Source organism: Billgrantia sp. NRB1 (assembly GCF_056921725.1).
This window is the reverse complement of sequence record NZ_CM167783.1, coordinates 2,826,504-2,940,207: the sequence shown is the minus strand read 5'-3', so window position 1 is coordinate 2,940,207 and position 113,704 is coordinate 2,826,504. Positions and strand designations below refer to the sequence as shown.

88 protein-coding genes, 2 tRNA genes, 3 rRNA genes and 5 pseudogenes (2 of these 98 only partly in view) are annotated in these 113,704 nt (G+C 66.3%); 59 read left to right on the top strand and 39 right to left on the bottom strand.

Annotation, left to right across the window (positions count from 1 at the left end; all coding sequences use genetic code 11):
• Both ACZIYR_RS13350 and ACZIYR_RS13345 read right to left on the bottom strand, forming a co-directional pair.
• Nucleotides 1-281, bottom strand: partial view of a P-II family nitrogen regulator gene (locus ACZIYR_RS13350; RefSeq protein ID WP_473034216.1) — the 5' portion only. It extends 70 nt beyond the left edge of the window; only the first 281 of its 351 coding nucleotides appear in the window; its start codon is at nucleotides 279-281; its stop codon lies off the left edge, out of view.
• Between the two features lie 6 nt (nucleotides 282-287).
• Nucleotides 288-1,802, bottom strand: coding sequence for a DUF1538 domain-containing protein (locus ACZIYR_RS13345; RefSeq protein WP_483527015.1), 1,515 nt, complete (start codon nucleotides 1,800-1,802; stop codon nucleotides 288-290).
• A gap of 182 nt (nucleotides 1,803-1,984) precedes the next feature.
• Between ACZIYR_RS13345 and ACZIYR_RS13340 the strand changes: the two genes are divergently transcribed.
• From ACZIYR_RS13340 to ACZIYR_RS13330, 3 genes are all read left to right on the top strand, one after another.
• Nucleotides 1,985-2,581: a LemA family protein gene (locus ACZIYR_RS13340; RefSeq protein ID WP_473034214.1), complete on the top strand. Its 597-nt coding sequence runs from the start codon at nucleotides 1,985-1,987 to the stop codon at nucleotides 2,579-2,581.
• An 11-nt stretch (nucleotides 2,582-2,592) separates the two neighbouring features.
• Complete coding sequence (locus ACZIYR_RS13335) at nucleotides 2,593-4,599, top strand: M48 family metallopeptidase (protein WP_483527014.1); 2,007 nt, start codon at nucleotides 2,593-2,595, stop codon at nucleotides 4,597-4,599.
• Between the two features lie 90 nt (nucleotides 4,600-4,689).
• On the top strand, nucleotides 4,690-5,412 hold the full coding sequence (locus tag ACZIYR_RS13330) for a hypothetical protein (protein ID WP_483527013.1): 723 nt from the start codon (nucleotides 4,690-4,692) through the stop codon (nucleotides 5,410-5,412).
• A 130-nt stretch (nucleotides 5,413-5,542) separates the two neighbouring features.
• Here the strand turns inward: ACZIYR_RS13330 and ACZIYR_RS13325 are convergent, their stop codons facing one another.
• Complete coding sequence (locus ACZIYR_RS13325; protein ID WP_163559488.1) at nucleotides 5,543-5,749, bottom strand: cold-shock protein; 207 nt, start codon at nucleotides 5,747-5,749, stop codon at nucleotides 5,543-5,545.
• A gap of 297 nt (nucleotides 5,750-6,046) precedes the next feature.
• Nucleotides 6,047-7,735: a methyl-accepting chemotaxis protein gene (locus ACZIYR_RS13320; RefSeq protein WP_483527012.1), complete on the bottom strand. Its 1,689-nt coding sequence runs from the start codon at nucleotides 7,733-7,735 to the stop codon at nucleotides 6,047-6,049.
• Between the two features lie 254 nt (nucleotides 7,736-7,989).
• On the opposite strand from ACZIYR_RS13320, the gene ACZIYR_RS13315 reads away from it, so the two are divergent.
• Entirely contained in the window at nucleotides 7,990-8,634 is a 645-nt protein-coding gene (locus tag ACZIYR_RS13315) for a LysE family translocator (RefSeq protein ID WP_483527011.1), read from the top strand.
• A 74-nt stretch (nucleotides 8,635-8,708) separates the two neighbouring features.
• Entirely contained in the window at nucleotides 8,709-8,960 is a 252-nt protein-coding gene (locus ACZIYR_RS13310) for a hypothetical protein (RefSeq protein WP_473034208.1), read from the top strand.
• A gap of 362 nt (nucleotides 8,961-9,322) precedes the next feature.
• Here the strand turns inward: ACZIYR_RS13310 and ACZIYR_RS13305 are convergent, their stop codons facing one another.
• Nucleotides 9,323-11,287, bottom strand: coding sequence for a transglycosylase SLT domain-containing protein (locus ACZIYR_RS13305; RefSeq protein ID WP_483527010.1), 1,965 nt, complete (start codon nucleotides 11,285-11,287; stop codon nucleotides 9,323-9,325).
• A gap of 194 nt (nucleotides 11,288-11,481) precedes the next feature.
• On the opposite strand from ACZIYR_RS13305, the gene ACZIYR_RS13300 reads away from it, so the two are divergent.
• From ACZIYR_RS13300 to sixA, 7 genes are all read left to right on the top strand, one after another.
• Nucleotides 11,482-12,000, top strand: a complete 519-nt coding sequence (locus ACZIYR_RS13300) for a PaaI family thioesterase (RefSeq protein ID WP_483527009.1) — start codon at nucleotides 11,482-11,484, stop codon at nucleotides 11,998-12,000.
• Entirely contained in the window at nucleotides 11,993-12,460 is a 468-nt protein-coding gene (locus ACZIYR_RS13295; protein WP_483527008.1) for a PaaI family thioesterase, read from the top strand. The genes ACZIYR_RS13300 and ACZIYR_RS13295 overlap by 8 nt, the downstream gene beginning before the upstream one ends.
• Nucleotides 12,461-12,554: 94 nt before the next feature.
• Complete coding sequence (gene htpG / locus ACZIYR_RS13290; protein ID WP_483527007.1) at nucleotides 12,555-14,459, top strand: molecular chaperone HtpG; 1,905 nt, start codon at nucleotides 12,555-12,557, stop codon at nucleotides 14,457-14,459.
• A gap of 260 nt (nucleotides 14,460-14,719) precedes the next feature.
• Entirely contained in the window at nucleotides 14,720-16,288 is a 1,569-nt protein-coding gene (locus ACZIYR_RS13285; protein WP_473034205.1) for a Re/Si-specific NAD(P)(+) transhydrogenase subunit alpha, read from the top strand.
• Nucleotides 16,289-16,304: 16 nt separating this feature from the next.
• Nucleotides 16,305-17,747 carry an NAD(P)(+) transhydrogenase (Re/Si-specific) subunit beta gene (locus ACZIYR_RS13280; protein WP_483527006.1) on the top strand — a complete coding sequence of 481 codons (1,443 nt, stop codon included), beginning with the start codon at nucleotides 16,305-16,307 and terminating at the stop codon, nucleotides 17,745-17,747.
• A 287-nt stretch (nucleotides 17,748-18,034) separates the two neighbouring features.
• The gene (locus ACZIYR_RS13275) at nucleotides 18,035-19,120 is read left to right on the top strand and encodes an NAD(P)H-dependent glycerol-3-phosphate dehydrogenase (RefSeq protein ID WP_483527005.1); all 1,086 of its coding nucleotides are present in this window, start codon (nucleotides 18,035-18,037) and stop codon (nucleotides 19,118-19,120) included.
• The gene (sixA, locus tag ACZIYR_RS13270; protein ID WP_483527004.1) at nucleotides 19,113-19,586 is read left to right on the top strand and encodes a phosphohistidine phosphatase SixA; all 474 of its coding nucleotides are present in this window, start codon (nucleotides 19,113-19,115) and stop codon (nucleotides 19,584-19,586) included. Before ACZIYR_RS13275 ends, sixA begins: the two co-directional genes overlap by 8 nt.
• Here sixA and ACZIYR_RS13265 read toward each other — a convergent pair.
• Nucleotides 19,583-20,530, bottom strand: a complete 948-nt coding sequence (locus tag ACZIYR_RS13265) for an AEC family transporter (protein ID WP_483527003.1) — start codon at nucleotides 20,528-20,530, stop codon at nucleotides 19,583-19,585. The two genes, sixA and ACZIYR_RS13265, sit on opposite strands and share 4 nt — an antisense overlap.
• A gap of 214 nt (nucleotides 20,531-20,744) precedes the next feature.
• On the opposite strand from ACZIYR_RS13265, the gene ACZIYR_RS13260 reads away from it, so the two are divergent.
• From ACZIYR_RS13260 to ACZIYR_RS13250, 3 genes are read left to right on the top strand one after another with little or no spacing between them, the layout of a single operon-like run.
• Complete coding sequence (locus ACZIYR_RS13260) at nucleotides 20,745-21,557, top strand: alpha/beta fold hydrolase (protein ID WP_483529084.1); 813 nt, start codon at nucleotides 20,745-20,747, stop codon at nucleotides 21,555-21,557.
• Nucleotides 21,554-22,474 (top strand): alpha/beta fold hydrolase, encoded by a 921-nt coding sequence (locus ACZIYR_RS13255; protein WP_483527002.1) that lies wholly within the window; start codon nucleotides 21,554-21,556, stop codon nucleotides 22,472-22,474. Before ACZIYR_RS13260 ends, ACZIYR_RS13255 begins: the two co-directional genes overlap by 4 nt.
• Nucleotides 22,471-23,526 (top strand): patatin-like phospholipase family protein, encoded by a 1,056-nt coding sequence (locus ACZIYR_RS13250; protein WP_483527001.1) that lies wholly within the window; start codon nucleotides 22,471-22,473, stop codon nucleotides 23,524-23,526. Before ACZIYR_RS13255 ends, ACZIYR_RS13250 begins: the two co-directional genes overlap by 4 nt.
• On the opposite strand, the gene ACZIYR_RS13245 is transcribed toward ACZIYR_RS13250, so the two are convergent.
• Nucleotides 23,523-24,098 carry a Smr/MutS family protein gene (locus ACZIYR_RS13245; protein WP_473034201.1) on the bottom strand — a complete coding sequence of 192 codons (576 nt, stop codon included), beginning with the start codon at nucleotides 24,096-24,098 and terminating at the stop codon, nucleotides 23,523-23,525. The genes ACZIYR_RS13250 and ACZIYR_RS13245 overlap by 4 nt on opposite strands.
• Before the next feature lie 119 nt (nucleotides 24,099-24,217).
• On the opposite strand from ACZIYR_RS13245, the gene prmB reads away from it, so the two are divergent.
• The 5 genes from prmB to phaC all read left to right on the top strand — a co-directional run bounded on the left by prmB (nucleotide 24,218) and on the right by phaC (nucleotide 29,416).
• Nucleotides 24,218-25,171, top strand: coding sequence for a 50S ribosomal protein L3 N(5)-glutamine methyltransferase (gene prmB, locus ACZIYR_RS13240; protein ID WP_483527000.1), 954 nt, complete (start codon nucleotides 24,218-24,220; stop codon nucleotides 25,169-25,171).
• A 31-nt stretch (nucleotides 25,172-25,202) separates the two neighbouring features.
• The gene (gene aroC / locus ACZIYR_RS13235) at nucleotides 25,203-26,288 is read left to right on the top strand and encodes a chorismate synthase (protein WP_483526999.1); all 1,086 of its coding nucleotides are present in this window, start codon (nucleotides 25,203-25,205) and stop codon (nucleotides 26,286-26,288) included.
• A gap of 71 nt (nucleotides 26,289-26,359) precedes the next feature.
• Nucleotides 26,360-26,773, top strand: coding sequence for a DUF6489 family protein (locus ACZIYR_RS13230; RefSeq protein WP_483526998.1), 414 nt, complete (start codon nucleotides 26,360-26,362; stop codon nucleotides 26,771-26,773).
• 139 nt (nucleotides 26,774-26,912) lie between these two features.
• Nucleotides 26,913-27,359 (top strand): phasin family protein, encoded by a 447-nt coding sequence (locus ACZIYR_RS13225; RefSeq protein ID WP_483526997.1) that lies wholly within the window; start codon nucleotides 26,913-26,915, stop codon nucleotides 27,357-27,359.
• Between the two features lie 215 nt (nucleotides 27,360-27,574).
• On the top strand, nucleotides 27,575-29,416 hold the full coding sequence (gene phaC, locus ACZIYR_RS13220; protein ID WP_483526996.1) for a class I poly(R)-hydroxyalkanoic acid synthase: 1,842 nt from the start codon (nucleotides 27,575-27,577) through the stop codon (nucleotides 29,414-29,416).
• A gap of 77 nt (nucleotides 29,417-29,493) precedes the next feature.
• Here phaC and lnt read toward each other — a convergent pair whose 3' ends face one another.
• The 5 genes from lnt to miaB all read right to left on the bottom strand — a co-directional run bounded on the left by lnt (nucleotide 29,494) and on the right by miaB (nucleotide 35,039).
• Complete coding sequence (lnt, locus tag ACZIYR_RS13215; protein WP_483526995.1) at nucleotides 29,494-30,969, bottom strand: apolipoprotein N-acyltransferase; 1,476 nt, start codon at nucleotides 30,967-30,969, stop codon at nucleotides 29,494-29,496.
• A gap of 25 nt (nucleotides 30,970-30,994) precedes the next feature.
• Nucleotides 30,995-31,867 (bottom strand): HlyC/CorC family transporter, encoded by an 873-nt coding sequence (locus tag ACZIYR_RS13210; RefSeq protein ID WP_473034198.1) that lies wholly within the window; start codon nucleotides 31,865-31,867, stop codon nucleotides 30,995-30,997.
• A complete protein-coding gene (gene ybeY, locus ACZIYR_RS13205) occupies nucleotides 31,864-32,391 on the bottom strand; it encodes an rRNA maturation RNase YbeY (RefSeq protein WP_483526994.1) in 528 nt (175 codons plus the stop codon). The genes ACZIYR_RS13210 and ybeY overlap by 4 nt, the downstream gene beginning before the upstream one ends.
• Nucleotides 32,388-33,482, bottom strand: coding sequence for a PhoH family protein (locus ACZIYR_RS13200; RefSeq protein WP_483526993.1), 1,095 nt, complete (start codon nucleotides 33,480-33,482; stop codon nucleotides 32,388-32,390). Before ACZIYR_RS13200 ends, ybeY begins: the two co-directional genes overlap by 4 nt.
• A gap of 213 nt (nucleotides 33,483-33,695) precedes the next feature.
• Nucleotides 33,696-35,039 carry a tRNA (N6-isopentenyl adenosine(37)-C2)-methylthiotransferase MiaB gene (miaB, locus tag ACZIYR_RS13195; RefSeq protein WP_473034194.1) on the bottom strand — a complete coding sequence of 448 codons (1,344 nt, stop codon included), beginning with the start codon at nucleotides 35,037-35,039 and terminating at the stop codon, nucleotides 33,696-33,698.
• 420 nt (nucleotides 35,040-35,459) lie between these two features.
• On the opposite strand from miaB, the gene ACZIYR_RS13190 reads away from it, so the two are divergent.
• Both ACZIYR_RS13190 and ACZIYR_RS13185 read left to right on the top strand, forming a co-directional pair.
• Nucleotides 35,460-36,086 carry a TIGR04211 family SH3 domain-containing protein gene (locus ACZIYR_RS13190; protein WP_473035054.1) on the top strand — a complete coding sequence of 209 codons (627 nt, stop codon included), beginning with the start codon at nucleotides 35,460-35,462 and terminating at the stop codon, nucleotides 36,084-36,086.
• A gap of 10 nt (nucleotides 36,087-36,096) precedes the next feature.
• A complete protein-coding gene (locus ACZIYR_RS13185; protein WP_473034192.1) occupies nucleotides 36,097-36,735 on the top strand; it encodes a thiopurine S-methyltransferase in 639 nt (212 codons plus the stop codon).
• A 243-nt stretch (nucleotides 36,736-36,978) separates the two neighbouring features.
• On the opposite strand, the gene ACZIYR_RS13180 is transcribed toward ACZIYR_RS13185, so the two are convergent.
• On the bottom strand, nucleotides 36,979-37,581 hold the full coding sequence (locus ACZIYR_RS13180; RefSeq protein ID WP_483526992.1) for a YajG family lipoprotein: 603 nt from the start codon (nucleotides 37,579-37,581) through the stop codon (nucleotides 36,979-36,981).
• A 200-nt stretch (nucleotides 37,582-37,781) separates the two neighbouring features.
• Between ACZIYR_RS13180 and ACZIYR_RS13175 the strand changes: the two genes are divergently transcribed.
• Nucleotides 37,782-40,661, top strand: coding sequence for an MHYT domain-containing protein (locus ACZIYR_RS13175; RefSeq protein ID WP_483526991.1), 2,880 nt, complete (start codon nucleotides 37,782-37,784; stop codon nucleotides 40,659-40,661).
• A gap of 8 nt (nucleotides 40,662-40,669) precedes the next feature.
• The gene (locus tag ACZIYR_RS13170; RefSeq protein WP_473034185.1) at nucleotides 40,670-41,683 is read left to right on the top strand and encodes a response regulator; all 1,014 of its coding nucleotides are present in this window, start codon (nucleotides 40,670-40,672) and stop codon (nucleotides 41,681-41,683) included.
• A gap of 9 nt (nucleotides 41,684-41,692) precedes the next feature.
• On the opposite strand, the gene ACZIYR_RS13165 is transcribed toward ACZIYR_RS13170, so the two are convergent.
• From ACZIYR_RS13165 to cysP, 4 genes are read right to left on the bottom strand one after another with little or no spacing between them, the layout of a single operon-like run.
• A complete protein-coding gene (locus ACZIYR_RS13165; RefSeq protein WP_483526990.1) occupies nucleotides 41,693-42,793 on the bottom strand; it encodes a sulfate/molybdate ABC transporter ATP-binding protein in 1,101 nt (366 codons plus the stop codon).
• Complete coding sequence (gene cysW, locus ACZIYR_RS13160; RefSeq protein WP_473034183.1) at nucleotides 42,790-43,617, bottom strand: sulfate ABC transporter permease subunit CysW; 828 nt, start codon at nucleotides 43,615-43,617, stop codon at nucleotides 42,790-42,792. The genes ACZIYR_RS13165 and cysW overlap by 4 nt, the downstream gene beginning before the upstream one ends.
• Complete coding sequence (gene cysT, locus ACZIYR_RS13155; RefSeq protein ID WP_483526989.1) at nucleotides 43,617-44,480, bottom strand: sulfate ABC transporter permease subunit CysT; 864 nt, start codon at nucleotides 44,478-44,480, stop codon at nucleotides 43,617-43,619. Before cysT ends, cysW begins: the two co-directional genes overlap by 1 nt.
• A gap of 47 nt (nucleotides 44,481-44,527) precedes the next feature.
• A complete protein-coding gene (gene cysP / locus ACZIYR_RS13150; RefSeq protein WP_483526988.1) occupies nucleotides 44,528-45,538 on the bottom strand; it encodes a thiosulfate ABC transporter substrate-binding protein CysP in 1,011 nt (336 codons plus the stop codon).
• 207 nt (nucleotides 45,539-45,745) lie between these two features.
• On the opposite strand from cysP, the gene rpe reads away from it, so the two are divergent.
• The 4 genes and pseudogenes from rpe (at nucleotide 45,746) to trpE (ending at nucleotide 49,153) form a co-directional block, all read left to right on the top strand.
• A complete protein-coding gene (gene rpe, locus ACZIYR_RS13145; RefSeq protein WP_483526987.1) occupies nucleotides 45,746-46,444 on the top strand; it encodes a ribulose-phosphate 3-epimerase in 699 nt (232 codons plus the stop codon).
• A 5-nt stretch (nucleotides 46,445-46,449) separates the two neighbouring features.
• A pseudogene (locus ACZIYR_RS13140) lies at nucleotides 46,450-46,698 on the top strand (GIY-YIG nuclease family protein); the annotation flags it as partial.
• Between the two features lie 87 nt (nucleotides 46,699-46,785).
• Nucleotides 46,786-47,589 (top strand): annotated as a pseudogene (gene gph / locus ACZIYR_RS13135) (phosphoglycolate phosphatase); the annotation flags it as partial.
• 67 nt (nucleotides 47,590-47,656) lie between these two features.
• Nucleotides 47,657-49,153: an anthranilate synthase component I gene (gene trpE, locus ACZIYR_RS13130; RefSeq protein ID WP_483529083.1), complete on the top strand. Its 1,497-nt coding sequence runs from the start codon at nucleotides 47,657-47,659 to the stop codon at nucleotides 49,151-49,153.
• 188 nt (nucleotides 49,154-49,341) lie between these two features.
• Here the strand turns inward: trpE and ACZIYR_RS13125 are convergent, their stop codons facing one another.
• The 3 genes from ACZIYR_RS13125 to ACZIYR_RS13115 form a co-directional block, all read right to left on the bottom strand.
• Nucleotides 49,342-51,285: a TonB-dependent receptor domain-containing protein gene (locus ACZIYR_RS13125; protein ID WP_483526986.1), complete on the bottom strand. Its 1,944-nt coding sequence runs from the start codon at nucleotides 51,283-51,285 to the stop codon at nucleotides 49,342-49,344.
• Nucleotides 51,286-51,392: 107 nt separating this feature from the next.
• The gene (locus tag ACZIYR_RS13120) at nucleotides 51,393-52,748 is read right to left on the bottom strand and encodes a histidine kinase sensor domain-containing protein (RefSeq protein ID WP_483526985.1); all 1,356 of its coding nucleotides are present in this window, start codon (nucleotides 52,746-52,748) and stop codon (nucleotides 51,393-51,395) included.
• Nucleotides 52,745-53,449 (bottom strand): response regulator transcription factor, encoded by a 705-nt coding sequence (locus tag ACZIYR_RS13115; protein ID WP_483526984.1) that lies wholly within the window; start codon nucleotides 53,447-53,449, stop codon nucleotides 52,745-52,747. Before ACZIYR_RS13115 ends, ACZIYR_RS13120 begins: the two co-directional genes overlap by 4 nt.
• A 354-nt stretch (nucleotides 53,450-53,803) precedes the next feature.
• Here ACZIYR_RS13115 and ACZIYR_RS13110 point away from each other — a divergent pair, with 354 nt between their 5' ends.
• From ACZIYR_RS13110 to trpC, 3 genes are read left to right on the top strand one after another with little or no spacing between them, the layout of a single operon-like run.
• Nucleotides 53,804-54,388 (top strand): anthranilate synthase component II, encoded by a 585-nt coding sequence (locus ACZIYR_RS13110; RefSeq protein WP_483526983.1) that lies wholly within the window; start codon nucleotides 53,804-53,806, stop codon nucleotides 54,386-54,388.
• Nucleotides 54,389-54,425: 37 nt separating this feature from the next.
• Nucleotides 54,426-55,445, top strand: a complete 1,020-nt coding sequence (gene trpD / locus ACZIYR_RS13105; protein ID WP_483526982.1) for an anthranilate phosphoribosyltransferase — start codon at nucleotides 54,426-54,428, stop codon at nucleotides 55,443-55,445.
• 31 nt (nucleotides 55,446-55,476) lie between these two features.
• On the top strand, nucleotides 55,477-56,286 hold the full coding sequence (trpC, locus tag ACZIYR_RS13100) for an indole-3-glycerol phosphate synthase TrpC (protein ID WP_483526981.1): 810 nt from the start codon (nucleotides 55,477-55,479) through the stop codon (nucleotides 56,284-56,286).
• A 28-nt stretch (nucleotides 56,287-56,314) separates the two neighbouring features.
• Here the strand turns inward: trpC and ACZIYR_RS13095 are convergent, their stop codons facing one another.
• Both ACZIYR_RS13095 and ACZIYR_RS13090 read right to left on the bottom strand, forming a co-directional pair.
• Nucleotides 56,315-58,387 (bottom strand): TonB-dependent receptor family protein, encoded by a 2,073-nt coding sequence (locus ACZIYR_RS13095; RefSeq protein ID WP_483526980.1) that lies wholly within the window; start codon nucleotides 58,385-58,387, stop codon nucleotides 56,315-56,317.
• Nucleotides 58,388-58,499: 112 nt separating this feature from the next.
• A pseudogene (locus ACZIYR_RS13090) lies at nucleotides 58,500-59,641 on the bottom strand (IS3 family transposase).
• Between the two features lie 166 nt (nucleotides 59,642-59,807).
• Between ACZIYR_RS13090 and ACZIYR_RS13085 the strand changes: the two are divergent.
• The 11 genes and pseudogenes from ACZIYR_RS13085 (at nucleotide 59,808) to ACZIYR_RS13035 (ending at nucleotide 70,068) form a co-directional block, all read left to right on the top strand.
• Nucleotides 59,808-60,341 (top strand): tyrosine-type recombinase/integrase, encoded by a 534-nt coding sequence (locus tag ACZIYR_RS13085; protein ID WP_483526979.1) that lies wholly within the window; start codon nucleotides 59,808-59,810, stop codon nucleotides 60,339-60,341.
• A 36-nt stretch (nucleotides 60,342-60,377) separates the two neighbouring features.
• Nucleotides 60,378-61,901, top strand: a complete 1,524-nt coding sequence (gene istA, locus ACZIYR_RS13080; RefSeq protein WP_483526978.1) for an IS21 family transposase — start codon at nucleotides 60,378-60,380, stop codon at nucleotides 61,899-61,901.
• The gene (gene istB / locus ACZIYR_RS13075; RefSeq protein WP_483526977.1) at nucleotides 61,894-62,667 is read left to right on the top strand and encodes an IS21-like element helper ATPase IstB; all 774 of its coding nucleotides are present in this window, start codon (nucleotides 61,894-61,896) and stop codon (nucleotides 62,665-62,667) included. The genes istA and istB overlap by 8 nt, the downstream gene beginning before the upstream one ends.
• A 60-nt stretch (nucleotides 62,668-62,727) precedes the next feature.
• Nucleotides 62,728-63,123: pseudogene (locus ACZIYR_RS13070) on the top strand (tyrosine-type recombinase/integrase); the annotation flags it as partial.
• A complete protein-coding gene (locus ACZIYR_RS13065; protein WP_483526976.1) occupies nucleotides 63,116-64,267 on the top strand; it encodes an IS91 family transposase in 1,152 nt (383 codons plus the stop codon). The pseudogene ACZIYR_RS13070 and the gene ACZIYR_RS13065, both read left to right, overlap by 8 nt.
• Before the next feature lie 348 nt (nucleotides 64,268-64,615).
• A complete protein-coding gene (locus tag ACZIYR_RS13060) occupies nucleotides 64,616-65,083 on the top strand; it encodes a hypothetical protein (protein ID WP_483526975.1) in 468 nt (155 codons plus the stop codon).
• Nucleotides 65,084-65,375: 292 nt separating this feature from the next.
• A complete protein-coding gene (locus tag ACZIYR_RS13055; RefSeq protein ID WP_483526974.1) occupies nucleotides 65,376-65,696 on the top strand; it encodes a hypothetical protein in 321 nt (106 codons plus the stop codon).
• Nucleotides 65,697-65,777: 81 nt separating this feature from the next.
• Nucleotides 65,778-66,188: a VOC family protein gene (locus ACZIYR_RS13050; protein ID WP_483526973.1), complete on the top strand. Its 411-nt coding sequence runs from the start codon at nucleotides 65,778-65,780 to the stop codon at nucleotides 66,186-66,188.
• 48 nt (nucleotides 66,189-66,236) lie between these two features.
• The gene (locus ACZIYR_RS13045) at nucleotides 66,237-66,770 is read left to right on the top strand and encodes a GNAT family N-acetyltransferase (RefSeq protein WP_483526972.1); all 534 of its coding nucleotides are present in this window, start codon (nucleotides 66,237-66,239) and stop codon (nucleotides 66,768-66,770) included.
• A gap of 86 nt (nucleotides 66,771-66,856) precedes the next feature.
• Nucleotides 66,857-67,588: a GNAT family N-acetyltransferase gene (locus tag ACZIYR_RS13040; protein ID WP_483526971.1), complete on the top strand. Its 732-nt coding sequence runs from the start codon at nucleotides 66,857-66,859 to the stop codon at nucleotides 67,586-67,588.
• 122 nt (nucleotides 67,589-67,710) lie between these two features.
• Nucleotides 67,711-70,068, top strand: coding sequence for a histidine kinase (locus tag ACZIYR_RS13035; protein WP_483526970.1), 2,358 nt, complete (start codon nucleotides 67,711-67,713; stop codon nucleotides 70,066-70,068).
• Here the strand turns inward: ACZIYR_RS13035 and ACZIYR_RS13030 are convergent.
• The 6 genes from ACZIYR_RS13030 to ACZIYR_RS13005 form a co-directional block, all read right to left on the bottom strand.
• Nucleotides 70,045-70,245, bottom strand: coding sequence for a DUF2905 domain-containing protein (locus tag ACZIYR_RS13030; RefSeq protein WP_483526969.1), 201 nt, complete (start codon nucleotides 70,243-70,245; stop codon nucleotides 70,045-70,047). The two genes, ACZIYR_RS13035 and ACZIYR_RS13030, sit on opposite strands and share 24 nt — an antisense overlap.
• A gap of 20 nt (nucleotides 70,246-70,265) precedes the next feature.
• Complete coding sequence (gene ydiJ / locus ACZIYR_RS13025) at nucleotides 70,266-73,454, bottom strand: D-2-hydroxyglutarate dehydrogenase YdiJ (RefSeq protein ID WP_483526968.1); 3,189 nt, start codon at nucleotides 73,452-73,454, stop codon at nucleotides 70,266-70,268.
• A gap of 111 nt (nucleotides 73,455-73,565) precedes the next feature.
• Nucleotides 73,566-75,713, bottom strand: a complete 2,148-nt coding sequence (locus ACZIYR_RS13020; RefSeq protein WP_483526967.1) for a TRAP transporter permease — start codon at nucleotides 75,711-75,713, stop codon at nucleotides 73,566-73,568.
• A gap of 261 nt (nucleotides 75,714-75,974) precedes the next feature.
• Nucleotides 75,975-77,006 (bottom strand): TAXI family TRAP transporter solute-binding subunit, encoded by a 1,032-nt coding sequence (locus tag ACZIYR_RS13015; RefSeq protein ID WP_483526966.1) that lies wholly within the window; start codon nucleotides 77,004-77,006, stop codon nucleotides 75,975-75,977.
• A gap of 205 nt (nucleotides 77,007-77,211) precedes the next feature.
• Entirely contained in the window at nucleotides 77,212-78,567 is a 1,356-nt protein-coding gene (locus ACZIYR_RS13010; protein WP_483526965.1) for a sigma-54-dependent transcriptional regulator, read from the bottom strand.
• A complete protein-coding gene (locus tag ACZIYR_RS13005; protein ID WP_483526964.1) occupies nucleotides 78,554-80,329 on the bottom strand; it encodes a sensor histidine kinase in 1,776 nt (591 codons plus the stop codon). The genes ACZIYR_RS13010 and ACZIYR_RS13005 overlap by 14 nt, the downstream gene beginning before the upstream one ends.
• Nucleotides 80,330-80,534: 205 nt before the next feature.
• On the opposite strand from ACZIYR_RS13005, the pseudogene ACZIYR_RS13000 reads away from it, so the two are divergent.
• Nucleotides 80,535-81,851: pseudogene (locus tag ACZIYR_RS13000) on the top strand (IS1380 family transposase).
• Nucleotides 81,852-82,102: 251 nt separating this feature from the next.
• Here the strand turns inward: ACZIYR_RS13000 and ACZIYR_RS12995 are convergent.
• Genes ACZIYR_RS12995 through ACZIYR_RS12970 form a run of 6 tightly spaced genes read right to left on the bottom strand, consistent with a single transcriptional unit; the run spans nucleotide 82,103 to nucleotide 88,345 of the window.
• Nucleotides 82,103-83,092, bottom strand: a complete 990-nt coding sequence (locus tag ACZIYR_RS12995) for a type VI immunity family protein (protein ID WP_483526963.1) — start codon at nucleotides 83,090-83,092, stop codon at nucleotides 82,103-82,105.
• A 15-nt stretch (nucleotides 83,093-83,107) separates the two neighbouring features.
• Complete coding sequence (locus ACZIYR_RS12990) at nucleotides 83,108-83,515, bottom strand: hypothetical protein (RefSeq protein ID WP_483526962.1); 408 nt, start codon at nucleotides 83,513-83,515, stop codon at nucleotides 83,108-83,110.
• The gene (locus ACZIYR_RS12985; protein WP_483526961.1) at nucleotides 83,512-84,486 is read right to left on the bottom strand and encodes a type VI immunity family protein; all 975 of its coding nucleotides are present in this window, start codon (nucleotides 84,484-84,486) and stop codon (nucleotides 83,512-83,514) included. The genes ACZIYR_RS12990 and ACZIYR_RS12985 overlap by 4 nt, the downstream gene beginning before the upstream one ends.
• A 21-nt stretch (nucleotides 84,487-84,507) precedes the next feature.
• Complete coding sequence (locus ACZIYR_RS12980; protein WP_483526960.1) at nucleotides 84,508-85,305, bottom strand: VRR-NUC domain-containing protein; 798 nt, start codon at nucleotides 85,303-85,305, stop codon at nucleotides 84,508-84,510.
• Nucleotides 85,302-86,225, bottom strand: a complete 924-nt coding sequence (locus ACZIYR_RS12975) for a DUF4123 domain-containing protein (RefSeq protein ID WP_483526959.1) — start codon at nucleotides 86,223-86,225, stop codon at nucleotides 85,302-85,304. The genes ACZIYR_RS12980 and ACZIYR_RS12975 overlap by 4 nt, the downstream gene beginning before the upstream one ends.
• Nucleotides 86,222-88,345: a type VI secretion system Vgr family protein gene (locus ACZIYR_RS12970; RefSeq protein WP_483526958.1), complete on the bottom strand. Its 2,124-nt coding sequence runs from the start codon at nucleotides 88,343-88,345 to the stop codon at nucleotides 86,222-86,224. Before ACZIYR_RS12970 ends, ACZIYR_RS12975 begins: the two co-directional genes overlap by 4 nt.
• Before the next feature lie 322 nt (nucleotides 88,346-88,667).
• Here ACZIYR_RS12970 and serS point away from each other — a divergent pair, with 322 nt between their 5' ends.
• Nucleotides 88,668-89,945 carry a serine--tRNA ligase gene (serS, locus tag ACZIYR_RS12965; RefSeq protein ID WP_483526957.1) on the top strand — a complete coding sequence of 426 codons (1,278 nt, stop codon included), beginning with the start codon at nucleotides 88,668-88,670 and terminating at the stop codon, nucleotides 89,943-89,945.
• A 113-nt stretch (nucleotides 89,946-90,058) separates the two neighbouring features.
• On the opposite strand, the gene ACZIYR_RS12960 is transcribed toward serS, so the two are convergent.
• Nucleotides 90,059-90,841: an SIMPL domain-containing protein gene (locus ACZIYR_RS12960; RefSeq protein ID WP_483526956.1), complete on the bottom strand. Its 783-nt coding sequence runs from the start codon at nucleotides 90,839-90,841 to the stop codon at nucleotides 90,059-90,061.
• 207 nt (nucleotides 90,842-91,048) lie between these two features.
• On the opposite strand from ACZIYR_RS12960, the gene ACZIYR_RS12955 reads away from it, so the two are divergent.
• The gene (locus ACZIYR_RS12955; protein WP_473034162.1) at nucleotides 91,049-92,161 is read left to right on the top strand and encodes an AI-2E family transporter; all 1,113 of its coding nucleotides are present in this window, start codon (nucleotides 91,049-91,051) and stop codon (nucleotides 92,159-92,161) included.
• A gap of 109 nt (nucleotides 92,162-92,270) precedes the next feature.
• Here the strand turns inward: ACZIYR_RS12955 and trxA are convergent, their stop codons facing one another.
• Nucleotides 92,271-92,594, bottom strand: coding sequence for a thioredoxin (gene trxA / locus ACZIYR_RS12950; protein WP_238977909.1), 324 nt, complete (start codon nucleotides 92,592-92,594; stop codon nucleotides 92,271-92,273).
• Between the two features lie 285 nt (nucleotides 92,595-92,879).
• Between trxA and cysB the strand changes: the two genes are divergently transcribed.
• On the top strand, nucleotides 92,880-93,851 hold the full coding sequence (cysB, locus tag ACZIYR_RS12945) for an HTH-type transcriptional regulator CysB (RefSeq protein ID WP_483526955.1): 972 nt from the start codon (nucleotides 92,880-92,882) through the stop codon (nucleotides 93,849-93,851).
• A 66-nt stretch (nucleotides 93,852-93,917) separates the two neighbouring features.
• Here the strand turns inward: cysB and ACZIYR_RS12940 are convergent, their stop codons facing one another.
• Nucleotides 93,918-94,646 (bottom strand): phosphoadenylyl-sulfate reductase, encoded by a 729-nt coding sequence (locus tag ACZIYR_RS12940; RefSeq protein WP_483526954.1) that lies wholly within the window; start codon nucleotides 94,644-94,646, stop codon nucleotides 93,918-93,920.
• 111 nt (nucleotides 94,647-94,757) lie between these two features.
• Nucleotides 94,758-96,116 carry an aminodeoxychorismate synthase component I gene (gene pabB, locus ACZIYR_RS12935; RefSeq protein ID WP_483526953.1) on the bottom strand — a complete coding sequence of 453 codons (1,359 nt, stop codon included), beginning with the start codon at nucleotides 96,114-96,116 and terminating at the stop codon, nucleotides 94,758-94,760.
• A 232-nt stretch (nucleotides 96,117-96,348) separates the two neighbouring features.
• Between pabB and ACZIYR_RS12930 the strand changes: the two genes are divergently transcribed.
• The 11 genes from ACZIYR_RS12930 (at nucleotide 96,349) to rrf (ending at nucleotide 110,700) form a co-directional block, all read left to right on the top strand.
• Nucleotides 96,349-97,068 (top strand): GntR family transcriptional regulator, encoded by a 720-nt coding sequence (locus ACZIYR_RS12930; RefSeq protein ID WP_483526952.1) that lies wholly within the window; start codon nucleotides 96,349-96,351, stop codon nucleotides 97,066-97,068.
• A gap of 35 nt (nucleotides 97,069-97,103) precedes the next feature.
• Nucleotides 97,104-97,997: a methylisocitrate lyase gene (gene prpB / locus ACZIYR_RS12925; RefSeq protein ID WP_483526951.1), complete on the top strand. Its 894-nt coding sequence runs from the start codon at nucleotides 97,104-97,106 to the stop codon at nucleotides 97,995-97,997.
• A 59-nt stretch (nucleotides 97,998-98,056) separates the two neighbouring features.
• Complete coding sequence (gene prpC / locus ACZIYR_RS12920; RefSeq protein WP_483526950.1) at nucleotides 98,057-99,184, top strand: bifunctional 2-methylcitrate synthase/citrate synthase; 1,128 nt, start codon at nucleotides 98,057-98,059, stop codon at nucleotides 99,182-99,184.
• 97 nt (nucleotides 99,185-99,281) lie between these two features.
• Nucleotides 99,282-101,906, top strand: a complete 2,625-nt coding sequence (gene acnD, locus ACZIYR_RS12915; protein WP_483526949.1) for a Fe/S-dependent 2-methylisocitrate dehydratase AcnD — start codon at nucleotides 99,282-99,284, stop codon at nucleotides 101,904-101,906.
• A complete protein-coding gene (gene prpF / locus ACZIYR_RS12910; RefSeq protein ID WP_483526948.1) occupies nucleotides 101,903-103,093 on the top strand; it encodes a 2-methylaconitate cis-trans isomerase PrpF in 1,191 nt (396 codons plus the stop codon). The genes acnD and prpF overlap by 4 nt, the downstream gene beginning before the upstream one ends.
• 114 nt (nucleotides 103,094-103,207) lie before the next feature.
• Complete coding sequence (gene prpD / locus ACZIYR_RS12905) at nucleotides 103,208-104,689, top strand: 2-methylcitrate dehydratase (RefSeq protein WP_483526947.1); 1,482 nt, start codon at nucleotides 103,208-103,210, stop codon at nucleotides 104,687-104,689.
• Nucleotides 104,690-105,379: 690 nt separating this feature from the next.
• Nucleotides 105,380-106,917: ribosomal RNA gene (locus ACZIYR_RS12900) — 16S ribosomal RNA — on the top strand.
• Nucleotides 106,918-107,011: 94 nt separating this feature from the next.
• A tRNA-Ile gene (locus ACZIYR_RS12895) sits at nucleotides 107,012-107,088 on the top strand.
• Nucleotides 107,089-107,192: 104 nt separating this feature from the next.
• Nucleotides 107,193-107,268: transfer RNA gene (locus ACZIYR_RS12890), tRNA-Ala, on the top strand.
• Nucleotides 107,269-107,502: 234 nt separating this feature from the next.
• A 23S ribosomal RNA gene (locus ACZIYR_RS12885) occupies nucleotides 107,503-110,501 on the top strand.
• A gap of 83 nt (nucleotides 110,502-110,584) precedes the next feature.
• Nucleotides 110,585-110,700 (top strand): 5S ribosomal RNA (gene rrf, locus ACZIYR_RS12880).
• The 16S, 23S and 5S rRNA genes sit together here with 2 tRNA genes alongside, the layout of an rRNA operon.
• A 581-nt stretch (nucleotides 110,701-111,281) precedes the next feature.
• Here rrf and gdhA read toward each other — a convergent pair.
• Nucleotides 111,282-112,634: an NADP-specific glutamate dehydrogenase gene (gene gdhA / locus ACZIYR_RS12875; protein WP_483526946.1), complete on the bottom strand. Its 1,353-nt coding sequence runs from the start codon at nucleotides 112,632-112,634 to the stop codon at nucleotides 111,282-111,284.
• Nucleotides 112,635-112,883: 249 nt separating this feature from the next.
• On the opposite strand from gdhA, the gene ACZIYR_RS12870 reads away from it, so the two are divergent.
• Complete coding sequence (locus ACZIYR_RS12870) at nucleotides 112,884-113,327, top strand: DUF2721 domain-containing protein (protein WP_473034152.1); 444 nt, start codon at nucleotides 112,884-112,886, stop codon at nucleotides 113,325-113,327.
• Nucleotides 113,324-113,704 carry the 5' portion of a 23S rRNA (cytidine(2498)-2'-O)-methyltransferase RlmM gene (gene rlmM / locus ACZIYR_RS12865; protein ID WP_483526945.1) on the top strand. 714 nt of this gene lie beyond the right edge of the window, so only the first 381 of its 1,095 coding nucleotides appear in the window; its start codon is at nucleotides 113,324-113,326; the stop codon falls past the right edge of the window. The genes ACZIYR_RS12870 and rlmM overlap by 4 nt, the downstream gene beginning before the upstream one ends.

Below are 113,704 nucleotides of genomic sequence, written 5' to 3'. Positions count from 1 at the left end.
ACGGGAAGCGTCATCACCAGCCCCTTGGAGTCGTCCCCGGTGGGGTTGAGAATCTGGCGAATCGCCTTGAGCACCTTGAGCGAGAGCCCCTTCTCCAGGGTCATCAGCAGCACGCTCTGGCTGCCCTCATAGGTCAGGCCGAAGAAGGTTTTCTTGCGCTCGCCGCCGATGCCGCGTCCGCTCATCAGGGTCATGCCGACAGCGCCGGCCTCGGTCGCGGCATCGATGCACTCCTGCTCCATGTCTTCCGGCACGATGGCCACCAGCAGGGAGAACTTCATGGGCGGTTACCTCGCAGTTTGGCTCGTGTCACTGGCCCGACGCCGTCGATCCAACAGGTCGACCAGAATGGCATAGCTCATCACGGTCACGATAGGAAAGATCGAGGCGAAGGCGATTAGGCCGAAGCCGTCGATCAGTACGTTGCGGCCCTCTATGTGGCTGGCCAGGCCGATACCCAGCGCCGTGACCAGCGGCACCGTTACCTCTGAGGTGGTCACCCCGCCCAGGTCGAAGGCCAGTGCCACGATATAGCGGGGGGCCAGCGCGGTGAGCAGAATGACCAGCAGGTAGCCGCCGATGATGTAATGGTGGATGGAGTCGCCGCTGATGATGCGATGCACGCCGATGGTGATGCCGATGGCCACGCCCACCGCCACCAGGATACGTATCACGCTGCCCCGGATCTTGCCCGCTGCGGCCTCTTCGGCCTGCTGGCCCACGGCGATCAGCGCCGGCTCCGCCATGGTGGTGGCAAAGCCGATGCAGAAGGCGAAGAGGTAGACCCATAGCCAGGTGTCGAAGCCGATCAGCTGCTCGGCCATGCGCTCGCCGATGGGGAAGAGGCCCAGCTTGAGGCCCACCACGAAGGCATAGAGGCCGATGATCACCAGGGCGAAACCGGTGGTCACCTTGAGGGGGTTGGAAAGCTTGCGCTTGAGCACCGCGTATTGGAAGAACAGGATGACCAGGATGATCGGCAGCACGTCGCGCAGCATGGAGAACAGGTCGAGCAGCATCACCAGCGGCCCGGAGGGCGTGTCGATGTCGTCCTGGGCGGCGAGCAGCGCCGCATCGGCCGGCACGCTGCCGGGATCGGCGTAGACCAGGATCCCGTAGAGCTGCACGCTGATCATCGGCACCATCACCGCCAGCGCGACCAGCCCGAAGCCGTCGATCAAGGGGTTGCGGCCGCGGATCGAAGAGGCCAGGCCGATGCCCAGCGCCGCGATCAGTGGCACGGTAACGATGTTGGTGGTCACCCCGCCGGAGTCATAGGCGAGGCCGACGATCTCCTCCGGGGCGAAAAAGGTGACCAGCACCACCAGCACATAGCCGCCGATCATGTACCAATGGATGGGGTGGCCAAGGATCACGCGGAACACCCCGAGGGCCATCACCAGCCCTACCGAGGCGGCGACGATCAGACGCAGGGTGAGCGCATCGATGCGTCCATCGCTGATCTGGGCGGCCTGTTCGGCCACGGCGATCAGTGCCGGCTCGGCGACCACCGCCGAGAAGCCGATGGCGAAGCCGAAGATCATCAGCAGCGGCATGGAGCCGCGGCGAGCGAACTGGTTGGAGAGGCTCTTGCCCACCGGAAAGATGCTCAGCTCCAGGCCGCGCAGAAACAGCGCCACGCCTAGCGCCACGATCAGCAGGCCCACGGCGATGCCAAGCCCCCCTTCCGGCCACTCCCGCAGCAGCAGGGCCTGGAAGGCCACCACGACGGCGATGATCGGAAAGAGGTTGCGCAGCGCATGGACCAGCGCGTGGAGAAAATCCTTGAGTTGCTCTGTCAAGACCGACTCCCTGGAAGCGGTTCCCTTGGTGCGCTCACCTGCCTGTCGTCTAGCCTGGGGAGTGTGACCCGAGCATGACGTGGCAACTGGCTCACTATACCATCGGAGAGTGCCATGGCGCGCGTCTCCAAGGCGCATGGCGTTGATCGATATCAAGGGCGAAAGGATACAAGGAGAAACCGATGAGCGTGTCGTTGATCGTGCTGCTGGTGGTGCTAGGGGTGCTGGTGATCTACAGCGTCAGCATCTATAACCGCCTGGTGGCGCTGAGGAATCGCTATCAGAACGCCTTCGCCCAGATCGAGGTCCAGCTCAAGCGGCGCTACGACCTGATCCCCAACCTGGTGGAGACCGCCAAGGCCTACATGGCCCATGAGCGCGAGACCCTGCAGGCGGTCACCGAGGCGCGCAATGCCGCCCTCTCCGGGCTGGAAAGCGCCGCCGCCCGCCCCGGGGAGCCGGGGGCCATGGCCGAGCTGGCCGGGGCGGAAGGGGCGCTTGGGGCGGCGCTTGGGCGCCTCAACGTGGTCATGGAGGCCTACCCGGACCTCAAGGCCTCGGCGAACATGCGTCAGCTCTCCGAAACCCTGACCAGCACCGAGAACCGCGTGGCCTTCGCCCGCCAGGCCTTCAACGATGCGGTGATGCAGTACAACACTTACAAACAGAGCTTCCCCCCGGTGGTGCTGGCGGGGCCGATGGGACACCGCGAGGATGCGGCGCTCCTGGAGTTCGAGGATAGCGCCGCCATCCAGGCGGCGCCCAAGGTCAGCTTCTGACGGGGCACCATATGGATTTTTTCGGTGCCCAGGACCGGGCGCGACGCCAGACTGGCTGGCTGATTGGACTGCTGCTGCTAGCGGTGCTGGGCTTGATCGCCGCGGCAACCCTGGTGGTGGCGCTGGCGGTGGTGCTGATGGATGGCGGGCAGAGGGAAGCCGATGCCCTCTCCCGGGCCCTCGACCCGCGACTGCTGGGCACGGTGGCGCTGGGCGTGCTGGCGGTGGTGGGGCTCGGCAGCCTGATGCGACACCTGCAGCTGCGTCGCGGCGGCTCGGCGGTGGCCGAGGCCCTGGGCGGACGGCTGCTCAACGTTAACACCCGCAACGCCGATGAGCGCCGCCTGCTCAACGTGGTGGAGGAGATGGCCATCGCCTCGGGCGTGCCGGTGCCCTCGGTCTATGTGCTGGAGGAGCCGGCGATCAACGCCTTCGCCGCCGGTCACGCCCCCCAGGACGCGGCGATCGGGGTCACCCGCGGCGCCATCCAGGCCCTGGATCGCGATGAGCTGCAGGGCGTGGTCGCCCATGAGTTCAGCCATATCCTGCACGGCGATATGCGCCTCAACCTGCGCCTGGTGGCGCTGCTCCACGGCATTCTGCTGATCGGCCTGGCCGGTCGGATGCTGCTACGCGGCATGATGGGCGGTCGCCGACGGGTGCGCGGTGCGCGGCGCGGCGGGGGGCATGTGGCGATCCTCGGCGTGGGGGTGGCGCTGCTGGTGGTGGGCTATGCCGGCACGCTGAGCGGCAATCTGATCAAGGCGGCGGTCAGCCGGCAGCGGGAGTATCTCGCCGATGCCAGCGCGGTGCAGTACACCCGCAACCCGGCGGGCATCGCCGGCGCCCTCAAGCGGCTGGCCGCCCATGCTCGGGGCTCCGAGCTGCGCGCCCCCCAGGCCGCCGAGTTCAGCCATCTCTATTTTGGCCGCGGGGTGGCGGGGCTTGGCGGTCTCACCGCCACCCATCCTCCGCTCGAGGCGCGCATTCGGCGACTGGAGCCCGGCTGGGACGGCAGCCTGCCGGCGCCGAGGCGCCCCGAAGCGCCGGAGGTCGTCGCGGACGGTGCGGCAGCCGATGCTGCGGCAGCCGACGGCGCGGCGCCGGGCAGGGGGGCGCCCGAGGCCGCCGGCCTGGCGGCGGGGCGCTCGCCCGGTGGTGCAGCACCAAGCGGGTCGGGCATCGAGTCCCTTGGCAAGCGGGTCGGACAGCCGGGGCCGGAGGACCTCGTGCGCGCCCGCCAGGCCCTGGCCGGCCTCGACCCGCTCCTGCTCGAGGCCGCCCATGATCCCTACGCCGCCCGAGCGCTGGTCTACGGCATGCTGATGGGCGTGGCGCCGGAGAGCCGTGAGCGCCAGCGCCGGGCGCTGGTCGACCAGGCGCTGCCGGAGGTGCTCGAGGAGCTCGACCGCCTGGCCGAACCCCTGGCCGGCCTGAGTCCGGGGCAGCGGCTGCCGCTGATCGAGCTGGTGCTGCCGGTGCTGGGCCAGCTCTCCACCGCCCAGTACGCCCGCTTTCGCCACTGTCTCGACCGCTTGCTGGCCGAGGAGACGGCTCCCGGCGCCCTGCAGTGGGCGCTGCATCGGCTGGTGCGGGTCGGTATCGAAGGGGAGGCCGGTCCCGGTCGCCATCGCCGTCGGCTGGAGCAGCTCGCCGGTCCCGCGGGGCTGCTGATGTCGAGCCTGGCCCGGGCCGGTGAGGGGGATGAGACGCAGGCTCGCGCGGCCTTCACCGCAGCCGCCGACGCCCTGCCGCTCACCTACGTCGCTTCCCGCGCCAGCGCTGCGGAGCTCGACTGGGCGATGGGCCAGCTCCGGGCGCTGCTCGATGATGACCGGGTTCGCCTGCTCACCGTCATGGCCCGCTGCGTCTCCCATGATGGCCGGATCGCGGCGGCCGAGGCCGAGCTGCTGCGTGCGGTGGCCTGGTCGCTGGGCTGCCCGCTGCCGGTTACCGCCATCGATGACGCGGCGACGGATCATTTTTCCGCGGCAGTGTCCAAGGATCAGGAACCTTGAAAAACCCGGGGAGACTTGCAGGTGCATCAAGGCTTTGCTGCAATGTAACTCCTTTGATGGCCGACACGTGACAGTGCAGGAGATACCTGAATGGCGAAGAGAGCCTGGATACCGGCAGCGGTGGCGCTGACCCTCGCGCTGGGACTGGCGGGCTGTGGAGATGCCGAAGAGGACACAGCTGACGCCGAAGAGACCGAGGCGCCCGCCGTCGCGGCAGAGCAGGACGAGGCACTGGAGGCTGAAGCGCCGCCCGAAGAGGAGGCCCTGCCCGCGGCCGATGAGCCCCTTCCCGGCGAGGAAGAGGCCCTCGTCGATGATCCGGAAGCCCTGGGCGAAGATGACCTGACGCCCGAGGAGGAGGTCGCGGCGGATACCGAGACCCTGGGCGAGTCCCCGGCGGACACCCTGGATGAGGGCGCGGCCCTGCCCGGCGAGACCACCCCCGATGAAATCGACGCCATCATCGAAGAGCAGGAGCGCCGCTTCGAGGAGGCGCAGCGCCGTATCGAAGAGCAGTTCGAAGCGGTGGAGAGCGATGATCCGGTGTTCGAGCCCATGGGCGATACCATGGATTTCGACACCCGTCTCGAGCCGATCGAGGGCGACCCGGTCGAGTCGGAGCAGGAGATGACTGGCACCCTGGGTGACGAGGCTGCCCTGCCTGGTGAAACCACCGGCACGGACATCGACGCCCTGCTGGAAGAGACCGAGCGGCGCTTCGAGGAGGCTCAGCGGCGCCTCGACGAGCAGTTCGAGGAGGCCGAGCAGCGCGACCCGCTGGAATACGACGAGTTCGGCGACGTCGACGAGTAGCGGACCGACCCGACGCTGCCGTTAGGAGCGCCAGCCAAGAAAAAGGCCCACCGCAAGGTGGGCCTTTCGTCTGGGGCGGCTGGCCTTGTGTGACAAGGCGGCAGCGTCATCCGCTGGTCGAGCCTTGGGCTCAGTTGGTGACCCGGATGTTGGAGGCCTGAAGGCCCTTCTTGCCCTGGGTGACGTCGAAGGAGACCTTCTGTCCGTCCTGCAGGCTCTTGAAGCCTTCTGCCTGAATCTCGGAGAAGTGGGCGAACAGGTCGTCACCGCCGTCGTCCGGTGAGATGAAGCCATAGCCCTTGGTGTCGTTGAACCACTTGACAGTGCCAGTTGCCATTGTCGATTTCCTTGCATACTGATGGATCGTGCTGGGCACTCGGCGGTGCCGAAGGCCCGAAGTGCGTGGGCAAACAGGAAAAGTGCGCTTCGGGTGTTTCGAGAAATCGAAATACAACTGACGACTTTCACCTTGCTGTCCTACGCAGCGGATCATGCATCGGGAGCCGGAGTAGCGTCAACCAGACGGCTCGTCGCCGGCGCCGATACCCGCCAATTCCACTGTAGAGCGAAAATCCCAGAGCGTCCAGCGCCACGGGGGCGGCGCCGTGCCGCCCCCGGGGCGTGGGATTTCCATCTAGAATGCCTCCCATTCGGCCTCACGGCGCTGCTGGGCGGGTCGCGCCGGCAGCTGGCCGGCCGGGGAGTGGTTCGGCCGCGGGTCACGGGGTGCTTCGGGCCGCGACGGCCGCTCGCGTCCCGACAGCTGGAACTTGGCCACCGCCTCGGTGAGGCGCTGCGCCTCGGTCTGCAGCTGGTTGGCCGCGCGGCTGGCCTGCTGGACCAGCGCCGCGTTCTGCTGGGTGGTCTGGTCCATGTCGCCGACCGCGGTGTTCACCTCGCCGATGCCGGAGCGCTGCTCCCGTGACGCTACGGCGATCTCGTCCATCAGGTCATTGACCCGCTGCACCGAGGCCATGATTTCGCTCATGGTGGTGCTGGCCGTATCGGCCTGCTGGGTACCGGCGGCGATCTGTTCGACCGAGGTCTCGATCAGCTGGCGAATATCGGTCGCCGCCTCGGCGCTGCGGGTGGCGAGCTGGCGAACTTCGCTGGCCACCACCGCGAAACCGCGGCCGTGCTCGCCGGCCCGGGCGGCCTCCACCGAGGCGTTCAGCGCCAGGATATTGGTTTGGAAGGCGATGGAGTCGATCAGGCCGATGATCTCGGTGATCTGCTGCGAACCCTGGCGAATCTCATGCATGCGCGCCACCACGTTGGCCACCACCTGGTTGCCCTGCTCGGCGCGGCCGGCCGCTTCGCGTGCCACGTGACTCGCCTGGGCGGCGTTCTCGCTGTTGCGCTCCATGGTCGAGGTCATCTCTTCCATGCTCGAGGCGGTCTCGGTCAGCGAGGCGGACTGGCGCTCGGTGCGTTCGGCCAGGTCCTGGTTGCCGCCGGCGATCTCGCGGGCGCTGGAGAGGATCTCGCCGCTGCTGTCACGCACCGTGGTCACGGTGGTCGAGAGGCCACGCTGCATGTCGCGCAGGGCGGCGTAGAGCTTGCCGATCTCGTTGCGCCCGCGGGTCTCGATCTTGGCACTCAGGTCGCCCTTGGCCATGCGCTGGAAGTGCTCGATGATCCTGTCCAGGGGACGGATCAGGTTGGCGCCCACCCCCCAGAAGACCAGGCAGACCGTGAGCAGGGCGGCGATGAATACCGCGATGATGGCGATGCGGGCGGTGTTGACCACCCATTCGAAGCCGTCGGTGCGCTGGCTCCCTTCGGCCTCCACCCTGTGGAAGAAGCCGATGGCATCCTGATAGAAGTCCCGGTACTGGTCATAGGCGGCGGGACGCAGCGAGCGGTAGGCATCGCTCTCGCCCCTGGCCAGCGCCTCGGCTTGGGGCTCGAGAGTCTCGGCCATGAGCCGCTCGAAGCTCTCGGCGATGGGGGCGATCAGCGGTTCATGCTCGGGCTCGGCCGGCAGGGCGAGAAAGTCGGCCATGGCATCGGCGGCGGAGGCCAAGGCGTCGGCAGCCTCCCGGGCGCGGGCCTGGCGCTCGGCGTCGGAGAGTACGGTACCCGGCTCGATCGTGGCCTCGTAGAGGCGTGCCAGCTCCAAGCGGGCCGCCTGGAGCGTGGAGTTGGTGCGATTGAGGGTGGCCTGCTGATTGACGTTGATGGCGTTGAACGCCTCGAGGCTGCGCTGGCTGTGGTTGACCGCATAGAGTCCTACACCGCTCAGCACCATCAGCAGGGCGGTAAAGACCAGCAGGACCAGGGTCCAGCTCATTCTCACCGACAGGTTGTCCAGTAGGCGCATTGGGCATCTCTCCTGTTGTTGTAGTCGATAGCGACCGTTGCAGGGGGTCATCGACCCGGCATGGCCGATTGGCCGTCTGGGGGCGGCCGTTATCGAGGGGCTCTCTAGCATGCCTGGAGCATTTCTTAATGTATACAATTTGATCGATAAATGTCGACCAGTGAGGATGGCCATCAAGAGGCGCCGCTTTTGCGTACAATGCCGTCTTTGCCCCTTGAAATGCCGTACGGCCTTGTTTGGCAGGAGTTGTCGCGATGCTGGTGGATGCTCAGTTCTGGCCCTTCCTGGTGGCCATCACCCTGCTGACCATGAGTCCCGGGGTGGATACCCTGCTGGTGATTCGCAATACCGCCCGCGGTGGCGTTCGCGACGGTGCACTCACCAGCCTGGCGATCTGCTGCGGGCTCTTCGTTCATGCCTCGGTGTCGGCGCTGGGCATTTCGCTGATCGTGCTGCAGTCGGCATGGGCCTTCGGGGTGCTCAAGCTTGCGGGTGCCGGTTACCTGGTGTGGCTGGGCATCACCAGCCTGCTGGCGGCACGGCGCGGGCGGGGGCTGCCGGTGGCCGGCGTCAGCGGTGAGCGTCAGGCGGTGCCGGCCGCGCAGTCGCTGCGCGAGGGCTTTCTCTGCAATGTGCTCAACCCCAAGACGGTGGTCTTCTACATGGCCTTTCTGCCTCAGTTCATCGCCCCCGGGGACCCGGCGCTGGTCAAGTCGCTGTTCCTGGCCGGGGTGCACTTCGTCATTGCCAACCTGTGGCAGATCGCCATCGCGGTGATGGTTGGCGGGGCGGGCCGGCTGCTGGCCAGCCGTGCCTTCGCTCGGGGGCTCAACGGCGCCACCGGTGCGGTGCTGGTGGTGCTGGGCGTGCGACTTGCCTTCGAGCGCCAGCCGGTCTGATAGGCGGCTTGAGTAGCCGTCACCGATATGGGCTATACTTAAGACGAATATTTGAGCTGCGAGAGGAGAGGAATATGCGCAACAAGCTGGGAATTGCCCTGTACTTTCTCTTTTCGGCAGGGGCCATCGTCGTGATGTTCGCTCTGGTGGCCGGTCTGGTGTATCTGCTTGCCTTCGATGGGTACCCACTGAGTTTTAATCTGCTTTCGGGCAGCCTGTTCTTCATTATTCTGGCCGCCATTTTCTGGATTTGCGGCCAGGCCGCCAAGCATTTCCTGACCGATGCCGGGCCGTCATCGCCATCCAATGGCAACGCCTCCTCCTGACGGCAGGGCGCCGATGTCAGTGCGTGTCGCTCGCTGGGCAACACCGCCGGGAGGCTGTCGCCTCCAGTCGCGATCTGAAGATTCTCCTACATGGCGGTGGTTGCTGACTTTGTAGGAGCGCTGCTCCGCATCGCGACTGGCGCCGGTAGGCGCCCCGGCGGAGGTCGCCGGCGGAGGTCGCCGGCGCGGGCGCTGATCGCCAGCGTGGGCAACACCGCCGGGAGGCTGTCGCCTCCAGTCGCGATCTGAAGATTCTCCTACAGCGCGGCAATCGCTGACCTTGTAGGAGCGCTGCTCCGCATCGCGACTGGCGCCGGTAGGCGCCCCGGCGGTGTCGCCAGCGCTGGCAACACCGCCGGAAGTCAGTTTCGCGCCAGCAGCGAACGGTCGTAGCGCACGCTCTTCTCTCCCGGGCTGAGCATCGACACCCCTTCGCTGCTGCCGCCGTTGGCCAGGCTCTCGAAGATGACGCGATAGGTCAGCACCGCCTGGACATAGTCGCGGGTTTCACGGAAGGGGATGCTCTCGACGAAGAGGTCGAACTCATCCGGGGCATCGCGCAGCCAGCGATCCACCCGTCCTGGCCCGGCGTTGTAGGCCGCTGCGGCGGCCAGCCGGTTGCCCCGATAGCGATCGATCATGTCGCGGATGTAGGTGCTGCCCAGGCGAATGTTGAGCTCAGGGTCGAGCACGCCATAGGGGCCCGGGTCGCTGATCCCGAGTTGGCGGGCCAGCTGGGTGGCGGTGCCCGGCATGATCTGCATCAGGCCCCGGGCGCCGGCGGGGGAGAGGGCCTCAGGGTTGTAGGCGCTCTCGCGGCGGGTGATCCCCATCAGCAGGTAGGGGTCGACGCCGCTGAGGCGCCCCCAGTGCAGGAAGTGCTCGCGATAGGCCTCCGGGAAGCGCCACTCCAGGGCGTCCCACATCTGGCCGGTGATGGTGGTCTGCACCAGCTTGGGGTACCAGCCGCGGCGCTGGGCATAGTCGGCCAGCGCCCGCGCTTCGCGCTCCTCGGCTCGGGCCACTGCCGCGTACCACTCGCTGGCGGCCAGGCCATCCTCGCCGATGCGCAGCAGCGCCTCGGTGCGTACCACGGCAGGCCAGCCGGCCACCTGCTCACGGAAGCGCTCGTCGAAGCCGTTGCGCTCCAGGTTGAGGGCGTAGGGCTGGCCCAGCCGGTCGGCGGCAGCGAAGCCGAAGAAGTTGCGCCCCTGGGCGGAGCTGGCATAGGCGGCCTCGGCGCGCTCGGCGTTGCCCAGCCGCTCATGGGCGCGGGCGGTCCAGTACTGCCAGCGGCTCTGCTGGCGCTGGTCGTCGGGCATGGCCTCGAGCCAGCGCAGCGCGCCGGCCCAATCGCGCTCGGTCAGGGCCCGCCGGACCCGCAGCTCCAGCACCCGGTCGGAGTCGAGCTGCGCCAGCGTCTCGTCGACCCAGCCGCGGCTATTGTCGATATCGCGGACCAGCGAGTAGAAGACCAGCTCCTCCTCGATGGCCCGGCGCTGTTCGGGCTCGATGGGCAGCTGCGCGGCGATCTGGCGCCACGCCGTCAGCGCTGCTTCGGTATCGGCCCGAGTGAGGCCGTGCATGGCCGCGGCAAACAGCGGCCCGCTGCCGCGGCACTCCGGCCCGATGCACCTCGGCACTCGGGTCACTGCCGCATGGTCCTGCTGCAGCCGTTCCACGGCCGCGCGGCCCTCGGCCCAGCGGCTGCCCAGCATTCGGCCCAGGTAGCGTACCATGCCGCTTTCCCCCGCCTGCCAGGCCAGCATCTTGCGCTCCCAGATCTCCTGCTCACCGATCTCACCGCGGGTGCGCAGGGTATCGAACAGGGTGTCGCAGGCATCGGGCTGGGAGCGCCCGACGTTCCATAGCGCTCGACCGCCCTCGGCGGCCTGCTCGGGCGCCACGTCGAGCAGTGCGGTGTAGTAGTAGCACTGGCGGTGCGTTCCCCGGGGCTCGCCGTCGGCCACGGCGCGCAGGTAGGCATGGCGCTGGGCCGCGCCGTAGCGGGCGATCGCCTGGCCACGCATCCACTCGCCGAGGGGAGAGTCGGCGTGGCGATCGATGTAGTCCAGCACCTGGGCGGGGGACACGTCGGGCAGGCGGTTGCGCAGGCGATGGTACTCCACATAGCCGCTCAGCACATGGCCGTCGATGGCGGCGAAATCGACCTTGTCCCACTGCTGGTCGCGGGCGGCGGCCAGGGCGTCGCGAAGGTCGCTATCGCTTGCCGCCGCAGCGGGCTGGGCGGCGGCCAGCAGCGGAAGCGAGAGGGTGGCCACGGCAAGCCAGGCGGCAGCGCGGCGCAGCGAAAGGCGTTGGCGCATGGGGCGGGTCTCCGGGGGTAAATGACTCGACCAGAGTATCGTCGCCTATCGCGTGGCGTTTGAGTAGGGTACAGCCACGCTTTTTCTCCCGGTGAGTGAGCATTGACCGACACGGGCGCGCTTGTGCTGTCGATAATTGCCGGCTAGGCTCAGGCAACAACGAGATCAAACGATTGTTTTAAAGGAGCCAGGGCGTGCCCCCCACCGATTCACCCCCCTCGGCGCTTGCCGGTCCCGACGCCGAGGCCTGGCGCCGCGCCCTGCAGCGCTTCGCCTCGGTGATCCCCCATACTCGTGAGCTGGGCCTCGAAGTGGTGGCGGTTGCGCCGCCCGAGGTGACCATGCGCCTGCCCTGGCAGCCGGCACTGCTGGGCGATGCCTCCCAAGGCTTGGCCCACGGCGGCGTGCTGACCATGCTGCTCGACACCGTCTGTGGCGCCTCGGTGCTGTGCGGGCTGTCCTCGCCCGAGGTGTGCCCGACCCTGGACCTGCGCGTGGACCACTACCGCCCGGCGGTGGCCGACCAGGCCATCATGGCCCGGGCGCGGGTGCTGAGGGTCACCGAGTCCATGGTATTCACCGAGGGCACCCTGTGGCAGCAGCCGCAGCGGCCCATTGCCCGGGGCATCGGCAACTTCGTGCGGCTGGGGCCGCGCAATACGCCGCCGGGCTTCGTCGAGGCGCTGTTCGCGGAGGAGGATGACCATGCCTGAGGGCTTTCACGACGTCGCCTGGCTGGAGCGGACCCGGGCCGAGAGCGACGTGGCCGCCTGGCTGGCGCTGGTGCCCTATGCCCGTCACATCGGCGTCGAGGCGGCGCCGGACCCGCGTGCCGATGGCCTGATCTTCGTGTTGACGCCGCAGGAGCGCAACATTGGCAACGTGCTGCTGCCGGCGCTGCACGGCGGGGTGGTGGCGGCCTTCATGGAGACCGCGGCGACCCTGGACCTGATGCTCGCCGCCCGGGAGCCGCGCCTGCCGCGCATCGTCGATTTCTCCATCGACTACCTGCGCACGGCGCGGGTGGTGCCGACCCACGCCCGCTGCGCCCTGCTGCGCGAGGGGCGGCGCCTGGCCAACGTCCAGGTCACCGCCTGGCAGGCGCAGGAGTCGGAGCCGGTGGCCACGGCGCGGCTGCACTTCGTGCTGGGCCCGCCGGAACACGACGCTTGAAATTATCGCACCGGCCCCCATATCGCTGACCAGTTGTTATCGGGCGGCGCCATTCGGGCGTCGCCGCTGGTTCAAGCCATGAGGTAAAAGGTCCATGTCCACTGCCACCCGCGAGGAAACCCTCGGCTTCCAGACCGAGGTCAAGCAGCTGCTGCACCTGATGATTCACTCCCTGTACTCCAACCGGGAGATCTTCCTGCGCGAGCTGATCTCCAACGCCGCCGACGCCTGCGACAAGCTGCGCTATGCGGCACTGGACAATGATGCCCTGTATGAAGGCGACAGCGAGCTGCGCATCGAGATCGATCACGACGCCGAGGCCGGCACCGTGACCGTGCGCGACAACGGCGTCGGCATGAGCCGTGAGGAAGTGATCGCCAACCTCGGCACCATCGCCAGAAGCGGCACCGCCGAATTCCTCAAGCAGCTCACCGGCGAGCAGCAGAAGGACGCCCGGCTGATCGGCCAGTTCGGGGTGGGCTTCTATTCGAGCTTCATCGTCGCCGACGAGGTGACGGTGCGCACCCGCAAGGCGGGCAGCGACAAGGGCGAGGGCGTGGAGTGGCGCTCCAAGGGTGAGGGCGAGTTCACCGTTGCCGAGGTCGAGCGCGAGGCCCACGGCACCGAGATCGTCCTGCACCTCAAGGACGACGCCAAGGAGTTCGCCGACGACTTCCGCCTGAAGAGCCTGGTGCGCAAGTACTCCGACCATATCGAGGTGCCGGTGCGCATGCCCAAGGTCGAGAAGGCCCGCGACGAGGAGGGCAAGGAGATCGAGGGCAGCGAGACGGTCAGTTGGGAGACCGTCAACGAGGCCACTGCGCTGTGGGTGCGCCCCAAGAGCGAGATCTCCGACGAGGAGTACCAGGCCTTCTACAAGCACGTGGCTCACGATTTCTCCGATCCGCTCACCTGGAGCCACAACAAGGTCGAAGGCAAGCTGGAGTATACCAGCCTGCTCTACGTGCCCGGCCGCGCGCCCTTCGATCTCTACGAGCGCGACGGCGCCCGGGGCGTCAAGCTCTACGTGCAGCGCGTCTTCATCATGGACGACGCCGAGCAGTTCCTGCCGCTCTACCTGCGCTTCATCAAGGGCGTGCTGGACACCCGCGACCTGTCGCTCAACGTCTCCCGCGAACTGCTTCAGCAGGACCCCAAGGTCGAGAAGATCAAGTCCGCGCTGACCAAGCGGGCGCTGGACATGCTCAAGAAGCTGGCCAAGGACAAGGCGGCCTACCAGACTTTCTGGAACACCTTCGGCAGCGTGCTCAAGGAGGGGCCGGCGGAGGACTTCGCCAACCGCGAGAAGATCGCCGGCCTCTTGCGCTTCTCCACCACCCACACCGACAGCGCCACCCAGGACCAGTCCCTGGCCGACTACGTCGAACGTATGAAGGAAGGCCAGCAAAAGATCTACTACATCGTGGCCGACGGTTTCAACGCCGCCAAGTCGAGCCCGCATCTGGAGATCTTCCGCAAGAAGGGCATCGAGGTGCTGTTGCTGCACGATCGCATCGACGAGTGGCTGATGAGCCATCTCCACGAGTTCGACGGCAAGGGCTTTGTGGACGTGGCCAAGGGCGAGCTTGACCTCGGTGAGATCGAGGGAGAGGAGGAGAAGAAGGCCCAGGAAGAGACCGCCAAGGCCAAGGAGGACCTGGTCAAGCGGGTCAAGGAGGCGCTTGGCGAGGAAGTCCAAGAGGTCAAGGTGACCCACCGGCTGACCGATTCGCCGGCCTGCGTGGTGCTCCCCGAGCACGAGATGGGCTTCCAGATGCGCCGCATCATGGAAGCGGCCGGCCAGAGCCTTCCGGAGGTGAAGCCGATCCTCGAGCTCAACCCCGAGCATGCTCTGGTGGCGCGCCTGGAGAGCGCCGAGGGCGATAGCTTCGGTGATCTCGCGCGTATCCTGCTCGACCAGGCGATCATCGCCGAGGGTGGCCACCTGGACGATCCGGCGGCCTACGTGAAGCGGCTCAACGCCCTGCTCATCCGCTGACGCCTCTCAGTCGGGCATGTTGCCCGAGACAATTCACCCTTCATGGCCGCCTTTGGGCGGCCATTTTTTTCCATATTGAGGCGTTAATTGACGCTGACGTTAAGGGAAGCCTTTTGCCAAGGGGGCGGCGTGTCACGCCAAAAAAGCGCGCCGGAAAGATCGCTATCGGTTCACTTGGTAGTTGTGCAATGCAGTAGCGTCAGGTATGAATACCGGGACCGATTTATGCCAGATTTCAATAACCATAAGGGAGATCCAACGTGAAGATTGGTGCACCCAAAGAGCTCGCCAAGGGGGAGGCGCGTGTCGCCCTGACCCCGGAGAGCGTCAAGGAAATTCACAAGCTGGGACACGAGTGCCTCATCGAGGCCGGCGCCGGCACGGCCGCCGGCTTCGCCGATGAGGCCTACCGCGAGGCGGGCGCCAGCGTGGTGGCGGATGCCCAGGCCCTTTGGCAAGACGCCGAGGTGGTCATCAAGGTGCGCGAGCCGACCGATGAGGAGGCCGACCGCCTGCGCGAGGGCCAGACGCTGATCGCCTTCTTCTGGCCGGCCCAGAACGAGGCGCTGCTGGAGCGCTGCCGCGCTACCGGTGCCACCGTGATCGCCATGGACATGGTGCCGCGCATTTCCCGGGCCCAGAAGATGGATGCGCTCTCGAGCATGGCCAATATCGCCGGCTACCGGGCGGTGATTGAGGCAGGCAATCAGTTCGGACGCTTCTTCACCGGCCAGGTTACCGCCGCCGGTAAGGTGCCACCGGCCAAGGTGCTGGTGATCGGCGCCGGGGTGGCGGGGCTCTCCGCCATCGGCACGGCGACCAGTCTCGGCGCCGTGGTGCGTGCCTTCGACGTGCGTCCCGAGGTGGCCGAGCAGATCGAGTCCATGGGCGCCGAGTTCCTGTTCCTCGACTTCGAGGAGAGCGCCGACGGCTCGGAGAGCGGCGGCTATGCCAAGCCCTCCAGCCCCGAGTTTCGCGAGAAGCAGCTGGCCTGCTTTCGCGAGCAGGCCCCCGAGGTGGACATCGTCATCACCACCGCCCTGATTCCCGGGCAGCCGGCGCCCAAGCTGTGGCTCGAGGACATGGTTGCCTCGATGAAGCGCGGCTCGGTGATCATCGATCTGGCCGCCGAGAAGGGCGGCAACTGCGACCTCACCCAGCCGGACCAGACGGTGGTCAGCGACAACGGCGTGACCGTGGTCGGCTACACCGATTTTCCGTCGCGCATGGCCACCCAGGCCTCGGCGCTCTACGCCACGAACATCCGCCATATGCTCACCGACCTGACCCCGGGCAAGGACGGGACGATCGTGCATGACATGGAGGATGACGTGATCCGCGGGGCCACGGTGGCCCACCAGGGCGAGATCACCTTCCCGCCGCCGCCGCCCAAGGTCAAGGCCATCGCCGCCAAGCCCAAGGAGAAGGTCAAGGAGCCCACGCCGGAAGAGAAGCGCGCCGCCGAGCACGCCACCTTCGTGGAGCAGACCAAGCGCCAGGCGATTCTGCTCGGCGTGGGGGGCGCCCTGATGCTGCTGTTGGCGCAGATCGCTCCAGCCTCCTTCATGCAGCACTTCATCGTCTTCGTGCTGGCCTGTTTCGTCGGCTTCCAGGTGATCTGGAACGTCAGCCACTCGCTGCACACGCCCCTGATGGCGGTGACCAACGCCATCTCCGGGATCATCATTCTCGGCGCCGTGCTGCAGATCGGCTCGGGTAACTGGATCGTGGTGCTGTTGGCGGCCATCTCCGTGCTGATCGCCACCATCAACATCGTCGGCGGCTTCCTGGTGACACGCCGGATGCTGGCCATGTTCCAGAAATCGTGAGCGGCGGAGACACAACATGTTAAGTCAGGGATTTGTATCGGCCGCGGCGATTGCGGCAAGCGTGCTCTTCATCCTCTCGCTGGGGGGGTTGAGCAATCAGGAGAAGGCCAAGCGGGCGGTGTGGTACGGCATCGTAGGCATGGCCGTGGCGGTGCTGTTCACCGCCTTCGGTCCGGGCATCGGGGCCTACTGGCTGATGATTCCCATGATCGTGATCGGCTCGGTGATCGGCTGGAAGGTGGCCAAGCAGGTGGCCATGACCGAGATGCCCCAGCTGGTGGCGGCGCTGCACAGCTTTGTCGGTCTGGCCGCGGTGTTCGTGGCCTGGAACGCCGATCTGGAGCGTCGTCGGGTGCTGGCCGTCCAGGCCGTGGAGGGGGCCACCGAGGAATTCTCGGCCTTCGCCGCCCTGGTGGCGACCAAGGCACCCGATGAGCTCACCTTCCTGCAGCTCGAGGTGGTGTTTGCCATCTTCATCGGTGCGGTGACCTTCACCGGCTCGGTGATCGCCTTCGGCAAGCTGGCCGGCAAGGTGGACGGCAAGGCCAAGCAGCTGCCCGGGGGGCATCTGCTCAACGCCGGTGCCGCGGCGCTGTCGCTGCTGCTGGCCATCCTCTATGTCAACGGTGCCGGCTTCTGGACGCTGCTGGTGCTGGCGGCGCTGGCCTTCTTCATCGGCTACCATCTGATCATGGGCATCGGCGGTGCCGACATGCCGGTGGTGGTGTCGATGCTCAACAGCTACTCCGGCTGGGCGGCGGCGGCCATCGGCTTCACGCTCTCCAACGACCTGCTGATCGTCACCGGCGCGCTGGTGGGCTCCTCGGGGGCGATCCTCTCCTACATCATGTGCAAGGCGATGAACCGCAACTTCATCAGCGTGATTCTGGGCGGTTTTGGGGCGGCCCAAGGCCCGGCCACAGAGATTGAGGGCGAGCAGGTGGCCATTGACGCCGCTGGCGTGGCCAGCACGCTGAACAACGCCGACAGCGTGATCATCGTGCCGGGCTACGGCATGGCGGTGGCCCAGGCCCAGAACGCGGTGAGCGAACTGGTGCGCAAGCTGCGCGCCGCGGGCAAGGAGGTGCGCTTCGCCATCCACCCGGTGGCCGGGCGCCTGCCGGGGCACATGAACGTGCTGCTGGCCGAGGCGCGGGTGCCCTACGATATCGTCATGGAGATGGACGAGATCAACGACGACTTCCCCAAAACCGACGTGGCGATCGTCATCGGCTCCAACGATATCGTCAATCCGGCCGCCCAAGAGGACCCCTCGAGCCCCATCGCCGGCATGCCGGTCCTCGAGGTGTGGAAGTCGCGGGTGGTGTTCGTCTGCAAGCGCGGCCAGGGTACCGGCTACTCGGGTATCGAGAACCCGCTGTTCTACAAGGAGAACACGCGCATGCTCTACGGCGATGCCCGAGAGAGCATCGACTCGCTGCTGTCGCTGCTCGACTGACCGCGGCCCCCGGGTTGGCCTCGCCGGCCCGGGGGGGCTCGTGACCGACGCGCCCCCTCGCCGGGGCGTTTTTTCGTTACAATCCTTAGCACACCCTTCCACTTTTGGTTCTTCGCATTTTAGCGTGAACATGTTTGGCAGGTTCTATGGTGGGAGGCCGGCTCTGCCGGGCGAAGGCGCCGCAGGCGCCCCCTGGGTAGCGCTGCGCGCTACTTCGCGAGCTGAAGCTCCCTCCCACAAGGCCCATTCACGCCAGTCTGCGATGAACCCCACTTTTCGGGGCGACCATGTCAGAAGAATCCATGCGGGTGGCGGTGCTCGGCGGCGGCAGCTTCGGCACCGCCCTTGCCAGTATCGCCGCCGACAACGGCGCCGACGTCCGTCAGTGGCTGCGCGACCCCGAGCTGGTCGCCCAGATCAACCGCGAGCACCGCAACGGCCGCTACCTGCCCGACTACGCCATCAACCCGGCGGTGCAGGCCTCCAGCGACATGGGCGAGGTGCTGCGTGGCGCCGAGCTGGTGCTGGTGGCGATCCCCTCCCAGGCCTTTCGCGAGGTGGTGCGCCAGGCGCTGCCCTGGCTGACCCGCGAGCAGATCCTCGTGAGCACCACCAAGGGCATCCAGGAAGAGGGCTTCAAGCTGATGAGCCGGATCCTCGAGGAGGAGACCGGCTTTACCCATATTGGCGTGATCTCCGGCCCCAACCTGGCCACCGAAATCGCTCAGAAACAGCTCACCGCCACGGTGGTGGCCAGCGATGACGCCCTGACCCGCACCCGAGTGCAGCAGGCGCTGAGCTGCGACTACTTCCGCGTCTATGCCAGTAACGACCGCTACGGGGTGGAGCTCGGCGGGGCGCTCAAGAACATCTACGCCATCGCCGCCGGCATGGCTGCGGCACTGGGCATGGGCGAGAATACCCGCAGCATGCTGATGACCCGGGCGCTGGCCGAGATGGGGCGCTTCGCCGTCGATCAGGGCGCCAACCCCATGACCTTCCTGGGGCTGGCCGGCGTCGGCGACCTGATCGTCACCTGCTCGTCGAGCCTGTCGCGCAACTACCGGGTCGGCTACGCCCTGGGCGAGGGCAAGACCCTGGATGAAGCGGTGGCGGCCCTAGGGCAGGTGGCCGAGGGGGTCAACACCGTGCGCCTGGTGCGCGAGAAAGCGCGTGAAGACGGTGTCTACATGCCGCTGGCCGAGGGACTCTATCAGGTGCTGTTCCAGGGGGTGCCGGCCCGGGAGATGGCGCGCATGCTGATGCGCGGCGAGCAGAGCAGCGACGTGGAGTTCCTGCTCTCCCGCGAGGACGTGCAGCGGGCCCATCGCCGCGTCGAGGCCCATGACGAGCGGGAGGCGGGCCATGAGTGAGCGCCTGCTAATCATGCGTCACGGCGAGGCCGGCCCCGGTGTCCCCGATGCCCGGCGCGAGCTGACCGCCGGCGGCCAGACCGAGGCCGCCCGCATGGCCGACTGGCTGCAGTACCAGGCGCTGGACGGGGCGCGGATTCTGGTCAGCCCCTATCGCCGGGCCTGCCAGACGGCCGAGCACCTGGCCGCCGCCCTGAACGGCGAAGTGGAGACGCTGTCGATCATCACGCCGGACGACCCGCCTGCCGCCGTGGTCGATTGGCTGCTGGCGCAGGAGGCCGGGCGGCCGCTGCTGCTGGTCAGCCATATGCCGCTGGTGGGGGCCCTGACCGGCCTGCTGGTGGAGGGGCGAAGCGATCGCGGGCTCGGCTTTCCCACCGCCGCCGTGGCCGAGCTCGAGGCCGAGGTATGGGCGGCGGGCTGCGCCCGGCTGGCGCGGTTCACCGCCCCCTCGGACCTGGGCTAGATCAGCTCCAGCACTTTCAGTGCGAATACCCCCAGGGTGATGGTCACGCTGGCCATCAGCGTGGTCAGGGCGATGATATTGGCCGAGAGTGCTGCATTGCCGCCCATGGCCTTGACCATCACGAAGCTCGCTGCGGCCGTGGGGCTGGCGAAGAATAGGAACAGCACCCCCAGCTCGCGCCCCTCGAAGCCCGCCAGCCAGGCGGCGCCGGTGGCCAGCAGCGGCAGGGTGACCATCTTCATCAGGCTGGCGCCGGTGGCCAGGCGACCCGACTCCAGGATCGCACCCAGCGACAGGGTAGCGCCGATGCAGATCAGCGCCAGTGGCAGGGTCAGCGAGGCGAAGTAGTCGCCGGAGGTCATCAGCCAGCCGGGCAGGCGCAGCTCCAGAGCGGCCACCGGAATGGCGGCCACCACCGCCAGGATCAGCGGATTGCGGGCGATGTGGGCAAAGATGCTGCGCCAGTCGGCGCGCTGCCCCTCCTGATAGGTGACCAGGGCGATCACCGAGAAGGCGTTGTAGGTCAGGATCACGACCCCCAGCAGCAGCCCGCCCAGCGACAGGCCGTAGTCGCCGTACAGGCCGGCGGCCAGCGCCAGGCCGACGATGCCGCAGTTGCCGCGAAAGGCGCCCTGCACGTAGACCCCGCGTTCGGCGTAGGGCACCCGAGCGGCAGCCCAGCCCCAGGCGAACAGGAAACTGCCCAGGGTGGCCAGGGCGAAGAAGCCCAGCAGGGTGGGATTCAGGGTCGCATCCAGGTCGGCCCGGATGATGCTCAGGAAGATCAGCGTGGGCATGGTGGCCTTGAACACCAGCTGCGAGGCGGTGGCGACGAAGGCCTGGTCGATCCAGCCCAGCCGCTTGAGCCCCAGCCCGATGAACACCATGGCGAACACCGGCAGGGTGACTTCCAGGGTGCCGAGAAAGACCTCGAGCAGGTTCATCCGCGGGCCAGCCACAGGCCGACGATCACGGCGACGCTGGCGGTGATCCAGAACAGGCGGTTACGCAGGCGGGTATCGCGGGGTCGGGGCTTGGGGGCGGGCACGGGAGCTCCTGATCGAGGGGGGAGAAAATGAACAAGCGTTTGTTTCCGCTTGCGTTGGCGACAGGGGAATGGTAATCCCGTTAGTCTGCTATCGCTACCAGGGTTGCATGATGTCCCACGACGCCTCCTCTCGGCCGCGGCTGATCTTCGCCCACGCCAACGGCTTTCCCGGCATGAGCTACCGCAGCCTGCTCGCGCCGCTCGCCGAGCGCTTCGACGTTCACCCGGTCGACCGCCTGGGCCACCACCCCGGCTATCCTGTCGGCGATAACTGGCTGGCACTGCGCGAGGAGCTGCTCGACCAGCTGCCGGCCGGCGGCGAGCCGGTTGTCGGAGTCGGTCACTCCATGGGCGGGGTGCTGATGGCCATGGCTGCCGAGCGGGCGCCGGAACGCTTCCGCTGCGTGGTGATGCTCGACCCCCCGCTGATGCTGGGCCTGGACGCCTGGAGCATGAAGGTGGCCAAGCGCTTCGGCTTCGTCGACCGGGTGACCCCGGCGGGCAAGACCCTGGGGCGCCGGGCGGTCTGGCCCGACCGGCATACCATGGGCCACTACCTGCGTCGCCGCGGGCTGTTTCGCCGCTTTACCGAGCAGGCACTGCACGACTATATCGAGGGTGGCACCCGGCTGCGCGACGACGGCCAGGCGGAGCTGCTCTTCGACCCGGCCGTCGAGGTCGAGATCTTTCGTCACCTGCCCGACCACCTGACCCGGCTGCCCCGGCGACTGCGGGTACCCTTCGGGCTGCTGGCCGGCAGCGAGTCGGACCTGATCACCCCCGCCCGCCGCCGACGCCTGATTCGCCACGGCATCCGCCTGGCCCAGGTGCCGGGCACCCACATGTTTCCCATGGAGCATCCCGAGGAGACCCGCCAGGCGCTGCTGACGATGCTCGACACCCTGACGGAGGAGCGGCCATGAGCGAGCCTCGTACACTGACCCTGGCCGACGGCCGCCTGGCCGCCCTGTCCTGGGGGGACGAGCAGGCTCCCACCTGGCTGGCGCTGCACGGCTGGCTCGACAATGCGGCGAGCTTTACGCGCCTCGCCCCGCGGCTGGTCGAGGCGCTGGGCATCCGGGTGGTGGCCCTCGACTTCAGCGGACACGGCCACTCGCGGCATCGCCAGGGCGACTACGCCCTCTGGGACTACTGCCACGACCTGCTGGACGCCGCCGATGACTTGGGGATCGAGCGGCTGACCCTGCTGGCCCACTCCATGGGCGCCGGGGTGGCCTGCCTCACCGCCGCGGCACTGCCGGAGCGGGTGGCACGGCTGATGCTGATCGACGGCCTGGGAGCGGTGACCACCGCCGCCGACCGCGCATCGGCCCAGCTGCGCAAGGGGCTGAAAGCGGCGCGTCGCCCGCGTTCTCCGGCACCGCGCTATCCTGATGGTAAGACTGCGGTGGCGGCCCGGGTCGCCGGCGGGGTGACCCCGATTGATGCCGAGACGGCCGCCCCGCTGGTCCATCGCAATCTGCTGGAGGAGGGCGACGGTCACGTCCGCCTGCGCACCGATGGTCGGCTGCTGTGGCCCTCGCCGCTGCGCCTCTGCCCCGAGCAGGCCCTGGCGCTGCTGGGCGCGATACGCTGCCCGGTACTGCTGGTGGAGGGCGATGGTGGCATCCTCGGCGAGCGGGAGCAGGCGGTCGCCGCCCGTGGGGCGCTCGGCGCACTGACGCGCCGGGTGCTGCCCGGGGGGCATCACCTGCACCTGGAGCCGGCGACAGTCGGTAGCGTGGCGGAGGCCATCATCGCCTGGCAGGGGCGTTCGGGCCCTGTGATTTCAGCACCTGGGACCTCAGCGCACGGGACCTCAGAGGAGGACGACTCATGAGCAGGAAAACGGAGGCGGGCAAGCGGGTCGCGCTGACCCTGGGCAGCGGCGGGGCGCGGGGCTATGCCCATATCGGGGTGATCGAGGTGCTGGAAGCGCGTGGCTATGAGATCAGCGCCATCTCCGGCTGCTCGATGGGCTCGGTCATTGCCGGCGTCTTCGCTGCCGGCCAGCTGGAAGCCTATCGAGACTGGGTCTGCCAACTGGACTACTTCGATGTGCTGCGGCTGGTGGACGTCACCTGGAGCCCCATGGGGGCAATGCGTGCCAGCAAGGTGATGAGCAAGCTCGAGGAGCTTATCGGTGACATCCAGATCGAAGACCTGCCGATCCCCTTGACCACCGTGGCCACCGACCTGGCACGGCAGCGGGAGGTATGGTTCCAGTCGGGGCCGCTGCTGCGTGCGATCCGCGCCTCGATTGCCATACCCGGCGTCATCACCCCGGTGCATATCGGCGACACGACGCTGGTCGATGGCGGCCTGCTCAACCCCTTGCCCATCACGCCCACCGTTTCGTCCCATGCCGACATGATGATGGCGGTCAACGTGACCGCCCATAGCGCCCGTCCGGTGACGCTGGATGACCTGCTGCCATCCCCCGAGCAGGAAGAGGTGGAAGCGCAGGAGATCGCGCGGGGGTGGATGGACGTGCGCGGCGCAACCCGCTGGCTGTTCGAGGGCCGGGGGGCGGTCGAGAACGGCGAACGGGAGGAGAACGGCGAGGAGGAGCGGCCCGCCACCGGCCGGCGGGCCTGGGGCCGGCTGGACATGATCCTGGCCTCCTTCGATATCACCCAGGCGTCATTGGCCAAGTACAAGATTGCCGGCTATCCCCCCGACGTCTTGATCGAAGTGCCCAAGACGGTATGCGGCGCCTTCGAGTTTCATCGTGCCAGGTCGCTGATTCGCCTGGGACGTCACCTGGCCATGGAGGCGCTGGACCGCTACGAGGGTCGTCGCCATAGCGGCGAGGGGGGCAGCGGCGGGATGGTCGTCGAGCCCCCGCAGATGCCCGTCGAGCGGGAGTCGGGCGGCGGCCAGGAGTCCTAGGCGTCCTGGCCGCGGCGCCGCAGCAGCACATAGACCGCGCCGGTGCCGCCGTCGGCCTCCCGCGCCGAACAGAAGGCCAGCACCCCGGGCCACTCCCTGAGCCAGGCGTTGACGTGGCTCTTGATCACCGGATAGTCGGCGCTGGAGCCCCAGGCCTTGCCGTGCACCACCAGCACGCAGCGCTGGCGCTGGGCGGTGGATTCGCGCAGGAAGCTCTCCAGCTCCTGACGCGCTTCGTCCAGGGTGTAGCCGTGCAGGTCCAGCCCCGCCTCCCAGGCGATGCGGCCGCGCTTGAGCTGACTGCGAATGCGCCACGGCAGGTCGGGCAGTGCGAAGTCGAGGGGCTGCGAGGGGCGCACCGGCTCGACGCGTCCATCGCTGGTGCGGCTGGCCGTCTCGCTGCCGTCGGCCGCCACCGCGGCGGCGCGGCGCTGGGCGGCGGCTTCGTCCTGGCGGCGGGAGCGCCCGGGGTCGGCGCGGTTATGCACGATCCGGCGCACCCCCGCCTCGCGCAGGGCCTGGCGGAAAGCGCTGAAATCGTCATCGTCCGGCGGCGGGCGGCGTCGGCTCATAGGGGGCTCGGCAGTTCGATCGGGGCGCCCAGTATAGCGGCCTGAGCGCGGCTGTGAACCGCCCGCCGGCGCGGGTACAATCGTTGTCCCAATCCGCAACCGACCCCGCAGGATCTCCCGTGGCCGAATCCACCGCTGTTTCCCCCTCGACGCTGACCCTGGACGACGAGTCGCTCTGCGCGGGGCTGATCACCCTGCGCGACTGCCTGCGCTGGGCGGCCAGTGAATTCCACCTGGCCGGGCTCTTCCACGGCCACGGCACCGACTCCCCCTGGGACGAGGCGGTGGCGCTGACCCTGGGCGCCCTGCATCTGCCCTGGAACGTCGACCCGGCGGTGCTCGACGCCCGCCTGCTGCCCATGGAGCGCTCGCGCATCGTGGCCCTGGTGCGCGAGCGCATCGCCACCCGCCGGCCGCTGCCCTACCTGCTCGGCGAGGCCTTCTTCGCCGGCTTTCCGTTCAGCGTCGACGAGCGGGTGCTGATCCCTCGCTCGCCCATCGCCGAACTGGTCGAGGACGGCTTCGCCGCCTGGTTTCCCGAGGAGCCGCCGGCCCGAGTGCTCGACCTGTGCACCGGCTCGGGCTGCATCGGCATCGCCACCGCGCGCTACCTGCCCACCGCCGAGGTGGATCTCAGCGACATCAGCGACGATGCCCTGGCAGTGGCGCGCGAGAATATCGTGCGCCACGACGTCGGCGAGCGGGTGCGCGCCGTGGCCTCCGACCTCTTCGCCAACCTGGTCGGGCGGCGCTATGACCTGATCGTCTGCAATCCGCCCTACGTGGATGCCCGGGATCTGGCCACCATGCCCGCCGAGTTTCGCCACGAGCCCGCGCTCGCCCTGGGCGCCGGGGCCGATGGCCTGGATATCGTGCGCCGCCTGCTGCGCGAGGCCCGCGACCATCTCAGCGACGACGGGGTGCTGATCGTCGAGGTGGGCAACTCCGACCGTCACCTGGAGGCCGCCTTCCCCGAGGTGCCCTTCCTGTGGCTGGAGTTCGAGCGCGGGGGCCAGGGCGTCTTCGCCCTCACCGCCGCACAGCTCGACGCCCATGCGGCATCCTTTGCCTGATCCTTCGACCCGACCTTCACGAGGAGCGCCCATGTCCGGCAACACCTTCGGCAAGCTGTTTACCGTAACCACCTTCGGCGAGAGCCACGGCCCGGCGCTGGGCGCCATCGTTGACGGCTGCCCCCCGGGGCTGCCGCTGACCGAGGCGGACCTGCAGCGCGATCTGGACCGGCGCCGCCCCGGCACCTCGCGTCATACCACCCAGCGCCGCGAGCCCGACCGGGTGAGGATCCTCTCCGGGGTCTTCGAGGGGGTCACCACCGGCACCGCCATCGGCCTGGTGATCGAGAATACCGACCAGCGCTCCAAGGACTACTCCAACATCAAGGACCAGTTCCGCCCGGCCCACGCCGACTACAGCTACCACCACAAGTACGGCCGGCGCGACTACCGCGGCGGCGGGCGCTCCAGCGCCCGGGAAACCGCCATGCGGGTGGCCGCCGGGGCCATCGCCAAGCAGTACCTGGCCACCCAGGGCATCACCGTGCGTGGCTATATGAGCCAGCTGGGTCCCATCGAGATCGCCTTCAAGCAGTGGGACGCCGTGCAGGATAATCCCTTCTTCTGCCCCGACCCGGACAAGGTGCCCGAGCTTGAGGCCTTCATGGACCAGCTGCGCCGCGACCAGGACTCGGTGGGGGCCAAGATCACCGTGGTGGCCGAGGGGCTGCCGCCGGGGCTAGGCGAGCCGGTCTTCGATCGCCTCGACGCCGAGCTGGCCCACGGCCTGATGAGCATCAACGCCGTCAAGGGCGTGGAGATCGGCGCGGGCTTTGCGTCGGTAGCCCAGCGGGGCAGTGAGCATCGCGACGAGATGACCCCCGAGGGCTTTCTCTCCAACCATGCCGGCGGCGTGCTGGGCGGGATCTCCTCGGGGCAGCCGCTGATCGCCCACCTGGCGCTCAAGCCCACCTCCAGCATCACCACCCCGGGGCGCTCCATCGACGTTCACGGCAATCCCGTGGAGGTGGTCACCAAGGGGCGCCACGACCCCTGCGTGGGCATTCGCGCCACGCCCATCGCCGAGGCGATGATGGCGCTGACGCTGATGGATCATCTGCTTCGCCATCGCGGCCAGAATGCCGGCGTCAGCGTCGAGACACCGGTGCTACGGTGAAGGGAAGCGAGCTGCGTTGAGTGTCGGCGCAGGCTGCTACACTGAGGGTGACACCCGCGCAGAGGATTGCCATGAAAATCAACGTCGAGTTCGATCTGACACCGGATGAGTTCCGTCGCGCCCTGGGCCTGCCCGACGTCGAGGCCTTTCAGCAGGAGCTGCTCAACCGCATCCAGAAGCAGATGGAGTCGGGGGTGGAGGGCTATGATCCGATGAGCCTGATGCAGCCCTTCCTGCAGCAGCCGGGGATGCCTCAGGGGCTTTCCCAGGGCCTCTCCCAGGGGCTGTCCAGCTTCGGCACCTACCAGCAGATGATGCTCGACATGCTGCGCCAGGCCGCCAGCGGCGCCCGCTCCGGCGGCGATGCCGCCTCGGGGCAGAGCGAATCCGAGTCCGGCGGGGAAGCGGCAGGCAGCGCCAAGGCTCAGGGCGGTCGCCGCAAGAGTACGGCCAGCGCACGGTCGCGTTCGCAGCGCAAGGAGTGACTCTCTCCGGCGTCATCGCAGATGACACTGACCGGCTGTTGCATCCGGCTGCCTGGCAGACTACGCTTTGTGCGGTGCAGCATGGCGAGGGTCGCAATGCTGCGACCTTTGCGTTTACCGCTCCACAGGAGGTTTCACCATGTCGGACAAGATGACCGAGCAGTTCAACGAGCAAACGCGTCAGTTCTTCGAGCCCATGCGCAAGCTCAACTCGCTTATGCTGGGCAACATGGAAAAGATGACCGAGTATCAGCTCGAGGCCATGAAGCGCTACAGCCAGATGGGCACCGAGCGCATGCGCAGCGCCACCGAGGTCAGCGACCCCGAGGGGCTGCGGGATTTCGGCGCCCAGCAGGCCGAAATGATGAACGAGCTTTCCCAGCAGATGATGGAAGACGCCAAGGCCCTCTCCGAGATGAGCATGGAGTTCAAGGCGGAGCTCGAGAAGCTGTTCAGCGAAACCGGCCAGCAGATGGCCGACCAGGCCAAGCAGGCCGGGGGGACCGCCAAGCCGGGCGCTGAAGGAGCCGCCAAAAAGGCGGACGCGCCGGCCAAGGCCAGCAGCCAGGCCTCGCGCAAGAGTTGAAAGTGATGGGTGAGTGCTCGGCTCGGCGTGATCGCCAGCCGAGCGCTGTCCGGCTCGCAGCGACGTGTTGGACAAGGCCTGAGGTGGCGCCATGCCTGGCCGCCGTAAGGTATCTTGCTTCCCGGGCCCCGCGATCGGGTGCAACGGGAACTTCGTATTGTTTGGGGCATTCGTGTCGTTGATGTTGCGCCGTTGTCGATGATCAGGAGGGGTCAATGCAGCCAGGTTTGGAAGGTCCGTCTCAGGCCGAACTTGAAGAGTGGAATGCGCAGTTGCAGGAAATCGGTCAGCAGTACCAGGCCTTGATGCAGGATCTGCTGGAACGGATGGCCCCCGATGAGGCCGCCGATACCATCCAGACCGACGTTCGGGAGGCCTTCCGGGCCGGCGCCGAGTCGCTGATGCGTGACCCGCAGCTGCTGTGGCAGACCCAGGCCCGGCTGCTCCAGGATCAGTGGCAGCTTTGGCAAAACGGCCTGCAGGCGCTCACCGGCCAGCCGGCGACCCCGCTGGTGATCCCGGAGCGCGGCGACCGCCGCTTCAAGGACGACGCCTGGACCCAGGATCCCTACTACCAGGCGATCATGCAGCAGTACCTGTTGTTCTCGCGCATGGTCGATGAACTGATCGAGCAGCTGGACGGCCTGCCGGAGCAGCAGAAGGGCAACCTGGCCTTCTACGCTCGCCAGGTGGTCAACGCCATGGCACCGACCAACTTCGTCGCCACCAATCCCGAAGTGATGCGCCTGACCCTGGAGACTCGCGGGCAGAACCTGGTCGATGGCCTGGCCAAGCTGCGCGAAGACCTGGCCAACTCCGCCGGCGGACTCAGCGTGACCATGACCGATCGCAGCGCCTTCGAGATTGGCGAGAACATCGCTGTCACGCCGGGCCATGTGGTCTACGAGAACGAGCTGATCCAGCTGATCCAGTACACGCCCACCACCGAGACGGTCTTCAAGACGCCGCTGCTGGTCGTGCCGCCCTGGATCAACAAGTACTACATCCTCGACCTTCGCCAGGACAATTCCCTGGTCAAGTGGCTGGTGGATCAGGGCCATACCGTCTTCCTGATCTCCTGGCGCAACCCGGGCCCCGAGCAGCGCGACCTGACCTGGGCCGACTACATGCAGATGGGTCCCATAGACGCCATGAGCGCCATCGAGCAGGCCACCGGCGAGAAGTCGGTCAACCTGCTCAGCTACTGCATCGGCGGCACCCTGGCGGCCTCCACCGTGGCTTACCTGACCAGCACCCGTCGGGGCCGCAAGGTCAAGTCGGCTACCTACATGACTACCCTGGTGGACTTCCGCGACCCCGGCGAGCTGGGGGTGTTCCTCCACGAGCCGGTGCTGCAGGGCATCGAGGCCAAGCTGGAGGAGCAGGGCTACCTGGACGGCCGCTCCATGGCCTTCACCTTCAACCTGCTGCGCGAGAACGACCTGTTCTGGTCCTTCTATATCAGCAACTACCTCAAGGGCGATCGGCCGGCTCCCTTCGATCTGCTCTACTGGAACACCGACGGCACCAACCTGCCGGCGGGCACCCACGGGTGGTACCTGCGCCACATGTATCTGGAGAACCGCCTGGTGCAGCCGGGCGGTATCGAGCTGGACGGGGTCAAGATCGACCTGCGCAAGGTCTCGACGCCGAGCTATTTCATCTCCACCCGCGACGACCACATCGCCAAGTGGAACAGCGCTTACTACGGGGCGCTGTTGCCCAAGGGGCCGGTCACCTTCGTGCTGGGGGGCTCCGGCCACATCGCCGGCGTCGTCAACCCGCCCCACAAGAACAAGTACGGCTTCTGGACCAACCCCGAGCTGCCAGACGACCATGAGCAGTGGCTGGCCGGCGCCGAGCAGCACGAAGGCTCCTGGTGGCCGCACTGGCAGCAGTGGATGGTCGACGGCGGCTATGCCGACCCGGACAAGCGGGTACCCGCCCGTCAGCCCGGCGACGGCGAACTGCCGCTGCTGGAGGAGGCCCCGGGCCGCTACGTCAAGATGACCATCCCCGAGGTGCTGGGCGAACCCCCGGCTTCGCCGGGAGCTTGAAGCTGTAAGCTATGAGCTGTAAGGGGTAGCGCCCAGTGTCTTGCTAACTATCTGGCTTACGGCTTACGGCTTACGGCTTACGGCTTACGGCTTACGTTGCGGAGCCGTAGCCCCGGGGCGACCAGCAGGGCGGCCAGCAGCCACACCGGCCAGCTGCCGGTGCGGGTGAAGGGCGTCAGCCCCTGCATGGGGGTGGCCTCGCCGGTCAGGGCGACGGTCTCGAACTGGGGCGCGCGGGCGGTGACCCGGCCCTGGGGGTCGATGATCGCGGTGACGCCGTTGCTGGTGGCGCGCACCACGTAGCGGCCGTTCTCCAGGGCGCGCAGCCGTGCCATCTGCAGGTGCTGCAGTGGGCCGATGGACTCGCCGAACCAGGTGTCGTTGGAGACCGTCAGCAGCAGCTCGGCATCCCGGGTGCGCTCGGCCACCAGGTCGGCGTAGATGATCTCGTAGCAGATGGCGTTGCCGATCACCGTGCCGGCGGCCTGCAGCGGCGGCTGCCCGGCGGGTCCGCGGGTCATGGCCGGCATTGGCAGGTCGAAGAAGGCGATGGTGCCGCGCAGCAGGCTCTCCAGCGGCAGGAATTCGCCGAAAGGTACCAGATGCTCCTTGCGGTACTGTCCCTCGGCGTTGCCCAGGCCGATCACGCTGTTGTAGTAGAGCCCGTCGCCGTCGCGCTGCAGGATGCCGGTCAGCAGGGCGGTGCCCGGGGCCAGGTGGGTCTGGGCGCGTTCGAGGATCGGTGCGGCTTCCTGTTCGAACATCGGCAGCGCCGCCTCCGGCCAGACGATCAGGTCGACGTCGTCCTCCTGCTCCTGGGTCAGGCGCAGATAGGTGTTGGCGGCGATGCGCTGCCCCTCGGGGGTCCACTTGATCAACTGGTCGAGGTTGCCCTGTAGCAGCGCCACCTTTAGCGGCTCCCCGGTGGGTTCGGTCCACTGGGTCGGCAGCGCCAGGGGGGCGAGCCACAGCGCCGCCAACGGCGCGGCGGCCCACCAGCGTCGACGCAGGAACTCCACCGCCAGGGTGCCCGAGAGCACGGTGATCAACGACAGGGCATAGACGCCGCCGATGGGCGCCCAGGGGGCCAGCGGCGAGTCCACGTGGGAAGCGCCCAGCAGCAGCCAGGGGAAGCCGGTGAACAGCCAGGTACGTAGCCATTCGCCGAGCACCCAGGCGCCAGCGAAGCTGAGAAATGCCAGGCGAGGCCCGCACAGGCGGCGATAGAGCCACAGGGTGGCGGCGAAATAGAGCGCCATGCTGGCCACGAACAGCCCGGTGAGAAACAGCGCCAGGGGCACGCCGGTGTAGCCGTAGTCATGGATGGAGACGTACACCCAGGAGGCCCCCGAGCCGAACAGTCCGACGCCGTAGCACCAGCCGCGCAGCGCGGCCTGACCGGGCGTCAGGGCGTGGATGCCCAGATAGACCAGGCCGGCGGCTACCGGGCCCAGCCACCACAGCTCGAAGGGGGAGGCGGTCAGGGTGGTGAGCACCCCGGCGGCCAGCGCCGCCAGGTAGCCCAGGCGGGGAGAGAAGCGCAGTTCGTTCATGGGTCGTCCCTGGTCTGGCGGTCGATCACTCGTCCTGGTTGAGCTCGTCGCAGGGGCTCGCCTCCAGCAGGCGAATGCGGCGGTTGTCGGCGTTGAGCACGGTGAAGCGCCAGCTGCCCAGATCGGCGAATTCGCCGCGCCCGGGCAGGTGACCGAAGCGCTGCATCACCAGGCCGCCGACGGTATCGAACTCGTCATCCGGGAAGCGGGTGCCGAAGCGCTCGTTGAAGTCTTCGATGGGCGTGAGGGCGCGAATGGCGTAGCGGCCGTCGCCCAGCTCGCGGATATCGTCATCCTCGTCGGTGTCGTGCTCGTCCTCGATGTCGCCGACGATCTGCTCGAGGATATCCTCGATGGTGACGATGCCCGCCGTGCCGCCGTACTCGTCGACCACCACCGCCATGTGGTTGTGGGTGTCGCGAAACTCCTTGAGCAGGCTGTTGAGCCGCTTCGACTCGGGCACGAACATCGCCGGGCGCAGCACGTCCTCGAGCCGGAAGCGCTCGCGCTCCTCGCTGGTGCAGGGCAGCAGCTTGAGCAGGTCCTTGACCAGCAGCAGCCCCTTGACCTCGTCGAGATTCTCGCCGATCACCGGGTAGCGGGAGTGGCCGGTCTCGAAGATCAGCGTCAGGTACTCTTCGGGGGGCTGGTCGACGGCGATAGCGGCCACCTGGGAGCGGGGAATCAACACCTCGCGCACCTGCTGATCGCTGATCTGCAGGGCGCCCTCGATGATCATCATGGCGTCCTCTTCCAGCTTGAGCCGGGAGCCGGCCTGGCGCAGAAACTCCATCAGTTCGGCCCGCGAGCTGGGTTCGTCGCTGTCCCCGGAGAGGGCGCCGAGCAGCTTGTCCAGCCAGGACTTCCCGGCCTGGCCGGTCGTTCGGTCTTCGCTCATGGGTCGCGTCTCATGTCCTCGGTATCGATGTGTCGCTCGCCGCCCACGGGGTCGGGCGCCGCATAGGGATCGGCGATGCCGAAGCCGGCCAGAATCTCGCGCTCCAGCTGCTCCATGGCCTCGGCCTCGTCATCCTCCAGGTGGTCATGGCCCAGCAGGTGCAGGGTGCCATGCACCACCAGATGAGCGTAGTGGTCTTCCAGGCGCTTGTCCTGTGCTCGCGCTTCCTCCACCACCACCGGATGGCAGATCACCAGGTCGCCGAGCAGCGGCAGTGAGAGGCCCGGCGGGCTGTCGAAGGGGAAGGAGAGCACGTTGGTGGGCTTGTCGCGGCCGCGGTAGTCGCGATTCAGGGTGCGGCTCTCGTCGGCGTCGACGAAGCGCACCGTGACCTCGTGGCGCTCCTCGTCCGGGTGGCGCGCCAGCACGGCGCCGACCCAGGCCGCCAGCGCCGCCGGGGTCGGCAGCGCGTCTTCGGCGGTGGCCAGGGCCACCTGTCGGTCGATGGTGGGGGGCGCGCTCATCTGGCGTCGTCGTCCTGGGCGGTGCCGCGGCGGCGTTCATCGCGCCGCTCTTCCCGGCGCTCTTCCCGCTCACGCTCGCGGGCCTCGCGGCGGGCCCGCTCCTCGACCTCCTGGTCGGCCTCGAAGCTCTCGTAGGCCTCGATAATGCGCTGCACCAGGGGATGTCGCACCACGTCCTTGGCGGCGAAGTGGGTGACGCCGATCCCCGGCGTGTCCTTGAGCACCTCGAGCACCTGGATCAGCCCCGAGCTCTGGCCCCGGGGCAGGTCGACCTGGGTGACATCGCCGGTGATCACCGCGGTGGAGCCGAAGCCGATGCGGGTCAGGAACATCTTCATCTGCTCGCGGGTGGTGTTCTGGCTCTCGTCGAGGATGATAAAGGCGTTGTTCAGGGTGCGCCCGCGCATATAGGCCAGGGGGGCGATCTCGATCACCTGGCGTTCGATCAGCTTGCCCACCTGCTCGAAGCCGAGCATCTCGTAGAGCGCGTCGTAGAGCGGGCGCAGGTAGGGGTCGATCTTCTGGGCCAGGTCGCCGGGCAGAAAGCCGAGCTTCTCGCCGGCCTCCACGGCGGGGCGCACCAGCAGGATGCGGCGCACCTCCTGCTGGTTGAGCGCTTCTACCGCGGCGGCCACGGCCAGGTAGGTCTTGCCGGTGCCGGCCGGGCCGATGCCGAAGTTGATGTCGTGGGCGCGGATGCTCTGCACGTAGCCCTGCTGGTTGGCGCCGCGGGGCTTGATCAGCACCTTGGGGGTGCGCAGCAGCACCTCGTCGTCCTCGATGCCTTCCTCTTCGTCCAGGGCCTCGCGGCCCGACTCCTGCAGGAACAGGTGGACGGTGTCCGGCGAGAGGTCGCTGGCCTCGGCCTCGCGGTAGAGGTGTTCGAGCACGTTGGCGGCAGCCTTGACCCGCGGGCCGGGGCCGGCCAGTTGGAAGACGTTGCCGCGGTTGCGCAGGGTGACCCCGAGCCGTGACTCGACCAGCTTGAGGTGCTCGTCGCGCTGGCCGCAGAGATTGGCCAGGCGATGGGGATCGTTGGGTTCAAGGCTCAGGGTGATGATGCGGTTGGCCTGAGAGGCAGGTTGGCTCAAGACAGGGCGGTCCGTAAAGGATGAATGTAGGCTCAGCTTACTGCCCCGGCGGTCGCCGGGGCAATAATGGCACTGGGGTGAGGGGCGCCGGGGGCAAGCCGAAGAGGAGGTCCTACGCCAGGGATGGCGTCGGTAGCGCCCAGGGATGGGTTTACAGCGCCTCCTCCGCAGGCTTGCCCCCGGATCAGCCCCGGGTGGTGCTCTCCGGCTGTTTCAGTAGATCTCGGGCGAGGCCAGCTCGCCGCGCAGCGAGTTGGGCAGCGCCTCGGTGATCTCCACGTCGACGAAATAGCCGATCAGCTCCACCGGGTTGGCGGCGCGGAAGTTGACCACCCGGTTGTTCTCGGTGCGTCCGGAGAGCTGGCCCGGGTCCTTGGGCGAGAAGCCGCTGACCAGGATGCGCTGGGTGGTGCCCACCATGCGCCGGCTGATCTGCATCGCCTGCTGGTTGATGCGCTCCTGAAGGATCGCCAGGCGCTGCTTCTTGGTGGCTTCCGGCGTGTCATCGTCCAGCGAAGCCGCCGGGGTGCCGGGGCGCGCCGAGTAGACGAAGCTGAAGGAGTGGTCGAAGCCGATGCGACCGATCAAGTCCATGGTCGCTTCGAAGTCCGCTTCCGTCTCGCCGGGGAAGCCGATGATGAAGTCTGATGAGAAGCTGATATCCGGGCGCAGCGCGCGGATACGCTCCAGCTTCTCGACGTACTCCTCGGCGGTGTGGCCACGCTTCATGGCGGCGAGGATGCGGTCGGAGCCGGCCTGCACCGGCAGGTGCAGGTGGCTGACCAGCTCGGGAATCTCGCCGTAGGCCTCGATCAGGCTGTCGGAGAACTCCACCGGGTGGGAGGTGGTGAAGCGGATGCGGTCGATCCCCTCCACCGCCGCCACGCAGGCGATCAGTTCGGCCAGGTCGATCTCGTCACCGAGCTGATTCTCGCCGCGATAGGCGTTGACGTTCTGGCCCAGCAGGTTGATCTCCCGCACCCCCTGATCGGCCAGGTGGATCACCTCGTCCATGACCGCCTCGAAGGGCCGCGAGACCTCTTCGCCACGGGTGTAGGGCACCACGCAGAAGGTGCAGTACTTGGAGCAGCCCTCCATTACCGAGACGAAAGCGGTGGCGCCGTCGGAGCTGGGCTGGGGCAGGTGGTCGAATTTCTCGATCTCCGGGAAGGTGACGTCCACCACCGAGATCTGGTTCTGCTGGCGGGCGTCGAGCATCGAGGGCACCCGGTGCAGGGTCTGGGGGCCGAACACCATGTCCACATGAGGCGCCCGCTTGCGCAGCGCCTCGCCCTCCTGGCTGGCCACGCAGCCGCCCACGCCGATCACCAGGTCGGGGTTGGCCTCCTTGAGCTTCTTCCAGCGGCCGAGCTGGTGGAACACCTTCTCCTGAGCCTTCTCGCGGATCGAGCAGGTGTTGAGCAGTATGACGTCGGCATCGCCTTCGTCGTCGGTCAGCTCCAGCTGATGGGATTCGCCGAGCAGGTCCGCCATGCGCGCGGAGTCGTACTCGTTCATCTGGCAGCCGTGAGTCTTGATGAAGAGTTTCTTCGCCATAAGAATAGAGTCTGGTCGGTTGCCCGACGCAAGCGTCACCGGTGAGTGGAGTGTCGCGGGAGTGCGGCCGAAAGCCGTTCTCGAAGGTGGTCGTATTATACGGAAGGCCCCGCGGCGGGGCCAGCTCAGGCGCGTTGTCGTCCCACGACTGTGGTACCCTTGGCGGCTTGCATCGGACGCCGAGACAGCAGGGCGCTGGTCAGCGAATGATCAGCCGTCGCCGTGGCCGCCCCCGTCGCGGCCTTGGGCGCCTTTCCAGCGGTTGTCCCGATAGTTGTCCACAGAAGCTGTGGAAAACGATCAGCACGAGAGATAACAGTCTCATCGGTCGTTGCCGGAACGGGAGGTTCTGCGACGGCATACGGGTCGCGGCAGCAATGACGCCGCATGTGAGCCTTCGATAGTCAGGACTACGGCATGATGATGTACAGATTCAAGACCCTTCTGGTGGGTGTGACCCTGGGGCTGGCGGCCCTGCCGCTTCACGCCCAGACCGACGACGGCGCCACCCACTGGGTTTCCGACGAGCTGACCACCTGGGTGCGCAGCGGCCCCACCGACGGCTACCGTATCATCGGCACCCTGACCGCTGGCGAGCCGGTCCAGGTGCTGGAGACCAGCGGCGACTACAGCCGGGTAGAAAACGGTGAGGGCAACACCGTCTGGGTGCAGAGCAACGAACTCCAGGACGCCCCCAGCGCGCGGGTCCAGTTGCCCGAGCTGGAAGCTCAGGTGGCAGAGCTCGAGGCGGAGCTGGGCAGCATCAACGAGACCTGGGAGAACCGGGTGGCGACGATGACCGAGACCCTCGAAGTGCGTGAGCAGCGCATCGGCGAGCTCGAGGCCCGCAATCGCGAGCTCGACGGTGAGGCCGAGCAGTCCCGCCAGACCATCCGCCAGCTGCAGGCGCGCCTGGACACCCAGGAGGAGGACCTGCTGATGCGCTATTTCATGTACGGCGGTGGGGTGGCCGGTGCGGGCCTGCTGGTGGGACTGATCGTGCCGCACCTGCCCCGCAAGAAGCGCAGAAACGACCGCTGGTTCTGACGGAGGCCATATGGCGAAGGAGTGGCTCGACCGCTGGCGCGAGGGGCGCATCGGCTTTCACCGCGATGAGACCCATCCGGCGCTGATCCGCCACTGGCCCCTGCTGGGTGCCAGGCCCGGCACCAAGGTGCTGGTGCCGCTGTGCGGCAAGAGCCTGGACATGCGCTGGCTGGCGCAGCATGACCATCCGGTGCTGGGCATCGAGCTGGCGTCCGAGGCCATCGAGCAGTTCGTCGCCGAGGGGGTCGGCGAGATCTCGCGCTATCGTCAGGCGCCTTTCGATATCTGTCGCCAGGGCAGCGTCGAGCTCTGGTGCGGCGACTTCTTCCACTTCCATATCGAGCAGGCCGCCGAGATCGGCGCCTTCTACGACCGGGCCGCCCTGATCGCCCTGCCGGCGGCCACTCGCCAGCGCTACGCTTTCCACCTAGCCCAGCTGATTCCCCCGGGCGCCCGGGGGCTGCTGATCAGCTTGGAGCGGGCGCCGGGGGATGCCGGCGGCCCACCCTACAGCGTGTCGGGTGCGGAGGTGCGTGAGCTGTTCGAGCCCAACTTCCAGGTCACCCACCTGGAGGACGGCGCTCCGGAGCCCGGCAGCGGCTTTCGTGAGAGCGTCTGGGCCATGGTGCGCCGAGGGCCCAAGGTTTAGGTGGATGGCCGGCCCGGATGGACTTTTGTGGGAGGCCGGCTCCGCCGGGCGAAGGCGCCGTATGGGAGGCCGGCTCTGCCCAGCGAAGGCGCCGCAGGCGCCCAATACCGGCAGCGCTGCGCGCTGCTTCGCGAGCTGAAGCTCCCTCCCACTTTGTCGCTTCCGTCTTGGCAGGACATGCAGTGTGGGAGGCCGGCTCCGCCGGCGGTTCGACGCTTCGACGAAGGCCCCGGCCCACCGAGTTCAGCGTGCCAGCAGCTGGCCCAGTTCGGGGTCGCGGAAGGTCCGGTCGAGCCCGTTGGAGAGCAGCTCGTTGAGCATGCGAGTGTTGGCGTTGCGGTCCGGGCGCACCGCATAGGTCTGGGTGCGCCGCGAGGTGTAGGTGCCGGTGTAGGTGGTGCCGCGGTTGACCGCCTTGGCCTCGAAGACCGCTTCCAGGCGGGCTTCGTCGATCACCGGGCGGCTCTGGCCGCGCTCGTAGCCCAGGTGCATCAGGGTCAGGGTCAGGCTGGGCCGTCCCTCGGCGGGCTCGGTGGTGGGCGAGAAGCCCATGTCGCGCACCGCGCGCTCCGCCTCGGCCTGCAGCCGGGGCACCAGCTCATGGGCGCTGACGTTGATGGTGGCGGTGGACATGGCGCTGCCGGTGCGGGTGCCGATCACCTCGCCGTCGCGCTGGTCCACCGCCATCACGGTGACGGCCTGGCCACTGCCGGTGGCCGGCACCTCGGCGCTGCGCCGGGGATCGAGCTGCAGGTAGTGGGGGCTGGCGCAGCCGCCCAGCAGCAGGCTGACCAGCAGCAGGCTGGCAGCACGCTGCCAGCGGCGAACGAGATGGCATTGAGGCATCCTGATTCTCCCGGGTCATGGCATGGGGTAGCCGAGTATAGCCATGTCGCGAAAGCCGCAACAGCCTGTCGTGTCGACCCCCATCGCAGGTATCCCCGCTCAAGCTGGCCATGCTGCGTGCCGATAACGGAGACAACGCGCCTGGTCACCCTCGGTGCCACCTCCCATTTGCCGCTGACTCACGCTGACAGGTCTCGACATTGCTCTCACTGGATCATTTCTTCGTACTCGGCCCGGCGCCCGAGAAGCTCGTCACCGGTCAGTACAATCTCTGGCTGGTCGCGCTGTCCCTGGCCATCGCCATCGGGGCCTCCTACATGGCCTTGACGCTGGCGGCTGCCGCTCGGCGCAGTCGCTCGCCGTTCATGCTGCGGCTGCATCTGGCGAGCGGGTCGGCTTCGCTGGGGCTTGGCATCTGGTCCATGCACTTTATCGGCATGCTGGCGTTTCAAATGCCGACCCACGTGCACTATCACCCGGGAATCACCGCCCTGTCGGCACTGCCCAGCCTGCTGGCCTCCTGGGTCACCCTCAGCCTGCTGTCGCGCCATGACCTGACGCGGGTGCGGTTGGCGGCCGGGGGGCTGGCGGTGGGTTCGGGGATCGGCGCGATGCACTATCTGGGCATGGCGGCCATGGAGATCGGCCCCGCGCTGCGCTACGACCCCGGGCTTTTTGCGCTCTCCATCCTGGTGGCGGTGGGGCTAGGTACCCTGTCGCTCTGGGCCAATTTCGGGCTGAGGAAACGGTTCGGGTTGAAAGGGAGCCGCCGGCGCCTGCTGGCCGCGGGCATCATGGGGCTGGCCATTGCCGGCATGCACTACACCGCCATGGAGGCGGCGCGCTTCATCGGGGACTCGGCAGCGGATTTCATGCCGGGAAGCCAGCGCCACACGGTGCTGGCGCTGGCGATCGCCTTCATCGCCGTGGCCTGCAGCCTGCTTGCCGCCAGCGTCAACGCCATTGCGCGCTACCGCAGCCTCTATCGCCACAGCCAGGAGGTCGCCAGCGAGCTGCAGACCACGGTGGATGCGGCCGTCGACGGCATCATCAAGATATCGGAGCGTGGCACCCTGCTCTCCTTCAACCAGTCCGCCGAGCGGATTCTGGGCTATCGGGCTCATGAGGTGCTCGGCAAGAACGTCAGCATGCTGATGCCGGAACCGCATCGCGGTGCCCACGACAGCTATCTGGACAACTACCTGTGCACCGGTGAACGAAAGATCATCGGCACCGGCCGCCGGGTGATGGCGGTGCGCAAGGATGGCCAGCAGATCCCGGTCCGTTTGGCCATCGGGGAGGCGCGCGTCGACGGGCGCAGCACCTTCGTCGGCTTCGTGACCGATATCTCCGAGCGAGTGCGCATGGAGAACGACCTGCGTCGGGCCAAGGAGGTCGCCGAGCAGGCGGCCGAAGCCAAGAGCAGCTTCCTGGCCAATATGAGCCATGAGATCCGTACCCCGATGAATGCCATCATCGGGTTCACCGACCTGGTTCTCGAGACACCGCTGGAGCCGGTGCAGGCCAAGCACCTGGGCACCGTCAGGAACTCCGCCCGGTCGCTGCTGGCCCTGCTCAATAACATTCTGGACACGGCCAAGCTCGATGGTGGGCATACCCAGCTGGAAGAGAAGGATTTCTCCCTGCATGCCGTCTGCGAGCAGGTCGTCGCTACCCAGTCGCTGAATGCGCAACGCAAGGGGCTGTACCTCGAACTGGATTATCAGGCGCCGGAGTATTTCCGGGGTGACCCGCTGCGCATCCAGCAGGTGGTGCTCAACCTGATCAGCAATGCGGTCAAGTTCACGGAGGCCGGGGGTGTCACGGTGCGGGTGCGTCATGCCGACGCCGGGGACGTTACGCTGGAGGTGGCGGATACCGGGATCGGGATTCCTGCCGACCGGATCGACACAATCTTCGAGCCCTTTGCCCAGGCTGATGCCAGCATGACCCGGCGCTTCGGCGGCACCGGTCTTGGCACGACCATCGCCCGGCAGCTCACGGAGCTGATGGGCGGGCGGATCACCGTGGAGAGCACGCCCGGGGCGGGGACCCGCTTCCAGGTCAGCCTCCCCCTGGCGATCGGGCAGCCGGTCGTCATGGACGACACACCGGATAGGGAGACGCCGCTGCCACCCTTGAAGGTGCTGGTGGCGGATGACGTTTCCCAGAACCTGGTGCTGCTCAAGACCCTCCTGGAGCAGCGCCAGCATCGGGTGATCACGGCCGAAAATGGGGAAGAGGCCGTGGCCCGCTTCGCCGAGCAGACCTTCGATGTGGTGCTGATGGATGTCCAGATGCCGACCATGAACGGCCACCAGGCCACCCGGGAAATTCGCCGGCGTGAGGCGGAGAAAGAGCTGTCGCACACCCCGGTGATTGCGCTGACGGCCAGCGTCCTGGAGGATGACCGGCGCGATGCGCTGGGCGCCGGGATGGACGGTTTCGCCACCAAGCCCATCAACGTCCCGGAGCTGACCGCGGAGATCGCCCGCCAGCTGGGCCTGGACGTCATTGCGCCCCGGGGGGCGGCGCCGGAGGATGAGGGGGTGGTGGATGCCACCGTGGTGGAGCAGCTCTGGCCGGACAGGGCCGCTCACCGGCAAGCCGCTCGACGGTTTCTGACCCTGCCTGACAGCCGGCCCACGGAGCTCTACCATGAGCGGGATCGCTCCTGCGCCCAGGCGCTGGCGCACCGTCTGCGGGGAACCGCCGCCAACCTGGGGTTCCGCGACCTGGCCGCCGCGCTGGCCACTGTTGAACTTACCCTTCAGCAGGGAGACGTCGTCGGCGGCCTGGAGTGGCAGCAGCTCGCCGAGCGCTTCAGGGCCGCCGAGCAGTGGCTCGACCGTCAGCCGGACGAGGCGCAGAGCGAGCCGCCCGATTGCCCGCCGCCGAGCCCGCAGGCCATCGAGGCGCTCATCGAGCAGCTCGACCACGGCGAAGTGCCCGACCAGGCCGTACCCCTGATCCAGACGATTCTGCCTGAACCGGCCCTGAGCGAGGCCACGCAGGCGCTCGCCGACTTCGAGCCGGAGAGAGCCGCCCGACTCCTGACCCAGTTCCTACCGCCCCGCTGAGGATGCCGATGCTGACCGATACCCGGACGCTGCTGCTCGTGGACGATGAACCTGCCAACCTGCAGGTCCTGCAGAACATTCTCGCCAGCGACTACCGCTTGCTTTTCGCCCGGGATGGCGAGCGGGCACGACGGATCGCCCGCTCCGAGCGGCCGGACCTGATCCTGCTGGATGTCATGATGCCCGGCCTGTCGGGCCACGAGGTCTGCCAGGCCCTCAAGCAGGACCCCCAGACCCGCCACATCCCGGTGATCTTCGTGACCGCGCTCTCCGACGTGGAGGACGAAATCCGGGGCTTCGATCTCGGCGCGGTGGATTACATCACCAAGCCGGTCAGCGCCCCCATCGTGCGCGCGAGGGTGCGGAACCACCTCTCCCTAGTGCAGCTGGACGAGCTGGTGGAGACCCGGCTGGCAGTGGTTCAGCGGCTGGGGCGGGCGTCGGAGTACAAGGATAACGAGACGGGGCTCCATGTGATTCGCATGAGCCACTATTCACGCCTGATTGCCCTGGCCTGCGGCATGGGCGCCGCCTGGTCCGATACGCTGCTCAACGCCTCTCCCATGCACGACGTGGGCAAGATCGGCATCCCGGATGCCATCCTGCAGAAGCCGGGCAAGCTCGACGCCGAGGAGTGGAAGATCATGAAGCGCCACGCCGAAATCGGAGCCCGGATCATCGGAGAGGACGGCTCCGACCTGATGGCGATGGCGCGGGAGGTGGCGCTCTGTCATCACGAGAAGTGGGACGGCAGCGGCTACCCCAAGGGGCTCGCCGGCGAGCAGATTCCCCTCGCGGCACGTATCGTCGCCATTGCGGATGTCTTCGATGCCCTCACCAGCGAGCGCCCCTACAAGAAGGCCTGGCCGGTGGAGGAGGCGACCCAGCTGATCCGGGAGCAGGCGGGCAAGCATTTCGACCCGGCGCTGGTGGAGGCCTTCCTGATCGCGCTTCCTGAGATCCTGCAGGTTCGGCAGCGCTGGCAAGAGCAGCCCGCGCCCAGCGCCGCCTCCATTAACTGACGCGCTGCTTCAGGAGAGCGCGTCGGCGGTTTCCGGGGTCAGGGCGGGGTCGGTCGGATCGGGGAAACGGTGCCAGCGCCGCGGCACGGCGAACAGGCGCTGACCCCGGGTCAGGTTCAGCTGCTCGAAGTCGGCGTGGCGCACCGTGGCCAGCCACGGCTCGGAGAGCCAGTCGGCGGCCAGCTCCACGCGCACCTCGGCGCCCACCGGGGAGATGGCGGTCACCGTCACCGGCAGGTGGGCCTCGCGGGTCGGGGCGGTGGCCAGTTTGACTTCGTGGGGGCGCAGCAGCAGCTCTTCCGGCCCGTCGGGGAGCTCCACCGAGAGGTGGGCATCGCCGCAGGTCAGGGTGCCGTCGCGCACCTCGCCCTCCAGGTGGTTGACGTCGCCCAGGAACTCGAACACGAAGCGGTTGGCCGGCGCCCGGTAGAGGGCGTCGGGGGTGTCGATCTGCTCGATGCGGCCGTTGCTCATCACCACCACCCGGTCGGAGAGCTCCAGCGCCTCCTCCTGGTCGTGGGTGACGAAGACGCTGGTGAAGTTGAGCTCGTCGTGCAGGTGGCGCAGCCAGCGGCGCAGGTCCTGGCGCACCTTGGCGTCCAGGGCGCCGAAGGGCTCGTCGAGCAGCAGCACGTCGGGGCGCAGGGCCAGGGCGCGGGCTAGCGAGACGCGCTGCTGCTGGCCGCCGGAGAGCTGAGCCGGGTAGCGCTTGGCGAAGCTTTCGAGCTGCACCATCTCCAGCAGGCGGTGCACCCGGGCGCGGATCTCGCCGCTGGTGGGGCGGCTCTTGCGCGGCATCACGGTGAGGCCGAAGGCCACGTTGTCGAACACCGTCATATGGCGGAACAGCGCATAGTGCTGGAAGACGAAGCCGATGCGGCGGTCGCGCACATGCACCTGGGTCACGTCGCGCTCGCCGAACAGGATGCGCCCGGCGGGCTCGCGGTCGGCGCTTTCCAGGCCGGCGATGATGCGCAGCAGGGTGGTCTTGCCGGAGCCCGAGGGGCCGAGCAGGCCGACCAGTTCGCCGTCGCGGATATCCAGGTTCACCGGCTCCAGGGCGCAGGTGCGGCCGAAGTGCTTGGCGATGTTCTGAAGACGGATGCTCATGCATGAACCTCCCGGCGCGCGGCGCGCCATTCCAGGCTGGCCTTGGCGACCAGCGTGAGCAGGGCGATGAGTGCCAGCAGGGCGGCGCTGGCGAAGGCGCCCACGGTGTTGTAGTCCTGGTAGAGCTGCTCCAGGTGCAGCGGCAGGGTGTTGGTCTGGCCGCGAATCGCCCCTGAGACCACCGAGACGGCGCCGAATTCCCCCACCGCCCGGGCATTGGTCAGGATCACCCCGTAGAGCAGCGCCCAGCGGATGTTGGGCAGGGTCACCCGGCGGAAGATGGTCCAGCCCGGCGCGCCCAGGGTCACCGCGGCCTCCTCCTCGCGGGAGCCCTGGGCCTGCATCAGCGGGATCAGCTCCCGGGCCACGAAGGGGCAGGTGACGAAAATGGTCACCAGCAGGATGCCCGGCCAGGCGAACATCAGCTGGATGTCGTGGGTGTCGAGCCAGGCGCCCAGCCAGCCGTTGCGGCCGTAGAGCAGCAGGTAGATCAGGCCGGCCACCACCGGCGACACCGCGAAGGGGATGTCGATCAGGGTCTGCAGGATGCGCCGGCCCGGGAAGCTGAAGCGGGTCACCAGCCAGGCCAGCGCCACCCCGAACACCAGGCAGACCGGAATGGTCAGCAGCGCGATGAACAGCGTCAGGCCGATGGCCGCCACGGTGTACTCGTTGCTGACGTTGGACCAGAACACCGCCACGCCCTGGGCGAAGGCCTGGGCGAAGATGGCCACCAGCGGCAGCAGCAGGAACAGCGCCGACAGCGCCACCGCCGCAAAGATCAGCAGGCGCCGCACCCAGGGCGCATCACCGATTCGCTGCATCAGCCGCGCCCTCCATGCAGTCGCTTGATGAAGCGGCCCTGCCAGACGTTGATCGCCAGCAGCAGGGCCAGGGAGACGAACAGCACCACTGAGGCGATGGCCGAGGCGCCGGCGTAGTCGAACTCCTGCAGCCGCACGAAGATCATCAGTGCGGTGATCTCGGTCTCGTAGGGCATGTTGCCGGCGATGAAGATGATGGCGCCGAACTCGCCCAGCGAGCGCACGAAGGCCAGGCCGGTGCCGGTCACCAGCGCCGGCCACAGATGCGGCAGGATCACCCGCCGGAAGGCCACACCATCGCTGGCGCCCAGGGTCAAGGCGGCCTCGTCTACCTCGACCGGCAAATCCTCCAGCACCGGCTGAACGGTGCGCACCACGAAGGGGATGCTGGTGAAGGCCATGGCCAGGGCGATGCCCACCCAGGTGTAGGCCACCTGCAGCCCCAGCGGCTCCAGCAGCCGGCCCATCCAGCCGTTGCTGGCGTAGAGGGTGGCCAGGGTGATGCCGGCCACTGCGGTGGGCAGGGCGAAGGGCAGGTCCATCAGGGCGTCGAGCAGGCGCTTGCCGGGGAAGGTGTAGCGCACCAGCACCCAGGCCAGCAGCAGGCCAAAGGCGCCGTTGACCACCGCCGCCACCGCCGCGGCACCGATGGTCACGGTGTAGCTGGCCACCACCCGGCCGTCGGTGATGATCGCCCAGTACTGGGCCAGGGTCAGGTCGGCCAGCTGGCCGAACAGGCCGGTCAGCGGCAGCAGCAGCACCAGCGAGACGAACATCAGGCTGATGCCCAGCGACAGGCCAAAGCCCGGCAGCACCCGCTTGGGGGCGCTGCCGAGGCCGAAGGGGAGGGCGCGGGTGCTCATGGCAGGCGGCTCATGACGTTAGCTTCAGGAAGCAACGCTGGTCTCGCTCAGCGCCGCTGCAGCTGGTCGAGCAGGGCGCCGCCGGCGAAGTGCTCCTCCATGGCCTGCTCCCAGCTGCCGAAGACATCCTCGACCCGCAGCAGCTCGGTCTCGGGGAACTGCTCGGCGAACTCCTCGACCACCGTCTCGTGGTGCACGCGGTAGTTGAAGCCGGCCAGCAGGCGCTGCGCTTCTTCGGTGTAGAGGTAGTCGAGATAGCCCTGGGCCAGGTCCTGGGTGCCGTTGCGCTCGGCGTTGGTCGCAACCACGGCCACAGGGAACTCGGCCAGGATGCTCAGCGGCGGCACCACGACCTCATAGTCGTCCTCGCCGTACTCGCCGCGGATGTTGTTGACCTCGGACTCGAAGCTGATCAGCACATCGCCGCGATCGCGCTCGATGAAGCTGGTGGTGGCGCCGCGGCCGCCGGTGTCGAACACGGCCACGTTGCGCAGGAAGGTGCGCATGAAGTCGTGGATCTGCTCCTCGTCGCCGTCGAAGGCTCGGTCGGCGAAGCCCCAGGCGGCCAGATAGGTGTAGCGGCCGTTGCCGGAAGTCTTGGGGTTGGGGAAGACGATGCTCACGTCCTCGCGCACCAGGTCGTCCCAGCTCTCGATGCCCTTGGGGTTGCCTTCACGCACCAGGAAGGCGGTAGTGGAGTAGTAGGGTGAGGCGTTGTTGGGCAGCGCCTCCTGCCAGTCCTCGGCCACCAGGCCGGCGTCGGCCAGCACCTGGACGTCGGTCACCTGGTTGTAGGTCACCACGTCGGCGCGCAGCCCCTGCAGGATGGCCCGGGCCTGGGCGGAGGAGCCGCCGTGGGACTGGCTGATGGCGACGGCCTCACCCTGCTCGGCCTGCCACCACTCCCGGAACTCCGGGTTGATGGCGGAGAACAGCTCGCGGGCGATGTCATAGGACGAGTTGAGCAGCTCGCGGTCGGCGGCCAGCGCCGGTGTGGTCAGGCTGGCGCCCAGGGCGATGACAACCGCGGTGCGGCGAAAGGTCGACAGCAGGGACATGCCGGTGACTCCATTCTGGGAAGCATTGAGGGCCAAGGGTAAACCTGCCTCTAGGGAATTACAATAATGTTTTTTATTCGATCTGGAGATATGTCTGTGGGGCTTTGCCCACCTCACTGTGCGCTTTGCCGCCGGGGTGACGCCCTCCCCGGGCGATGGGGGTTCCTGCTAGAATACGCCCTTTCCCGAGTGACAGCTGGATGCCCCATGACCGATGCGACCCGCGATTTCCTGATCGCCCCCTCTATTCTGTCCGCCGACTTCGCCCGTCTCGGTGAAGAGGTGGACAACGTGCTGGCCTCCGGTGCCGACATCGTTCATTTCGATGTCATGGACAACCACTACGTGCCCAACCTGACCATCGGGCCCATGGTCTGCGAAGCGCTGCGCAAGCACGGTGTCACCGCGCCCATCGACGCTCACCTGATGGTCAAGCCGGTGGATCGGCTGATCGGCGACTTCATCGACGCCGGCGCCACCTATATCACCTTTCATCCCGAGGCCTCCGACCATATCGACCGCTCGCTGCAGCTGATCCGCGACGGCGGCTGCAAGTCGGGGCTGGTGTTCAACCCGGCCACGCCGCTCTCCTTTCTCGACCATGTCATGGACAAGGTCGACATGGTGCTGCTGATGAGCGTCAACCCCGGCTTCGGCGGCCAGTCCTTCCTGCCCGGCACCCTGGACAAGCTGCGTGCGGCGCGGCGGCGGATCGACGCCTCGGGCTATGACATTCGCCTGGAGATCGACGGCGGCGTGAAGGTCGACAATATCGCCGAGATCGCCCGGGCCGGCGCCGACACCTTCGTGGCCGGCTCGGCGGTGTTCGGCGCCGGACGCGAGGCCGACCCGCACCGCTACGACAGCGTGATGCGCCAGTTCCGCGAGCAGCTGGCCGGGGTCTGAGGCGCGTGTCGGGCGGCGCCTCCTCGGGCCCGGCGTCGACAGCCGGTGCGGGCGGCTGGTATCTCTACCTGATCGAGACTGCCGGCGGCGCCCTCTATACCGGCATCACCACCGACGTGACCCGGCGGCTTGCCGAGCACGCCGCCGGGCGCGGCGCCAAGGCGCTGCGGGGCCGTGGCCCGCTGCGGCTGGTGCATCATGAGCCCGTCGGCAGCCGCGGCGAGGCGTTGCGGCTCGAGGCGAAGATCAAGCGCTTCTCGGCCGCCCGCAAGCGGGCCTGGCTAGGGGAGAGGCAGCGTGCAGGCTGCCGCGATTATCCAGAGGGTCGGCAAGGAGAGAGTATGCACCCCATTCTCGACGGCATCGAACTGGTGGCCTTCGACCTGGACGGCACCCTGATCGACTCGGTGCCCGACCTGGCGCTGGCCGTGGATGCGGCGCTGGTCGATCTCGACCTGCCCGCCGCCGGCGAGGCCAAGGTGCGCGACTGGGTGGGCAACGGCTCGCTCAAGCTGATGGAGCGCGCGCTGCGGTTTGCCGTTGATGCCGGCGCCGGTGACGGCGAGGCTGCTCCGGCGACAGCTCTGCGAGGGGGCGCTGTGAACCCCTCCCTGGGCGCTACCGATGCCATCCCTGGCATAGGACCCCCTCTTCGAGCTGTCCCCGGCGCCTCGCCGGAGAGCGCCGTCGAGGTCGACAGCGTTATGCTGAAGCTCGCCCACGCCGTCTTTCTGGACCACTATTCCCGCGACCCCGGCGCCCATACCCGGCTCTACCCCGGCGTGCGCGAGTGTCTGGACGGCCTGCGCGACCGCGGGCTGCCGCTGGCGCTGGTGACCAACAAGCCCCACGCCTTTATTCGCCCGCTGCTGGAAGGGCTGGGGCTTGCCGAGCACTTCGCGCTCTGCCTGGGTGGCGACAGCCTGCCCGAGAAGAAGCCCGACCCGGCTCCGCTGAACCACGTGGCGGCGCACTTCGGCGTGCCCCCCGAGGCCTGCCTGATGGTGGGCGACTCCCGCCACGATATCGCCGCGGGCAAGGCAGCCGGCTTTCGCACCCTGGCGGTACCCTACGGCTACAACCACGGCGAGCCGGTGAGCGCCAGCGAGCCCGACGCCATCCTGGCGTCGCTGGACGCCCTGCTGGCGGCTTCTGCCGCTTCGACGCCCCCTTGCTCCACTGCTGCCACCGATCGAGGACCCCGTCATCATGATGACGCTTGAACGCTTTCAGGAACTGGCCGCGGCCGGCTACAACCGCATTCCGGTCACCCGCGAGGTGCTGGCCGACCTCGACACGCCGCTCTCCACCTACCTGAAGCTGGCCGACGAGCCCTGGACCTTCCTGCTGGAGTCAGTGCAGGGGGGCGAGAAGTGGGGGCGCTACTCGATCATCGGGCTGCCCTGTCGCGAGCGCATCGAGGTGCGCGGTTTCACGGTCAGCCATATCATCGACGGCGAGCAGCAGGGCGTCACCGAGGTGGCGGACCCCCTCGACTGGATCGAGCAGTTCCAGGCGCGCTTTCGGGTGCCGCGGCTCGACGACCAGCCGCGCTTCGATGGCGGCCTGGTGGGCTACTTCGGCTACGACACCATCCGCTATATCGAGCCGCGCCTGCGCAGCGCCCAGGTGGCCGACAAGCCCGACCCGCTGGGCGTGCCCGACATCCTGCTGATGGTCTGCGACGACCTGGTGGTGTTCGACAACCTCTCCGGGCGGCTGACCCTCTGGACCCACGCCGACCCCGCCGAGTCCGACGCCTATCAGCGGGCCCGCGCGCGGCTAGAGCGGCTCGAGATGCGCCTGCGCAGCGCCACTCTCAACACCATCAGCCCCGGCACCGGGCGCAGCGCGGTGGAGGAGGGGCACTTCACCTCGGGCTTCACCGAGGCGGGCTTCAAGGCCGCCGTGGAGACGATCAAGGAGTACGTGCTGGCCGGCGACGTCATGCAGTGCGTGCCCTCCCAGCGCATGTCGATTCCCTACCGCGCCTCGCCGCTGGACCTCTACCGCGCGCTGAGAAGCCTCAACCCCTCGCCCTACATGTTCTTCTTCAACCTCGACGACCACCACGTGGTGGGCTCCTCGCCGGAGATCCTCACCCGGCTGGAGGACGGCGAGGTGACGGTTCGGCCCATTGCCGGCACCCGGGTGCGCGGCAAGACCGAGGAGGAGGACCGGGCGCTGGAGGCCGACCTGCTGGGCGACCCGAAGGAGGTGGCCGAGCACCTGATGCTGATCGACCTGGGGCGCAACGACGTGGGGCGCATTAGCCAGACCGGCTCGGTGACGGTCACCGACCAGATGGCGGTGGAGCGCTACTCCCACGTGATGCACATCGTCTCCAACGTCACCGGCCGGCTCAAGCCCGGGCTCTCGGCCATGGACGTGCTGCGCGCCACCTTCCCGGCGGGCACCCTCTCCGGGGCGCCCAAGATCCGGGCCATGGAGATCATCGACGAGCTGGAGCCGGTCAAGCGCGGCGTCTACTCCGGCGCGGTGGGCTATCTCTCCTGGCACGGCAACATGGACACCGCCATCGCCATCCGCACTGCGGTGATCAAGGACGGCGAGCTGCACGTCCAGGCCGGCGCCGGGGTGGTGGCCGACTCGGTGCCCGAGCTTGAGTGGCAGGAGACCCTCAACAAGGGGCGCGCCATCTTCCGCGCCGTGGCCATGGCCGAGCAGGGCCTGGATAACCTGGAATAGCCTGGCACCGCGTTCATGGATGCCCCCCCTCGGCAGGCCAGGCCCCGATCCTGGCCTGCGCCGCCGCTGCTGAGGCCTGTCACTGAGCGGCGGCCAGGGTGATGCACAGCCGGCGCAGGCCGTCTTCAAGGCGTTTGCTAGTGCCCGACATCGGCAGATGCGAGGGGGCGCGATACGCGCCCCAGGGGTCAGAAGCGATAGCTGGCGCCCAGGCGGACATCGCGTCCCGGCTCGGGCAGGCCGTGGGCAATGTCACCGGCATCGCCATAGCTGGCGTGATCGACGTAATGCTTGTCGAAGACGTTATTGATCCGTAGCGAGAGCGTCAGCTGATCGCCCGCCAGGGGACGCCAGCTGGCATAGAGGTCGTTCACTCCATAGCCGGGCTTCTCCGGGTAGTCTTCGGCCACGTTGGTCAGGCGCTCGGCAAAGCGTCCGGTCCAGCCGAGATCGATAGCGTCAGTGGCCTGGAAGTTGACGTTGGCCACCCAGGTATCGCCGATGCTGGTGCCAAGGGCCATGTCGTCATCGCTCAGCGGCTCGCCGTTGAGCTCGGGGCGGGCCCGGCTGTAGGCGAGCGAAGCGTCCAGGCGATCCCAGTCGTAGCCGATCCGGGCGTTGAAGCCGCGGGTCTTCAGCTCGCCGACATTGCCCAATGTTCTGCGGTCGAGCTTGCCCACCACATCGTCGATGCGGGTCTCGAAGACGTCCGCCGCCAGGTAGAGGTTGCCGTGACGGTAGATGGCGCCGAATTCGATGTTGTCGGCGATTTCCTTGGTACGATCTTCCGCATTGCTGTGCCAGTCGAGGACGAACAGCTCCTTGACCTGGGGGCCGCGAATGGCACGCGCCCAGCCGCCATGCAGGGTGAGCCGCTCGGTAGCGTCGAAGCGCAGGCCCAGGTTGGGGCTCCAGCCGGATTCGCTGAAGGTGTTACCGGTGAACGCCTCGTCCAGCTCGAACCAGTCGTGGCGCACCCCGGCGCTCAGCCGCACCCGGTCGGTCAGCGGGTAATGGTTCTGCAGATAGAGGCCCACCACGCTGCCATCTTCGCGATCGGTGCCGTAAGCGGGGCTGCGTAGGCTGGCCTTGTCCTTGCGGTAGTCGACGCCGTAGGTCAGGGTCAGATCGCCGACCTGGCTGTGATTGCGCAAGTCACCGCCGTGGCTCTGCATGGCGCCGATGTAGTCGCCGAAGGGGCCATCGATGTGCTCCAAAGACGCTTCGGTATGGTAGAGCGTCAGATCCAGGTCCAGCCAGGCGTGGGTATCGGAGGTAAAGCCGTACTGGCCGGTGACGGTTTCGCGCACCACTTCCTGGTCGATGGGGGCGTTACGGGCGCTGGGGATCCAGTGGGGGCGGTGCAGCCGGAAGGCTTCATCCTCGCTGCGCTCGTAGCTCAGCGTGAGCCTCTGCTCCTCGGTCAGCTGTCCTACCAGCTTGGCGAAGCCGGTAAATCTGTCTGTGCTCGTATAGGGCTGGGTATTGCCCTCGCCGTCCTTGTAATCGCCGTGCTCGGTCTGGGTCAGGGTGGCCAGGGCGCTCCAGTCGTCGGTGAGGCGACCGTAGAGCGAGGCGGAGGCCTTGGTGCCGTCGGTGTTGCTGAAGTAGCCGCCCTTGAGCAGCGCGCCGAGGTTCTGGCCCGGGCGCAGCAGGTCCTCGGGATCCTTGGTGACGAAGCGAATGGCGCCGCCAAGCGCCCCGGGGCCGTTGGTGGCCTCGCCGGCGCCGGCGACGACATCGACCTGCTTGAGCAGCTCGGGCTCGATGAGCAGGCGCCCCTGGTGGTGAAACTGGTTGCCGGACTGGGTGGCGCCGTCGATGGTGACGTTGAGCAGGGTGTCTTCCAGGCCGCGAACATAGAGTTTCTGGGCGGCCGGAGCACCGCCCCCCACGGCGACGTCTGGCAGCTCGGAGAAGATATCCTGCAGGTCGGTGGCCTGGCGGCGCTCGAGCGCTTCCGTCGTGACCACGGCGTCAGCCTCGCTGGTACGCGCTGCGGTGATCTCCAGGGTGTCGAGTGCCTGGGCCGCCTGCTGGGCCATGACGGCGGGGCTGGCGCTCAGAAGGCCGATGGCCAGCCACAAGGGATTGCGCGGCCAGGCGTTGCTGCTGGGAATATTGCGGATCATGAGAGTCTTCTACGCTCCTTTTGGTGATAAATATTCCTATTTGGAGCGAATTCTTGTTTAACTCACAGCCAATGTGAACCGCTTTTACATTTGTTACGCCCAGCGTTTCAGGCGTGCCTAGGTTGCGATGTGGGCAGCCACAGCATCATGCGCAGCCCGCCATCGCTGCGGTTCTCGGCGCGTATCCAGCCCCCCGTTGCCTCGACCTGGCGTTGCGCCAGGGCCAGCCCCAGGCCGTGGCCATCGGGGCGGTCATTGCGCGCCTGCGCGGTGCGGAAGAAGGGGGTGAAGATTGCCTCCAGCTGGTCGGTGGGCACGCCGGGTCCGGCGTCGTCGATGGTCAGTCGGTAGCCGGCGTCTTCTGCTGTCAGGGCGATTCGCACACGGCCGCTCGGCGGGGTGTAGTGGCAGGCGTTGCGAATCACGTTCTCCACCGCCTGGGCCAGGGCACGATGGCTGCTGCCGCTGATTCCTGCCTGTTTAGGCAGGTCGACCTCCAGACGATGCCGCGGATATTCGTAGCGGGCGTCTTCAATCACGCTGTCGAGCAGGTCGGTGAGGTCAAGGCTGTCCCGGTCGAGGCTGGGCCGCTCGTTCTCCAGCCAGGCCAGGGTCAGGGTGTCCTCCACCAAGCCACGCATCAGACGGCACTCGCGGCGAATGCGCGGCAGGAAGTGCTGGGTGTCGATGCCTTCCTCCGCGCAGCTCAGGGCCATGTCGATGCGGGTCAGGGGCGTGCGCAGCTCGTGGGAAAGATCGGCGATCAGCCGGCGCTGGGTGAGAATCAGCTCGCCGGTGCGCTCGGCCATGCGGTCGAAGGTCTCCGCCAGGGCGGTCAGCTCGTCGTTACGACTGCCCAGCAGGGCACGCACCCGCACTCCCAGGCTGCCTTCGCTGAACTGACGTGTGGCCAGCTCGAGCTGGCGCAGCGGGCCCATGAGGTGGCGATAGATCACCAGCGCGAGCAGTACCAGCACGGCGAGCGGCAGGGCCACCTTGAGCAGCAGCCGCACCTGGGGCAGGTAGCCGCCGGGGCGCATGCGCTGGGGCAGGGTGACCAGGAAGTGGGTGTGGCCGTCGGCGAAGGTGAGATCCATGATGGGGTTCTCGGCGAAGTAGAGGTGAATCTTCCACTCCACGTTGCGCCCCAGCCGGAACCCCTCCTGAAACTGCGTCGATAGCGAGCTGCCCGCCAGCGGTTGGACATCGGAGCGTACCACCGCCGCCCAGGTGTCCTCGCGGACCTGCAGCGCTTCCAGCCAGGCGGCCAGGGCCTGCTCGTCGCCGGCATCATAGAGTCGCTCGGCGGTGCGCCCCCAGGCTTTCAGGGTCTGCTGGTGGTGCTCGGCGATAAAGCTCATCTTCTGCTCGGTTTCTGAACCGAGAAAGGTGATCATCCACACCAGCACCAGGGTGCCGAGCGTCAGGGGGCCGCAGAGTTTCCAGAACAGCCGCCGGTTCACAGGAAACAGTACCCCTTCCCGTGCACCGTCTGCAGTCGATCCACGGCCATGCCGGCCGCAGCCAGCTTGCGGCGGACCCGGCTCAGGTGCATGTCCAGGCTGCGGTCGAAGCGGCTGAACTCCCGCTCGAGCACCAGCTGATAGAGGTAGGGCTTGCTCAGCGCTTCGCCCTGGTGGAGCACCAGCATCCAGAGCAGGCGGAATTGAATCGGCGTCAGGGCGATGGAGGTCCCGGCATAGCGGGCCTCCAGGCGGCCACGGTGCAGCGTCAGGACGCCCACGGACAGTTCGTCGGGGTCGGCGCGCTGATCGGTGCTACCGAGGGTGCGGCGCAGCAGGGCCTCGATACGCAGCAGCAGCTCGGTGAAGCCGAAGGGCTTGGGCAGGTAGTCGTCGGCGCCGCGTCGATAGCCGAGGATGCGCTCTTCCTCGGCCCCGCAGGCGGTTAGCATCATGACTGGGGTCTGGCGGGTCTTGCGCAGCCGGTCGAGCAGCTCGAAGCCATCCAGCCTGGGTAGCATGACGTCCAGCAGGATCAGGTCGAAATGCCGCCCGATAGCGGTGAGCAGGGCATCCTCGCCCTCATAGCACTGCTGTGTGCGATATCCCTTGCCCTCCAGCAGCGTGGCGATCTGACCGTTCAGGGTGCGGTCGTCTTCGACCACCAGGATCTGCGGTCGGAGAGGGGCAGGGGTGTGCATGGATCCTTCGCTTTCAGTGTTTTTGATACGCATTATCATATGCGTCCAGATGTCGCCTGGCAAGGCGCGCCGAGCGGGCTCTGGGCTCCCAGGAGGCTATGCGCGACGCTAGCGTCGGGTGCCTTGACAGCTCGCCGCCCCGGCCGCACCATAACGGCATGAAAACGCCAGATTACGCACATTCGAACCAGTGGTGGCGCGCCTAAAAGAGGGGCGGCACACCTGCGTCTTGAATGACCATGCCGCCGTCGGGGCGGCATTTTTGTGCCTGGTGTCCCTGCACGGCTGGCGAATGCTGCGGCAGCCCCTTCCACGCCGACCGGATACGCGCAACCGAGACAGGAACCCTTCGTCATGCCCGTGCTGATGATCGACAACTATGACAGCTTCACCTTCAACCTGGTCCAGTACCTGGGCGAGCTGGGCGCCGAGGTGGTCACCCACCGCAACGACGCCATCACCCTGGAGGAGATCGAGGCCCTGTCGCCCAGCCACCTGATGGTCTCGCCCGGGCCCTGTACGCCCAACGAGGCCGGCATCTCCCTGGCGGCGATCCGCCACTTCGCCGGCCGGCTGCCGATCCTCGGGGTCTGCCTGGGCCACCAGGCCATCGGCCAGGTGTACGGCGGCAAGGTGGTGCGCGCCCCCCAGGTGATGCACGGCAAGACCTCGCGAATCCGCCATCACGGCCATGGCGTGTTCGCCGGCCTGGAGGACCCGCTGGAGGTGACCCGCTATCATTCCCTGGTAGTGGAGGCCGACAGCCTGCCCGAGTGCCTGGAGGTGACCGCCTGGACCGACGAGAACGACGTCACCCCGGGCCTGGTGATGGGGCTGCGCCACCGCGAGCTGGATATCGAGGGCGTGCAGTTCCACCCCGAGTCGATCCTCACCCGCCAGGGGCACGAGCTGCTGGCCAATTTCCTGAAGCGTCGCTGAACCGCGCCGAGCCCGAGTCGTAGAGGAGAGCCTGTCCATGCAGATGCGAGACGCCATCGCCGCGGTGATGCGCCACGAGAACCTGACCTTCGCGCAGACCCACGCCGTGATGCGCCAGATCATGACCGGCGAGGCCACCGACGCCCAGACCGGCGGGCTGCTGGTGGGCCTGGCCATGAAGGGCGAGACCCCCGAGGAGATCAGCGCCGCCGCCCAGGTGATGCGCGAGCTGATGAACCGGGTGACCCTCCACGCCGAGAACGTGGTGGACATCGTCGGCACCGGCGGCGACGGCGCCAACCTGTTCAATGTCTCCACCGCCGCCAGCTTCGTGGCCGCCGCCGCCGGCGCCCACGTGGCCAAGCATGGCAACCGCAGCGTCTCCTCCTCCTCGGGCAGCGCCGACCTGTTCGACGTGGCCGGCATCTACCTGGACCTCAAGCCCGACCAGGTGGAGCGCTGCATCGAGCGGGTGGGCGTGGGCTTCATGTTCGCCCCCAACCACCACCCGGCCATGCGCCACGCCATCGGCCCGCGCCGCGAGATGGGCGTGCGCACCCTGTTCAATATCCTCGGCCCGCTGACCAACCCGGCCGGCGCCCCCAACCAGCTGCTGGGCGTCTACTCCGCGGCGCTGCTGCCGCTGATGGCCGAGGTGCTGCGCCAGCTGGGCAGCGAGCACGTGATGGTGGTGCACGCCGAGGATGGCCTGGACGAGATCTCGCTGGCCGCCCCCACCCAGGTGGCCGAGCTCAAGGATGGCGAGATCCAGCGCTATACTATTACTCCCGAGTCGCTGGGCATCGAGCGCCAGTCGCTGACGCCGCTCAAGGTGGTCAGCGCCGAGGACAGCCTGCGCCTGGTGCAGGAGGCCCTGGTCGGCGAAGGCGCGGCGGCGGATATCGTCGCCCTCAACGCCGGCGCCGCGCTCTACTGCGCCGGGGTCGCCGATACCCTGGCCGAAGGCGTGGCCATGGCCCAGGACGCCCAGGCCTCCAGGCTGCCGCTGGAAAAGATGAAGGAACTGGCCGACTTCACCCGGGTGCTGATTCCCTGACCCGCCCCTCGTACACTTTCAGGATCTCGCCATGAGCCCAACGCAGGACGCTACCCCGACCATTCTCACTCGCATCCTGGCGCGCAAGGACGAGGAGGTCGCCGAGCGCTCGCGCGCCGTCTCCGAGGCCGAGCTTTTGCGCCTGGCCGACGCCCAGAGCGCGCCCCGCGGCTTCATCGCCGCGCTCGAGCGGTTCATCGCGGAGGGCGATCCGGCGGTGATCGCCGAGATCAAGAAGGCCTCCCCCTCCAAGGGGGTGATGCGCGAGGAGTTCCACCCCGCCGAGATCGCCGAGCGCTACGCCGCCGGCGGCGCCGCCTGCCTCTCGGTGCTCACCGACGCCGACTTCTTCCAGGGCCACGAGGACTACCTGATCGCCGCCCGCGAGGCCTGCGCCCTGCCGGTGATCCGCAAGGACTTCATCACCCACGGCTACCAGGTCAGCGAGGCGCGGGCCATCGGCGCCGACTGCATCCTGCTGATCGTCTCCGCCCTGGACGACGCCCGCATGGCGGACCTGCACCAGCAGGCCACCACGCTGGGCATGGACGTGCTGGTGGAGGTCCACGACCTCCGCGAGCTGGAGCGTGCCCTGAAGCTCAACCTCGGCCTGGTGGGCATCAACAACCGCAACCTGCACACCTTCGACACCACCCTCGACACCACCCTCGACCTGCTGCCGCGGATTCCCCAAGGGGTCAGCGTGGTCACCGAATCGGGCATCCACACCCGTAACGACGTGCTGCGCATGCGCGAGCACGACGTACACGGCTTCCTGGTGGGCGAGGCCTTCATGCGCGAAACCGACCCCGGCGAAGCGCTGCGCCGGCTGTTCTTCTGATCGCTCCCGACGGGCGGGCGGCTCCCGCCTAAAAACTCAGCTCCAACCCCGCATAGAGGGTGCGCCCCGGGGCGGGCTCGAAGAAGCGCCCGCCGCTGGCGTTGATGCGCACGTTGGCGAAGTGCGACTCGTCGAGCAGGTTGCGCACGCCCAGATGGGCGCCGAGGCGGGTGGTGCCGTTGCCCAGCCGCCAGGCGTCGCCGCCGCGCAGGTTGACCAGCCAGTGGCTCGCCACCGGCACCTCGTTGGCATTATCGGCGTAGAAGCCACCGGTATAGAGCCCCTCCAGGCGGGCGAAGCGCTCGCCGCTGCCGTACCAGGTCAGGCGGTTGTGCCACTGCCGGCGGGGTAGCCCCGGCAGGCGGTTGTCGGCGAAGTCCTGCTGATCGTCGGCGAAGCGCGAGAAGCGGTAGTCCGCCAGGGTCAGGGTGCTGGTCAGCTGCCAGGCCAGGGTCGGGCTCCAGTCCAGCTCCAGCTCGATGCCCTCCCGGGCGGTGCGCCCGGCGTTCTCGTAGAAGGTGCGGCCGTTGTCCGCCTCGAAGGGCACCAGCTCGTCGTCCACCCGTATGGAGAAGGCCGCCAGGTCGTAGCGCAGGCCGTTGGCCAGGCGCCCGCGCAGCCCCAGCTCGCGGCTTAGCGTCTGCTGGGGCGCCACCTCGGGATTGAAGCCGCCGCCGTCGGGCCGGGCGAACTCGGTGAAGGTGGGCGTCTCGAAGGCGGTGCCCAGGTTGGCATAGAGCTGGTGCCCCTCCCGGTAGCGATAGCTGGCGCCGAGGCTGCCGGTCCACTCCCGGAAGGTGCGCGAGCCGCTGGCGTCGATGCCCTCGGCCTGGAAGCGGTCGTCGATGGAGAGCCGCACCTGGTCGTGGCGCACCCCGGCGGAGAGCTCCAGGGCCTCAGTGACCCCGAGCTCCGCCAGCAGGAAGGCGCCGGCGGCGGTGGCGTTCTGCTGCTCGTCGGCGGTCTCGGCGCTCACCGCACCCTGGGGCGTGACCGCGCGCCGCCCGCGGTCGTCCTCCTGGCGGCCCACCTCTAGCCCGGCCACGTAGCGCAGCGGCCGCTCGCCCAGCGTCTCCTCCCGGGTCAGATCCAGGCTGGCGCCGTAGTAGCGGCGGCGGTAGTCCACCAGGCTATTGCCGGGGAAGGGCAGCTGCTGCTCGAAGTCGCGGCGGCTGACGAAGGCGCGGGCGTTGAGCTCGCCGCCGGCGGCGTCGAGATCCTCGTAGTGCAGCCCCAATAGCTGCTGCTCCACCCGCTGGCCGGCGTCCAGGGCGGCCGCGGCCGGCGCCGCCTGACGACGGTCCGTCGCCACCTCTTCGGCGGTCAGCCCGCCCGGGTCCTCGGCGGTGGGCAGGTCGAGCAGGTTCACCAGCGCCGAGAGGGTGCGGGTCTCATCGAAGCGGTAGCCCAGCCGGGCGTTGAGCAGGCGCTTCTCCACGGCGCTCTGTTCCCGGTAGCCCTCGAAGTCCAGCGCCGAGAGGCTGACGCTGTGCACCCAGCTGCCGTGCTCGCCGCCCTGGCGCAGGGCCAGCTTGCGGTAGTCGTGGCTGCCGCCCTGCAGGCGCAGCACCGGGGAGCGGCGCATCTCGCTGCCGTCGCCGGTGGTGATATCGAGCACGCCGCCGGCGGCGTTGCCGTAGAGCACCGAGGCGGGGCCGCGGATCACCTCGATGCGCTCGGCGCTATCCAGGTCCACGGCGTCGATCTGGGCCTGGCCGTCGGGCAGGGTGTAGGGAATGCCATCGACGCGGATATGGATGCCGCGGATGCCGAAGGGCGCCCGGGCCCCGAAGCCGCGGCTGGCGATGCGCTGGCCCTGGGCGAAGTTGTCGCGGTTCTGCAAAAAGAGGCCAGGCACCGGGGCGAGGGCCTCGTCGAGGCGCACCCGCTGCTGGCCCTGCTGGATCTCCCCGCGGGTGACCGCCGACACCGCCGCCGGGGTATCGTAGAGCTCCCGGGCCAGGCGCGGCGCGCTGATGGTGATGGTGGGCAGCGCCTCAGCGTTTTCCCCTTCCTCCGCCGCGACCAGCCCCGGCGCGCCCCACGCCGCAACCGCAATGGGCAGGCAGCCCAGCAGCCGTCTTCTCGTCCCATGCCCCATGCGCAGCTCCTTGCCGTCTCAACTCCTGAAGTAGTGTAGTGCCCAAACGCTACCTGTCCGCCACCCGCGGTCCAAGCCTGCTTGTTCTGGTCAAGTCAGAGCGGACACATTTTCAAGCCGCAGCTGCCAATTCAATCTCCCTCGGCGTCTGGTAGCCCAGGGTCGAGTGGAGCCGGCAGCTGTTGTACTCCATCTCGATGTAGTCGATCACATCCCGCCGTGCTGCCTGCCGGCTCCTGTATCGCTGGCCCGCCAGCCACTCGCTTTTCAGTGAGCCGAAGAAGCGCTCCATCACGGCATTGTCCCAGCAGTTCCCCTTCCGGCTCATCGAAGCCTGGAACCCGTGTCGATCCAGCCTGGCGCGGTAATCACGTGACGCGTACTGGCTGCCGCGATCGCTGTGATGAATCAGCCCTCTCTCGGGCTGCCGGCGACCTACGGCCATTTCCAAGGCATCCAGGACCAGCGGCGTGCGCATGTGGTCAGCCATCGCCCAGCCCACCAGCTGCCGATCGTGGAGGTCGAGCACCGCCGCCAGATAGAGCCATCCTTCCAGCGTCCAGATCGCCGTGATATCGGCCACCCAGGCCCGATTCGGTGCTGCCACCATGAACTGGCGGTTCAGCAGGTTGGGCGCCACCGGCAGGCTGTGTTCACTGTCGGTCGTATGGCGCCAGTGGCGCCGCTGACGTGCCTCTACACCAGCTTCCCGCATCAGGCTGCGGGCCTGGTAACGGCCGACGTCGTAGCCTCGGCGTCGCAGTTCTCTGGCCATGCGGCGGCTGCCATAGCTGCCACGCTTCTGGCGATGAATCTCGCTGACTTCGTGGAGCAGGGCCTGACGCTGGTCATCAGGGCCACGTCGTCGCCAGGCATAGAAACCACTCCGGCTGACTCGCATGACCCGACACAACACGGCCACGGGATAGGTGGCCTTCTCCGACTCGATGAACTGGTATCTCAGCTCGACTCTTTGGCGAAGAAGGCCGCCGCCTTTTTTAAAATATCCTTTTCAATCTGAAGCTTACGAACTTCTTCGCGGAGCTTCTTGATCTCGGCGTCGCGATCGTCCTCCTGCCACCCCGGACTGCCGGCGACCTGCTGACGGTGCTTGCGGCACCAGCGGTCCAGTACGCTGCGCTCTACGCCCAGGCGCCGGGCGGCCTCGGATACGGAATACCCCTGATCGATCACCAGGCTCACCGCATCCGCCTTGAATTCATCGGAAAACCGACGTCGAGTTTTCTTGGTCATGAACACCTCCACTGCCTCCATTATGAGGCTTATCGGGGTGTCCGCTCCAATTGGACCACTTCACTTCGCGGTAGCTGTCCGGTAGCCGTCGTCGAGGCACGCCTGCCGATTCGTCGAACCACACTGTTCCTTGACCCATTCGGGTCGATGAATCGGAGTGACGACGATGACTGCCTTACGACAGAAGATGATCGAGGCCATGCGTCAGCGTGGCTTTGCGCAACGTACCCACACGACCTACCTGATGGTGATCACGGACTTGGCGAGCTACTTCCATCGCTCGCCTGACACCTTGAGCACCGACGATTTGCAGCACTTCTTCTATCACCTGGTCCAAGAGCGCGGGCTGTCCGCCGCCAGCTGCCGCGTCTACCTATACGGCGTGCGCTTCCTGTACCTGCACGTGCTGCACTGGCCGTCGGTGGAGGTATCGCTGGTGGTGCCGAAGACACCGCAGCGTATTCCAGAGCTGCTGACTCGCGACGAGGTGAGGCGGATCCTGGCCGCGTGCCACAACCCCAAGCATCGCATGATGCTCGAACTGTGCTACGGCTGCGGACTGCGCGTGAGCGAGGTCTGCCACCTGCGGGTCAGCGACATCGACAGCCAGCGTGGCCAGCTGCGTGTCGCGCAGGGCAAGGGTATAGAGCGACAATTACTCTGGCCGGCCGACGACAACTACTGTGACCGGTTGCCCTAAGCTTGACCGCTTGTCCCGACCCACCAGGGAGCCGGTATGGCGGTCACCAGCCAACAGGTCATGCTCTATATGTCGCAACGTCAACAAGGCCAGACCCAGGAGGTCGCCGCCGCCAAGGCCGGCCTCTCCGTCAGAACCGCTCGCCGCCTCGAACGCCGGGCCGAGTCCTCCGAGCCGCCGGCATCACGGCACTGGCGAACCCGGCCCGACCCCTTCGCTGAGGTGTGGGAGACCACGCTCGTCCCCCAGCTGGCCGCCGCCCCGGGCTTGCAGGCACTGACCCTGCTGGAGTGGTTGCAGGAGCAGCACCCCGGCCAGTACCCGGACAGCCTGCTGCGAACCCTGCAGCGCCGGGTCAAGGGCTGGCGAGCCGCGCATGGCCCGGAGAAAGAGGTGATGTTTCCGCAAACCCATGGCCCCGGGCTGCGCGGCCTCTCCGACTTCACCGAGCTCAAGGGGATTGTCATTACCGTGGCAGGGGAGCCGCTTGATCACCGGCTCTACCACTTCCGCCTGGCCTACAGCGGCTGGTGTTGTGTCCGGGTGGTGCTCGGTGGCGAGAGCTACCCGGCACTGGCTGAAGGTCTGACCCGTGCGCTGGAGCGCCTTGGCGGCGTCCCCGCGGAGCACCGCACCGACAGCCTGTCGGCAGCCTTTCGCAACCTGGGCCGGGAGGCGGAAGCCGACCTCACCGAGCGTTATGCCGCCCTGTGCGCTCACTACGGCATGACGGCCACCCGCAACAACCCGGGTCGCGGCCATGAAAACGCCAGCATCGAGTCGCCGCATGGCCACTTCAAGCGGCGCCTGCAGCAGCGCCTGACGCTGCGCGGCTCCCAGGACTTCACCAGCCTCGACGCCTACCAGGCCTTCCTCGATGAGGTGACCACCGCGATCAACCGTCGCAACGCGGCCCGGATCACCGTCGAGCGTGGCGCGCTGCAGCCACTGCCCAGCCGGCCCGGTACCGACTACAGCGAGGTGACGGTGCGCGTCACTACCTCCAGCACCATCCAGGTGCGCAAGGTGCTCTACTCGGTGCCGTCCCGGCTGATCGGCGAGAACCTGCGGGTGCACCTTTACGATGATCGCTTGGTGCTGCATCACGCACAGCAAGCATTGCTGACGCTGAGACGGCGGCATGCCACGCCGGAAAGCGGCCGGTTGCGGGTCATCGATTACCGCCATGTGATCGGCTGGCTGGTCCGCAAGCCCCGGGCGCTGGCGGGGCTGACGTTCCGCGACGACCTGTTGCCGAGTGCGGCGTGGCGCGAGCTGTACGCCCGGCTGATCGCCGCCTCGCCGGTCGCCGAGGCCTGCAAGCGCATCGTTGGCGCTCTGGCGTTGGCCGCCGAGCAGGACCAGGCCGAGGAGATCGCCAGTTACTGGCTGGGCGCCCTGGCGCGTGGGAAGAGCCCGACACTGGCCGAGCTCCAGGCCCGCTTCGCCGCCACGCCGAGCGCCACGATGGCGTTCCCCCAGGTGACCCAGCATGACATCGCCAGCTACAACCACCTGGTGCCCAGCGTGCCGACCACGGAGGTGCGTTGCCATGCCTGATGCCCAGACGTTGCCGCTGCTGCTGCGACAGCTCCGCCTGCCCACCATGGCCGCCTGTTGGCCCCAGTTGGAGACCCAAGCCCGGGCCGAGAACTGGAGCCTGCCACAAGCGCTGGCCGCCCTATGCGAGCACGAGCTGGCCGAGCGTGAGCGACGCCGGCTGGCCCGGCACCTCAAGGAGGCCCGGCTGCCGGTGGGAAAAACGCTGGAGTCCTTCGAGTTCGACGCCATCGCGGCCGAGCAGCGTCGGCAGCTGAGCGCCCTGGCGGGCGACACGCAGTGGGTCGACCAGGCTCACAACCTGCTGCTGTTTGGGCCCTCCGGCGTCGGCAAAAGCCACGTGGCGGCCGGGCTCGGGCATACGCTGGTCGACCAGGGTTACCGGGTGCGCTACGCCACCGCCTCAAGCCTGGTCCAGGAGCTCCAGGCTGCCAAGCAGGCACTGCGCCTGAGCGACGCCCTGATCAAGCTCGACAAGTACGCCGTGCTGGTGATCGACGATATCGGCTACGTTCAACGCAGCGAGGCCGAGACGTCAGTGCTGTTCGAGCTGATCGCCCATCGCTACGAGTCGGCCAGCCTGATCATCACCGCCAACCAGCCGTTCAGCGCCTGGGACAGTATCTTCCCCGACAGCATGATGGCAGTGGCCGCCATCGACCGGTTGGTGCACCACGCCACGCTGATGGAGCTGAGCGGGGAGAGCTACCGTAAGCGTGCTTATCAACGACAATTACAAGGAGGAAAAGCTGGGTCGTCGGACTGACGACAACTACCCCACCCAACCGGCCATTTTAATTGTCGCCAAGCGGCCAAAGTAGTTGACGTCGCATACAAGGGTGCCAAAGACCGTATGGTGCTGTTAACGGCGACCCTGATTGATCGCTTGCGCGACTACTGGCGAGCGTATCGGCCGCGAACCTGGTTGTTTCCGAGTGCCCTGTTCCCGGATCGTGCGCTGCATCTGAGTGCGCCACAGAGGGCCTTTAGCAAGGCCAAGCGGCAGGCCGGTGTCGAGCGCATCGGAGGCATCCACAGCCTGCGGCATGCCTACGCCACGCATGCCCTGGAACAGGGCCTGCCCGTGCATCAGCTCCAGCGATTGCTGGGCCACCGTAGCATCCAGTCCACGATGCGCTACCTGCACTGGCTGCCGGGGCAGCAGGGGGCCGGCCAGGCGCCTATCGACCTGGTTGCGAGCCTGGAGGTGGGTCATGGCTAAGACCGCCACCCTGCAACAGGCCCTGGTGCGCTTTCTCAACCCGGTCGGCCTTGATCGCCAGCGCCAACGGGTATGTGGCCACCTGCTGGCCTGTCGTACCGAGGCAATGGGCGGCATGATCCTGCAGTGTACGGACTGCAACCACACCCAGCCGCACTACTTTGGCTGTCGAGATCGCCACTGCCCGCAGTGCCAGGGCCGTGCCATGCACCAGTGGGCCGAACGTCAGCAGGCGACTATCCTGCCGGTGCGCTACTACCACGTCGTGTTCACGCTGCCCCATAGCCTCAACGGTTGGGTTCAGCTGCATCCCGAGGTGATCTACCGGCGGCTGTTCCAGAGCGCCTGGCAGACGCTGCGTGCCTTCGGTCGCGATCCCAAGCGCCTCGGCGGCGAGATGGGCATGAGTGCCGTGCTCCACACCTGGGGGCAGAACCTGAGCCAGCATGTGCACCTGCACTGCCTGGTCCCCGGCGGCGCCTTGGGTGACGATGGCCGCTGGCATGGGGCACGTAGCCACTACCTGTTTCCGGTGCGGGCCCTGTCGCGCCACTTTCGCGGCCATCTGGTGAGTGCTCTGCGCCGGGCGGCGAATGCTGGCGAGCTCCATCGGGTCACTCGTCCCGGTGATGTGGATGACCAGCTCAATGCCCTGATGGCCACCGAGTGGGTGGTCTACAGCAAGGACTGCCTCGAGCACACCCCGGCCGTGGTCCGTTACCTGGCACGCTACACGCGTCAGATCGCCATCAGTAACGCCCGCATCCTCGCCGTGGACGATCATCAGGTCACCCTGCGCTACAAGGACTACCGCGACCGTGACCGACACAAACGCCTCGTCCTCGATGGCGAAGAGTTCGTGCGACGTTTCCTGCTCCACGTCTTGCCTAAGGGGCTGATGCGAGTCCGTCACTACGGCTTTCTGGCCAATCGCTGCCGGCGACGACGTCTGGCACAGATCCGCCAAGCGCTGATGGTGGCGGAGACGGCACCGGAGACCGTGACTCCTGGCCACGACAAGGCTCCCGCTTACACCTGCCCGCACTGCAGGCGACCGACGCTGCGCGTCACCGGGGCCCTTACCCCCCAGCGACCCACCCTCGGCCGGTCACCCAACCACCGGGGGCAACGCTATCGAACATGAGGTAACGCCAGGCACACCACGGAGTTGGCCAGACAACGGATTCGACGATCCGGCCCGCTTGCGGGCCGCGGAGGCGCTTGTCCTGACGATGGATTTTGGCCAGCAGGCGGGTTACGTTGGGAAAAATTGCGCCAGTCGGAGAGGGGAATCGTGACCCACATCACTGCCCGCACGCGTCATAACCGACTCGCCCACGTGCGATCGATTGCTTCAGCCGGCACCCCGGCCAATACAAAACCCTATAGAAGCTGCGCAGCAGCCTGATGGGCGGCTTAGTCCAACAGGCATTTATTCGCCATGCTGCGCACGGCGAATAAATGCTGAACAGTTATGCGTAAAGGAGGAGAGATGCATCAAGTAGCCGCTCAATGGATCGTAGGGTTACTAAGGGATAGAAATATACCCTTCTTAATTTGTGGTGGGCTCGCCGCAAAGGGGTATGGCTCTGAGCGAGACCTGTATGACATCGACCTTTTCGTCCCTGGCGAGTACTTTTCAACAGTCGTTCAGGCCGGTCAGGAGTTTGTATCCAAGGCTGCCGCTCACCGCCAAGAGGAAGGCTGGGATCTAATTTATGTCCAGTTCAAGTATGAAGGCGTTAAAGTAGAGGTAGGCAACGCTGACGGTCCGAAAATATTTGATACCGGAAATGAAAAGTGGGTTCCGCTAAATATAGATTTTTCTCGCTATGAGACCGTGCATTTGTTGGGGCTTGAGCTCCCTCTTATGCTGCGGGATGATCTGATACGGTATAAGTCTGCGCTCTCACGGCCGGTAGATATCGAGGATATTCGTGATATCTGTGAGAGCGCATAACCAAGCCATGCACCGGATGCCAAAACCTCCGCTTCACTCCGGTTTTGTCACCGGTGATAGCGGCGTTATAAAGATGTTGCCCGCATTCTTCAGTGCATGGGGGCGCTGCAGGATAATTCCCACCCTGTCGGCAGTGAAAAGCTCTCAGGAAAAGAGCGCTATGGAAACCGGCAGAGTGCGTGAAATATCATATATGAAGTGGTGGATGAGCTTCTTGTCGTAACGGCTATGAAGGTCGGATATCGAAAGCACGTCTACAAATGCAGCTAATGTGATATTTTAAGGAGGTAACTTGAGTAGCATCGTTGGGCGATGGCGCATCACATGGATGGAGATGTGGGATCAAGATTTTGTTGATCTTATCGAGCCGGGATATTTTCGATTCGATAAAGACGGCCTTGGCTTCTTTGTATTCGGAGCAGTCGAAGGCCAAATTGATTACCGCATGTCTGATGATGGAGCGCGAGTCGATTTTTCGTGGTCAGGAAATGATGATGGCAGCGTGAAATCTGGGCGTGGCTGGTTTCAGCTTCAATCTTCACGTTTAGCCAAAGGAAGGTTCTTCATTCATTGTGGAGATGAGTCAGCTGTGGAAATCGAGTATCAAACGTAACCAGGCCATGCAACGGATGCTAAACCCTCCGCTTCGCTGCGGCTTTGTCGGCGGTGATACCCGGCATCATGGAGAGTGGGTATGAATATCAAATGCATTTCCGGCTTTGCTTCCATCACCAAAGACCCGGCGGCTAGTGCGTCGCTGTATCAGGGTGCGCTGGGCCTTCCACTGGAGGCGATGGACGATTATCGCTTTATGGATCACTTCCCCGGCGCGAATCATTTCGGTGTCTGGCCGCTGGCCATGGCCGCCCAGTCCTGCTTCGGGCAGGATGAGTGGCCCGAGAGTGTTCCCGAGCCCACGGCGACGATCGAGTTCGAGCTGGCGGATGCCGCTGCGGTGGAGGCGGCGGTGCAGGAGATGAAAGCGAAGGGGCAGGCGTTTATCCACGAGGCCAGGACGGAACCCTGGGGCCAGACGGTCGCCAGGTTCATGAGTCCAGAAGGTGTATTGATCGGCCTGAGCTACGCGCCTTGGCTTCATGAATGAGGGCTTTGCCGTCTCGGCCCCACGATAACGCTCTGAGGGATCCTCACCATGCAGATCGTCGAAGCCCAGGATCATCATCTCGACCATGTGTTGCAGGTCGAGCGCCAGGCGTTCCCGAGCGATGAAGCGGTGCCGCGCCTGGTGGCGGATTTGCTGCTGGACGCCACGGCACGGCCGAGCCTGTCGCTTCTCGCCTACGAAGGGGCTCTTCCCGTCGGCCACGTGCTGTTCACCCACGCCAGGCTCACGGGGGCATCGCAGGAAATTACCGCAAGAATCCTCGCACCGCTGGCCGTCATTCCCGAGTGTCAGCGCCGGGGGGTCGGGCGTGAGCTTATCGAGCGAGGCGTGGAGCGCCTGGCCAAGGAGGGCGTCAGGCTCGTGTTCGTGCTGGGCCATCCGGATTACTATCCGCGCTGCGGCTTCGAACCCGCCATTCCGCACGGGCTCATGGCGCCGTACCCCATCGAGCCGGAAGCAGCCTGGATGGTGCGGGCGCTGGATGCCGGTGTGCTCGGCACGGTCCGTGGCAGGGTGGCCTGCGCGAAGGCCATGGATCGGCCGGAATACTGGCGCGAGTAGGCCGGTGGGCGATTTTGTCGCTGGATGTGTGTCATCGATCCGCTGCCGGCAGCCCAGAACGCACGGAATACCCGGAGGCACAGAGGGTGGATGAAGCGAAAGAGCGCTATCTCTCAAGCCTGCCGGACCTGCCGCTATGGGTGGAGACGCGGGACTTGCTGCGCCGGGAAAGCGCCAGGCTGGTCGAGAACCAAGGGCAAAACGGCTTCGTGGTCTGGAGCCCTGAGGTCGGCCTGGGGGCCGTGGTGGGTGAGCCGGCGCCGGAGGCCCTGGCGCTGGCCGCCGGCGAGGTGCCGGAGCTGCTGGCCTTCGCGGACAATATCGAGGGCGTTCGCGCGCTCCTGCCAGCGTTTCACGCCGAGCCTGCCAATGTCTTTTCTGCCCCCGAACGGCTGCCCGTCGCCCCGCGCCACCGATGCCGGCCGATCGCCCCGAGCGAGATCGCGGCACTGTCTCACCTGCCCGCCGAGCTGCAGGCCGAGCTTTCCCGCGTGGCGGAGGCGGGAGTGCTGGTCGTGGCAGCCTTTGACGGCACGCTGCCCGTGGCCTTCGCCTATGTGGCCTCCGAAACGGAGTCGCTGTGGGATCTCTCCATCGACACCCTGGCCAGCCATCGTCGCCGGGGGTACGCGGCGGCCGCGGTGCTCCATCTCATGGGCTTGATGAAGGCGAAGGGCAAGTCCGCCGTCTGGGGAGCGCTTGAGAGCAATCCCGCCTCGGCGAACCTGGCGCGTCGCCTGGGCTTCGTGGCGTGCGCCAGGCTATGGGTGCTGACCCCAGGGAAGACGCACGACAAATCGCTCTACGACGGGGCTTGAAGAGCAGTCGCAATCCGCTCTGCGCTTCGCGCCTATGGGGTCAGCCGAGAGGAGAGCTAAACCTCAACCTTCAGCGGCCGGGGCCGATAACAATAGGAAAGGCCTACGAGGGGAGAGCCGCCATGAGCCGGATCCGTAGCATGCAGAGCCGTGCTGAGGATGCTCGAACTGCCGTTCGCGAGTTTCATCAGGGGGTGGTGCAGCCCGATGCCGAGCTGGTGCTGTTCTTCTGTTCCAGCCACTACGATCTGGCGGCGCTGGCTGACGAGATGAACCGTCTGTTCGACGACACTCCCGTGGTGGGGTGTACCACTGCGGGGGAAATCGGCCCCCTGGGCTATCTCGACCATACACTCACCGGCGTAAGCTTCCCGGCCGGCAGCTGTACGGCGGTAACCGGGCGATTGGATGCCCTTCAGCAGTTCGGCATCGCTCGTGGCCAGGCGTTCACCGACGCGCTTCTGCAGCAACTCGGTGAGCGGGCGACAAGACCGAGCGGCTGCAACAGCTTCGGGTTTCTGCTCATCGATGGCCTCTCCATCCGTGAAGAGCAGGTGGCACGAACGCTGCAAACGGCATTGGGCGATATCGTGCTGGTGGGCGGCTCGGCGGGCGACGACCTGTGTTTCAGCCAAGCCCAGGTGTTCCATGACGGGGCTTTCCACAGTGACAGTGCCGTGCTGACCCTATTGAAGACCGACTACGCGTTTCGTCTGTTCAAGACCCAGCACTTCCTCTCGCTGGAGGAGCGCCTGGTCGTCACCCGGGCCGATGCGGAGCAGAGGCTCGTCCACGAGATCAATGGCATACCCGCCGCCCAGGCCTATGCCGAGCTGCTGGGCGTCTCGGCGGAGGCGCTCGAGCCGCACCATTTCGCTGCTGCGCCGGTGGTCGTACTGATCGATGGCATCGATTACGTACGCTCGATACAGAAGGCCGGGCCGGACGGCAGCCTGACCTTCTACAGCGCCATTGACGAAGGGCTGGTCCTGCGCGTGGCCCAAGGAATGGATCTGGTCTCAGACCTGGAGGCAACCATGGGGCAGCTGAGCGAGGAACTGGGCCCGCCGCAACTGGTGCTTGCCTACGACTGCATTCTGCGCAACCTGGAGGTCACCCAGAAGAGTACCAAGACGGCGGTGGAGGCGGTTTTCGATCGCCATAATGCGGTCGGCTTCAGCACCTATGGCGAGCAATACGGTGGCGTGCACATGAACCAGACGCTGACAGGTATTGCCATTGGCGCTCGTGCCCGTAGCGAAACGAGCGGCTTGCCGAGTGGGTGGAGCCTGTCTGGCCGCCGTACGGAACCGATGAAGCAAGCCAATGCCACCCAGCCGATACCGCGAAGACAGCTCGGGGTCGAGCAGTTGCAGAAGATAGTGCAGGCCTTGATGGATCGCGCCGAGCGCAGCACCAGCGTGCGCGGCTCCGGTTTCAGCCTCTTCCAGACCGCGGTGATGCTGGAGGATCAGGTGCGGGTGCGAACCAAGGAGCTGGAGGTGGCGCTGCACGAGAACGAGCAGATCAATCGTGCCCTGCATCAGGCTCAGGCGGATATGGAACGGGAGATCCGCGAGCGGTACGAGGCCCTCGTGGCGCTGGAGCGTGAGAGGGAGGAGCAGCAAGTCCTCATCGGAAAATTGGAGGAGGCCCACAATCAGCTGCTCCAGTCGGAGAAGCTCGCCTCGATCGGCCAGCTTGCCGCGGGTGTCGCCCATGAGATCAACAATCCCATCGGTTTCGTCAGTTCCAACCTCAACACCCTGCGTCAGTATATCGACGACCTGCTGCGCCTGATCGACCTCTACGAGACGGTCGAGCCGTCATTGACGAGCGAGGCGGTCGGGCGGATCGCGCAACTCAAGTCGGAACTCGAACTGGACTATCTGCGCGAGGATGTCGGTGCGCTGATTGCCGAGTCGATCGACGGTACGCTCAGGGTACGGCGCATCGTTCAGGATCTGCGCGATTTCTCCCGTACCGGTGCCACCGACTGGCAGCTTGCCGATCTTCATCAGGGATTGGAGAGCACGCTCAACGTGGCGGCCAACGAGATCAAGTACAAAGCCACGATAGTGCGGGAATATGGCCAGCTGCCGGCGGTCGAGTGTGTGCCGGCCCAGCTCAACCAGGTCTTCCTCAATCTGCTGGTCAATGCGGCTCAGGCAATCGAGAACCACGGCACCATCACACTGCGCACCGGCTGCGAAGGCGATCAGGTGTGGCTCGCCTTTGCCGACGACGGGACGGGGATATCTGCCGAGATGCAGTCGCGTATCTTCGACCCCTTTTTCACCACCAAGCCGGTCGGTCAGGGCACCGGCCTCGGCTTGTCGCTCTCCTATGGCATCGTGCAGAAGCACGGGGGATGCATCGAGCTGGATAGCCGCCCCGGAGAGGGCACGACCTTCACCCTCTGGCTGCCGGTTCGGCGCATCCCGGATGCAAGCGCCTCAGCGGTTGAACAGCCACAGTAATCCGCTGATGAGCAGACTCAACAGGATCATGGTGGTGATGGGGAAGAAAAACGAGAAGCCCTCGCGGCGCACGGCGATGTCGCCCGGCAGCTGGCCGAAGGGCAGCTTGGAGAGCCAGGGCCAGAGGATGCCAACGGCGACGATGCACAGGCCGATGATGATCAGGGTGCGAGACATGGGCGTGCTCCTTCTGCCTCCTACCAGCTGACGCGACGCAGCACCGCCAGCAGCCCCTGCAGCGGGTGCGGCAGGGCGGTGTCGGAGAAGCGCTTCACCTGGCTGCGGCAGGAGTAGCCGGTGGCCAGCAGTTTCCCCGCGTTGGCCTCGTCCTCCACCCGGGGCTGCCACGACTGGGCGTAGATGGTCCGGGAGGTCTCCCGGTTGCGCGCTTCGTGGCCGTAGGTGCCGGACATGCCGCAGCAGCCGGTGTTGACCAGTGCCAGCTCCAGGCCGAAGGCGGCGAACAGCTGCTGCCACGCCTTGGGGCTGCCCGGGGCGTTGGTGGTCTCGGTGCAGTGGGAGAGCAGCCGGTAGCCCGGGTCCTCGATGCCGGCGCCGGCCAGGTCGAGCCCCGCCGGCACCAGCTGGCGGGCCCGCGTGACCAGCCACTCCTGCAACATCAGCACCTCGGGCACGGCCGCCGGGCCCAGCGCCTTCACGTACTCCTGGCGATAGGTGAGGGTCATGGCCGGGTCGATGCCCACCAGCGGCACGCCGAACTCGGCCAGCGCCCGCAGCCGCCTGGCCTGGCTCTCGGCGGTGCGCTCGAAGGCGCCCAGGAAGCCCTGCACGTGCAGCGGCTTGCCGTTGGGGGAGTAGGGGGCGACGAACACCTTGACGTCGAGCCGGGCCAGCAGCTCGACGATATCCAGCACCAGGCTGGCCTCGAAGTGGCTGGTGAAGGCGTCCTGCACGATCACCACGCTCTTGGCCTTCTGGGCCTCGCTGAGCAGGCCCAGCGAGGTGGGGGTGGCCTCGGCCACGCCCCAGGCCTTGAGCTGCTTGGCCAGGCGCACCCGGGAGAGCCGCGGGCTGTCCACCAGGCCCACGGGGCCGGCCAGCAGCCGGTCCACCAGGCGGCTGCCCAGCACCGCGTTGTAGAGCGGGGCGAGCCGCGACAGCGCCGGCATCAGCCATTCGGTGCCGCCGATCAGGTAGTCGCGCACCGGGCGCAGGTAGCGGCCGTGGTAGACCTCCAGGAACTGCGAGCGCGAGTCGGGCACGTTGACCTTCACCGGGCACTGGCCGGCGCAGGACTTGCAGGCCAGGCAGCCGGCCATGGCGTCGTAGACCTCGTGGGAGAAGTCCGCCTGGCGCTTGCGGCGCAGGGTGTTGAGGGTGCGCCGGGGCAGGTCGCGCACGAAGCCCCAGGCGCCCTCGGCCTTCTTCTTGCGGGATTCTTCGACCAGGTCGACGCCGGCCGCGCCCTGCAGGCGCAGCCATTCGCGGATCAGGCTGGCGCGCCCCTTGGGGGAGTGGATGCGGTCGCGGGTGGCCTTCCAGGAGGGGCACATGACGTCATCGGGGTCGTAGTTGTAGCAGGCGCCGTTGCCGTTGCAGTAGACGGTGGCGGCGTGGGCCTGCCAGGCCCGCTCGTCGATGGTGCGGTCGTACTGGCCGCGGGTGGGCACGCCGTCGATGGGCAGCAGGCCGGGATCGACCAGCTTGACGGGTGTTTCGGCATCGGCGTCGGCAGGCGTGGCAATCTTTCCGGGGTTGAGCTGATTGTGCGGGTCGAAGGCGGCCTTGACCCGCTGCAGGCTGGGGTAGAGCGCGCCGAAGAACTTGGGCGCGTACTCCGAGCGCAGCCCCTTGCCGTGCTCGCCCCACAGCAGGCCGTGGTACTTGTGGGTCAGCTCGGCGACCTCGTCGGTGATCTCGCGGATCAGCCGCTCCTGCTCGGGGTCCTTCATGTCGATGGCCGGGCGCACGTGGAGCACCCCGGCGTCCACGTGGCCGAACATGCCGTAGGCCAGGCCCCGGGCGTCCAGGGCTGCACGGAACTCGGCGATGAAGTCCGCCAGGTGCTCCGGCGGCACCGCGGTGTCCTCCACGAAGGGGATGGGGCGCTTCTCGCCCTTCTCGTCGACCCTGGCGTTGCCCAGCAGGCCCACGGCGCGCTTGCGCATGCCGTAGACCTTCTGGATCTGGGCGCGGCCGGAGGCCTGGGTGTAGCCCAGCCGCTCGACGCTCGCGTCCGTCTCCAGATGGTGGCAGAAGGCGGCGACCCGCTCGGCCAGCCGCTCCGGGTCGTCGTCGTTGAACTCCACCAGATTGATGCCGCGGATCGCCGCCGCCTGGCGGGTGGCCGTGGCGGTCTCGCCCTGGGCGGCGTCGCCGGCGCTCTCCCCGGCGGGGAAGAATTCCGCCACGCTGTCCCAGACGAAGTCCTCCATGGCCAGCAGCAGCACCTTGTCGTCCACCGTCTCGATGGAGGTGGGCTTGGCGGAGCTGGCCATCAATGCCTTGGCGTCGCGCAGGGCGTCCATGAAGCCCGCGTAGCGCACGTTGACCAGGGTCGAGTGCTTGGGGATCGGCAGCACGTTGAGTACCGCCTCGTCGAGAAAGCCCAGCGAGCCCTCCGAGCCGCACAGCAGGCTGTTCATGTCGAGCCGGCCCTGGTCGTCGCGCAGGTGCGCCAGGTCGTAGCCGGTCAGGCAGCGGTTGAGCGGCGGAAAGGTGGCGCGAATCTGCTCGGCCTGGGTGTCGATGATCGTCCGGGCGGTGCGGTAGGCCGCGCCGGTGACGTCGTCGCGCTCACAGAGGCGTTCGAGCTCGCTATCCGTCACCGGGCGACTCAGGAGTCGCTCGCCGCCCAGCAGCACGGTCTCGAGCTCCAGGACGTGGTCGCGGGTCTTGCCGTACTCGCAGCTGCCCTGGCCGCTGGCGTCGGTGGAGATCATGCCGCCGATGGTGGCGCGGTTGGAGGTGGAGAGGTCCGGGGCGAAGAAGAGCCCATGGGGCTTGAGCGCCGCGTTGAGCTGGTCCTTGACCACGCCGGCCTGGACGCGGACCCGGCGGTTCTCCGCGTCGATGTCGAGAATCCGGTTCATGTGCCGGGAGACGTCCACCACCAGGCCGTCGGTGAGCGACTGGCCGTTGGTGCCGGTGCCGCCGCCGCGGGGGGTGAGCACCACCTGGCGATGCTCTACCTGGCCGGCGAGGTGGGCGATGCGCTCGAGATCCTCGCCGCCCCTGGGGTAGAGCGCCGCCTGGGGCAGGCGCTGGTAGATGGAGTTGTCGGTGGCGAGCACCGTGCGGTCGGCGTAGTCCGGGGCGATCTCGCCCTCGAAGCCGGCGGCCTTGAGCGCCTCGAGAAAGCGAAGATAGGGCGCGGCAGGCTCGGGAGCGGTGCCGGCGTCGGTGGTGTCCAGTCGTGCGATCATGGAAGTCAGCGTCGGGGGGATAAGGAGAATGCCCTTACTTTACCGCGAGAGGGCGGTGAGGCGCATCCCGCCGTGGCCGGTGGCCACGGCGGGAGGCCGGTTTGCCTTGGGTCAGGCGTTGCCGGCGGTGGCCAGGGGAGCGGCCGAAGCGCGCCCCGCCCGTGCGCTCCAGACCAGGGTGGCGAGAAACAGCCCCAGGCCCAGGAGATCCAGCGCCAGCTGGCCGTGGGGCCAGAGCATCAGCGCCCCGATGGGGAACACGGCCAGGCGCAGCCACCAGGGCAGCTCGTGCTCCAGGAAGCCCTCCAGGCCCGCGATGATGGCGTAGATGCCGAACAGGGCGAAGGCGAACACCTTGAGCATCTCGGCGGGGGAGCCGGTGATCAGCGGCGACCAGACGAACAGCAGGGGAATGATGTAGAGCCCCTTGGCGATCTTCCAGGCGGTGAAGCCGGTGCGCATCGGCGGCGTTCTGGCGATGGCCGCGGCGGCAAAGGCCGTGAGACACACCGGCGGGGTGACGTTGGAGTCCTGGGAGAGCCAGAAGATCACCATGTGGGCCGCCACCAGCAGCATGGTGAGGGTGTGGGGCGAGAGCGCCTGTTCGTAGAGCTGGCTGCGGAAGTCGTCGGGCACCAGGGTGAGCAGCTCCCGGGCGCTGGCGGCGTCCATGGGCGCACTCAGGGCCTCCACGCTCTCCGGGGCGGCGAGCATGAAGATCGCCTTTGCCTGCTCGGGCAGCTGGCCGGCCATCAGCAGCTCCACCAGCTGGCCGTGGGCCATCAGGCCGTAGAGGGCCGGCGCCGAAAGGGTGCCGAGCACGATGTAGGCGGCGGTGACCGGCAGGCCCATGCCCAGCACCAGGGAGGCGATGGCGATCAGCACGATGGTGATCAGCAGGCTGCCGCCGGCCCAGTCGGCGATCATCAGCGAGAAGGTGTTGCCGATGCCGGTGGTGGAGACCACGTTGACGATCAGCCCCACGGTGAGCAGCAGGACCGCCGTGGTGATCATGTTGCGGGTGCCGAGCACCAGGGCTTCCATGACCGCCGTCGGCGTCATGGGGTTGCGGGACAGCCAGGAGGCCACCACCACCGAGAGGATGGCGATGCCGGCGGCGTAGGTGGGGGTGAAGCCGTGGATCAGCGCGGCCACCAGCACCACCAGCGGCAGGAGGAAGTGCCAGCCGCCCTTGAGCACCTCGAGGAAGCGCGGCGCCTCTTCGGTCTCGATATGTTGGGCGCCGCTGCGCTTGGCCTCGATGCGTACGAACATCGCCACCGAGAGGAAGTAGAGCAGCGCAGGCAGGGCCGCCACGCCGATGATGGTGAGGTAGGAGACCTGGGTGTAGGAGGCCATGATGAAGGCGCCGGCACCCATTACCGGGGGCATCAGCTGGCCGCCGGTGGAGGCCGCCGCCTCGACTCCGGCCGAGAAGCGCGACGGGAAGCCGGCCTTGCGCATCAGCGGGATGGTGATCACCCCGGTGGAGACGGTATTGGCCACGCTGGAGCCGGAGACCGAGCCCATCAGCCCCGAGGAGAAGACCGCCACGAAGCCGGGGCCGCCGACGAAGCGCCCGGCGGCGCAGCGGGCCAGCTCGATGATGAAGTCGCCGGCGCCGGAGCGTACCAGGAAGGCACCGAAGAGGATGAACATGAAGACGTAGGACCATGAAATGCGGGCGATGGAGCCCAGCATGCCGTCGCCGCCCAGGTAGCTGCGGAACAGCACCGTCTCCCAGGAGAGCCCGGGGAAGCCGAACACCCCGCTCACATGGCGACCCCACCAGGCCACGTAGGTGATCGCCACCAGGCAAAGCAGGGGGATGAACCAGCCGGTGGTGCGGCGGGCGAACTCCAGGATCAGTGCCAGGGCGACGATGGAGACGATCCAGTCGGCGGTGGAGAAGCGTACCCCGCGGGCGTAGAGGGCGTCCTCGAAGCCGATCAGGTAGAAGGCGCAGCCCACCGCGGCCAGGCCGAGCAGGATGTCCACCGCCAGCACCAGCCGGGCGCCGCCGGCGGAGCGGGTCTTGAGCATGGGCACCGAGAGGGCGCAGAGCAGGCCGAACATGCCGAAGTGCAGGGCGCTGACCCACACCTCGGAGAGGGTGCCGAGGGTATTGAAGTAGAGATGCGACAGGGCCACGACGATGGCCAGGGCGAACAGCACCCGGCCGAGCCAGGGATGCTCGAGGCGCTCGGGGGCTTCGCTGGCGGCTTCGTCGCGCACCTCGGGAGTGGGCGTTGCGTTCATGGGCGTTCTCGCGGAGCTGGCGTGGATGGGAAGGCGTTGTCGGTGGTCAGGCTCGGGGCTTTGCGGCGACAGGCTTTCGGCGGTACGGGGCTGTTGCCGGCGACAGGCCGGCGAGGAGGCGCTGTGAACCCCTCCCTGGGCGCTACTTTTTCCTTCCCTGGAAAAAGACCTCCTCTTCGGCCTGCCCCCGGCGCCCCTTCGCAGGCTCAGTCCACCTGGAGCAAAAATCACAAGGGAGCGCAGCAGTAAATCAGCGTTTCCTTAGCCCTCGAGCAGATGCGCGGGGATCTCCAGTCCCTGCTCCTCGAAGTAGCGGGCGGCGCCGGGGTGCAGGGGCATGGGCAGTCCGTCGAGGGCCTTCTCCAGGGCCATGTCACGGGTCGCCGGGTGGATGTTGTTGAGGAAGGGCAGGTTCTCGAACATCGCCTTGGTGATCTGGTAGACGTGCTCTTCCGGGACGTCGGCGTTGACCACCAGGATATTGGGCTGGGCGATGGTCTGGACCGGCTCGTCCTGGCCCGGGTAGGTGCCGGCGGCGATCTCGTAGGGGGTCCACACCGGGTAGTCGGCGTTGATGCGCTCGAGCTGCTCGTCCGTCACGCTCAGGATGGAAATATCGCTGCCCATGTTGGCGAAGGCGCTGGTCACCGCGGAGGCGGGCACCCCGGCAGGGATGTTCATGCCGTCGATGTTGCCGTTCTGCATGGAGTCGGCGCTGGGGCCATAGCCCAGGTAGGCGAGGTTCATTTGCTCGGGGTCGATCTCGAGACCGGCAAGAATCTGCCGACCGGAGCCTTCGGTGCCGGAGTTGCGGGCGCCGATGGAGAAGCCGCGGCCGTAGAGGTGGGTCAGGTCGTCGATGGTGCCGCTCTCCACCCGGTTGCTGCGCATCACGAAGTGCTCGACGTTTTGCCACAGCATGGAGACGGAGCGCACGTTGTCGTAGGCCTGGGGCACCGGGCCCTCGCCGTGCCAGGCCCAGGCGCCGTAGAGGGCCTGGAGGATGCCGAACTGGGCCTGGTTGTCGTCCATCAGGCGCAGGTTTTCGGCGGAGCCGGCGGAGCTGATGGCGGAAACCGAGAGGTTGTGGGTCGGCTCCAGCTTGACGCGGACCAGGGTGGAGAGGGCAACGCCCACCGGGTAGAAGGTGCCGCCGGTGGTGGCGGTGCCCATGATGTACTGGCCCCCTTCGCTGCCGTTGTCGGCGCTGGCGCTGGCGGTCGCGGCGCCGAGACCGAAGGCGGCGGCGGTGGCGAGGCAGAGGGTGGACTTGAGGAACTGGCGCTTGTGCATGGCGGGTCTCCGTGTGCTGAACGTTATGGTTGTGACACGCCCTGACATAGCGACAAGCCTGCCAGCTTCGGTGGCAGGCATTGCGTTTCAGTGGGTTGCGTTGGAAGGCCGCGAGGCGGCCGGGGCCCTGCCGGGCGGCGTCGGCAACTTTTCGCCGAGGCTGGCGGGGCCCATCGGCAAGATCTTGCCGATGGGCAGGGCGGGGTCAGGCGTCGTCGTCGCCGAGGAAGGCCTCGCGGCGCAGGCCGTGTTTTTGCATCTTCTGGTTGAGGGTGCGGCGCGGCAGCTCCAGCTCCTCCATCACCGCCTGGATGTTGCCGCCGTGGCGGCCCAGGGCGGCGCGCAGCAGGGCCGCCTCGAAGGCGGCCACCTGGGCGGCCAGGGAGCCGTCGCCCTCGGCGGCGGCGTCCAGGCAGGGGATCTCGAGGCCGAGGATGAAGCGGGTGGCGGCGTTGCGCAGCTCGCGCAGGTTGCCCGGCCAGGCGTGACGCTCCAGGGCCTGGAGCAGGGCGGCGTCTGGCTCGCGCCTGGGGCGGTCGTGGACCTCGGCGGCCTGGTGGCAGAAGTGGCGGAAGAGCCGGGCGATGTCCTCGCGGCGCTCACGCAGCGGAGGCAGGACCAGCTCGGCGATGGCCAGCCGGTAGTAGAGGTCCTCGCGGAAGCCCCCCTCGGCGGCCAGGGCCAGCAGGTCCACCTTGGTGGCCGCCACTACCCGAAGGTCGACCCGCTGCACGGCGTTGCTGCCCAGGCGGGTGATCTCGCCCTCCTGCAGGGCGCGCAGCAGCTTGACCTGGGCGGTCAGTGGCAGCGACTCCACCTCGTCGAGGAACAGCGTGCCGCCGCTGGCGTGCTCCAGCTTGCCGATACGTCGTTCCTGGGCGCCGGTGAAGGCGCCCTTCTCATGGCCGAACAGCTCCGACTCGATCAGCTCCGGGGCCAGGGCGCCGCAGTTGAGGGCCACGAAGGGGGTGTCGGGGCCGGGGCCGAGGTCGTGGAGGCAGCGCGCCACCACCTCCTTGCCGCTGCCGGTTTCGCCGTGCACCAGCACGTTGGCGCGCACCGGGGCCAGGTTGGCGAGCTGGTCGCGCAGGCGCTGCATGGCCGGCGCTCTCCCCAGCAGCCGGGCGGCCAGGTCGCCCTCGCGCAGGGCGTGGCGCAGCCGGCGGTTCTCAAGGGCCAGGCGGCGCCGTTCCAGGGCGCGGCGCACGCACTCCTCCAGGCGCTCCGGGGCGAAGGGTTTCTCGACGAAGTCCCAGGCGCCGGCCTGCATCGCCGCCACCGCCATGGGCACGTCGCCGTGGCCGGTGATCAACACCACCGGGGGCGGCTCCTCCAGGCGCTGCACTTCGTCCAGCAGCGCCAGGCCGTCCATGCCGGGCATCTTCACGTCGCTGACCAGCACCCCGCAGGCGTCGCCGGCGGTGAGCGCCGCCAGGGCCGCGGAGGCCTCGGCGAAGGGGCGCACCGCCAGGTCCGAGACCTCGAGCCACTGGCCGAGCGACTCGCGCACGTCGGGGTCGTCATCCACCAGCCAGATCGGCAGGTCGTCAGCGCTCGCCATGGGGCTCTCCTGGGGCAGCGGGGGCGGCGGGCAGGCTTACCCGGAAGCGGGCACCGCCCTCGGGGCGGTTCGCGGCGCTGATGCGCCCGCCCAGGTCCTGGACGATGCCGAAGCAGATGAACAGCCCCAGCCCCAGGCCGTCGCCCACCGCCTTGGTGGTGAAGAAGGGATCAAAGAGGTGCGACAGGGCGGCCTCCTCGATGCCCGGTCCGTTGTCGGCCACCTCGAGCACCACCCACTCGCCCTGGTAGTGCAGGCCGATCTCGAGGCGCGGCGCGGCGGCGCCGCCCAGGGCGTCGAGGGCGTTGCGCAGCAGGTTGGTGAGCAACTGCTCGAGGCGCAGCGGGTCGCCCAGCACCCGCGGCGGCGGCCCCGGGGGCTCGGGGCGCTCCAGGGTCACCCCCTGCTCGACGAGGCGTTCGTCGAGCAGCTCCAGCACGAAGTCGAGCCGCTCGGCCAGGTCCACCGGCTCCTGGCGGTCGCCGCGGCGGGCAAACAGCTTGAGCTGGCGGATCAGGGCGTCCTGGCGCTCGCACAGCGCCTGGATGCGCTGGAAGTTGGCCTCGGCGGCCTCCGGACGGCCGCGGGCGAGCAGCCGCTCGCCGTTGGCGGCGAAGGTGCGGATGCCCGACAGCGGCTGGTTGAGCTCGTGGGCGATGCCGGCGGCCATGGTGCCAAGGGCGGCCAGCTTGCCCGCCTGGACCAGTTCCGCCTGGGCCGCTTCCAGCTCCTGGGTGCGCGCCGTAACCCGCGCCTCCAGGCGCTCGTTGGCTTCCTGAATGATCCGGGCCTCGCGGTCGCGAAGCCGCTGGCGCTTCTGGCGCTCGCGCAGCCAGAGCCCCAGCAGTAGCAGGGCGAGGGTGGCGCCGGCGGCGGCCAGCAAGGTGTTGCGGGCGCTGACGTAGAGCGGTCGCACCGGTGCCAGGTAGTGCATGGTCCAGCCCAGGGTGGCCTGAGGCAGGCCCAGGTCGAGGAAGCGCTCGCCAAGGCCGTCGCCACCGGTGCGCAGGGTGCCGTCGGCCAGGCGCTCGCCCAGGGGGCGCAGCGGCTCGTCGAGGAACTGGCGCTGGTCGCGGATCTCCCCCAGGGCGTCGGGCGAGAGCTCGCCGAGGCGGCGGTAGCGCCACTCCGGGCGGCTGGAGAGGATCACCACGCCGTTGGCGTCGGAGAGCAGCACCTTCTCGCCGGCGCGCCGCCAGCTTTCCTGCAGCGACTCCAGTGAGACCTTGAGGACGAGCACGCCCAGGGGCGCGCCCTCGGCTCCGCCGGTCACGGCGGAGGAGACGAAGTAGCCTGGCCGGCCGGTGGTGCTGCCGATGGCGAAGAATTCGCCGCGGCCCGCTTCCATGGCATCGCGGAAGTAGGGGCGGAAGGCGTAGCGATGACCGAGGAAGCTGTCGTCCGTGGCATGGTTGCTGGCCGCCACGGTCACTCCCTCGGCATCCATCAGGAAGATCGCCTCGGCGCCGGAGCGATCGGCCACCTCAGCCAGGTGAGCGTTGACCTGGGCATCGAAGATGCCCACCTCGTCGATCAGTGCCGCCTGCACCAGGGGCTGGCCGGCCAGCAGTCCCGGCAGGTAGGCGAAGCGCTCCAGGGCCCCCTGCAGCGTGGTGGTGTAGAGCGCCAGGCGCGTCTGGGCGTGGCGTTCGGCTTCGTGCGCCGCCTGGGCGTACTGCCACTGCCACACCGACCAGAGCCCAGCGGCCACCAGCAGCGCGAGGCCGCCCAGCAGGGTGAGGCGCCAGGTGCGCGGCGTCACGTCGTCCTTCCCGAAAGCGGCAGCAGGCGGGGCAGGGCGGTGAGGCGGATGGTATCGGCAGTCGGCATGGGCAGGATGCGGCTCTTTGATGGTTGGCGGGACATCGACCTGGCCCTAGCCCGGATATTTCATCAGGCATGAAAAAGGCGGCTGAAAATCGGTTATGATTCAAGGGCCTAATCCAGGATCAACCGCTACAGCCGCCATGACGAAATGTACCATGCCGACCGCCTCCTTTCCACGCTGTAAAGGCCGTCAGGTCACCGCCAGTTTCGACGGTGGCGAGATCACCTCCGATGGTGGCGCCCTGCTGCTTCGCCAACTGGATCGTGAAATGGGGCTGACCCGTACCATCGCGCGCCGCCTGGAGGATGCGCGGGCTGCGCGCCGTTGTCGGCATCAGGCCGAGACCATGCTCCGGCAGCGGGTCTTTGGCCTGGCGCTGGGCTACGAGGACCTCAACGACCACCACGCCCTGCGTCGCGACATCGCCTTGCAGACCGCGGTCGGTACCGACGACGTGCTGGCCAGTCAGGCGACGCTGTGTCGCTTCGAACAGCAGGCCAGTCGCCAGTGGGCGGTGGCAATCCAGGAGGAGATCGTCGAGCAGTTCATCCGCTCCTTCCGGCGACTGCCGAAGAAGCGGTTGATCCTCGACTTCGATGCCACCGACGATCCGGTGCATGGCGAGCAGCTCGGTCGGCACTTCTCCGGCTTCTACAACGGGTACTGCTTCCTGCCGCTCTACGTCTTCTGTGGCCAGCAGTTGCTGGTCAGCTACCTGCGCCCGGCCTATCGCGATGCGGCCCACCATGCCGGCGCCATCCTGGCCCTGCTGGTGCGGCGGCTGCGTCAGGCCTGGCCCGAGGTGAAGCTCGTCTTCCGCGGCGACAGTGGCTTCTGTCGACCACTGATCCTGGCCTGGTGTGAACGCCATGGTGTCGAGTACATCGTTGGCCTGGCGACCAACAGCCGCCTCGAGAAGCTGTCACTGGATATTCGCTAGGAGTCGGCGATTCGCTGGGAGGCTGAGCGTACCAAGCAGCGTCACTTCGGACGCATCGACTATGCGGCCCACAGCTGGAAGCGCCCGCGACGCAAGGTAGTGGTCAAGGCCGAGACCAGCTACCGCGGTTTCAACACCCGTTACGTGGTGACCAACCTGCACGGCAGTCCGCAGTGGCTTTATGACCACCGCTACTGCCCGCGCGGTGACATGGAGAACCGCATCAAGGAGCAGCAATGGCTGTTCGCCGACCGCACCAGCTGCCATGACTGGTGGCCCAACCAGTACCGACTGCTACTGGCCGGTCTGGCCTACCTGCTGCTGGAACGGCTGCGCCGGGTGTACCTGAAGCGCACCGCGTACGCCACGGCCCAGGTCACCACCCTGCGCCTGAAGTTGCTGAAGATCGGTGGCGTGGTGATCCGCAATACCCGGCGCGTCCGCCTGATGCTGAGCAGTCACTACCCCGATCAGGATCTCTTCCAGAAGCTCGCTCGCAAGCTGGTGCCGGGATGACCGGTGCGGTGCTGTCCCCGGCACGGAATAAACACTGGGGGAAAGGGGGCAGTGTGCTCAAACGGCGGGAAATCGATCAAAAACTGACCAACATGATGCGCTGTGGGGTGCGTTCGGCGAATCAACAACCAGAGAGCACCGACTGGCGGCGCTCATGAAATATCCAGGCTAGGGGGCATGATTCCTATCCTACCGCATCGGCACGATATCGGAGGTGACGCTACCGTTATCGCATCGGACAATTGGCCCGTTCATGGCTGACCTCCCTGCGGGCTGAAGCGTGACAGCCAGGCCTGGTACTCCTGGGCATCGAAGCGTTTCTCATGGCGAGCATCGCCGAACAAGCGCGGATGAATGCTCGGATGATCCTTGATACGTATGGGCTCGATAATGGCGGCGACATGGCGGTAGTCGTCCAGGGCGGCATTGAGGTCCGGGTTTTCGTTATCGCCGAGCTGCGGCATGGGGCCTGCGCGCAAAATGACGCCGCCGTTATAGTCCAGCACCGGCAGGTCATCCATCTCGGCCTTGACATGCTCAAGGCCACCCAGGCGTTCCAACCAGGAATCGGAGAGAATGGTCAGCCAGTCGACGCCCTTGGGGCCGCGATGCAGGTTTAACGAGTGCGTTGAGAATCCATTGATTTGCAATCCGGGAAAGCGCTGACCGAATTTGTATTCGAGAATAACGGCTTCAGTGCTTCTTTCGTAACCAAAAGATCGGCCAAGCCAAAAGCCGGCATAGCCATGCCCGGGCTTTAGCTTGTCGCACCACTGCTGCACCAAGGCGGGTAGCTTCTGTTCGCGCTCGATAAAGAAATCGATAGGGAACTGGCAGTGTAAAGTGCTGACTTCTCCGCGATCATCATGTGCGGGATGTTTTCCCAACACTTCAAATACATGATTATCAGCATCGCTACGAAGCTTGCCGCCATGATAGACGAACTCCCATTCGCCGCGTCCATAGGTGGGCAGCCAGTCGAAGGGGGTGATATAGCTATCGAAGCCCTTGAGCTTTTTCCACTTGCCGGTAGTGGGGTTGGTGGTCCAGGTGAGCTGGTCGCCGACCAGATCGCGGTAGTCGGCCAGAATATCCAGTACCGCCTGGCGCTTATCCTCCTGCTGGGAGCCGGTAAAGAACATTGCCACGCCCAGGCAGATCTTGAACAGCACGCCGTTGTCCGTTTCGACGGTCAGCAACTGGTCGAGAGGTGCGTTGATTACATCAGGCATCCCTGCCATGGCGGTCTCCATGCGTCAGGCCTGGTCGGCATGCCAGGTGATGGCGGTAATGTCGGCGCGCAGTTCCACCAGCGCATGCTGCTCGCCTGCGCGGCCGCGCAGGCGCCAAGGGTCGCCGCGCTCGATCAGTTCCAGGGTGTGGAAGTGGGGCAGCAGCTTTTCCTCGGCCAGCTCACGCTCCACCAAGGGCCAGCTTTCCCCCTCCTGAATGCGCACCTCGATCTCGCCCTGGGTATGAAACACCATGGTGCCCGGCCCCCAGAACGGCGTGATATCCGATTGCAGCGACCAGTCGCCGTCGCGGCAGATCACTCGAATGGCCGTGTCATCGATTTCCACTCGCTCCAGTTCGATATCGGGGAACAGCTGCTTGGGGAACCACTCCAGGGCAAACGTTGCGCCGCTCGCTGTTGGCTCGCTCATGGCTGACCTCCTTGAGGGCTAAAGCGTGCCAGCCAGGCTTGATACTCCTGGGCATCGAAGCGTTTTTCGTGCCGATAGCTAGGAGAAAGGGTTGGGTGAATTCCCTGATGATCCTTGATACGAATAGGCTCGATAATGGTGGCGACACGTCGGTAGTCGGCCAGGGCGGCATCGAGGTCAGGGTTTTCGTTATCGCCGAGCTGCGGCATGGGGCCGGCGCGCAGGATGGCACCGCCGTTATAGTCCAGTACCGGCAGGTCGCCCATTGCCTCCTTGACGTCTTCTACGCCACCCAGACGTTCCAACCACGAATCGGAGAGAATGGTCAGCCAGTCGCCCCCTTTTGGGCCACGGTGCAGATTAAATGAATGCTCGCTGAACTGATTAATTTGCAATCCAGGAAAACGCTGGCCAAACCTGTATTCGAGAATCACAGCCTCATCACTTTTTTCATACCCAAAAGAACGACCTAGCCAAAAGCCGGCATAGCCATGCTCAGGCTTGAGCTTGTCACACCAGCGCTGTACCAAAGCGGGTAGCTTTTCCTCCCGCTCGATAAAGAAATCGATAGGAAACTGGCAATATAAACGGCTAAGTTGGCCTTTTTCATCGGCACTTGGCCGCTTTCCAAGAACAACAAAGCTATGCTCATCAGCATCGCTACGCCGCTTGCCACCATGGTAGACGAACTCCCATTCGCCGCGTCCATAGGTGGGCAACCAGTCGAAGGGGGTGATATAGCTATCGAAGCCTTTGAGCTTTTTCCACTTTCCGGTGCTGGGGTTGGTGGTCCAGGTGAGCTGGTCGCCGACCAGGTCGCGGTAGTCGGCCAGAATGTCCAGCACTGCCTGGCGCTTCTCTTGCTGCTGGGAGCCGGTAAAGAACAGTGCCACGCCCAGGCAGATCTTGAACAGCACGCCGTTATCCGTTTCGACGGTGAGCAGCTGATCGATGTCCTGTTGCTGATCCATAACCTATATCTCCATCTAAAGTCACCAGGCAGGCGCCCTGCCCAAAGATTCCAGTGTTCTGTTGGCCCCGGTTCTGGCCAGTGAAGCTCCTTTTCGCCCACGAGTGACAAACAGCAGCCCCATGGCTACTGCAACGGTCGCGACGCCGCCCGCAACGCCGAGCCAGGATCTGTCCCTCTGTTCCAGCCGGTCCCGATAGATTTCCGTAGCGGGTTGGGTTTCAGGTGCATACTCAGTCTGACGCGGGCCATCGCAGCCACAGCGCTCTGGAGTTAGCAATTTCAGCTTGTCTTGTTCTCCTGCTATCTCTCGATAAGCATCTTCTTGCCCTTCCCCCCAATCATCCGGCGGAAACTTGACCTCGATGACCCCCAGCAGATTGTCTTGGGTGGGCTTTTTGCCGGGGTCGCGCAGCGCCACGGCATCGGGAATGCGCATATCGCCGCGGGTATAGCTTTCGACTTCGTCCTTCACCATGCCTGCCGCGACTCCCGCGGCGATATTCAAACCTTTGACGCGGTTGATGGCATGGCCGAAGCTGCGGATCGGCTCTATCGTCTCCAGGCCCTCGGCGTCCTTCCTCAGCAGCGGTGAGGGCGGCGAACTCTTCATGTAGTAGGGTACCTGCACGCGCAGGCCGGTGTCGCACTGCCTGTTGAGCTTGGTGATACCTGAATCGACACAGCTCTGCTTGAGTTTTATGCCTCCCTGGCCCTCGTTGGGCACCACGTTACAGGTACAGACGAAACTGCAAACGATGCCCAGGCGGCTTTCGATGTCGTTGTCCAGCGGGCACTGCTGGGCGCCGTTGTCGCTCATGAATGCGTTCCTTCTCGTGATGCTGGGTCCATCTGGGGGCCTTCGGGCAGCCAAGCGGGATCATGGTGGTGGCGGTCGGGCAGCTTGCCGTAGGCATGGGCTTGCCAGTTGGCGAGGGTTGCCGTCAGGCCGTGCCGCGCCAGGTCCTGCTGAAAGTCGTCACGCCGTTCCGGGTGCGAACAGCTGGTCACCGCCAGCAGACAGAAATGCGCGGCTTCGTCACGGCTGGGCAGGGTGTCGGCGTTGAGCGCCGTCAGGCGATCCACGGCATCGGCCACTCGCGCCTTGATGCTGGGGCTGTCCAGGTGCATCAACCAGGCACCGGCCTCGAGCAGCAGCCGCTGCTGGGTATCGCCAATCAGCTCCTGGCGGTAAAGCGGTCGTAATGCCCGTTGATGGCGTGCCTGGATTTTCCACCACGGCGCTGCCGGCAACGGGGCCTGAGCGCGCTCCTCCGCTGGGTGCTCGGCAGCATGTCGCACGGTGAAGCCGCCAGCGGAGCGGTAATTGACGGACGTGACGGGACCGAACCATTGGCGGTATTCATGGCCGTCGAAGGCATTGAGGAAGTGCGGCAGCACGTCCGAATCGTAGAAGCGGAACAGCACTTCATCGCCTTGCGGATTCAGGATCGTCAGCCAGCGGCGGTAGTGCGTGGCCAGTGCCTCGGGCGTTGCCTGGCTGGCCAGCAGCAGCCCCCAGTTGAGCGTGGGCCGATCATCAAGTAGCCACTTCAGAAAGGGGTCGGCCGGAGAGGTTCTTGCCACGATGGGCGAGACTTCCAGCAGGTGGGCGAAGGGCGTACCCAGATAAAGCGCCACGCTGCTGGTGCTGTGAGGCGAGCGGCGATACCACTGCCGACGCAGATCGGGCAGTGCCGCGTCCAGCAGGATATGGGTGCAGGCAGGTAGCGTACTCACTGGCGGCCTCCCGGCGACTTGAGCGTATCGGCACAGATATCGCAAAGTGCCTTGCCGCTGCTGGCCGCTCGCTGAAGCGCCAGTATCTGGCCTTCCGTTTCGGCAAACGCGGTGGGCTGCTGATGCGCCTTGAGCGTCACGTCTTCGCTGCGTTCGGGGATGGCCTCGCCGGGCAGGCGCGGCGCTTCGGCCTGTTGGCCGCTGCCCGTGCCGGGGCTGCCGCCGGCGTTGACCTTGATCCAGGGGCCGACGATGGTCACCCCAGAGGCATCGAGCTTGATAAAGCTGCCACCGGCCTTGAGGGTGATCTCGCGGCCGGCGTTGAGCACGACCTTCTGGCCGGCCTTGATATGCAGTTCGCGTCCGCTCTCGGTCAGCCAGGCCTGGCCGGCCTCGAGGTGCAGGCTGCCGTGCACGGTGAGGTGCTGGCCACCCTCGCCCTTCACTTGGGTGTGGCGCTGGCCGTGCACCGTGAGGTGGTCGTCGCCGTGGATCTCGCCGAGGCGGTGGCGCTCGACGGTGAGGTGGCTGTCGCGGCGGATGGTCTCGGTACGGTCGTTGAGGGTCAGCAGTTCCAGGTCCTTCTGGGCGTGGAGCCAGATCTGCTCGGCGTCGGTCGCATCCTCGAAGCGCAGCTCGTTGAAGCCTTCCGCCTTGTGGCTCTGGGTGCGCAGCACGGTGCGGGTCTTGTGCTCGGGCAGCGCATAGGGCGGAGTGTTGACCGCGTGGTAGGTCCGCCCGGTGATGATCGGCTGGTCCGGGTCGCCCTCCAGGAAGCTGACGATCACCTCGTGCCCGATGCGCGGAATGGCCATGGCGCCGTAGCCGCCGCCGGCCCAGCTCTGGCTGACTCGCAGCCAGGCACTCGCTGTCTCGTTGGGCTCGGCGTAGCGGTCCCAGGGGAACTGCACCTTGACCCGGCCGTGTTCGTCGCAGTGGATCTCCTCGCCCTCGGGGCCGACCACGACGGCCACCTGGGGGCCGTCGACCCGCGGCCGGACGGGGGGCTCGGGGCGCCAGACGCGCTCAGCGGGGGCCAGCACCAGCTCGTTATAATAGCGGGTCATCTGGCCCTGGCCAGCCGCCTCCCCCTGGGCGACGCCATCCTCCTCCAGGGCCTGGGGCTGCTCGCCATGATGCACCACCGCCACCACCTGCCAGTCGCGGTTGAGGGCGTCGATATCGTGGTCGGTGAGGGTGAAGCACATTCCCGGGGCCAGTTCCGGCAGGTCGCTCTCGGCCTGGGCGGTATTGGCCTCGGCGCGCAGCGCCTCCAGGCGCACCCGGGTGAAGGGCACCCCCGAGGCATCGGCCTTGTAGCGGCCGGGGTAGTCGAAGTGCTCGTAGTCCTCCCGCTGGGCGTGCTCGCCGAGCCCCGGCGCCGGGTGCTCGTGAAGCTGGTCGTAGGCCGGGTTCTTGAAGGTGTAGTCCTTGAGCATCGCCGACGCCGGGCGCACCCGCGACACCTGGCGCAGCTTGCGGATATGGCGCCGCGGCGGGGTGCCGCCGGCGCGGCCGTGGTAGGTGCGCTCCCCCACCCTGGGCAGCAGCTGGGTGGCATCGATGAACACCAGCCGGTGGGCGCCACCTTCGGCATTCTCGAACTCATGGAGGTAGACGAGCCCTTCCTCGGCGGCCAGGCGCTGGAGAAAGGCCAGGTCGGTCTCACGGTACTGCACGCAGAACTCGCGCTCGGCGGGCTCGCGGGTCAGGGCGAAGGCCACGTCCGTCAGGCCGCGCTCGTCGCACAGGGTGGCGAGGATGTCCTGGGGCGGAACGTCCTGGAAGATCCGCGAGTTGTGTCGCAGGCCCAGGCGCCACAGCGCCGGGCGGATGACCAGGGTGTAGAAGGTGCGGCGGTGGCCGCGATCGCCGCGACCGAACTCGCTGACGATGCCATGGACGCGGCGCAGGGCCTCGCTGTCCTGCCACACTGTCAGGGTTGCCGGGCGGTCGAGGATGTCACTGGGGGAGAGGCTGTCGTCGCGGCTAGCGAAACGCACCTTGAGGGTGAAGGGCTGCGAGAGTGCCTCCTCCAGGGTGAAGTCGATCACCGCCAGGTCGGCCGCCTCGGCCCCGGCGAGTGCAAGGGTGAACTGGAGTCCGTTCTCAACGGCCATTCTTCCCTCCTGGAAGACGAATGAAGACGAACAGCGGCGGCTTCGCCGAATCGGCGGAGCGTGCCGCGACAGCAGGTTATCTTTCGTGCCCGACAACGCAAATGCAAAGCGGCACGAATGGGCGATGGCCGACAGCCCGTGCCAGCAATATCCTACACACCGCGTTTCCATCGCTCGGCGGGCCAGCGGTGGGCGATGGCTCGGCGATGCCGAGGCCTTCCGGGCGGACGGGAAAGGCGGCCGGCGTGGCGCCTGGACGGCCTTTTGCCTACAATGTTCCGCCGTTTTCCCGACCTTTCACCGTTTTCAGGGACAGGATGCCATGCTCGATCCCAAACTGCTGCGCAGCGACCTCGATGCGGTCGCCCAACGACTGGCCAAGCGGGGCTTCGCCCTGGACACCGCGCGTCTCGAGGCGATGGAGTCGCAGCGCCGCGAGCTGCAGACCGCCACCGAGACCCTGCAGAACGAGCGCAATACCCGCTCCAAGGCGATCGGCAAGGCCAAGGCGGCCGGCGAGGATATCCAGCCGCTGCTCGACGAGGTGAGCGACCTGGGCGACCGGCTGGACGCCGCCAAGGCGCGCCTGGCCGAGGTGCAGGCCGAGTGGGACACCCTGGTCAGCGGCCTGCCCAACCTGCCCCACGAGAGCGTGCCGCTGGGGGAGAGCGAGGAGGAGAACGTCGAGCTGCATCGCTGGGGCACGCCCCGGGAGCGGGACTTCGCGGTGCGCGACCACGTCGACCTGGGCGCCCTCAAGGGCGACCTGGACTTCGAGCTGGCGGCCAAGCTGACCGGCTCGCGTTTCGCGGTGATGCGCGGCCCCATCGCCCGCCTGCATCGGGCGCTGACCCAGTTCATGCTCGACAAGCAGACCCTGGAGCACGGCTATGAAGAGTGCTACGTGCCCTACATGGTCAACGAGGCGTCGCTCCACGGCACCGGGCAGCTGCCCAAGTTCGGCGAGGACCTGTTCCGCCTCGACGACGAGCGCGGCTTTCACCTGATCCCCACCGCCGAGGTGCCGCTGACCAACTTCGCCCGGGACGAGATTTTCGATGCCAAGGCGCTGCCGGTGAAGCTCACCGCCCACACGCCCTGCTTTCGCTCTGAGGCGGGCTCCCACGGCCGCGACACCCGCGGCATGATCCGCCAGCACCAGTTCGACAAGGTGGAGATGGTGCAGCTGGTGGCGCCCGAGACCAGCTACGCCGCGCTGGAGGAGATGCGCGGCCACGCCGAGGCGATCCTCCAGGCGCTGGAGCTGCCGTATCGGGTGGTGACCCTGTGCACCGGCGACATGGGCTTCGGCGCCGCCAAGACCTACGACCTGGAGGTGTGGCTGCCGAGCCAGGAGACCTACCGGGAGATCTCCTCGGTCTCCAACTGCGAGGACTTCCAGGCGCGGCGCATGCAGGCGCGCTTCCGCCACCCGGAGCAGAAGAAGCCGCAGCTGCTGCACACCTTGAACGGCTCCGGCCTGGCGGTGGGCCGCTGCCTGATCGCGGTGATGGAGAACCACCAGAACGCCGATGGCTCCATCACCGTGCCCGAGGCGCTGCGGCCCTATATGGGCGGGGTCGAGACCATCAACGCTTGACCGGGCTTCGCCCGGAGCTGTAAGCCATAAGCTTTGAGCTGTAAGAACACCCCCGGCCATCTCCCTGGCTGGGGGTGATTCGTTATGGGTAGGGTGATATTCCGGCTTACGGCTTACGGCTGTGGTTCGATCCCCCAGCTGACGCTGACGCCGGCTTCGATGGTGATGGTGCCGGGGCGGTACTCCGCCTGGGGCGCGCTTTCCCGGGCGTCGGCGCTCATTGCCATCATGCGCGGCGCAAAGGCCGGCGATCGGGTCTCGCTGACGCTGAACACCGGGCCCAGGCCGATGTCCAGGGTCTCGGCCATCAGTTCGGCCTTGTGGCGCGCCTTCTCCAATGCCTTGACCAGCGCCTCGTCGGTGGCCGCCTCGCGGTCGGCGAGGTCGTAGGTCACGCCGTCCAGGGCGTTGACCCCGGCGGCGGTCAGGGCGTCGAGCAGGGCCGGCAGCCGCTCCAGCTCCGCCACCTTGACCTCGAAGGGCCGCTCGAGCCGGGTACGCACCAGCGGCTCCCGGTCGCCGCGCTCGTCCCGCGGCACGGCGATGTGTTCGGGGTGCACGTTGAGCGAGCCGGCGGTGATGGCGTCGCGCTCGACGCCCGCCGCCTCCAGGGTGCCGATCAGCTCGGCGGCGCGGCTCTCCAGCCGGTCGCGGGCCTCGCGCAGGGCCTCGGGGTCGGTGACGACGTCGTCCTGGCGGGCGATGGCGGGGGTGCGCTCCCACAGCCTGGCGCTGAGGGTGGCGCGGTCGGGCACCACCTCCAGCTGGGCCTCGGCCTGAACGTCGAGCCGCGAGCGGGTATCGCCGGCCTGCGCCGCCGCGGCGAGCAGCGGGGCGGTGACCAGCAGGGCGCCGAACAGCAGGTGTCGGGGGCGGAAGGGATGGGTAAATGACATAGGGCCTCCTTGCGGGTGGGGTGAGCGCGACGTTGGTGGATAGGGTGTCGGTCAGGGGCGTCGCGTGCTGTTTGGAAGCGTCACGCCTGCCGGGGTTCCGTCGCCTGCCGGATGTCCACGTTTTGTGCACCGTTGTGCGGCCGGGCGTTTGTCTCTTGCCGCCGCAGTCGGCATCATGAGAGTGCCCACGGCCGAAGGGATATTGGCATGCCCGAGAGCAATCACGAGGCGCCGCGCAGCATACCGCTCAACCTGACGCTGGCGCTGGCCGCCCTGGTGGTGATCGTTGCCGGGCTCAAGGCCGGCGCTAGCCTGGTGGTGCCGCTGCTGCTGGCGGTGTTCATCGCGGTGGTGTGCACCGCACCGGTGCAGTGGCTCAACCGCCTAGGGTTGAGCCTGCGCCTGGCGGTGTGGCTGACCCTGGTGGTGATCGGCGCCATTCTTCTGCTGCTGGCCCTGCTGCTGGTGAACAGCTTCGGCACCTTCGTCGATGCGCTGCCCGGTATCGAGGAGCGTCTCAACGACCTCTATCTCGATCTGCTGCAGGGGCTGGCCGGCATGGGGCTGGCCATCGACACCGGCCGGGTGGCCGATATGCTGGATATCGAGGTAGTCCAGACCTGGGTGCCGAAGGTGATCGGCGAGCTGGGCAACCTGGTGATGCAGTCGGTGATCGTGGGCCTGCTGGTGGTGTTCATGCTCTTCGAGACGCTGAACATTCGTGACAAACTGACCCGCGCCCTGGCCAACCCGGCGCCCAGCCTGCGGCGTTTCAGCGAGTTCAGTCGCACGCTCAAGCGCTACCTGGCGGTGAAGACGCTGATCAGCCTGGCCACCGGGCTGCTGGTGTGGATCGCCTGCCGGCTGGTCGGCGTGGACTTTCCGCTGCTCTGGGCGGTGCTCGCCTTCGCCCTCAACTTCATTCCCAATATCGGCTCGGCGCTTGCGGCGATTCCGCCGGTGCTGTTGCTGCTGGTTTCCCAGGAGGGCGGCGTGCTGCAGGCGCTGGTGCTGGCCTCAGCCTATCTGGTCATCAACTTCGTGCTTGGCAACCTGGTGGAGCCCAAGGTGATGGGGCGGGCGCTGGGGCTCTCCACCCTGGTGGCCTTTCTCTCGCTAGTGGTATGGGGCTGGGTGCTGGGGGTCGTCGGCATGCTGCTCTCGGTACTGCTGACCATGACCCTGAAGATCGCCCTAGACAGCCACCCCGAGACCCGCTGGATCGCCCATCTGCTGGGCCCCGGGGAGCGCTTCATCGATGACGAGCCCACCGCCGAGAAGGCCGATCGGCCGCCGTCCGAGCGCGGGCGGCCGTCCTGAGTGGCGATGGAGGCTATCGCTCGTTGGGTGACGTTGCCTAGAACGCCATCGCCCCGGCAATAGCCGAGGCGATGGCGTAGGGTGCTAACCCGGAGCGGGGCGGTGGCGATCAGCCGTTCTGATCGATGAACTGCGCCAGCTGCGACTTGGACTGGGCGCCCACCAGGGAGGCGACCTTGGTGCCCGACTTGAACAGCATCACGGTGGGGACACCACGCACGCCCTGCTCGGCGGCGATTTCCGGCGCGTCGTCAACGTTGATGCTGACGACCTTGAGGTTGCCGGAACGCTCCTCGGCGACCTCGTCGATCACCGGCGCCATCACCTTGCAGGGACCGCACCACGGGGCCCAGAATTTCAGCAGCACGGGCTTGTCTGCCTTGAGGACTTCCTGCTCGAAGTTGGCATTGGTGACATCGACGTTGTTGGCCATGTGATTCTCCAGTTACGTTGCGCTGCATCGAGCGAAAGATTCGGCGTGGCGTCCACGCCCGGTCGGCAGATGGTAGCGGTCGGCCGGGTTGCTGGCAAATGCGCCCTGCCCATGACCTTCATAGTAGAGGGTGATAGGTAGGCAGCGTTCAGAGGGTCTCCCCCCGGCGTCTTATATGCTATAAAGTAATCATATAGTGTGCGGTTATTTCAATAAAGCATTAATGGTCGGTCCTTGGCGCGCCAGCCGCGGCCGGTCCTGGTGGTAACGGGAGGCAGTACCCTCATGAAACTTCAGCAGCTGCGCTATATCTGGGAAGTGACGCGCCACAACCTCAATGTGTCGGCCACGGCGCAGAGCCTGTTTACCTCGCAGCCGGGGATCTCCAAGCAGATCCGTCTGCTCGAGGACGAGCTGGGCGTGGAGATCTTCGCCCGCAGCGGCAAGCACCTGACCCGGGTGACCCCGGCGGGGCAAGCCATCGTCGAGCTGGCCGGCCAGGTGCTGCGGCTGACCGACAACATCAAGCAGGTGGCCCAGGAGCACAGCGATGAGCGTCGCGGCAGCCTGTCGATCGCCACCACCCATACCCAGGCACGCTATGCGCTGCCGCCGGTGATCGGCGAGTTTACCCATAAGTACCCCGATGTGGCGCTGCACATGCAGCAGGGCACGCCCAAGCAGATTGCCCAGATGGTCAGCGATGGCCAGGCCGACTTCGCGATCTGCACCGAGTCGCTGGAGCTGTTCAACGACCTGGTGCTGCTGCCCTGCTATCGCTGGAATCGCTGCGTGCTGGTGCCCAAGGGACATCCGCTGGCCGAGCTCGATGAGCTGTCCCTCGAGGCGCTGGCCGAGCACCCGCTGGTCACCTATGTGTTCGGCTTTACCGGCCGCTCCCAGCTCGACGACGCCTTTCGCGCCAAGGGGCTGACCCCCAACGTGGTGCTCACCGCTGCGGATGCCGACGTGATCAAGACCTATGTGCGGCTGGGGCTTGGCGTCGGCATCGTCGCCCATATGGCGGTGGACCCGGTACAGGATACCGACCTGGTCGCCCTGGAAGCGGGCCAGCTGTTCGAGAGCTCCATCACCAAGATCGGCATTCGTCGTGGTACCTTCATGCGCGGCTTCATGTACGACTTCGTCAAGGGGTTTGCCGACCATCTGGAGCGCGACCTGGTGGATGCGGCGCTGGCGGCGGGACCACGCCACGAGCAGGCGCTGTTCGAGGATATCGAGCTGCCCGTGCGCTAGGCCCTCGCAGCCCTCTCCAAATGCCGAAGGCGCCGCAATAGCGGCGCCTTCGGCGTTTCTGCCCGGCTATCGGCCCAGGTTGGTGCTGTGCAGGCCGCACTCCTTGCCGCCCTGGTCCTCCCACCACCAGCGCCCTTCGCGCTCGTGCTGATGGGGCAGGGTGGGGCGGGTGCAGGGCTCGCAGCCGATGCTGATGAAGCCGCGCTCGTGCAGCGGGTTGTAGGGCACGTCGAACATCCGGATATAGGTCCAGACGTCCTCGCTGGACCAGTGGGTCAGGGGGTTGATCTTGAACAGCGGGCTTGCCTCGCTGCCGAAGGCCGCGTCGCGCTCGGCGATCTGCAGGCTGGAGCGGGTGCCGGGGCTCTGGTCGCGGCGCTGGCCGGAAACCCACACCGGCAGGCCCGCCAGGCGCTCGCGCAGCGGCGCCACCTTGCGGATGCCGCAGCACTCCTGGTGGCCGTCGCGGTAGAAGCTGAACAGCCCCTTCTCGCGGACCATGGCCTGCACCGCCTCGGCGTCCGGGAAGCGCACGTCGATCTCGATGGCGTAGTGCTCGCGGACCCGCTCGATAAAGGCGTAGGTCTCGGCGTGCAGGCGGCCGGTGTCCAGGGCGAAGACGTGGACGGCCTCCTTGGGGGCCACCTTGAGGGCCAGGTCGATGAGCACCACGTCCTCGGCGCCGGAGAAGGAGAGGGTCAGCTCGCCGAAGGCCTGGTAGGCGGCGCGCAGGATCTCTTTGGGGGTGTCCTGGTCGTGCTCCAGGACAAAGCGGTTGGGGTCGAAGCTCGACATCCTACCCTCCAGTACGGTCGATGGCCGTACCCTAGCAAAGCCCGGGGGCGGGTCCCCAATACCGATTGGTTTGACACTTATATGCTATTTGGTGCTTAGCGTGGGTGATTCTTATTCCAGTGCGCCCAGGAGATGGCGGATCTTGTCCAGGGTCTCGGTGTACTCGGCCTCCACGTCGGAATCCGCCACCAGGCCGCCGCCGCCCCAGAGGTGCAGCCGGCCGGCATCGGCGACGGCGGTGCGGATGGCGATGGAGGTGTCCATGTGGCCGCGCACGTCCACGTAGCCCAGGCTGCCGCAGTAGACGCTGCGTCGGCTCGGCTCCAGCTCGTCAATGATCTGCATGGCGCGCACCTTGGGGGCGCCAGTGATAGAGCCCCCGGGGAAGGCGGCAGCCAGAAGGTCCAGCGGCCGCCGCCCGGCGGCCAGCTCGCCCCGAACGATGCTGACCAGATGATGCACGTTGGCGTAGCTCTCCAGTCCGCACAGCTGGGGGACCCGCACGCTGCCGGGGCGACACACCCGGCCCAGGTCGTTGCGCAGCAGGTCGACGATCATCACGTTCTCGGCGCGATCCTTGAGGCTCGCCGCCAGCGCGTCGGCCAGGGCGCGGTCCTCCTCGGGAGTGGCGCCGCGGGGGCGGGTGCCCTTGATGGGTCGGGTCTCCACCCGGCCGTCGCTGGCGCAGTGCAGGAAGCGCTCCGGCGACAGCGAGAGAATCGCCTGCTCGCCCTGTTCGGTGGGCCAGGCCAGATAGCCGGAGAAGGGCGTGGGAGTGGCGCTTCGCAGCCGGCAGTAGGCGTCCCAGAGGTCGCCGACGAAGGGGGCGCTGAAACGCTGGGCCAGGTTGATCTGATAGCAATCGCCAGCGCGGATATAGGCCTGCACGGCGGCGAAGCGCCGTGCGTAGCCCGGGCGGTCCTGCTCGCCGACGAAGGGGGCCCGCAGCCGGAAGGGGGGCCGCGTCGGGGGCGGCGTCTCCAGCCATGCCATGACCTGGCGGCGCCGCAGGGCGCTGGCCACCAGCCAGCTCTCGCGGGCGTGGTGGTCCTGAATCAGCGCCCAGTCGTAGAGGCCGAGCCGGCTGGCCGGCAGCGCCACCACGGGCTGGGCCTGGCCGGCCACCGGCTCCAGGCAGCGGGCCAGGTCGTAGCCCCAGTAGCCGATCAGCCCACCGAGAAAGGGCAGCTCGCTGTCGGGCGTCTCGAGCGCCAGGCTGTCGAGTAGCGCCTGTTGGGCGGCGAAGGGGGCGAGGCCGGCGAGTCGCGGGTCGTCATCGCTGACCCGGCCATGGTCGTCGATGCTCAGGGTGCGCAGCGGGTCACTCGAGAGGATGTCGAAGCGACCGCCGGGGGCCACGGGGCGACCGCTGTCCAGCAGCACGGCGCCCGGGCGGTGGCGCAGCGCCGCGAAGTAGCCCAGCGGGTCGGGGCGGTAGGGGAGCGGGGTGATCTCGAGTCGTGTGGTCATTGCCGGGGCCTTTCTGAACAGGCGCCCCATTCTAGGGATGATGCCGGGCCTTGTCCTACCTATCGGCGACACCCAGCCTATTGACCGTCAACGCTAGCTATTGTCGACAGCAAACCCTGGCGTTCATCGGTTGTCTACAACCAAAGGCGTAGCACATCGGCCTTGTCGCCTGGTTGACCGATGACAAGGCAGTGTCTAAAGTTCTCTCATCGTTTAATTGTCGACAATCGCCATGAACTCAGTCGCACCAGAACAGAATACGCCGGAAGTTCGCACCCTGGCCGAGCGGGTCTTCCAGGAGCTTCAGGATGCCATCGTCCGCGGGGAGCTGGCGCCGGGTAGCAAGATCACCGAGCCCGGGCTCTCCAAGACCTACGGCATCTCCCGGGGGCCGCTGCGCGAGGCCATGCGCCGCCTGGAGGCGCACCGCCTGATCGAGCGGGTGCCTCACGTGGGGGCGCGGGTGGTCAAGCTCTCGGTCAAGGAGCTGCTGGAGCTGTTCGACGTACGCGAGGCGTTGGAGAGCATGGCCGCGCGGCTGGCCGCCGAGCACATGACCGCCGAGGAGATCGCCGGGCTCCGCGAGGTACTGGCCGTGCACGAGCGCCAGGCCGACCTGCGCAAGGGCGAGGCCTACTTCCAGCGCGAGGGTGATCTGGACTTTCACTACCGGATCGTCCAGGGCAGCCACAATCGCATGCTGATGACGCTGCTGTGCGATGACCTTTACTACCTGGTACGGCTCTACCGCACTCAGTTCAGCGCCAGCGGCTCGCGTCCCCAGCGTGCCTTCGTCGAGCACCACCGCATCGTCGACGCCATCGAAACCGGCGACGGGGAGCTTGCCGAGCTGCTGATGCGCCGCCACGTCAGCGCCTCGCGGGCCAACGTCGTCGACCGCTATGCGGCAACCCTTGCCCAGTACACCGAACACGCCGAGACCAGCTCATAGGGTGGCCCGGTAACCATAGCCAGAGGAGAATCCAGATGTCCACTCACCCCACTCCCGGTGCGCGCTTCCGTGCCGCCCTCGAGGCCAATCGGCCGCTGCCCATCGTCGGCACCATCAACGCCTACACCGCCATGATGGCCGAGCGCGTGGGTCACCAGGCGATCTACCTCTCCGGCGGCGGCGTGGCCAACGCCTCCTTCGGCCTGCCGGACCTGGGCATGACCACCATGAACGACGTGGTCGAGGACGCTCACCGCATCTGCGGCGCCACCGATCTGCCGCTGCTGGTGGATATCGATACCGGCTGGGGCGGCGCCTTCAACATCGCCCGTACCGTCAAGGAGATGCAGCGCGCCGGCGTGGCCGCCGTGCACCTGGAAGACCAGGTGGCGCAGAAGCGCTGCGGCCATCGCCCCAACAAGGCCATCGTTTCCCAGCAGGAGATGGTCGACCGGGTCAAGGCCGCCGCGGATGCCCGCATCGATCCGGATTTCTATCTGATCGCCCGCACCGACGCCTTCCAGAAGGACGGGCTGGACGCCGCCATCGAGCGCTCCCAGGCCTGCATCGAAGCCGGTGCCGATGCCATCTTCGCCGAGGCGGTGCACACCCTGGAGGACTACAAGGCGTTCTGCGAGCGGGTCGATGCGCCGATACTGGCCAACATCACCGAGTTTGGCGCCACGCCGCTGTTCAGTCAGCAGGAGCTCGCCGAGGTAGGCTGCCGCATGGTGCTCTATCCGCTGTCGGCCTTCCGTGCCATGAACGCCGCGGCGCTCAAGGTCTACCAGAGCATCCACGACAAGGGGCATCAGAAGGACGTGGTCGAGCTGATGCAGACCCGCGACGAGCTCTATGACTTCCTCAATTACCATGCCTTCGAGCAGAAGCTCGATGCACTGTTTGCCGAGAAGGGCAGCGACGCCTGAATCCGGCGCCGAGAGCGACGACAAGAACACGATTACTACGCAAGACAAGGAGATATGACATGGCTGATAAACCGATCGGTGGCGCTGGCCTGCGCGGCCAGAGTGCCGGCACTACCGCCCTTTGCACCGTGGGCAAGAGCGGCGCCGGCCTGACCTACCGCGGCTTCGATATCGCGGAGCTGGCCGAGAAGGCGAAGTTCGAGGAAGTGGCCTACCTGCTGCTCAAGGGCAAGCTGCCCAACCAGGCCGAGCTCGACGCCTACATCACCAAGCTCAAGGGCCTGCGCGGCCTGCCCGCGGCACTCAAGACAGTGCTGGAGCAGATCCCGAAGGACGCCCACCCCATGGACGTGATGCGCACTGGCGCCTCCATGCTGGGCAACCTGGAAACCGAGCAGAGCTTCGACCAGCAGCAGGACGTTTCCGACCGCCTGCTGGCGGTGCTGCCCTCGATCATCTGCTACTGGTACCGCTTCAGCCACGACGGCGTGCGCATCGAGACCGAGACCGATGACGAATCCATCGGCGGCCACTTCCTGCACATGCTGCGGGACCAGCCGGCCTCCGAGCTGCACGCCCGGGTGATGAACGTCTCGCTGATCCTCTACGCCGAGCACGAGTTCAACGCCTCGACCTTTACCGCCCGGGTCTGCGCCTCGACCCTCTCCGACATGCACTCCTGCGTGACCGGCGCCATCGGTTCGCTGCGCGGTCCGCTGCACGGCGGCGCCAACGAGGCGGCCATGGAGATGATCGAGAACTGGACGTCCGCCGACGAAGCCGAGCAGAAGATCATGGGCATGCTCGAGCGCAAGGAGAAGATCATGGGCTTCGGCCACGCGATCTATCGTGAGTCCGACCCGCGCAACGCCATCATCAAGAAGTGGTCCAAGCAACTGGCCGAGGACGTGGGCGACAGCGTGCTCTACCCGGTCTCCGAGCGCGTCGAGGCGGTGATGTGGCGCGAGAAGAAGCTGTTCTGCAACGCCGACTTCTTCCACGCCAGCGCCTACCACTTCATGGGCATTCCCACCAAGCTGTTCACGCCGATCTTCGTCTGCTCGCGCGTCACCGGCTGGGCGGCCCATGTCTTCGAGCAGCGCGCCAACAACCGCATCATTCGCCCCAGCGCCGACTACGTGGGCCCCGAGCATAGCGAATGGGTACCCATCGAGCAGCGCGACTGATCGATCAGCCCTCACAGGAGGACGGCCCCGCGGGGTCGTCCCACCTCGCGTTTTCCCTGCCTCGCGCCCAGGCCGTCAGCAAGAGACTCTCGACGCCATGAATACTGAATACCGTAAACCGCTTCCCGGCACCGAGCTGGACTACTTCGACGTGCGTGCGGCCGTCGAGGCGATTCAGCCCGGTGCCTACGACACCCTTCCCTACACCTCTCGGGTACTCGCCGAGCAGCTGGTGCGTCGCTGTGAGCCGGAGCTGCTCACCGATGCCCTGAAGCAGCTGATCGAGCGCCGCCGCGACCTCGATTTCCCCTGGTACCCGGCCCGGGTGGTGTGCCATGACATCCTCGGCCAGACGGCGCTGGTCGACCTGGCCGGCCTGCGCGACGCCATCGCCGAGCAGGGCGGTGACCCCGCCAAGGTCAACCCGGTGGTGCCGACCCAGCTGATCGTCGATCACTCCCTGGCCGTGGAGCACGCCGGCTACGAGCAGGACGCCTTCGAGAAGAACCGCGCCATCGAGGATCGTCGCAACGAGGATCGCTTCCACTTCATCGAGTGGACTAAGACCGCCTTCGAGAACGTCGACGTGATTCCCGCCGGCAACGGCATCATGCACCAGATCAACCTGGAGAAGATGTCGCCGGTGGTGCAGGCGCGCGACGGCGTGGCGTACCCGGATACCTGCGTGGGCACCGACAGCCATACCCCGCACATCGACTGCCTGGGTGTCATCGCCATCGGCGTCGGCGGCCTGGAGGCCGAGACCGTGATGCTGGGTCGCCCCTCCATGATGCGCCTGCCCGACATCGTTGGCGTGGAGCTGACCAGCAAGCCCAAGCCCGGCATCACCGCCACCGATATCGTCCTGGCGATCACCGAATTCCTGCGTAAGGAACGCGTGGTCGGGGCGTATCTCGAGTTCTTCGGCGAGGGCGCCAAGAGCCTGACCATCGGCGATCGTGCCACCATCTCCAACATGACCCCGGAGTATGGCGCCACCGCGGCGATGTTCTATATCGACGAGCAGACCATCGACTACCTGACGCTCACCGGCCGCGAGCAGGAGCAAGTGGAGCTGGTGGAGAAGTACGCCAAAGAGACCGGCCTGTGGGCCGACAGCCTGACCGATGCCCAGTACGAGCGGGTGCTGACCTTCGACCTGTCCAGCGTCGAGCGCAACCTGGCGGGCCCCTCCAACCCTCATCGCCGCCTGCCTACCAGTGCCCTTGTCGAGCGCGGCATCGCCGTGGGCTCTTACAAGGACAGCGACAAGGCCCAGGCGGATGAAAAGGAAGGCAAGATGCCCGATGGCGCGGTGATTATTGCCGCCATCACCAGCTGCACCAACACCTCCAACCCGCGCAACGTGGTGGGGGCGGGCCTGCTGGCAAAGAAAGCCAACGAGCTGGGTCTGGTCCGCAAGCCCTGGGTGAAGTCATCGTTCGCTCCAGGATCGAAGGTCGCGCGGCTGTACCTGGAGGAGGCCGGCCTGCTGCCGGAGCTGGAGAAGCTCGGCTTCGGCATCGTCGCCTACGCCTGCACCACCTGTAACGGCATGTCCGGGGCGCTGGACCCGACGATCCAGCAGGAGATCATCGACCGCGATCTCTACGCCACCGCCGTGCTCTCCGGCAACCGCAACTTCGACGGCCGCATCCACCCCTACGCCAAGCAGGCCTTCCTGGCCTCGCCGGCGCTGGTGGTGGCCTACGCCATCGCCGGTACCGTGCGCTTCGATATCGAGAAGGACGTGCTCGGCACCGACAACAACGGCAACCCGGTGACCCTCAAGGACCTCTGGCCCTCCGACGAGGAGATCGACGCCATCGTCGGCGAGTTCGTCAAGCCGGAGCAGTTCAAGCAGGTCTATATCCCGATGTTCGACCTGGACGCCGCGGACAAGGCCGAGAGCCCGCTCTACGACTGGCGCCCCCAGAGCACCTATATCCGCCGCCCGCCCTACTGGGAAGGCAACATGGCGGCCGTGCGCGCGCTGAAGGGGATGCGGCCGCTGGCGATCCTGCCGGATAATATCACCACCGACCATCTGTCGCCGTCCAATGCCATCATGATGGACAGCGCGGCGGGGGAGTACCTGCACAAGATGGGCCTGCCGGAGGAGGACTTCAACTCCTACGCCACCCATCGCGGCGACCACCTCACCGCCCTGCGCGCGACCCTGGCCAACCCCAAGCTCTTCAACGAGATGGTCCGCGACGAGAACGGCGAAGTGAAGCAGGGCTCGCTGGCGCGCATCGAGCCGGAAGGCGAGGTGACCCGGATGTGGGAGGCCATCGAGACCTACATGGAGCGCAAGCAGCCGCTGATCGTCATCGCCGGTGCCGACTACGGTCAGGGGTCCTCCCGCGACTGGGCGGCCAAGGGCGTGGCGCTGGCCGGGGTCGAGGCGATCGTCGCCGAAGGCTTCGAGCGTATCCACCGCACCAACCTGATCGGCATGGGCGTGATGCCGCTGCAGTTCCAGGAGGGCACCACCCGCCACACCCTGCAGCTCGACGGCACCGAGACCTATGACGTGGAGGGCAAACCGGCGCCGGGTGCGACGCTCGAGCTGGTGATCCACCGCAAGACCGGTGAGGTTGACCGGGTGCCGGTGACCTGCCGCCTGGACACCGCGGAAGAGGTCACCGTCTACTCCGCCGGCGGCGTGCTGCAGCGCTTCGCCAAGGACTTCCTGGAGTCCGCGGAGGTCAGCGCATGAGCCGGGCAGCGCAGATTCGCATTCCCGCCACCTATATGCGCGGCGGCACCAGCAAGGGCGTCTTCTTCCGGCTCGACGACCTGCCCGAGGCGGCTCGCGAGCCCGGCGAGGCTCGGGATCGCCTGCTGATGCGGGTGATCGGCAGCCCCGATCCCTACCAGAAGCAGATCGACGGCATGGGCGGGGCCACCTCCAGCACCAGCAAGACGGTGATCCTCTCGAAGAGCGAAAGCCCCGAGCACGACGTGGACTACCTCTTCGGCCAGGTATCCATCGACAAGGCCTTCGTCGACTGGAGCGGCAACTGCGGCAACCTCTCCGCCGCCGTGGGACCCTTCGCCATCGCCAACGGCCTGGTGGACCCGGCGCGCATTCCCGACAACGGCGTGGTGGAAGTGCGCATCTGGCAGGCCAATATCGCCAAGACCATCGTCTCCCGGGTGCCCATCACCAACGGTGAGGTGCAGGAGACCGGCGACTTCGAGCTGGACGGGGTGACCTTCCCGGCGGCCGAGGTGCCGGTGGCCTTCAAGGACCCGGCCGACGGCGAGGGCGCCATCTTTCCCACCGGCAATCGGGTGGACGACCTGGAAGTGCCGGCCGAGGTGGCGGCCGGGGGAACGATCAAGGCCACTCTGATCAGTGCCGGCATCCCGACCATCTTCGTCAATGCCGCCGATCTCGGCTACACCGGCACCGAGCTGCAGGAGGCGATCAACGGCGACCCGGTCGCGCTTTCGCGCTTCGAGACCCTGCGTGCTCACGGCGCCCTCAAGATGGGCCTGATCCAGGACCTCGGTGAGGCGGCCAGCCGCCAGCACACGCCCAAGGTGGCCTTTGTGGCGCCGCCGACCCGCTATGTCGCCTCCAGCGGCAAGGAAGTGACGGAGGCGGAGGTCGACCTGCTGGTGCGCGCCCTCTCCATGGGCAAGCTGCACCACGCCATGATGGGTACCGCGGCGGTGGCGATCGCCTCTGCCGCGGCTATCGAAGGCACGCTGGTCAACCTGGCCGCCGGCGGCGGCAAGCGCAACGCCGTGACCTTCGGGCACCCCTCCGGCACCCTGCGGGTGGGTGCCGAGGCGAGCCTGGAGGAGGGGCGCTGGGTGATCGACCAGGCGGTGATGAGCCGTAGCGCGCGGGTATTGATGGAAGGCTTCGTGCGTGTGCCAGGCGACAGCTTCTGATCTTGCCCCCGCTTGCGGGTGAATTTGCCGATGAAAAGGAGACGCCTCGAGTCGCATGGCTCGGGGCGTTTTCTATAGTGGGGGTAGCCACTGTCGATGTCGAAGGAGATCAAGATGAGCACCGTGGAAGCCAATGTACGCCCGGACTATGACGCCGAACTGCAGAAGATCGCCGACTATGTTCTCGATGTCGAAATCGACAGCAGCGAGGCTTGGGATACCGCTCGCAACTGCCTCATCGATACCCTGGGCTGCGGCCTGCTGGCGCTGCGCTTTCCGGAGTGCACCAAGCACCTGGGACCGCTGGTGGAGGGCACGATGGTGCCTCACGGCGCCAGGGTGCCCGGCACCTCGTTTCGGCTCGACCCGGCCAAGGCCGCCTGGGACATCGGCTGTATCGTGCGCTGGTTGGACTACAACGACACCTGGCTGGCGGCAGAGTGGGGGCACCCCTCCGACAATTTGGGAGCCATCCTGGCGGTGGCAGACCACCTCTCTCAGCGGCGTGTCGCCGAGGGAGAGGCGCCGCTGGTCATGCGCGACGTGCTAGAGGCGATGATTCGGGCCCATGAGATTCAGGGGGTGCTGGCGCTGGAGAACAGCTTCAACCGAGTCGGCCTCGACCATGTGGTGCTGGTCAAGGTGGCCTCCACCGCTGTGGCCGCCAGGATGATGGGCGCCAACCGCGAGCAGCTGCTCTCCGCACTCTCCCACGCCTGGGTCGACGGCCAGAGTCTCAGGACCTACCGCCATGCGCCCAATGCCGGCTCGCGCAAGAGCTGGGCGGCAGGGGATGCCACCTCCCGTGGCGTGCGCCTGGCCGATATCGCCCTGCGCGGCGAGATGGGGATTCCCGGGGCCCTGAGTGCCCCCCAGTGGGGGTTCTACGACGTGCTCTTCTCCAAGACCAACAAGGACCAGGCGCTCAAGCCGGAGGCGGAGCGCAAGTTCTCCTTCCAGCGCGACTTCGGCACCTATGTGATGGAGAACATCCTGTTCAAGATCGCCTTCCCCGCGGAGTTCCACTCCCAGACGGCCTGTGAAGCGGCGGTCGCCCTGCATCCGCAGGTCAAGGACCGTCTCGAGGACATCGACAGGATCGTGCTGACCACCCACGATTCGGCGATTCGTATCATCTCCAAGTCGGGGCCGCTGGCCAATCCGGCCGACCGCGACCACTGCCTGCAGTACATGACGGCGGTGCCGCTCGCCTTCGGTAGCCTGACGGCCGAGCACTACGAGGATGAGTTCCACGAGGCCCATCCGATCATCGATGAGCTGCGCGACAGGATGGAGGTGGTGGAAGAACCGCGCTACTCCCGCGATTACCACGATCCCGAGAAGCGCTCCATCGCCAATGCCATCCAGGTATTCTTCAAGGACGGCTCATCCACCGACAGGGTCGAGGTCGAGTACCCGATCGGTCATCGCCGGCGCCGCGCCGAGGGCATCCCGGTGCTGGAAGAGAAGTTCCGCCGCAACCTGGCGACCCGCTTCCCGGCGGAACGCTGCGAGCGTATCTTCGCCCTGTGCAAGGATCAGGCGCGCCTGGAGAGCACCCCGGTTCACCGTTTCGTCGACCTCTTCGTGATCTGACCATGGCAGGCGGTGGTTGGCGCCTCGCGACTTCCCCTGCCTGGCGGTTCGGGATTGCCAGGTCGTCTTGCCGATTGCCTTGGCGTCCTGAGCGTAAGTGGTCTATATTTTTTTGATGCGGAGGGGTTGCACGCCTGCCCGTTAATCCGTAAAGTACGCATCCGCTGCCGGCAACGGGCAACGTTGCAGGCGGTGACGAGAGTGGTAAGTGGTTGTCTCGCTTTGGGTTTTTCGAATCGCTTCGCTAAATTCCGACTTGACGCCCGCGGCGGATTCGGTAGAATGCGCTCCACTCGATACAGAGGTCCGTCAGGGGCTCTGGGCGGCCACCAGCAACGCTGGGCTTCGACGCCAGGCTCACGACAGTGAGGCGGCGAAGAGAGTTGACAAACTCGGCCGGTTCAGTAGAATACGCCTTCCTCGCAGGGCGCTGGCGAGGCCGGAAGCTCCGGTCACGACAGCAAGCGAGACGCTCCGCTCCTCGGGTTGAAATTGAGGGGAGTCAGGGGCCGCTCTTTAACAATCGATCAGGTAATTCATGTGGGCGCTTGTCGATGAGGTGGTGAGAAGTCACACCATTATCAAGGCAAGCGACTCGTCAAAGACTTTCGGGTCTTTTTGAGAACGTTTGAACCTTGAGCCAAGTTTGGTTCGCTTCCTCCCTCGGGAGGGCAAGAACTATATGATCTTAAACTGAAGAGTTTGATCATGGCTCAGATTGAACGCTGGCGGCAGGCCTAACACATGCAAGTCGAGCGGAAACGACGGGAGCTTGCTCCCGGGCGTCGAGCGGCGGACGGGTGAGTAATGCATAGGAATCTGCCCGGTAGTGGGGGATAACCTGGGGAAACTCAGGCTAATACCGCATACGTCCTACGGGAGAAAGCAGGGGCTCTTCGGACCTTGCGCTATCGGATGAGCCTATGTCGGATTAGCTAGTTGGTGAGGTAATGGCTCACCAAGGCGACGATCCGTAGCTGGTCTGAGAGGATGATCAGCCACATCGGGACTGAGACACGGCCCGAACTCCTACGGGAGGCAGCAGTGGGGAATATTGGACAATGGGGGCAACCCTGATCCAGCCATGCCGCGTGTGTGAAGAAGGCTTTCGGGTTGTAAAGCACTTTCAGTGGGGAAGAAGGCTTTCGGGTTAATACCCCGGAAGAAGGACATCACCCACAGAAGAAGCACCGGCTAACTCCGTGCCAGCAGCCGCGGTAATACGGAGGGTGCGAGCGTTAATCGGAATTACTGGGCGTAAAGCGCGCGTAGGTGGCTTGATAAGCCGGTTGTGAAAGCCCCGGGCTCAACCTGGGAACGGCATCCGGAACTGTCAGGCTAGAGTGCAGGAGAGGAAGGTAGAATTCCCGGTGTAGCGGTGAAATGCGTAGAGATCGGGAGGAATACCAGTGGCGAAGGCGGCCTTCTGGACTGACACTGACACTGAGGTGCGAAAGCGTGGGTAGCAAACAGGATTAGATACCCTGGTAGTCCACGCCGTAAACGATGTCGACTAGCCGTTGGGTCCTTCGCGGACTTTGTGGCGCAGTTAACGCGATAAGTCGACCGCCTGGGGAGTACGGCCGCAAGGTTAAAACTCAAATGAATTGACGGGGGCCCGCACAAGCGGTGGAGCATGTGGTTTAATTCGATGCAACGCGAAGAACCTTACCTACCCTTGACATCGAGAGAAGTTTCCAGAGATGGATTCGTGCCTTCGGGAACTCTCAGACAGGTGCTGCATGGCTGTCGTCAGCTCGTGTTGTGAAATGTTGGGTTAAGTCCCGTAACGAGCGCAACCCTTGTCCCTATTTGCCAGCGATTCGGTCGGGAACTCTAGGGAGACTGCCGGTGACAAACCGGAGGAAGGTGGGGACGACGTCAAGTCATCATGGCCCTTACGGGTAGGGCTACACACGTGCTACAATGGTCGGTACAAAGGGTTGCCAACTCGCGAGAGTGCGCTAATCCCATAAAGCCGATCTCAGTCCGGATCGGAGTCTGCAACTCGACTCCGTGAAGTCGGAATCGCTAGTAATCGTGAATCAGAATGTCACGGTGAATACGTTCCCGGGCCTTGTACACACCGCCCGTCACACCATGGGAGTGGACTGCACCAGAAGTGGTTAGCCTAACTTCGGAGGGCGATCACCACGGTGTGGTTCATGACTGGGGTGAAGTCGTAACAAGGTAGCCGTAGGGGAACCTGCGGCTGGATCACCTCCTTAAACGACATATCGCCGCCTCGCGGCAAGTGCTCACAATGAATTACCTGATCGGCCAGAGCAAAGACTGTTTGGGTATGGACCCAGCGCGACCAATGGGTCTGTAGCTCAGTTGGTTAGAGCGCACCCCTGATAAGGGTGAGGTCGGCAGTTCAAATCTGCCCAGACCCACCAATCTCTAGCCTTAAGCTATAAGCTTGAAGCTGTAAGATAACCCCCTTGGAATCGCGAGCTAGGGTTAGCTTGAAGCTTATGGCTTACAGCTTACAGCGGTTTTAGGGGCCTTAGCTCAGCTGGGAGAGCGCCTGCCTTGCACGCAGGAGGTCAGCGGTTCGATCCCGCTAGGCTCCACCACTCCCAGAAACGCCAGCCAAAACAGTCTAACGTTAGCGCTAAGCTATAAGCTTTGACGACACTGCAAGGTGTTGACTTAAAGCTTACAGCTTAGGGCTTACCGCTCTAAATGCTCTTTAACAATGTGAATCATGCTGACAAGTTCCTTTCTGAGAAGAAAGGACATGAGATACGTCTCAAGCGTATCCGGCAATTGTCGTACGTAATCGTAGGCCAGACCCTTTCGGGTTATATGGTCAAGCGATTAAGCGCATACGGTGGATGCCTAGGCAGCCAGAGGCGATGAAAGACGTGGAAGCCTGCGATAAGGCTCGGCGAGGTGGCAAACAACCTGTGACCCGGGCATCTCTGAATGGGGAAACCCACCCTGCATCAGCAGGGTATCCCACACTGAATCCATAGGTGTTGGGAGGCGAACCGGGGGAACTGAAACATCTAAGTACCCCGAGGAAAAGAAATCAACCGAGATTCCCCCAGTAGCGGCGAGCGAACGGGGACCAGCCCTTAAGCTGGTGAATGGTTAGGCGAACGCGCTGGGAAGCGCGACCATAGCGGGTGATAGTCCCGTAGCCGAAAGCCTGATCCAGTGAAATCGAGTAGGTCGGGGCACGTGAAACCTTGACTGAAGACGGGGGGACCATCCTCCAAGGCTAAATACTCCTGGCTGACCGATAGTGAACCAGTACCGTGAGGGAAAGGCGAAAAGAACCCCGGCGAGGGGAGTGAAATAGATCCTGAAACCGTATGCGTACAAGCAGTGGGAGCACGCTCGTCGTGTGACCGCGTACCTTTTGTATAATGGGTCAGCGACTTATATTCAGTGGCGAGCTTAACCGATTAGGGGAGGCGTAGGGAAACCGAGTCTTAACTGGGCGACCAGTCGCTGGATATAGACCCGAAACCGGGCGATCTATCCATGAGCAGGTTGAAGGTTGAGTAACATCAACTGGAGGACCGAACCAGGATCTGTTGAAAAAGATTTGGATGACTTGTGGATCGGAGTGAAAGGCTAATCAAGCCCGGAGATAGCTGGTTCTCCTCGAAAGCTATTTAGGTAGCGCCTCACGTATCACCACCGGGGGTAGAGCACTGTTTCGGCTAGGGGGTCATCCCGACTTACCAACCCGAGGCAAACTCCGAATACCGGTGAGTGCCAGCGTGGGAGACACACAGCGGGTGCTAACGTCCGTTGTGAAAAGGGAAACAACCCAGACCGTCAGCTAAGGTCCCCAAATCCTGGTTAAGTGGGAAACGATGTGGGAAGGCTCAGACAGCTAGGAGGTTGGCTTAGAAGCAGCCATCCTTTAAAGAAAGCGTAATAGCTCACTAGTCGAGTCGGCCTGCGCGGAAGATGTAACGGGGCTAAACCAGGTACCGAAGCTACGGGCTTGTGTGCATCACCCAAAGCTATTCGTTTACGCGAGCGAAGCGAGCGAAAGCGCCCAACAATAGTCGAGTTGGTCGCCAACGTAAGCCGAGCCAGCAGCGAGTGGTTTTCGGGATGCACACAAGCGGTAGAGGAGCGTCGTGTACGCCGACGAAGGTGAGTCGAGAGGCTTGCTGGAGGTATCACGAGTGCGAATGCTGACATGAGTAACGACAAGGGGAGTGAAAAACTCCCCCGCCGGAAGACCAAGGGTTTCTGTTCGACGCTAATCGGAGCAGAGTGAGTCGGCCCCTAAGGCGAGGCCGAAAGGCGTAGTCGATGGGAAACGGGTCAATATTCCCGTACCTCACTGTATTGCGATGGGGGGACGAAGAGGGCTAGGTGAGCCAGGCGTTGGTTGTCCTGGTGAAAGCTTGTAGGCTGGGGGTTCAGGCAAATCCGGATCCCTAAGGCCGAGAAGCGAGACGAACACCCCACGGGGTGGAAGTCATCGATGCCACGCTTCCAGGAAAAGCCTCTAAGCTTCAGATACAGTGGGACCGTACCCCAAACCGACACAGGTGGTCAGGTAGAGAATACCCAGGCGCTTGAGAGAACTCGGGTGAAGGAACTAGGCAAAATGGTGCCGTAACTTCGGGAGAAGGCACGCCGCCACTACGTGAAGGCCCTCGCGGCCGGAGCGGAAGGCGGTCGAAGATACCAGGTGGCTGCAACTGTTTATTAAAAACACAGCACTCTGCAAACGCGTAAGCGGACGTATAGGGTGTGACGCCTGCCCGGTGCCGGAAGGTTAATTGATGGTGTTAGCCCTCGGGCGAAGCTCCTGATCGAAGCCCCGGTAAACGGCGGCCGTAACTATAACGGTCCTAAGGTAGCGAAATTCCTTGTCGGGTAAGTTCCGACCTGCACGAATGGCGTAATGATGGCCACGCTGTCTCCACCCGAGACTCAGTGAAATTGAAATCGCAGTGAAGATGCTGTGTACCCGCGGCTAGACGGAAAGACCCCGTGAACCTTTACTATAGCTTCACACTGGACGCTGATGTTGCCTGTGTAGGATAGCTGGGAGGCTTGGAAACCCGGACGCCAGTTCGGGTGGAGCCAACCTTGAAATACCAGCCTGGCATCATTGGCGTTCTAACTCAGGTCCGTGATCCGGATCGAGGACAGTGTGTGGTGGGTAGTTTGACTGGGGCGGTCTCCTCCCAAAGCGTAACGGAGGAGCACGAAGGTACCCTCAGCACGGTCGGAAATCGTGCAATGAGTGCAAGAGCATAAGGGTGCTTGACTGCGAGACAGACACGTCGAGCAGGTACGAAAGTAGGTTCTAGTGATCCGGTGGTTCTGTATGGAAGGGCCATCGCTCAACGGATAAAAGGTACTCCGGGGATAACAGGCTGATACCGCCCAAGAGTTCACATCGACGGCGGTGTTTGGCACCTCGATGTCGGCTCATCACATCCTGGGGCTGAAGTCGGTCCCAAGGGTATGGCTGTTCGCCATTTAAAGTGGTACGCGAGCTGGGTTTAGAACGTCGTGAGACAGTTCGGTCCCTATCTGCCGTGGGCGTTGGATGTTTGAGAAGAGCTGCTCCTAGTACGAGAGGACCGGAGTGGACGCACCTCTGGTGTTCCGGTTGTCACGCCAGTGGCATTGCCGGGTAGCTATGTGCGGACGGGATAACCGCTGAAAGCATCTAAGCGGGAAGCCCCCTTCAAGATGAGACATCCCCGAGGCCTCGAGCCTCCTGAAGGGCCCAGCGAGACCAGCTGGTTGATAGGCCGGGTGTGGAAGCGCTGCAAGGCGTTGAGCTAACCGGTACTAATGGCCCGTGAGGCTTGACCATATAACCCCAAGGGGTCTGCGCATTGCGCGCGACATTGACGGATACGACGAGACGTAGCGTCGGCATGATTCCAACCGTTTTCGCCTGACGACCATAGCGAGTGGGAACCACCTGATCCCTTGCCGAACTCAGCAGTGAAACCGCTCAGCGCCGATGGTAGTGTGGGGCTTCCCCATGCGAGAGTAGGTCATCGTCAGGCATTTATTTAGAAAAGCCCCGCGTTCGAAAGAGCGCGGGGCTTTTCGCATTGCAGCCTGGATTACGCCAGGGACTCCCCATGGAGAGTCGCGGAGCGCCGCCCGACGGAGGGCCGCCCCGGTCGTCAGGCACTTATTCAGAAACCCCAGCCCTCTTTGGCTGGGGTTTCGTTGTTCTGGGCTGCCGAAAGAGCGCAGGGCTTTTCGTGGCGCACGGATTGGCCCTGGGGGGGTGGGGGTATTAGACTTTAAGCTATAGACCAAGGCATAATGCGTGGCAACATGAATCGTGAAGCGAGGCTCATACCATGGCTAACGCCAAGGCAACTTTCCCGACCATCTGGGATCAGGTCGATGCCCGCCCTGTCTTCATGCCCCTGATGCGTGGCCTGTGGTGCGGCATCATGAAGATGGCAGAAGCTCAGTGCGAGTCCCACGCACGTCGCGGTTTCCCGCCCTACGTGTAATGAGACTTCGTACCCTGCCGTCATGCGCAGGGTGCGGGTAGGCAGCGCATCAAGAAAGCCCGGGCCGTCTGGCCCGGGCTTTCTCGTGTAAGCGACCCGAAGGGGAGAGGCACTGGTTACACCACGCCCTGCTCGATCATGGCATCGGCGACCTTGCGGAAACCGGCGATATTGGCGCCGAGCACCAGGTTGGTCGGCTCGCCGAATTCCTCGGCGGTGTCGGCGCACTGCCGGTGGATATTGGCCATGATCTCCTTGAGCTTGGCGTCGACCTTCTCCAGCGGCCACTGCTGCATGCTGCTGTTCTGGGCCATTTCCAGCTGGCTGGTGGCGACACCGCCGGCGTTGGCGGCCTTGCCGGGGCCGTAGGCGATCTTGGCTTCCAGGAAGCGGTCCACGGCGGCGGCAGTGGAGGGCATGTTGGCGCCTTCGCTGATGCAGTTGATGCCGTTACCGAGCAGGGTCTCGGCGTCTGCATCGGTCAGCTCGTTCTGGGTGGCGCAGGGGAAGGCCACGTCGGCCCGGATGCGCCACACTGCATGGCCGTCCGCGGGATAGCGGCTGGCGGGAATGTACTCGGCGTCAGGGTGCTTGGCCAGGTACTCCTCCAGAGAGGCGCGCTTGACCTCCTTGAGCTCCTTGAGCAGGTCGAGGTCGACGCCGCGGGGGTCATGGATGGTGCCGCGGGAATCGGAGCAGGTGATGGGCGTGGCGCCCAGCTCGTAGAGCTTCTCGATGGTGTAGATGGCCACGTTGCCGGCGCCGGAGACCAGGCAAGTCTTGCCCTCGATACTCTCGCCGCGGGCCTCCAGCATGTTCTGTGCGAAGTAGACCGCCCCGTAGCCGGTGGCTTCCTTGCGCCCGATGGAGCCGCCCCAGTCCAGCCCCTTGCCGGTCAGCACGCCCTCGTAGCGTCCGGTAATCCGCTTGTATTGGCCGTAGAGATAGCCGATCTCGCGGGCGCCCACGCCGATATCCCCGGCCGGTACGTCGGTGGTCGGGCCGATGTGGCGATAGAGCTCGTTCATGAACGACTGGCAGAAGCGCATGATCTCGGCGTCGGACTTGCCCTTGGGGTCGAAGTCCGATCCGCCTTTGCCGCCACCGATGGGCAGGCCGGTGAGGGCATTCTTGAAGATCTGCTCGAAGCCCAGGAACTTGATGATGCCCGAGGTGACGCTGGGGTGAAAGCGCAGGCCGCCCTTGTAGGGGCCCAGGGCGGAGTTGAACTGGACGCGATAGCCCTTGTTGACCTGGACCTTGCCCGCGTCGTCGGTCCAGCAGATGCGGAACATGATCTGGCGCTCGGGTTCGACGATGCGCTCGATGATGCTGTGATCGTGGTAGTAGGGGCTGCGCTCGAAGAGCGGGCGAAGGCACTCCAGGACTTCTTCTGCGGCCTGGTAGAACTCGGTCTGTGCCGGACTGCTCTTCTTGAGGCGTTCGAGGGTGTCATGAACGTAGGGCATGGTGGGTTCCTGTCGAAGAAGTGTCGGCACACTATAAGGCATGCACCATTATGCAGCAAATGCATGGGCCATGTCGGGATTAGACATTGATATGAGGCGAAATCCCTTCAAAAATCAGGAAAACCGTGCACCAATGTCGAGCATTAACCGTTCTTCATAGACGATGAATAAACGATGTGGTGGGGCGTCACACCTGAGATGTCAGGACTGATATCATGGGCGCCCCATTTTCGCTGGAGCCCGAGCGCCGTGACGCTGACGACACCGGCCCTGTTGTTTCCCGCCATTTCCCTGCTGCTGCTGGCCTATACCAACCGCTTCTTGGTGCTGGCCCAGCTGATCCGCAAGCTGGCCGAGGAGGAGCGCAGCCAGCATCAGGAGGTGACGGCACGCCAGATCCTGATGCTGCGTAAGCGGATCTCCCTGACCAAGCGCATGCAGGTCGCCGGGGTGCTGAGCTTTCTGCTCTGTACCCTGTCGATGTTTGCGCTGTTTCTGGCGTTTGAGTTGGTGGGTATGGCGCTGTTCGGGGCGAGCCTGATCACGCTTTCCATTTCGCTGGTCTACTCCCTGTGGGAGGTGTTGCTGTCGACCAATGCCCTCAACGTGCAGCTGCAGGATATCGAGGCGCTGGGTGGGAGAAGGAAAAAGGCCGCGTCGTCGCAGGGCGGACAAGGAGAGGAAGGCGAATGATGCGCATGGAGACGCCGCTGGACCGGCAGGCACCCGATCGGTTACTGCTCTACTGCCGCCCGGGCTTCGAGGCCGATATGGCCGCGGAAGTAACGGCCCGTGCTCAGGCGCTGGGCTGGCAGGGCGAGTGCGATGCCGTGCCGCTGGCAGGCTATGCTAGCTTTGTCCCCGACGATGAGCGGCCGGTCAATCTGCTGCACCGTGAGCTATCTTTGAGCGGGCTGATCTTCGCGCGACAGAGTCTGGTGGGGCTTGCGCCGCTCTCGCTGTCGCGGGACAACCGGCTGGCGGCCATCGTCGATCAGGTGGTGGCCAGCGGCTGGAGCTTCGATGATGTCTGGCACGAGACGCCGGACACCAATGAAGGCAAGGCGCTG

Excerpts from the sequence above, each read along its gene's own strand:
- ACZIYR_RS13340 (WP_473034214.1), top strand. The coding sequence starts at position 1,985 with ATGAGCGTGTCGTTGATCGTGCTGCTGGTGGTGCTAGGGGTGCTGGTG.
- ACZIYR_RS13335 (WP_483527014.1), top strand. The coding sequence starts at position 2,593 with ATGGATTTTTTCGGTGCCCAGGACCGGGCGCGACGCCAGACTGGCTGG.
- ACZIYR_RS13330 (WP_483527013.1), top strand. The coding sequence starts at position 4,690 with ATGGCGAAGAGAGCCTGGATACCGGCAGCGGTGGCGCTGACCCTCGCG.
- ACZIYR_RS13325 (WP_163559488.1), bottom strand. The coding sequence starts at position 5,749 with ATGGCAACTGGCACTGTCAAGTGGTTCAACGACACCAAGGGCTATGGC.
- ACZIYR_RS13320 (WP_483527012.1), bottom strand. The coding sequence starts at position 7,735 with ATGCGCCTACTGGACAACCTGTCGGTGAGAATGAGCTGGACCCTGGTC.
- ACZIYR_RS13315 (WP_483527011.1), top strand. The coding sequence starts at position 7,990 with ATGCTGGTGGATGCTCAGTTCTGGCCCTTCCTGGTGGCCATCACCCTG.
- ACZIYR_RS13310 (WP_473034208.1), top strand. The coding sequence starts at position 8,709 with ATGCGCAACAAGCTGGGAATTGCCCTGTACTTTCTCTTTTCGGCAGGG.
- ACZIYR_RS13305 (WP_483527010.1), bottom strand. The coding sequence starts at position 11,287 with ATGCGCCAACGCCTTTCGCTGCGCCGCGCTGCCGCCTGGCTTGCCGTG.
- ACZIYR_RS13295 (WP_483527008.1), top strand. The coding sequence starts at position 11,993 with ATGCCTGAGGGCTTTCACGACGTCGCCTGGCTGGAGCGGACCCGGGCC.
- htpG (WP_483527007.1), top strand. The coding sequence starts at position 12,555 with ATGTCCACTGCCACCCGCGAGGAAACCCTCGGCTTCCAGACCGAGGTC.
- ACZIYR_RS13280 (WP_483527006.1), top strand. The coding sequence starts at position 16,305 with ATGTTAAGTCAGGGATTTGTATCGGCCGCGGCGATTGCGGCAAGCGTG.
- ACZIYR_RS13275 (WP_483527005.1), top strand. The coding sequence starts at position 18,035 with ATGTCAGAAGAATCCATGCGGGTGGCGGTGCTCGGCGGCGGCAGCTTC.
- sixA (WP_483527004.1), top strand. The coding sequence starts at position 19,113 with ATGAGTGAGCGCCTGCTAATCATGCGTCACGGCGAGGCCGGCCCCGGT.
- ACZIYR_RS13265 (WP_483527003.1), bottom strand. The coding sequence starts at position 20,530 with ATGAACCTGCTCGAGGTCTTTCTCGGCACCCTGGAAGTCACCCTGCCG.
- ACZIYR_RS13260 (WP_483529084.1), top strand. The coding sequence starts at position 20,745 with ATGTCCCACGACGCCTCCTCTCGGCCGCGGCTGATCTTCGCCCACGCC.
- ACZIYR_RS13255 (WP_483527002.1), top strand. The coding sequence starts at position 21,554 with ATGAGCGAGCCTCGTACACTGACCCTGGCCGACGGCCGCCTGGCCGCC.
- ACZIYR_RS13250 (WP_483527001.1), top strand. The coding sequence starts at position 22,471 with ATGAGCAGGAAAACGGAGGCGGGCAAGCGGGTCGCGCTGACCCTGGGC.
- ACZIYR_RS13245 (WP_473034201.1), bottom strand. The coding sequence starts at position 24,098 with ATGAGCCGACGCCGCCCGCCGCCGGACGATGACGATTTCAGCGCTTTC.
- aroC (WP_483526999.1), top strand. The coding sequence starts at position 25,203 with ATGTCCGGCAACACCTTCGGCAAGCTGTTTACCGTAACCACCTTCGGC.
- ACZIYR_RS13230 (WP_483526998.1), top strand. The coding sequence starts at position 26,360 with ATGAAAATCAACGTCGAGTTCGATCTGACACCGGATGAGTTCCGTCGC.
- ACZIYR_RS13225 (WP_483526997.1), top strand. The coding sequence starts at position 26,913 with ATGTCGGACAAGATGACCGAGCAGTTCAACGAGCAAACGCGTCAGTTC.
- phaC (WP_483526996.1), top strand. The coding sequence starts at position 27,575 with ATGCAGCCAGGTTTGGAAGGTCCGTCTCAGGCCGAACTTGAAGAGTGG.
- lnt (WP_483526995.1), bottom strand. The coding sequence starts at position 30,969 with ATGAACGAACTGCGCTTCTCTCCCCGCCTGGGCTACCTGGCGGCGCTG.
- ACZIYR_RS13210 (WP_473034198.1), bottom strand. The coding sequence starts at position 31,867 with ATGAGCGAAGACCGAACGACCGGCCAGGCCGGGAAGTCCTGGCTGGAC.
- ybeY (WP_483526994.1), bottom strand. The coding sequence starts at position 32,391 with ATGAGCGCGCCCCCCACCATCGACCGACAGGTGGCCCTGGCCACCGCC.
- miaB (WP_473034194.1), bottom strand. The coding sequence starts at position 35,039 with ATGGCGAAGAAACTCTTCATCAAGACTCACGGCTGCCAGATGAACGAG.
- ACZIYR_RS13190 (WP_473035054.1), top strand. The coding sequence starts at position 35,460 with ATGATGTACAGATTCAAGACCCTTCTGGTGGGTGTGACCCTGGGGCTG.
- ACZIYR_RS13185 (WP_473034192.1), top strand. The coding sequence starts at position 36,097 with ATGGCGAAGGAGTGGCTCGACCGCTGGCGCGAGGGGCGCATCGGCTTT.
- ACZIYR_RS13180 (WP_483526992.1), bottom strand. The coding sequence starts at position 37,581 with ATGCCTCAATGCCATCTCGTTCGCCGCTGGCAGCGTGCTGCCAGCCTG.
- ACZIYR_RS13170 (WP_473034185.1), top strand. The coding sequence starts at position 40,670 with ATGCTGACCGATACCCGGACGCTGCTGCTCGTGGACGATGAACCTGCC.
- ACZIYR_RS13165 (WP_483526990.1), bottom strand. The coding sequence starts at position 42,793 with ATGAGCATCCGTCTTCAGAACATCGCCAAGCACTTCGGCCGCACCTGC.
- cysW (WP_473034183.1), bottom strand. The coding sequence starts at position 43,617 with ATGCAGCGAATCGGTGATGCGCCCTGGGTGCGGCGCCTGCTGATCTTT.
- cysT (WP_483526989.1), bottom strand. The coding sequence starts at position 44,480 with ATGAGCACCCGCGCCCTCCCCTTCGGCCTCGGCAGCGCCCCCAAGCGG.
- cysP (WP_483526988.1), bottom strand. The coding sequence starts at position 45,538 with ATGTCCCTGCTGTCGACCTTTCGCCGCACCGCGGTTGTCATCGCCCTG.
- rpe (WP_483526987.1), top strand. The coding sequence starts at position 45,746 with ATGACCGATGCGACCCGCGATTTCCTGATCGCCCCCTCTATTCTGTCC.
- trpE (WP_483529083.1), top strand. The coding sequence starts at position 47,657 with ATGACGCTTGAACGCTTTCAGGAACTGGCCGCGGCCGGCTACAACCGC.
- ACZIYR_RS13125 (WP_483526986.1), bottom strand. The coding sequence starts at position 51,285 with ATGATCCGCAATATTCCCAGCAGCAACGCCTGGCCGCGCAATCCCTTG.
- ACZIYR_RS13115 (WP_483526984.1), bottom strand. The coding sequence starts at position 53,449 with ATGCACACCCCTGCCCCTCTCCGACCGCAGATCCTGGTGGTCGAAGAC.
- ACZIYR_RS13110 (WP_483526983.1), top strand. The coding sequence starts at position 53,804 with ATGCCCGTGCTGATGATCGACAACTATGACAGCTTCACCTTCAACCTG.
- trpD (WP_483526982.1), top strand. The coding sequence starts at position 54,426 with ATGCAGATGCGAGACGCCATCGCCGCGGTGATGCGCCACGAGAACCTG.
- trpC (WP_483526981.1), top strand. The coding sequence starts at position 55,477 with ATGAGCCCAACGCAGGACGCTACCCCGACCATTCTCACTCGCATCCTG.
- ACZIYR_RS13095 (WP_483526980.1), bottom strand. The coding sequence starts at position 58,387 with ATGGGGCATGGGACGAGAAGACGGCTGCTGGGCTGCCTGCCCATTGCG.
- ACZIYR_RS13085 (WP_483526979.1), top strand. The coding sequence starts at position 59,808 with ATGACTGCCTTACGACAGAAGATGATCGAGGCCATGCGTCAGCGTGGC.
- istA (WP_483526978.1), top strand. The coding sequence starts at position 60,378 with ATGGCGGTCACCAGCCAACAGGTCATGCTCTATATGTCGCAACGTCAA.
- istB (WP_483526977.1), top strand. The coding sequence starts at position 61,894 with ATGCCTGATGCCCAGACGTTGCCGCTGCTGCTGCGACAGCTCCGCCTG.
- ACZIYR_RS13065 (WP_483526976.1), top strand. The coding sequence starts at position 63,116 with ATGGCTAAGACCGCCACCCTGCAACAGGCCCTGGTGCGCTTTCTCAAC.
- ACZIYR_RS13060 (WP_483526975.1), top strand. The coding sequence starts at position 64,616 with ATGCATCAAGTAGCCGCTCAATGGATCGTAGGGTTACTAAGGGATAGA.
- ACZIYR_RS13050 (WP_483526973.1), top strand. The coding sequence starts at position 65,778 with ATGAATATCAAATGCATTTCCGGCTTTGCTTCCATCACCAAAGACCCG.
- ACZIYR_RS13045 (WP_483526972.1), top strand. The coding sequence starts at position 66,237 with ATGCAGATCGTCGAAGCCCAGGATCATCATCTCGACCATGTGTTGCAG.
- ACZIYR_RS13035 (WP_483526970.1), top strand. The coding sequence starts at position 67,711 with ATGAGCCGGATCCGTAGCATGCAGAGCCGTGCTGAGGATGCTCGAACT.
- ACZIYR_RS13030 (WP_483526969.1), bottom strand. The coding sequence starts at position 70,245 with ATGTCTCGCACCCTGATCATCATCGGCCTGTGCATCGTCGCCGTTGGC.
- ydiJ (WP_483526968.1), bottom strand. The coding sequence starts at position 73,454 with ATGATCGCACGACTGGACACCACCGACGCCGGCACCGCTCCCGAGCCT.
- ACZIYR_RS13020 (WP_483526967.1), bottom strand. The coding sequence starts at position 75,713 with ATGAACGCAACGCCCACTCCCGAGGTGCGCGACGAAGCCGCCAGCGAA.
- ACZIYR_RS13015 (WP_483526966.1), bottom strand. The coding sequence starts at position 77,006 with ATGCACAAGCGCCAGTTCCTCAAGTCCACCCTCTGCCTCGCCACCGCC.
- ACZIYR_RS13010 (WP_483526965.1), bottom strand. The coding sequence starts at position 78,567 with ATGGCGAGCGCTGACGACCTGCCGATCTGGCTGGTGGATGACGACCCC.
- ACZIYR_RS12995 (WP_483526963.1), bottom strand. The coding sequence starts at position 83,092 with ATGGCAGGGATGCCTGATGTAATCAACGCACCTCTCGACCAGTTGCTG.
- ACZIYR_RS12990 (WP_483526962.1), bottom strand. The coding sequence starts at position 83,515 with ATGAGCGAGCCAACAGCGAGCGGCGCAACGTTTGCCCTGGAGTGGTTC.
- ACZIYR_RS12985 (WP_483526961.1), bottom strand. The coding sequence starts at position 84,486 with ATGGATCAGCAACAGGACATCGATCAGCTGCTCACCGTCGAAACGGAT.
- ACZIYR_RS12980 (WP_483526960.1), bottom strand. The coding sequence starts at position 85,305 with ATGAGCGACAACGGCGCCCAGCAGTGCCCGCTGGACAACGACATCGAA.
- ACZIYR_RS12970 (WP_483526958.1), bottom strand. The coding sequence starts at position 88,345 with ATGGCCGTTGAGAACGGACTCCAGTTCACCCTTGCACTCGCCGGGGCC.
- serS (WP_483526957.1), top strand. The coding sequence starts at position 88,668 with ATGCTCGATCCCAAACTGCTGCGCAGCGACCTCGATGCGGTCGCCCAA.
- ACZIYR_RS12960 (WP_483526956.1), bottom strand. The coding sequence starts at position 90,841 with ATGTCATTTACCCATCCCTTCCGCCCCCGACACCTGCTGTTCGGCGCC.
- ACZIYR_RS12955 (WP_473034162.1), top strand. The coding sequence starts at position 91,049 with ATGCCCGAGAGCAATCACGAGGCGCCGCGCAGCATACCGCTCAACCTG.
- trxA (WP_238977909.1), bottom strand. The coding sequence starts at position 92,594 with ATGGCCAACAACGTCGATGTCACCAATGCCAACTTCGAGCAGGAAGTC.
- cysB (WP_483526955.1), top strand. The coding sequence starts at position 92,880 with ATGAAACTTCAGCAGCTGCGCTATATCTGGGAAGTGACGCGCCACAAC.
- ACZIYR_RS12940 (WP_483526954.1), bottom strand. The coding sequence starts at position 94,646 with ATGTCGAGCTTCGACCCCAACCGCTTTGTCCTGGAGCACGACCAGGAC.
- pabB (WP_483526953.1), bottom strand. The coding sequence starts at position 96,116 with ATGACCACACGACTCGAGATCACCCCGCTCCCCTACCGCCCCGACCCG.
- ACZIYR_RS12930 (WP_483526952.1), top strand. The coding sequence starts at position 96,349 with ATGAACTCAGTCGCACCAGAACAGAATACGCCGGAAGTTCGCACCCTG.
- prpB (WP_483526951.1), top strand. The coding sequence starts at position 97,104 with ATGTCCACTCACCCCACTCCCGGTGCGCGCTTCCGTGCCGCCCTCGAG.
- prpC (WP_483526950.1), top strand. The coding sequence starts at position 98,057 with ATGGCTGATAAACCGATCGGTGGCGCTGGCCTGCGCGGCCAGAGTGCC.
- acnD (WP_483526949.1), top strand. The coding sequence starts at position 99,282 with ATGAATACTGAATACCGTAAACCGCTTCCCGGCACCGAGCTGGACTAC.
- prpF (WP_483526948.1), top strand. The coding sequence starts at position 101,903 with ATGAGCCGGGCAGCGCAGATTCGCATTCCCGCCACCTATATGCGCGGC.
- prpD (WP_483526947.1), top strand. The coding sequence starts at position 103,208 with ATGAGCACCGTGGAAGCCAATGTACGCCCGGACTATGACGCCGAACTG.
- gdhA (WP_483526946.1), bottom strand. The coding sequence starts at position 112,634 with ATGCCCTACGTTCATGACACCCTCGAACGCCTCAAGAAGAGCAGTCCG.